At 73.1% G+C, this 115,343-nt stretch carries 91 protein-coding genes (2 of these 91 cut by a window edge); 42 read left to right on the top strand and 49 right to left on the bottom strand.

Annotation, left to right across the window (positions count from 1 at the left end):
- The 4 genes from JOF41_RS13870 to JOF41_RS13855 all read left to right on the top strand — a co-directional run.
- Nucleotides 1–280 carry the 3' portion of a VOC family protein gene (locus JOF41_RS13870; protein ID WP_209619329.1) on the top strand. The gene continues 98 nt to the left of window position 1, outside the view, so the window shows 280 of its 378 coding nt (coding positions 99–378); the start codon falls outside the window, past its left edge; the stop codon is at nucleotides 278–280.
- A 129-nt stretch (nucleotides 281–409) separates the two neighbouring features.
- The gene (locus JOF41_RS13865; protein WP_189223375.1) at nucleotides 410–802 is read left to right on the top strand and encodes a DUF3224 domain-containing protein; all 393 of its coding nucleotides are present in this window, start codon (nucleotides 410–412) and stop codon (nucleotides 800–802) included.
- A 53-nt stretch (nucleotides 803–855) separates the two neighbouring features.
- On the top strand, nucleotides 856–1,989 hold the full coding sequence (locus JOF41_RS13860) for a winged helix DNA-binding domain-containing protein (RefSeq protein WP_209619326.1): 1,134 nt from the start codon (nucleotides 856–858) through the stop codon (nucleotides 1,987–1,989).
- A 66-nt stretch (nucleotides 1,990–2,055) separates the two neighbouring features.
- A complete protein-coding gene (locus JOF41_RS13855; protein ID WP_209619323.1) occupies nucleotides 2,056–3,222 on the top strand; it encodes a DegT/DnrJ/EryC1/StrS family aminotransferase in 1,167 nt (388 codons plus the stop codon).
- Nucleotides 3,223–3,275: 53 nt separating this feature from the next.
- Here the strand turns inward: JOF41_RS13855 and JOF41_RS13850 are convergent, their stop codons facing one another.
- Together JOF41_RS13850 and JOF41_RS13845 are read right to left on the bottom strand one after the other, a co-directional pair.
- Nucleotides 3,276–4,187, bottom strand: a complete 912-nt coding sequence (locus JOF41_RS13850) for an aldo/keto reductase (protein ID WP_189223378.1) — start codon at nucleotides 4,185–4,187, stop codon at nucleotides 3,276–3,278.
- The gene (locus JOF41_RS13845; protein ID WP_209619320.1) at nucleotides 4,184–5,377 is read right to left on the bottom strand and encodes a nucleotide disphospho-sugar-binding domain-containing protein; all 1,194 of its coding nucleotides are present in this window, start codon (nucleotides 5,375–5,377) and stop codon (nucleotides 4,184–4,186) included. Before JOF41_RS13845 ends, JOF41_RS13850 begins: the two co-directional genes overlap by 4 nt.
- Nucleotides 5,378–5,526: 149 nt before the next feature.
- Between JOF41_RS13845 and JOF41_RS13840 the strand changes: the two genes are divergently transcribed.
- The 5 genes from JOF41_RS13840 to JOF41_RS13820 all read left to right on the top strand — a co-directional run bounded on the left by JOF41_RS13840 (nucleotide 5,527) and on the right by JOF41_RS13820 (nucleotide 10,921).
- Nucleotides 5,527–6,732 (top strand): class I SAM-dependent methyltransferase, encoded by a 1,206-nt coding sequence (locus JOF41_RS13840; RefSeq protein WP_229795527.1) that lies wholly within the window; start codon nucleotides 5,527–5,529, stop codon nucleotides 6,730–6,732.
- 98 nt (nucleotides 6,733–6,830) lie between these two features.
- The gene (locus JOF41_RS13835; protein ID WP_209619317.1) at nucleotides 6,831–8,288 is read left to right on the top strand and encodes an MFS transporter; all 1,458 of its coding nucleotides are present in this window, start codon (nucleotides 6,831–6,833) and stop codon (nucleotides 8,286–8,288) included.
- A 64-nt stretch (nucleotides 8,289–8,352) separates the two neighbouring features.
- Nucleotides 8,353–9,123, top strand: a complete 771-nt coding sequence (locus JOF41_RS13830; RefSeq protein WP_189223381.1) for a TylF/MycF family methyltransferase — start codon at nucleotides 8,353–8,355, stop codon at nucleotides 9,121–9,123.
- Between the two features lie 86 nt (nucleotides 9,124–9,209).
- On the top strand, nucleotides 9,210–10,715 hold the full coding sequence (locus JOF41_RS13825; RefSeq protein ID WP_209619314.1) for a class I adenylate-forming enzyme family protein: 1,506 nt from the start codon (nucleotides 9,210–9,212) through the stop codon (nucleotides 10,713–10,715).
- Between the two features lie 11 nt (nucleotides 10,716–10,726).
- A complete protein-coding gene (locus tag JOF41_RS13820; RefSeq protein WP_189223383.1) occupies nucleotides 10,727–10,921 on the top strand; it encodes a ferredoxin in 195 nt (64 codons plus the stop codon).
- 3 nt (nucleotides 10,922–10,924) lie between these two features.
- Here the strand turns inward: JOF41_RS13820 and JOF41_RS13815 are convergent, their stop codons facing one another.
- Nucleotides 10,925–11,668, bottom strand: a complete 744-nt coding sequence (locus JOF41_RS13815) for a class I SAM-dependent methyltransferase (RefSeq protein ID WP_189223384.1) — start codon at nucleotides 11,666–11,668, stop codon at nucleotides 10,925–10,927.
- Nucleotides 11,669–11,783: 115 nt separating this feature from the next.
- Nucleotides 11,784–12,506 (bottom strand): hypothetical protein, encoded by a 723-nt coding sequence (locus JOF41_RS13810; RefSeq protein ID WP_209619309.1) that lies wholly within the window; start codon nucleotides 12,504–12,506, stop codon nucleotides 11,784–11,786.
- Nucleotides 12,507–12,751: 245 nt separating this feature from the next.
- Between JOF41_RS13810 and JOF41_RS13805 the strand changes: the two genes are divergently transcribed.
- From JOF41_RS13805 to JOF41_RS13795, 3 genes are all read left to right on the top strand, one after another.
- A complete protein-coding gene (locus tag JOF41_RS13805; RefSeq protein ID WP_189223872.1) occupies nucleotides 12,752–13,897 on the top strand; it encodes a BMP family lipoprotein in 1,146 nt (381 codons plus the stop codon).
- A gap of 5 nt (nucleotides 13,898–13,902) precedes the next feature.
- Nucleotides 13,903–14,688, top strand: coding sequence for an alpha/beta fold hydrolase (locus JOF41_RS13800; RefSeq protein WP_307867406.1), 786 nt, complete (start codon nucleotides 13,903–13,905; stop codon nucleotides 14,686–14,688).
- A gap of 304 nt (nucleotides 14,689–14,992) precedes the next feature.
- On the top strand, nucleotides 14,993–16,270 hold the full coding sequence (locus JOF41_RS13795) for a putative glycoside hydrolase family 15 protein (protein WP_189223386.1): 1,278 nt from the start codon (nucleotides 14,993–14,995) through the stop codon (nucleotides 16,268–16,270).
- Between the two features lie 66 nt (nucleotides 16,271–16,336).
- Here the strand turns inward: JOF41_RS13795 and JOF41_RS13790 are convergent, their stop codons facing one another.
- The gene (locus tag JOF41_RS13790; protein WP_189223387.1) at nucleotides 16,337–17,116 is read right to left on the bottom strand and encodes an NAD(P)H-dependent oxidoreductase; all 780 of its coding nucleotides are present in this window, start codon (nucleotides 17,114–17,116) and stop codon (nucleotides 16,337–16,339) included.
- Nucleotides 17,117–17,255: 139 nt separating this feature from the next.
- Here JOF41_RS13790 and JOF41_RS13785 point away from each other — a divergent pair, with 139 nt between their 5' ends.
- The 4 genes from JOF41_RS13785 to JOF41_RS13770 all read left to right on the top strand — a co-directional run bounded on the left by JOF41_RS13785 (nucleotide 17,256) and on the right by JOF41_RS13770 (nucleotide 22,447).
- Nucleotides 17,256–18,104, top strand: a complete 849-nt coding sequence (locus tag JOF41_RS13785; protein ID WP_189223388.1) for a helix-turn-helix transcriptional regulator — start codon at nucleotides 17,256–17,258, stop codon at nucleotides 18,102–18,104.
- 73 nt (nucleotides 18,105–18,177) lie between these two features.
- Nucleotides 18,178–19,029 carry a helix-turn-helix domain-containing protein gene (locus JOF41_RS13780; protein WP_244991033.1) on the top strand — a complete coding sequence of 284 codons (852 nt, stop codon included), beginning with the start codon at nucleotides 18,178–18,180 and terminating at the stop codon, nucleotides 19,027–19,029.
- Between the two features lie 76 nt (nucleotides 19,030–19,105).
- Complete coding sequence (locus JOF41_RS13775; RefSeq protein WP_209619304.1) at nucleotides 19,106–21,172, top strand: ATP-binding protein; 2,067 nt, start codon at nucleotides 19,106–19,108, stop codon at nucleotides 21,170–21,172.
- Nucleotides 21,173–21,502: 330 nt separating this feature from the next.
- Entirely contained in the window at nucleotides 21,503–22,447 is a 945-nt protein-coding gene (locus JOF41_RS13770; RefSeq protein ID WP_209619302.1) for an NADP-dependent oxidoreductase, read from the top strand.
- A gap of 115 nt (nucleotides 22,448–22,562) precedes the next feature.
- Here the strand turns inward: JOF41_RS13770 and JOF41_RS13765 are convergent, their stop codons facing one another.
- The 6 genes from JOF41_RS13765 to JOF41_RS13740 form a co-directional block, all read right to left on the bottom strand.
- Nucleotides 22,563–23,012, bottom strand: coding sequence for a DUF6392 family protein (locus tag JOF41_RS13765; RefSeq protein WP_189223390.1), 450 nt, complete (start codon nucleotides 23,010–23,012; stop codon nucleotides 22,563–22,565).
- Entirely contained in the window at nucleotides 23,009–23,527 is a 519-nt protein-coding gene (locus tag JOF41_RS13760) for a hypothetical protein (protein ID WP_189223391.1), read from the bottom strand. Before JOF41_RS13760 ends, JOF41_RS13765 begins: the two co-directional genes overlap by 4 nt.
- Nucleotides 23,520–24,020 (bottom strand): WXG100-like domain-containing protein, encoded by a 501-nt coding sequence (locus JOF41_RS13755; protein WP_189223392.1) that lies wholly within the window; start codon nucleotides 24,018–24,020, stop codon nucleotides 23,520–23,522. The genes JOF41_RS13760 and JOF41_RS13755 overlap by 8 nt, the downstream gene beginning before the upstream one ends.
- A complete protein-coding gene (locus tag JOF41_RS13750; protein WP_189223393.1) occupies nucleotides 24,017–24,343 on the bottom strand; it encodes a WXG100 family type VII secretion target in 327 nt (108 codons plus the stop codon). Before JOF41_RS13750 ends, JOF41_RS13755 begins: the two co-directional genes overlap by 4 nt.
- 11 nt (nucleotides 24,344–24,354) lie before the next feature.
- The gene (locus JOF41_RS13745) at nucleotides 24,355–25,191 is read right to left on the bottom strand and encodes a hypothetical protein (RefSeq protein ID WP_189223394.1); all 837 of its coding nucleotides are present in this window, start codon (nucleotides 25,189–25,191) and stop codon (nucleotides 24,355–24,357) included.
- Between the two features lie 160 nt (nucleotides 25,192–25,351).
- Nucleotides 25,352–26,290 carry an aminoglycoside phosphotransferase family protein gene (locus tag JOF41_RS13740; protein WP_209619299.1) on the bottom strand — a complete coding sequence of 313 codons (939 nt, stop codon included), beginning with the start codon at nucleotides 26,288–26,290 and terminating at the stop codon, nucleotides 25,352–25,354.
- Between the two features lie 146 nt (nucleotides 26,291–26,436).
- Here JOF41_RS13740 and JOF41_RS13735 point away from each other — a divergent pair, with 146 nt between their 5' ends.
- Together JOF41_RS13735 and JOF41_RS13730 are read left to right on the top strand one after the other, a co-directional pair.
- Nucleotides 26,437–28,215 (top strand): pectate lyase, encoded by a 1,779-nt coding sequence (locus tag JOF41_RS13735; RefSeq protein WP_209619296.1) that lies wholly within the window; start codon nucleotides 26,437–26,439, stop codon nucleotides 28,213–28,215.
- A 43-nt stretch (nucleotides 28,216–28,258) separates the two neighbouring features.
- Nucleotides 28,259–29,569, top strand: coding sequence for an alpha-amylase family glycosyl hydrolase (locus JOF41_RS13730; protein WP_209619292.1), 1,311 nt, complete (start codon nucleotides 28,259–28,261; stop codon nucleotides 29,567–29,569).
- A 38-nt stretch (nucleotides 29,570–29,607) separates the two neighbouring features.
- Here the strand turns inward: JOF41_RS13730 and JOF41_RS13725 are convergent, their stop codons facing one another.
- Entirely contained in the window at nucleotides 29,608–30,762 is a 1,155-nt protein-coding gene (locus tag JOF41_RS13725) for a trans-sulfuration enzyme family protein (RefSeq protein WP_209619289.1), read from the bottom strand.
- A gap of 63 nt (nucleotides 30,763–30,825) precedes the next feature.
- Here JOF41_RS13725 and JOF41_RS13720 point away from each other — a divergent pair, with 63 nt between their 5' ends.
- Nucleotides 30,826–32,220: an aminotransferase-like domain-containing protein gene (locus tag JOF41_RS13720; RefSeq protein WP_209619286.1), complete on the top strand. Its 1,395-nt coding sequence runs from the start codon at nucleotides 30,826–30,828 to the stop codon at nucleotides 32,218–32,220.
- A 92-nt stretch (nucleotides 32,221–32,312) separates the two neighbouring features.
- Here JOF41_RS13720 and JOF41_RS13715 read toward each other — a convergent pair whose 3' ends face one another.
- Entirely contained in the window at nucleotides 32,313–32,825 is a 513-nt protein-coding gene (locus tag JOF41_RS13715) for a MarR family winged helix-turn-helix transcriptional regulator (protein WP_209619283.1), read from the bottom strand.
- 3 nt (nucleotides 32,826–32,828) lie between these two features.
- Entirely contained in the window at nucleotides 32,829–33,758 is a 930-nt protein-coding gene (locus JOF41_RS13710; RefSeq protein ID WP_209619280.1) for an NAD(P)H-binding protein, read from the bottom strand.
- A 194-nt stretch (nucleotides 33,759–33,952) separates the two neighbouring features.
- Here JOF41_RS13710 and JOF41_RS13705 point away from each other — a divergent pair, with 194 nt between their 5' ends.
- Nucleotides 33,953–34,645: an RraA family protein gene (locus JOF41_RS13705; protein WP_209619277.1), complete on the top strand. Its 693-nt coding sequence runs from the start codon at nucleotides 33,953–33,955 to the stop codon at nucleotides 34,643–34,645.
- Here the strand turns inward: JOF41_RS13705 and JOF41_RS13700 are convergent.
- Nucleotides 34,623–34,811, bottom strand: a complete 189-nt coding sequence (locus JOF41_RS13700; RefSeq protein WP_189223402.1) for a hypothetical protein — start codon at nucleotides 34,809–34,811, stop codon at nucleotides 34,623–34,625. The two genes, JOF41_RS13705 and JOF41_RS13700, sit on opposite strands and share 23 nt — an antisense overlap.
- 261 nt (nucleotides 34,812–35,072) lie before the next feature.
- Between JOF41_RS13700 and JOF41_RS13695 the strand changes: the two genes are divergently transcribed.
- A complete protein-coding gene (locus tag JOF41_RS13695) occupies nucleotides 35,073–36,692 on the top strand; it encodes a PstS family phosphate ABC transporter substrate-binding protein (RefSeq protein ID WP_244989588.1) in 1,620 nt (539 codons plus the stop codon).
- 30 nt (nucleotides 36,693–36,722) lie between these two features.
- Here the strand turns inward: JOF41_RS13695 and JOF41_RS13690 are convergent, their stop codons facing one another.
- Both JOF41_RS13690 and JOF41_RS13685 read right to left on the bottom strand, forming a co-directional pair.
- Nucleotides 36,723–39,944 (bottom strand): S8 family serine peptidase, encoded by a 3,222-nt coding sequence (locus tag JOF41_RS13690; RefSeq protein WP_209619271.1) that lies wholly within the window; start codon nucleotides 39,942–39,944, stop codon nucleotides 36,723–36,725.
- 159 nt (nucleotides 39,945–40,103) lie between these two features.
- Nucleotides 40,104–41,015: an arginase family protein gene (locus tag JOF41_RS13685; protein WP_189223405.1), complete on the bottom strand. Its 912-nt coding sequence runs from the start codon at nucleotides 41,013–41,015 to the stop codon at nucleotides 40,104–40,106.
- 166 nt (nucleotides 41,016–41,181) lie between these two features.
- Here JOF41_RS13685 and JOF41_RS13680 point away from each other — a divergent pair, with 166 nt between their 5' ends.
- Together JOF41_RS13680 and JOF41_RS13675 are read left to right on the top strand one after the other, a co-directional pair.
- Nucleotides 41,182–41,979, top strand: a complete 798-nt coding sequence (locus JOF41_RS13680) for an endonuclease/exonuclease/phosphatase family protein (protein WP_189223406.1) — start codon at nucleotides 41,182–41,184, stop codon at nucleotides 41,977–41,979.
- 40 nt (nucleotides 41,980–42,019) lie between these two features.
- Nucleotides 42,020–42,601: an HD domain-containing protein gene (locus JOF41_RS13675; RefSeq protein WP_209619269.1), complete on the top strand. Its 582-nt coding sequence runs from the start codon at nucleotides 42,020–42,022 to the stop codon at nucleotides 42,599–42,601.
- An 8-nt stretch (nucleotides 42,602–42,609) separates the two neighbouring features.
- Here JOF41_RS13675 and JOF41_RS13670 read toward each other — a convergent pair whose 3' ends face one another.
- On the bottom strand, nucleotides 42,610–43,623 hold the full coding sequence (locus JOF41_RS13670) for a YbhB/YbcL family Raf kinase inhibitor-like protein (RefSeq protein WP_209619267.1): 1,014 nt from the start codon (nucleotides 43,621–43,623) through the stop codon (nucleotides 42,610–42,612).
- A 97-nt stretch (nucleotides 43,624–43,720) separates the two neighbouring features.
- Here JOF41_RS13670 and JOF41_RS13665 point away from each other — a divergent pair, with 97 nt between their 5' ends.
- The gene (locus tag JOF41_RS13665; protein WP_209624188.1) at nucleotides 43,721–44,353 is read left to right on the top strand and encodes a GntR family transcriptional regulator; all 633 of its coding nucleotides are present in this window, start codon (nucleotides 43,721–43,723) and stop codon (nucleotides 44,351–44,353) included.
- 102 nt (nucleotides 44,354–44,455) lie between these two features.
- Here the strand turns inward: JOF41_RS13665 and JOF41_RS13660 are convergent, their stop codons facing one another.
- On the bottom strand, nucleotides 44,456–44,803 hold the full coding sequence (locus JOF41_RS13660) for a hypothetical protein (RefSeq protein WP_189223409.1): 348 nt from the start codon (nucleotides 44,801–44,803) through the stop codon (nucleotides 44,456–44,458).
- A 325-nt stretch (nucleotides 44,804–45,128) separates the two neighbouring features.
- Here JOF41_RS13660 and JOF41_RS13655 point away from each other — a divergent pair, with 325 nt between their 5' ends.
- From JOF41_RS13655 to JOF41_RS13645, 3 genes are read left to right on the top strand one after another with little or no spacing between them, the layout of a single operon-like run.
- The gene (locus JOF41_RS13655) at nucleotides 45,129–45,710 is read left to right on the top strand and encodes a hypothetical protein (protein WP_209624665.1); all 582 of its coding nucleotides are present in this window, start codon (nucleotides 45,129–45,131) and stop codon (nucleotides 45,708–45,710) included.
- On the top strand, nucleotides 45,701–46,459 hold the full coding sequence (locus JOF41_RS13650; RefSeq protein WP_209619248.1) for a hypothetical protein: 759 nt from the start codon (nucleotides 45,701–45,703) through the stop codon (nucleotides 46,457–46,459). The genes JOF41_RS13655 and JOF41_RS13650 overlap by 10 nt, the downstream gene beginning before the upstream one ends.
- Nucleotides 46,456–47,085 carry a 2'-5' RNA ligase family protein gene (locus JOF41_RS13645; RefSeq protein WP_209619235.1) on the top strand — a complete coding sequence of 210 codons (630 nt, stop codon included), beginning with the start codon at nucleotides 46,456–46,458 and terminating at the stop codon, nucleotides 47,083–47,085. Before JOF41_RS13650 ends, JOF41_RS13645 begins: the two co-directional genes overlap by 4 nt.
- 80 nt (nucleotides 47,086–47,165) lie before the next feature.
- Here JOF41_RS13645 and JOF41_RS13640 read toward each other — a convergent pair whose 3' ends face one another.
- The 6 genes from JOF41_RS13640 to JOF41_RS13615 form a co-directional block, all read right to left on the bottom strand.
- The gene (locus JOF41_RS13640) at nucleotides 47,166–47,726 is read right to left on the bottom strand and encodes a TetR/AcrR family transcriptional regulator (protein WP_209619233.1); all 561 of its coding nucleotides are present in this window, start codon (nucleotides 47,724–47,726) and stop codon (nucleotides 47,166–47,168) included.
- A gap of 77 nt (nucleotides 47,727–47,803) precedes the next feature.
- Nucleotides 47,804–48,277 (bottom strand): nuclear transport factor 2 family protein, encoded by a 474-nt coding sequence (locus JOF41_RS13635; protein WP_209619231.1) that lies wholly within the window; start codon nucleotides 48,275–48,277, stop codon nucleotides 47,804–47,806.
- Between the two features lie 329 nt (nucleotides 48,278–48,606).
- The gene (locus tag JOF41_RS13630) at nucleotides 48,607–49,266 is read right to left on the bottom strand and encodes a response regulator (protein WP_189223413.1); all 660 of its coding nucleotides are present in this window, start codon (nucleotides 49,264–49,266) and stop codon (nucleotides 48,607–48,609) included.
- A complete protein-coding gene (locus tag JOF41_RS13625; RefSeq protein ID WP_209619229.1) occupies nucleotides 49,263–50,417 on the bottom strand; it encodes a sensor histidine kinase in 1,155 nt (384 codons plus the stop codon). The genes JOF41_RS13630 and JOF41_RS13625 overlap by 4 nt, the downstream gene beginning before the upstream one ends.
- Complete coding sequence (locus JOF41_RS13620) at nucleotides 50,414–51,241, bottom strand: CPBP family intramembrane glutamic endopeptidase (RefSeq protein ID WP_209619226.1); 828 nt, start codon at nucleotides 51,239–51,241, stop codon at nucleotides 50,414–50,416. The genes JOF41_RS13625 and JOF41_RS13620 overlap by 4 nt, the downstream gene beginning before the upstream one ends.
- 208 nt (nucleotides 51,242–51,449) lie before the next feature.
- Complete coding sequence (locus JOF41_RS13615; protein ID WP_189223416.1) at nucleotides 51,450–52,814, bottom strand: hypothetical protein; 1,365 nt, start codon at nucleotides 52,812–52,814, stop codon at nucleotides 51,450–51,452.
- A gap of 254 nt (nucleotides 52,815–53,068) precedes the next feature.
- Between JOF41_RS13615 and JOF41_RS13610 the strand changes: the two genes are divergently transcribed.
- Complete coding sequence (locus JOF41_RS13610; RefSeq protein ID WP_209619223.1) at nucleotides 53,069–53,890, top strand: universal stress protein; 822 nt, start codon at nucleotides 53,069–53,071, stop codon at nucleotides 53,888–53,890.
- Between the two features lie 29 nt (nucleotides 53,891–53,919).
- Here JOF41_RS13610 and JOF41_RS13605 read toward each other — a convergent pair whose 3' ends face one another.
- Both JOF41_RS13605 and JOF41_RS13600 read right to left on the bottom strand, forming a co-directional pair.
- Nucleotides 53,920–54,480, bottom strand: a complete 561-nt coding sequence (locus JOF41_RS13605; RefSeq protein WP_209619220.1) for an NADH-quinone oxidoreductase subunit B family protein — start codon at nucleotides 54,478–54,480, stop codon at nucleotides 53,920–53,922.
- 287 nt (nucleotides 54,481–54,767) lie between these two features.
- On the bottom strand, nucleotides 54,768–55,415 hold the full coding sequence (locus JOF41_RS13600) for a TetR family transcriptional regulator (protein WP_189223419.1): 648 nt from the start codon (nucleotides 55,413–55,415) through the stop codon (nucleotides 54,768–54,770).
- Nucleotides 55,416–55,469: 54 nt separating this feature from the next.
- On the opposite strand from JOF41_RS13600, the gene JOF41_RS13595 reads away from it, so the two are divergent.
- Complete coding sequence (locus JOF41_RS13595; protein WP_209619217.1) at nucleotides 55,470–56,183, top strand: hypothetical protein; 714 nt, start codon at nucleotides 55,470–55,472, stop codon at nucleotides 56,181–56,183.
- Here the strand turns inward: JOF41_RS13595 and JOF41_RS13590 are convergent.
- Nucleotides 56,173–56,805: a ScbR family autoregulator-binding transcription factor gene (locus tag JOF41_RS13590; RefSeq protein ID WP_209619214.1), complete on the bottom strand. Its 633-nt coding sequence runs from the start codon at nucleotides 56,803–56,805 to the stop codon at nucleotides 56,173–56,175. The genes JOF41_RS13595 and JOF41_RS13590 overlap by 11 nt on opposite strands.
- Before the next feature lie 116 nt (nucleotides 56,806–56,921).
- Here JOF41_RS13590 and JOF41_RS13585 point away from each other — a divergent pair, with 116 nt between their 5' ends.
- Entirely contained in the window at nucleotides 56,922–57,695 is a 774-nt protein-coding gene (locus JOF41_RS13585; RefSeq protein ID WP_209619212.1) for a GAF domain-containing protein, read from the top strand.
- Nucleotides 57,696–58,377: 682 nt separating this feature from the next.
- Here JOF41_RS13585 and JOF41_RS13575 read toward each other — a convergent pair.
- A complete protein-coding gene (locus JOF41_RS13575) occupies nucleotides 58,378–58,800 on the bottom strand; it encodes a nuclear transport factor 2 family protein (RefSeq protein ID WP_189223423.1) in 423 nt (140 codons plus the stop codon).
- An 874-nt stretch (nucleotides 58,801–59,674) separates the two neighbouring features.
- On the opposite strand from JOF41_RS13575, the gene JOF41_RS13570 reads away from it, so the two are divergent.
- From JOF41_RS13570 to JOF41_RS13560, 3 genes are read left to right on the top strand one after another with little or no spacing between them, the layout of a single operon-like run.
- A complete protein-coding gene (locus tag JOF41_RS13570; RefSeq protein ID WP_244989586.1) occupies nucleotides 59,675–68,986 on the top strand; it encodes a LamG-like jellyroll fold domain-containing protein in 9,312 nt (3,103 codons plus the stop codon).
- 57 nt (nucleotides 68,987–69,043) lie between these two features.
- Nucleotides 69,044–71,275: a DUF8189 domain-containing protein gene (locus JOF41_RS13565; RefSeq protein ID WP_209619206.1), complete on the top strand. Its 2,232-nt coding sequence runs from the start codon at nucleotides 69,044–69,046 to the stop codon at nucleotides 71,273–71,275.
- Nucleotides 71,272–73,014: an AfsR/SARP family transcriptional regulator gene (locus JOF41_RS13560; protein ID WP_189223426.1), complete on the top strand. Its 1,743-nt coding sequence runs from the start codon at nucleotides 71,272–71,274 to the stop codon at nucleotides 73,012–73,014. Before JOF41_RS13565 ends, JOF41_RS13560 begins: the two co-directional genes overlap by 4 nt.
- Nucleotides 73,015–73,074: 60 nt before the next feature.
- Here the strand turns inward: JOF41_RS13560 and JOF41_RS13555 are convergent, their stop codons facing one another.
- Nucleotides 73,075–76,329 (bottom strand): sialidase family protein, encoded by a 3,255-nt coding sequence (locus JOF41_RS13555; protein WP_244991022.1) that lies wholly within the window; start codon nucleotides 76,327–76,329, stop codon nucleotides 73,075–73,077.
- Nucleotides 76,330–76,532: 203 nt separating this feature from the next.
- Here JOF41_RS13555 and JOF41_RS13550 point away from each other — a divergent pair, with 203 nt between their 5' ends.
- The gene (locus JOF41_RS13550; protein ID WP_244989585.1) at nucleotides 76,533–77,789 is read left to right on the top strand and encodes a helix-turn-helix domain-containing protein; all 1,257 of its coding nucleotides are present in this window, start codon (nucleotides 76,533–76,535) and stop codon (nucleotides 77,787–77,789) included.
- Nucleotides 77,790–77,906: 117 nt separating this feature from the next.
- Here the strand turns inward: JOF41_RS13550 and JOF41_RS13545 are convergent, their stop codons facing one another.
- Nucleotides 77,907–79,133 carry a helix-turn-helix domain-containing protein gene (locus JOF41_RS13545; RefSeq protein ID WP_209619195.1) on the bottom strand — a complete coding sequence of 409 codons (1,227 nt, stop codon included), beginning with the start codon at nucleotides 79,131–79,133 and terminating at the stop codon, nucleotides 77,907–77,909.
- 151 nt (nucleotides 79,134–79,284) lie between these two features.
- Between JOF41_RS13545 and JOF41_RS13540 the strand changes: the two genes are divergently transcribed.
- Nucleotides 79,285–79,587 carry a hypothetical protein gene (locus JOF41_RS13540; protein WP_209619192.1) on the top strand — a complete coding sequence of 101 codons (303 nt, stop codon included), beginning with the start codon at nucleotides 79,285–79,287 and terminating at the stop codon, nucleotides 79,585–79,587.
- On the opposite strand, the gene JOF41_RS13535 is transcribed toward JOF41_RS13540, so the two are convergent.
- The gene (locus tag JOF41_RS13535; RefSeq protein WP_209619189.1) at nucleotides 79,588–80,778 is read right to left on the bottom strand and encodes an MFS transporter; all 1,191 of its coding nucleotides are present in this window, start codon (nucleotides 80,776–80,778) and stop codon (nucleotides 79,588–79,590) included.
- Nucleotides 80,779–80,880: 102 nt separating this feature from the next.
- Here JOF41_RS13535 and JOF41_RS13530 point away from each other — a divergent pair, with 102 nt between their 5' ends.
- The 4 genes from JOF41_RS13530 (at nucleotide 80,881) to JOF41_RS13515 (ending at nucleotide 89,244) form a co-directional block, all read left to right on the top strand.
- Complete coding sequence (locus tag JOF41_RS13530; RefSeq protein ID WP_209619173.1) at nucleotides 80,881–81,579, top strand: ArsR/SmtB family transcription factor; 699 nt, start codon at nucleotides 80,881–80,883, stop codon at nucleotides 81,577–81,579.
- A gap of 235 nt (nucleotides 81,580–81,814) precedes the next feature.
- Nucleotides 81,815–82,057, top strand: coding sequence for an acyl carrier protein (locus tag JOF41_RS13525; RefSeq protein WP_189223433.1), 243 nt, complete (start codon nucleotides 81,815–81,817; stop codon nucleotides 82,055–82,057).
- 233 nt (nucleotides 82,058–82,290) lie between these two features.
- A complete protein-coding gene (locus JOF41_RS13520) occupies nucleotides 82,291–86,838 on the top strand; it encodes a hybrid sensor histidine kinase/response regulator (RefSeq protein WP_307867708.1) in 4,548 nt (1,515 codons plus the stop codon).
- Between the two features lie 3 nt (nucleotides 86,839–86,841).
- A complete protein-coding gene (locus JOF41_RS13515; protein WP_209619170.1) occupies nucleotides 86,842–89,244 on the top strand; it encodes a SpoIIE family protein phosphatase in 2,403 nt (800 codons plus the stop codon).
- Nucleotides 89,245–89,374: 130 nt separating this feature from the next.
- On the opposite strand, the gene JOF41_RS13510 is transcribed toward JOF41_RS13515, so the two are convergent.
- The gene (locus tag JOF41_RS13510; protein ID WP_189223436.1) at nucleotides 89,375–89,560 is read right to left on the bottom strand and encodes a hypothetical protein; all 186 of its coding nucleotides are present in this window, start codon (nucleotides 89,558–89,560) and stop codon (nucleotides 89,375–89,377) included.
- Nucleotides 89,561–89,917: 357 nt separating this feature from the next.
- Between JOF41_RS13510 and JOF41_RS13505 the strand changes: the two genes are divergently transcribed.
- Both JOF41_RS13505 and JOF41_RS13500 read left to right on the top strand, forming a co-directional pair.
- Nucleotides 89,918–90,244 carry a hypothetical protein gene (locus JOF41_RS13505; RefSeq protein WP_189223437.1) on the top strand — a complete coding sequence of 109 codons (327 nt, stop codon included), beginning with the start codon at nucleotides 89,918–89,920 and terminating at the stop codon, nucleotides 90,242–90,244.
- 24 nt (nucleotides 90,245–90,268) lie between these two features.
- Nucleotides 90,269–90,421, top strand: coding sequence for a hypothetical protein (locus JOF41_RS13500; protein WP_189223438.1), 153 nt, complete (start codon nucleotides 90,269–90,271; stop codon nucleotides 90,419–90,421).
- Here JOF41_RS13500 and JOF41_RS13495 read toward each other — a convergent pair.
- Both JOF41_RS13495 and JOF41_RS13490 read right to left on the bottom strand, forming a co-directional pair.
- Nucleotides 90,402–91,934 (bottom strand): hypothetical protein, encoded by a 1,533-nt coding sequence (locus tag JOF41_RS13495; protein WP_209619167.1) that lies wholly within the window; start codon nucleotides 91,932–91,934, stop codon nucleotides 90,402–90,404. The genes JOF41_RS13500 and JOF41_RS13495 overlap by 20 nt on opposite strands.
- The gene (locus JOF41_RS13490) at nucleotides 91,934–92,332 is read right to left on the bottom strand and encodes an FAD-dependent monooxygenase (protein WP_209619164.1); all 399 of its coding nucleotides are present in this window, start codon (nucleotides 92,330–92,332) and stop codon (nucleotides 91,934–91,936) included. Before JOF41_RS13490 ends, JOF41_RS13495 begins: the two co-directional genes overlap by 1 nt.
- Before the next feature lie 181 nt (nucleotides 92,333–92,513).
- Between JOF41_RS13490 and JOF41_RS13485 the strand changes: the two genes are divergently transcribed.
- Nucleotides 92,514–93,473 (top strand): ankyrin repeat domain-containing protein, encoded by a 960-nt coding sequence (locus JOF41_RS13485; RefSeq protein WP_189223441.1) that lies wholly within the window; start codon nucleotides 92,514–92,516, stop codon nucleotides 93,471–93,473.
- A 20-nt stretch (nucleotides 93,474–93,493) separates the two neighbouring features.
- On the opposite strand, the gene JOF41_RS13480 is transcribed toward JOF41_RS13485, so the two are convergent.
- The 14 genes in view from JOF41_RS13480 to JOF41_RS13415 are tightly spaced (at most 13 nt apart) and all read right to left on the bottom strand, a layout consistent with a single transcriptional unit that may run on beyond the window.
- A complete protein-coding gene (locus JOF41_RS13480) occupies nucleotides 93,494–94,819 on the bottom strand; it encodes a DUF6519 domain-containing protein (RefSeq protein ID WP_209619161.1) in 1,326 nt (441 codons plus the stop codon).
- Between the two features lie 13 nt (nucleotides 94,820–94,832).
- Nucleotides 94,833–96,944, bottom strand: a complete 2,112-nt coding sequence (locus tag JOF41_RS13475; RefSeq protein WP_209619158.1) for a hypothetical protein — start codon at nucleotides 96,942–96,944, stop codon at nucleotides 94,833–94,835.
- Complete coding sequence (locus JOF41_RS13470; RefSeq protein ID WP_209619155.1) at nucleotides 96,941–100,726, bottom strand: putative baseplate assembly protein; 3,786 nt, start codon at nucleotides 100,724–100,726, stop codon at nucleotides 96,941–96,943. Before JOF41_RS13470 ends, JOF41_RS13475 begins: the two co-directional genes overlap by 4 nt.
- Entirely contained in the window at nucleotides 100,723–103,866 is a 3,144-nt protein-coding gene (locus JOF41_RS13465; RefSeq protein WP_209619153.1) for a putative baseplate assembly protein, read from the bottom strand. The genes JOF41_RS13470 and JOF41_RS13465 overlap by 4 nt, the downstream gene beginning before the upstream one ends.
- On the bottom strand, nucleotides 103,863–104,234 hold the full coding sequence (locus JOF41_RS13460; protein ID WP_189223446.1) for a GPW/gp25 family protein: 372 nt from the start codon (nucleotides 104,232–104,234) through the stop codon (nucleotides 103,863–103,865). The genes JOF41_RS13465 and JOF41_RS13460 overlap by 4 nt, the downstream gene beginning before the upstream one ends.
- Entirely contained in the window at nucleotides 104,231–104,563 is a 333-nt protein-coding gene (locus tag JOF41_RS13455; RefSeq protein ID WP_189223447.1) for a hypothetical protein, read from the bottom strand. The genes JOF41_RS13460 and JOF41_RS13455 overlap by 4 nt, the downstream gene beginning before the upstream one ends.
- Before the next feature lie 9 nt (nucleotides 104,564–104,572).
- Nucleotides 104,573–105,082 (bottom strand): phage baseplate assembly protein V, encoded by a 510-nt coding sequence (locus JOF41_RS13450; RefSeq protein ID WP_189223448.1) that lies wholly within the window; start codon nucleotides 105,080–105,082, stop codon nucleotides 104,573–104,575.
- A gap of 10 nt (nucleotides 105,083–105,092) precedes the next feature.
- Nucleotides 105,093–106,223 carry a hypothetical protein gene (locus tag JOF41_RS13445; RefSeq protein WP_189223449.1) on the bottom strand — a complete coding sequence of 377 codons (1,131 nt, stop codon included), beginning with the start codon at nucleotides 106,221–106,223 and terminating at the stop codon, nucleotides 105,093–105,095.
- Nucleotides 106,216–106,551: a LysM domain-containing protein gene (locus tag JOF41_RS13440; RefSeq protein WP_244989584.1), complete on the bottom strand. Its 336-nt coding sequence runs from the start codon at nucleotides 106,549–106,551 to the stop codon at nucleotides 106,216–106,218. Before JOF41_RS13440 ends, JOF41_RS13445 begins: the two co-directional genes overlap by 8 nt.
- A gap of 11 nt (nucleotides 106,552–106,562) precedes the next feature.
- A complete protein-coding gene (locus JOF41_RS13435) occupies nucleotides 106,563–107,195 on the bottom strand; it encodes a hypothetical protein (RefSeq protein ID WP_189223450.1) in 633 nt (210 codons plus the stop codon).
- A complete protein-coding gene (locus JOF41_RS13430; protein WP_209619150.1) occupies nucleotides 107,192–107,785 on the bottom strand; it encodes a hypothetical protein in 594 nt (197 codons plus the stop codon). The genes JOF41_RS13435 and JOF41_RS13430 overlap by 4 nt, the downstream gene beginning before the upstream one ends.
- A complete protein-coding gene (locus JOF41_RS13425; protein ID WP_209619147.1) occupies nucleotides 107,782–113,787 on the bottom strand; it encodes an eCIS core domain-containing protein in 6,006 nt (2,001 codons plus the stop codon). The genes JOF41_RS13430 and JOF41_RS13425 overlap by 4 nt, the downstream gene beginning before the upstream one ends.
- Nucleotides 113,784–114,026, bottom strand: a complete 243-nt coding sequence (locus tag JOF41_RS13420) for a hypothetical protein (protein ID WP_189223453.1) — start codon at nucleotides 114,024–114,026, stop codon at nucleotides 113,784–113,786. The genes JOF41_RS13425 and JOF41_RS13420 overlap by 4 nt, the downstream gene beginning before the upstream one ends.
- A protein-coding gene (locus JOF41_RS13415; protein ID WP_209619144.1) for an ATP-binding protein crosses the window boundary here: on the bottom strand, nucleotides 114,017–115,343 show its 3' portion. Its footprint extends 518 nt past the window's final position; 1,327 of the gene's 1,845 nt are visible here — the last part of the coding sequence; its start codon lies off the right edge, out of view; it ends in the stop codon at nucleotides 114,017–114,019. The genes JOF41_RS13420 and JOF41_RS13415 overlap by 10 nt, the downstream gene beginning before the upstream one ends.

The raw sequence follows: 115,343 nt of genomic DNA, 5'->3' as shown, positions 1-115,343 counted from the left end.
GCACAACGACGACGACGGGTGTTACCTGTCCGGGCCGGAGGGCGGGGTGGCCATCGCCATCCAGCGGGTGGCCGACTACCGCCCGCCGCAGTGGCCCACCCAGGACGTGCCGCAGCAGATCCACCTCGACATCGACGTCGCCGACCTCGACGAGGCGGAGCGGCAGGTGCTGGAGCTGGGCGGCACCAAGCCGGAGCCCCAGCCGAACGCGGAGCGCTGGCGCGTGATGCTGGACCCGGCCGGGCACCCGTTCTGCCTGGCGCGCTTCGGCGGCAGCTGACCCCGCGCGGCGGGCCGCGCGCTCGTCGTCGCGTGCTCACCGTTGACGTGCTCACTGTTGAGCTGCCCGCCTCCGGCGGTCGCCCTACCTTGCCAGTCGACCGGAACCGCACGAGGTCAGGAGAGACTGGTGGGCACACAGGCGAAGAGCGGGTTCGAGGTGCTGACGTGGGAGCAGAACCCGCTGGACGGCGACGGCGTCATGGTCACCCGCACCACGTCGCGCCACCGGCTGACCGGTGACGTCGACGGCGAGGCCATGGCGGAGTTCCTCATGGCGCACCCGACCGAGTCCGAGGCCGAGATCGTCGGGCTGTTCCGGGTCACCGGGGCCGTCGGCGGCCGGTTCGGCTCGTTCGTGCTGCGGGCCCACCTGACCTTCAGCGGGGGCGCGGTGCAGGGCGAGCTCGCCGTGGTCTCCGGATCGGGCACCAACGAGCTGAGCGGGCTGTCGGGATCGGGCGAGTACCGGTCGGAGGGCACGCGGGTGGGCGCGATCACCCTGGAGTACGACATCGCCTGAGCCGTCCGGCGCGCCACGGCCACGGCCACGTCCAGTCGAGGAGGCCACCCACCGTGAGCGGGAAGCCCATCACCACCCGCGCGCTCAACCGGGCGCTGCTGGCCCGCCAGGGCCTGCTGGAGCCGTTGGCGCTGCCGGTCGTGGCGGCCGTCGAGGCGATCGGCGCCATCCAGGCCCAGTCGTGGGCCGCGCCGCCGGTCGCGCTGTGGTCCCGGCTCGCGGGCTTCCGCGCGGAGGACCTGCACGCCGCCCTCGCCGGGGGCGAGCTGGTCGCGGGCACGCTGCTGCGCGCGACCCTGCACGTGGTCAGCGCCGCCCAGCACGCGGACTACGCCGTGGTGGCCGAGCGGTCCGGTGCGTGCGACTGGCGGCGGGCGAAGGGCGAGCCGCATCCCGACTCGGCGGCCCTGCGCCCGGCGGTGGCGGCCTTCGCCGCCGACGAGCCGCGGTCGGTCGAGGAGATCTCGGCCTTCGCCGAGCAGTGGGCCGCTGCCCGGCCGGGTGTCGTGGGGGCGGAGGAGCTGGCGTTCCAGCGCGAGCACAAGTGGCGACCGCTGCGCACCGGGCCCTTCCTGGTGCGGGTTCCCGGTGACGGCCGGTGGGCCAAGGAGCCCAAGCACTACCGCGCGGCGCCACCGGTCGGGCAGCGCGCCACCGAGGCCGCGCTGGACGCCGTGGTGAGCCACCACCTGCGGGCCTTCGGGCCCGCCACGGTCGAGGACGTCGCGTACTGGACGGGCTGGAGCACACCGGGTGTACGCGAGTCCCTGGAGCGGCTCGGGGACACCCTGGTGCGCTTCACCGACGAGGCGGGCAGGCAGGTGCACGACCTCGTGGACGCGCCGCGCCCCGACGAGGGGGTGCGCGTCGGGCCCCGTTTCCTGGCCGCGTTCGACAGCGCGCTGCTGGCCTACCACGCGCAGCGCCGCGAGCGCGTCCTGCCCGAGGCGCACCGCGACGCGGTCTCGGTGCGGGCCAACCTCCAGATCAAGCCGACGTTCCTGCTGGACGGCGTGGTGGCGGGCCTGTGGTCCTCGACGGCCAAGCGCCGCACGGCGGTGCTGACGCTGACCCCGTTCGCCGCGGTCAAGGCCGCCGACCGCCGGGCGCTGACCGCGCAGGGCGAGCGGCTGCTGGAGTTCCTGCACCCCGGCTGCGCCGAGCGCGAGGTCGTGCTCGCGGGCTGAGCGGCCGCGACCCACCTGATCAGTGTTGAGCAGCACGGGAACCGGCGCGCGAGCAAGCTCGTGGCCATGGCTCAGGAAGACGTTCGACCCGCGATCGAATTCCCGACGTGGCCGCAGATGGGGCCGGAGGAAGCGGAGGCCGCCCGCGAGGCGGTCGCCGCCAACCAGATGTCCCAGCTGGTCGGCCGCAGGCTCGTCGAGGAGTTCGAGGAGAAGCTCGCAGCGCACCACGACGTGCGGCACGCCGTGGCGGTCAACACGGGCACCAGCGCAGTGCACCTGGCCCTGGCATCGCTGGGGGTCGGCGAGGGCGACGAGGTCATCGTGCCCGCGCACACGTTCGTCGCATCGGCCAGCCCGGTGCTCTACCAGGGCGCCACGCCGGTGTTCGCCGACGTCCGGGCCACCGACTACTGCCTGGACCCCGAAGAGGTCGAGCGCCGGGTGACCCCGCGCACCCGCGCCGTGGTGGCGGTGCACCTCAACGGCTGCGCGGCCCCCCTGGCCGAACTGCGCGAGGTCTGCGACCGCCGCGGCGTCGCCCTGGTCGAGGACGCCGCCCAGGCGCACTGCACCCGCTACGACGGCAAGCCGGTCGGTGGCTTCGGCGCGCTGGGGTGCCTCAGCTTCTGGCAGGACAAGATCATCACCACCGCGGGCGAGGGCGGCGCGGTGCTGACCGACGACGACGCGCTGGCCGAGTCGGTGCGGCTGCTGCGCAGCCACGGGGAGGAGCCGGTGGCGGGCCCACGGCGGCTCTACCACCACTCGGTGCTGGGGTACAACTACCGGCTCACCGCGCCGCAGGCCGCGGTGGGCTCGGTCCAGATGGGACGCATCGCCGAGTACGACGAGCGCCGCAGACGCAACAGCGACCTGCTGGCGCGGCTGCTGGCCGACGTGCCGGGCGTGCTGCTGCCGCAGCCGTCCCCGGCCGCGGACCCCTGCTGGTGGAAGTACACGTGCGTGCTCGACCGCCAGCGGACCGGGATGACCGCGGCCGAGTTCACCGGCAGGCTGCTCGCCGAGGGCTACCCGGTGCTGCCGCGCTACCCGATCCCGCTGCACCGGCAGCCGGTGTTCGCCAAGGTGGTGAACACCAGCGACTCCTTCCCGGTGGCGGACATGCTGTCCGAGCAGGCCTTCTCGCTGCCGGTGCACCCCGCCATCACCGACCGGCACGTCGAGGCGATCGTCTCGGCCATCGCGCGGACGATCGCCTCGGGCGCCTGACCGACCGGTTCCCGGTGCCCCACCGCGCGGCGGGGCACCGGGAAGCTCGCGGATCAGGGCGTTCCCGCCCCGCTCTCCAGCCAGCGGCACTCGGCCGCGGTCAACCGCACCTCCACGCCCGCGAGCGCGGTCCGCAGCTCGTCGGTCGAGCGCGGGCCGATGATCGGGTACGCCGGGAACGGCTGCGCGAGCACGTAGGCCAACGCGATGTTGATGACCTCGACCGAGTGGCGCCGGGCCAGGACCGCCGCGCGCTCGCGCCGCTCGCGGTTGGCGGGGGTGTCCCAACACCGCACCATGTTCGGGTCCAGCAGCGCGGGGTCCACGCCGGAGAAGAATCCCCGCGCCTGCGAGGACCACGGGAACAGCGCCGTCCTGGTGGCGGCGAGGTGCTCCCGCCCCGCCCGGTCCACCGCGACGCAGCCGGGGTACAGCGGCTCCACGGGCTCGGCGAGCGAGAAGTGGTTGCTCAGCGCCGTGAAGCCCTGCCCGGACACGCGGGCGGCGTGCTCGTCGGCCGCCCGCACCCGCTCCACGCTCCAGTTCGACCCGCCGTAGCAGCGGATGCGCCCGGCACGCACCTCGGCTTCCAGCGCGTCGACGAACTCGTCCACCGGCACCTCCGGGTCGTCCCGGTGCAGCAGGTAGACGTCCAAGTGGTCGGTGCCCAGGCGGTCCAGGGACTCGGTGAGCTGCGGCCCGATCGCCTCGGGGCGGCAGTCCGGCGGGTGCGCCCCCTTGCCCACGATCACCACCTCCTCGCGCACGCCCCGCTCGGCGAGCCACGCGCCGACCGTCACCTCGGACCGGCCGCCACCGTAGACGTGGGCGCTGTCCAGGCAGTTGCCCCCGGCCTCCAGGTACGCGTCCAGCAGGGCGTACGCGCCGGCGTCGCGGCACCCCGAGGTGCCCAGCACGCAGCGCGACACCTTCAACGGCACGTGCGGCACATCGCCGTGGATCATCGGACCGCCTCCCTCAACGCCTCGACCGCCGCCGCGGGGGACGGCTGGGCCATGACCTCGTCCCGCAGCGCCCGCGCCGCCGCGGGGTACTGCGGCTTGGTGAGCACCTCGTCGACCGCCGCCCGGACCGCGCCCTCGCTGCCCGCCACCGCGGGGACCGGGACGACGGCGCCGGTGCGCGCGAACCGCTCGGCGTTGAACGGCTGGTCCGCGATCGCCGCGGCGACCACCTGCGGGACCCCGTAGTAGGCGGCGGACATCGCGGTGCCCGCGCCGCCCTGGTGCACGATCGCCGAACAGCCGCCCAGCAGCGCGTGCAGCGGCACCAGCTCGGCGAACCGGGCGTTGGCGGGCAGGTCGGTCAGCTCGGCGCGCTGCGCGGGCGTGCCCGCGACGACCACCTCGGCGTCCGCGCCGGACAGCTCGCGCAGCAGCTCGGGCAGCAGGACCGAGTCCTGGTTGCGCAGGTTGCGGGTGAGCAGCCCCATGGTGACGCAGACCCTGGGGCGCCGCGGCGGCTCGACCGTCCACCGGGGAGCCTCGGCCGGTCCGTTGTAGGGGATGTAGCGCATCCGCAGCCCGTCCACGCCGGGCAGCTGCGCGCTCGGCGGGCAGGTGTCCAGCAGCGCCGTCCCGCCCCACTCGGCCCCCGCGCCGCCGGGTTCGGCGCCGAAGCGGCCGTACAGGTCGGACAGCCAGCGGTCGCGCCCGCCGGGGTCGGCCTCCTCGGCGGCGCGCCCCAGCCGGGTCAGCAGGTCCGGGCCGTAGAGGAACCGCGCGCTGGGCACCCCCGTCAGCCGGGCCGCGATCGGGCCCCCGAAGGTCATCCAGTCCCAGACGACCAGGTCCGGTCGCCACGCCCGGCAGAAGTCGGTCAGGTCGGGAGCCATCGCGTCGGCCAGATCGGTGATCCGGGTGGTGGTGTTGCGCCACATCCGCCGGTAGTCCGGCACTGACCCCGGCGGGGGCAGCTGGTCGACCGGCTGCACCCGGTCGCGGGCCCGCGCCGACAGGAAGTCCACGTCCTCGCCGACCGCGACCGCGGTCAGGCCGGTGCTGCGGATGGCCTCGACGAGCGCGGGCTGGCTCGCCACCCGGACCTCGTGGCCCGCCGCGCAGAAGGCCCAGCCCAGCGGCACCATGTGGTACATGTGCGTGGCCCACGCCCAGCTGGTCAGCAGTATTCGCATGACCGCGATGGTCGCCGCGCTCCCGCTCCGGTTCTGCTCAATCGGGCGCAGTGCCGACGCCGCTCAGCTTTGAGCAGTCCGCCCCCCGACCGCTGCCTAACCTGCCGGACGTCGGCTGGTGCGAGCACAGCGGTACGGGGAGGAACGGCGTGACCGATCTGCTGAACACCGAGGAGCTCGAGAGGCTCATCGCCGCCGCGGGCGGACCGGACCGCGCGCTGGACGAGGTGGTGACCGAGCTGGGCGCGGACCGGGTGAACCGGGTGCTGGTCGACGAGATCGCCTTCCGCGCCGACCTGCCGGACGTGGACCGGCTCACCGAGGTGGGCCTGGACGTCGAGCACGGCGGCGCGACGACCTCGTTCACGTTCACGGTGCGGCCGCACGAGCCGGTGCGGGTGTCGGAGGGGGTCGGCGACCGGATCGCCCAGAGCGTCGCGTACTCCTGCGCGGACCTGGTCCGCGAGCTGTTCGGCAGCGCGCGCGAGCACTACGCGAGCAGGCGGGCGCTCAAGTCCCGCTTCGAGGTGGCCAACATCCCCGGCAAGAACCGGCCCTCGCTGGAATCGGTCCTGGCCATGCAGAAGGCCACCGCGGCGGTGCTGAGCGGCATCGACTCCCGCCCACCGGACCTGGGGGCGCTGGCCGCCAGGTACTACTCGGACAAGTGGGGCGGGCTGCACTGGTTCACGCCCCACTACGAACGGCACCTGCGCGGCCTGCGCGACGAGCCGGTGCGGGTGCTGGAGATCGGCATCGGGGGCTTCCAGGGGGCCGAGTCCGGCGGGGGTTCGCTGAACATGTGGCGGCGCTACTTCGCGCGCGGCCTGGTGTTCGGCGTGGACCTGTTCGACAAGTCGCCGTTGGACAGGCCGCGCGTGACGACCCTGCGAGGAGACCAGAACGACCCCGCCACGCTGACGGAGATCGCGCGCCGCCACGGCCCCTTCGACGTGGTCATCGACGACGGGAGCCACGTCAACGAGCACATCCTCACCTCGTTCGCCGCGCTGTTCCCGCACGTGCGCACCGGGGGCCTGTACGTCATCGAGGATCTGTGGACCTCGTACCTGTCGGGCTACGGCGGCGACGACTCCACCACCGCCGGACCGCGAACCGGCCTGGGACTGGTCAAGCGGCTCGTCGACGCGCTGCACCACGAGGAGCACCCGCCCGCCCTGCGCGGCGAGCGGTTCGCCGAGGGGGCGGGCATCGCCGGGCTGCACGTGTACCGCAACATCGCCTTCATCGACAAGGGCGTCAACCTCGACGGCGGAATCCCCTTGTACATCCCGAGAAAGGCCTTCGCGCCGAACGCGGGCGCGGCAGGAGGTCCGACTTCCTCATCCGGGTGACCACCCTGGTATACCATCCGGTGACTCTGAGTGATCATGTGGGGGCCGCCGCGAAGTTCGCACCGCGTGCCCGCGCACCAGTTGAGGAGGCGATGTCGATGGGGCGGACCGGACCGGGCACGACAGCGGAGGGGGTCGGTGGGCCGCTGTCGCCGCGGGTGCGCTCGATGGCCACCGCGGGCGCGCTGATCGCGGTCGTCCTCGCCTCAGTGGACGTCATGATCGTGGCCACCGCCATGCCGGACATCATCGACGAGCTGGGCGGCCTGGAGCTGTACCCGTGGGTCGGGGTGTCCTACGGCGTGGTGGCCGCGGCGTTCATCCCGGTGGCGGGCAAGCTCGGCGACATGTTCGGCCGCAAGCCGTTCATCCTCGCGGGCCTGCTGGCCTTCGTGCTCTCGTCGCTGCTGGCCGCCGTGGCGCGGGACATGGGGGTGCTCGTCGCGGGCCGCACCCTGCAGGGCGTCGGCGCGGCCGTGCTGACCGCGAACGTCTTCGCCCTGCTGGGGGAGATGTACTCGGCCGAGCGGCGGGCGCAGGTGCAGGGCGTGTTCTTCAGCGCCTCGGGGTTCAGCATGGTGATCGGGCCGCCGCTGGGCGGCCTGCTCACCGACGCCCTCGGCTGGCGGTGGATCTTCTACATCAACGCCCCGCTGTGCGCGCTGGCGTTCGTCGCCATGCTCGGGATACCGCTGGCGCGGTCGGCGGCCAGTTGGCGCGACATCGACTTCCTCGGCGTGCTCACGCTGCTGTGCGGCATCGGCCCGCTCCTGGCGGCGGTCTCCCTGGCGGGGGAGGGGCGTTCCTGGGGCGCGCCCGAAGTGCTCGTGCCGCTGGTCGCGGGTGTGCTCGTGCTCGTGCTGTTCTACCTGGTCGAGACCCGCGTGGCCACCCACCCGGTGCTGGACTTCAGCCTGTTCCGGGTCAACCAGGTCGCGGTGCTGTCGGTGGTGGCGTTCTTCTCGTCGTTCGCGATGGCCGCCACCACCTTCTACGTCCCCCTGCTCTACCAGGGCGTGCTCGGGGTCAGCGCCACCGCGTCCGGCGGTCTGCTGATCCCGATCGCGGCCGCGATGATGCTGGTCCCGCCGGTCGTGGGCAAGCTGCTCCCGTCGGTGCCGAGGTACCGCTTCCTGGGCACCGCGGCCTTCGCCGCGATGGTCGGCGGGCTGCTGCTGCTGACCCTGGTGGACCCCGGCAGCGGAGGAGTGCTGCCGGTGGTCGCGATGGTCCTGGTGGGCATCGGCATCGGAGTGTCGTTCCCGCTGGCGACCACGGTGGTGCAGAGCGCCGTCCCCCCGGAGCGGCTCGGCGTCGGCACCAGCCTGGTCCAGTTCTGGCGGACCGTCGCGGCGCCGGTGTCCATCGCCGTGCTCGGCGCCTTCCTGGGCAGCGGTGTCCAGGCCGACGGGACCACCGCCGTGCCACCGGCCGAGCTGGCGGGCGCGATGCACCAGGTGTTCCTGGTCGGGGCCGTGCTGACCGCCATCGGCCTGGTGGCCACCCTGCTGCTCAGCGAGGTGCCGCTCAAGGCGCCGCCCAAACCCGGCAAGTGAGCAAGCCGCCGTCGGCGTGTCGGCCCCGAGCCGCGGTCGGCGCGCCGACGTGGGAAGGAAACCAATGGACAACGGGGTGCAGCTCTACCTGGACCTGCTCAAGAAGACGCTGACCAACGTCATCTACGAGGACCCGTCGAACCCCGCCTACCCCACCGGGCCCGCCGACCCGCGGCCGCACGGGGACTACGACCCGACCCGCCGCGCAGGCGGTGAGGACTGGCCGCTGACCGCGCACACCATGGTGGGGCTGAAGCGGTTGGACAACGTCCAGGAGTGCGTGGAGCGGGTGCTGGCGGACAACGTGCCCGGCGATCTGATCGAAACGGGGGTCTGGCGCGGCGGCGTGTGCATCTTCATGCGCGGGGTCCTCAAGGCGCACGGGGTGCACGACCGGACGGTGTGGGTGGCGGACTCGTTCCAGGGGATGCCGCAGGTCGGCCCCGAGGGCAGGCCGCGCGACCACCGGATGAAGATGCACGAGTTCAACGATGTGCTGGGCATCCCCCTGGAGCAGGTGCGGGAGAACTTCCGGCGCTACGACCTGCTCGACGAGTCGGTGAAGTTCCTGCCGGGCTGGTTCCGCGACACGATGCCCACCGCCCCGGTGGAGCGGCTCGCGGTGCTGCGCTTGGACGGCGACCTCTACGAGTCCACCATGGACGTCCTGGAGAACCTGTACCCCAAGCTGTCCGTCGGCGGTTACGTCATCATCGACGACTACGGCCTGCGCACGTGCGCGGAAGCGGTGCACGACTACCGCGACGCCCACGGCATCACCGAGGAGATCGTCACTGTCGACAAGTTCGGCGTGTACTGGCGCCGCACCTCCTGACCCGCGCGCAATTGTGGGCGGTGGCCCGGCTCCGGTCTCCCTAGCGTCGTTCCCGTCCAGCCAGTCGGACGGGGAGGACAGCGGAGATGACCCACGCCCGGACCACGGCCACCATGTCCCGGCTCGTCCACTCGCTGCTCGCGCGGCAGCCCGACTCGGTCGCGCTGGTCGTCGACGGCGAGCGCGCCCTGACCAGGGGGCAGTGGGCGAGCGGGGCCGCCCGGATCGCGGGCGGACTGGTCGCCAGGGGAGTGCGCCCCGGTGACCGGATCGCCGTGCTGTGCGGGCACGGCGACTGGATCGACCACGTGGTGGCGGTGATGGGCGTGCACCTCGCGGGCGGCGCGGTGGTCACCCTGTCACCCGACCTGCCGGAGGAGGAGCTGGCGCGGCGGCTTGACCGCTGCGGCGTGACCGGTCTGGTCCACACCGCAGCGGTCCAGCCGCCCACCTCCCCCGGTTGGACCGCTCTGACGTCCGAAGTGGACGGTGAGCCGCTCGGCCTGCCGGTCGAGGTGGACCCCCGCGAGATCGCGGAGATCCTGCACACCTCCGGCACGACCGGGCAGGCCAAGGCGGTGGCGGTCAGCCATGCCAACCTGACCCACGGCCGCGGGGCGCGCGGCGCGTTCCTCGGCGACAACCCGCGACTGCTGTGCGCCGTGCCGATCGGGACCAACGCCGGGCACAGCGCCACCATGCTGGCGCTGACCTCCTCCGGCGAGACCCACGTGCTCAGCGATCCAGATCCGGCTTCGGCGGCGCGGGCCATCGCCCGCTCGCGGATCGGCGCCGCCGTCGTGTCGCCGTGGGCGATCCAGCGCTGGCTCGCCGACGACGTGCCGAACCGGTGCGACCTCGGCGCGCTGCGGGTCCTGATGCTCGGCTCGACCGCCGTCCCGATGGCGACGATCAGCGCCCTGTCGCGCGCGCTGCCGGACGTGCGGGTGCTCCTGGGCTACGGGTCGACCGAGGCGGTGCCCGCGTCCGTGCACCACGCGCTGGCCGCCTGGAACGAGCACGCGGACCCGGCCTACCACCGGCTCCCGCGCACCGCGTCCCAGGGCAGGCCCGCGGCGGGCACCGAGGTCTCGGTGGTCGACGAGCGCGGCGAACCGGTGCCGCCGGGCGTCGTCGGCGAGATCCGCCTGCGGACCACCGCACCGCAGCGCTGGTACCTGGGCGACTCCGACCGCAACCGGGAGGTGTTCGCGGACGGGTGGACCAGGATGGGCGACTACGGCTCGCTGGACGAGGACGGCCACCTCCACTTCTTCGACCGGATTCCCGACGCGATCCGCACCGCGGGCGCGCTGGTGTCCTCCGCGCGGGTCGAGAACGCCCTGCTGTGGCACCCGAACGTGGTCGAAGCCGCGGCGTTCGGCATCCCCGACATCGAGGCGGGCCACCTGGTGGCCGCGGCGGTGGTGCTCGACTCCCCGGTGCCGGAGGGGGACCTGCTGGACTTCGCGCGGTCGGAGCTCACGGGCGCCGAGGTGCCCGTGCGCGTCTTCGTCGTCGACTCGCTGCCGCGGGGCGACAACGGCAAGCCGCTCAAGCGCGTGCTGCGCGTGCGGTTCGCGGACGGGTGAGGAGGAACGACATGCGGGTGCGGGTCGACGTGAACAGGTGCGTCGCGTCCGGTCAGTGCGTGGTGGCCGCGGCCGGGGCGTTCACCCAGTCCGAGCAGGAGGGCACCGTGGTGCTCCTCGTCGCGGAACCGCCGCCGGAGCTGCGGGCCGCCGTGCGCGAAGCGGCGTCGCTGTGCCCCTCGGGGGCGATCACCGTCAAGGGCTGACCCTCAGCCCTTGACCAGCACGGTGAGCGGCACGCGCCAGGACTGCTGCCTGGCCCGCTGGGGGTCGGGCAGCGCCCGCAACGCCGCGATGACCGGCTCGACCACCCGGACCCAGGTGGCGTCGTCGACCCGCCACAGGTACGGGTACTGCTTGCCGGTCAACGCTTTCGCGAAGTCCTCGGGGCTGAACGCCGTCTCGTACGGCCCGGCCCACGACTGCGCGACCACCCGCAACCCCGCGGCCGCCGCCGCCGCGGCCACGCCTTCGGGACTGTCCGGACGCGCCCGCAGCGGTTCCAGCGCAGCCATCGCCTCGCTCACCGGGTCGGGGTCGCTGACCGTGTTGCCGTGCAGAGCGACCAACCGACCGCCGGGGCGCAGCACGCGGGCGGCCTCCGAGATCGCCGCACCCATGTCGCTCACCACGTGCAGCACGTGGGCGCACACGACGTTGGGCAGGCAGCCGTCCGCGACCGGGAGCGCCACGGCGTCCGCGCGCGCCACCGCGCCGGGGAACCGGTCGCCCGCTTCGCGCAGCATCTCGGCCGAGATGTCGACGCCGACCACGGGGTGCCCGAACTCCCGCAGCCCCGCCGCGACGGCACCGGTGCCGATGCCGACCTCAAGCACCGCACCGGGCACCAGGTGGCGGGCGATGATGGCCGCGGCGGTCTGGCCGCGCTCCAACCCGCCCCGCGAGTTGTCGTACTGCTTGGCGATCCGATCGAACGACGATGATTGCGCCACAGCGACAGCTTAGTGCGTCCGAGGTGGATGGTCACCGGTTCGACCAGAGGGCAACCGCACTGCTCGAGGCCGTCGCCGATGCGCAGTATCGGCTTGCGGGACAACGAGAAGCCTCTCACCGCCGGGACCCGCCGGGTGGGTCGATGCCCGCGAGCCGGGTCCGCGTCCCGTGGTGCAGGTGGAAGCGCTCGAACGCCAACGGGTCGACCGCGGCCGGATCGTCGAGCAGGGCGATCACCGCCGCGCCGCTGGCCGTGCGGCGGACCGTCGCGTCGATCCCCGGCGGCAACGGCGGCATCCGCCGGTACAGCTCGGCGGTGACGTAGGTCCACCACCCCATCCGCTCGGGCCTGCGGCCGGGTGGTGGGGGAGCGTCGGAGACGGGCTTGGTCAGCGACGGGTACACCTGCTCCAGCGACCACTCGTCCTCGACCCGCCCGAACAGCGCTCCCGTCCGCTCCGCGACGGCCACCCACAACTCGGTCAGGCCGCCGTGCAGCCGCCGGTAGGGCTCCGCCTCGGGAACGGGGGACCGCCAGGTCCAGCAGGAGTCCAGCGACAGGACGACGGCGCTCGTCTCCGGGTCCGTCGCCAGCCAGATGTCCACCCCTTCGGAGTTCCACAGGTTCGTGGCGATCGTCCCCGCCGTCAACCCTGCGACCAGTTCGCGGTGGTCCAGCAGCAGTAGGTCGCCCTCCCGCTGGAAGCCGTTGATCGCCCCGTCCGGCCGGTGCGGTGACAGTCCCGCGTTCCCCGCGAGCGCCAGCACCGTTTCGACCAGGTCGGCGGTCAACGAGCCGGGCGGCAGGGACAACGACCACCACCAGTCAGAACCCACGGCCGGTCATTGTGCCCCAGTAGGCGCTCACCGGTTCATCGCGGAGCCACGGCTCGGGGTGGCGCCCGATCGGCTCCACCGAGCGGTCGGAGCGCGGGCGTTTCCCCCGGTTCCCAGCAGGTGAACGCCGAAACGCAAGATCGCGGCCGGAAGGTACGGTCCGTCGCGCAAGCCCTGATGGGGCTCATCGGGGGAGCTGTCGTCTGCTCGACGAGCAGGGAGGGAGACCAACTGTGCGTCGTCCTGTGTCCGGCACCGCTGTCGCCGCGCTCGCGCTGACCGGCCTCATGGTGCTGAGCGCCTGCGCGAAGGACTCCGGCGGCACCACCGCGGCGACCGGCGTCGTCGGAGCCGGTTGCGAGTTCGCGACCCCGCCCGCCGCGCCAGCCGCCGCGACCACCAGCGCCGCGGGTCGCCGGGAGGCCGAGGGCGAGCAGGTGGACGGGAGCGCGCTGAAGATCGGCTTGGCCTACGACATCGGTGGTCGTGGTGACGCCTCGTTCAACGACCTCGCCGCCGCCGGGTTCGACCGGGCGATTCAGGACATGGGGGTGCGCAAGGAGAACACCCGCGAGGTCTCCGCCGCCCCGGCCGAGGACGAGTCGGTGAAGCAGTCCCGGCTGCGCCAGCTCGCGCGCGAGGGCTTCGACCCGATCGTCGGCGTCGGTTTCGCCTACACCGAGGCGCTGCGGGTCGTCGCGCCGGAGTTCCCCGACGTCCGGTTCGGTCTGGTGGACTCGGCGGTGGAGGGCGCGGCCAACGTCACGCCGCTGGTCTTCGCCGAGCAGGAGGGGGCGTTCCTGGCGGGCGTCGTGGCCGCGTACCAGAGCAAGAAGTGCCACGTCGGTTTCGTCGGCGGCGTCGACATCCCGCTGATCCGGAAGTTCGAGGCCGGTTACACCCAGGGCGCGAGGGCCGCCGCGCCGAAGGTCGTGGTCGACAAGAAGTACATCACGCCCGCCACCGACTTCAGCGGCTTCCAGGACCCGGCGAAGGGCCTGGAGACCGCGAAGGGGCTCATCGCCGAGGGCGCGGACGTCCTCTACCCCGCCGCGGGCGCTTCCGGCATCGGGGTCTTCTCCGCGGTCAAGCAGGCGGGCGTGCTGGCGGTCGGGTGCGACGCCGACCAGTACAACCAGCCGTCGCTGGCGGACAGCAGGGACGTCATCGTCGCGTCCAGCCTCAAGCGCGTCGACGTGGCGGTCTACGACTTCTTCAAGGCCGCCGCGAGGAACGACCTGGCTTCGCTGCCGAAGGTCTTCGACCTCAAGGTCGACGGTGTCGGCTACGCCACCTCCGGTGGCAGGATCGACGCGAAGCTGCAGGGCATCCTCGAAGGGTTCAAGGCCCAGATCATCCAGGGCTCGATCAAGGTCGCGGACAAGCCGTAGCCGCCGTGGACCAGCCGCTCAGCGCCACGCTCGTCGTCGACGACGGCACCGGGATCGCCTACCACCGCTGGGAGCCGGACCCCGGCACCGACCCGGACCCGGTGCCGGTCGTGCTCCAGCACGGCTTCGCCGCCAACACCGCGGTCGAGTGGGCCGACCCCGGCACGGTGGCCGCCTTCACCGCCGCCGGGCGCGGCGTCGTGGGGGTCGACGCCCGCGGCCACGGCCGGTCCGGGAAATCGCCCGATCCGGCCCGTTACGGCGAGCGCCGCATGGCCCGCGACCTGCGCGCGGTCATCGCCGCTCTGGGCGTGCCCGCCGTGGACCTCGTCGGCTACTCGATGGGCGCGATCGTCGCCCTCCTGACCGCCGCCGAGGAACCCGCCGTGCGCAGGCTGGTCATCGGCGGCGTCGGCGCCGGAGTCGTCGAACTCGGCGGCGTCGACACCCGCGTGCTGCCCAACGACGTGCTGTCCCTGGCCCTCCTCACCGACGCCCCCGGCACCCTGCCGCCCGAGGTCGCGGCCATGCGCGCGTTCGCCGAGACGGTGGGGGCCGACCTGCCCTCCCTGGCCGCGCAGGCCCGCTCCGCGCACCGGGGGCGCATCGACCTGGCCGCCATCGCCGCTGCGACCCTCGTCATCGCCGGTGACGTCGATCCGCTGGCGCAACGCCCGCACGTCCTCGCCGACGCCATCCCCGACGCCCGCCTCCGCCTGCTGCCGGGAGACCACGGCGTCGTGGGCAGCCCGGCCTTCCGGGCCGCGGCCGTCGACTTCCTGCGGGGTTGACGCCCGCCCAAGCCCCCGGCGCGACCGGCTCCCACCGGACGGGACGGGCTCGCGCCTGATCGCTCCAGCGGTTGACAAGAATGATTTCGATCAATATGGGAGCGCATTTTCCGCGTGGTGTGGCGCACGTTGCTTGACTTATTTGAAGAGCGCCGGTTTTACTGCCTCCGCACGTTGTCCTACCGGCTGGTAGGTGATCTCCGTGCTAATGGTACGAGGGCAGGCGTGCCCATTCCCCGTTGTGCTCGACATCTTTGTCGCGCGCACCGGTGGGTGCCGCCTGCGGTAAACCGGGGAGTCCGGAATGGCCCTGTTCGACCGCCGCCACCGCGTCCGCCACCGGCTTGCGCGCCGCAGCCGGGGCGGCATACTGCTCAGCGTCGTGGCCGGTGTCGCGGCGGCGCTGCTGGCCGCGCCGTCGGGCGCGACCAGCGCCGTCGAGTCCTCGGCGGGCGGAGGCGGAGCGGTGAAGTCCTTCTGGCTGCACTGGAACGGCACCCCGGTGTCGGACGAGGTGCTGGCCACCGAAGCGCGCAGGCGCGCCTACATCGTGCTCAACGCCTGGGAAGGCGCGCTGGTCCCGAAGCTGAAGGCGGCGAACCCGGAAGTCCAGGTGTTCGTCTACAAGGACCTGTCCTCCACCCGCAGCTACGCCTGTCGCGGCGGCGTGGACGACGCGCAGCTGCCCACCGGCGTCGGGTACTGCCAGGCCGAGCGGGAGCACCCCGAGTGGTTCCTGCTCGACCAGGGCGGTCGCCGGTTCGAGTACAGCGGCTACGCCGGGCACTGGCAGATGGACGTCGGCAACCCCGCCTACCAGGACGCCTGGGCCGCCAACGTGGTCGGCAGCAGCAAGGCCGCCGGGTTCGACGGCGTGCTGATGGACAACGCGCTGTTCCCGTGCGACGCCTACCACGAAGGGGTCTGCCCGGCGAAGTACCCGACCGACGCGGCCTTCCAGGACGCCTACGAGTCGATGCTGGCGGGCACCCGCGACCGGTTCACCGCGGCCGGGTTGAAGACGGTGGCCAACCTGTCCAACGCCCGGCTGCACGCGGGCGCCTGGGACGCCTACACCGAGCACCTCGACGGCGGGTTCGACGAGTGGTGGCTGACCTTCGACGACACCAACCTGCTCTCGGAGTACCCCGAGGGCTGGAGCAGGCAGGTCGACCAGATCGCCGCCAACGAGGCCCGCGGCAAGATCACCTGGGTGCAGCCCCACCACAGCGCGGGCGCGGAGCGGCCCCGCCGGTACGCGCTGGCCAGCTACCTGATGGCCGCCGGTGACCGGACCGCGATCGCCGGCGTGGAGCGGACCGACGGCTACGGCGACCCCTCGCCGTGGCACGCCGAGTACGACTGGGACCTCGGCACGCCGACCGGGCCCTACCGGTCGGTGGCCGCGAACGTCTTCCGCCGCGACTTCTCCTGCGGCACGGTCCTGGTCAACGCCAACCGCACGGACAGCCCGCCGACCACCGTGCGGCTGGAGCAGGGGCAGGTCGACGAGCGCGGCGCGACGGTCTCCTCGGTCTCGCTGGCGGGCACCTCCGGGGCCATCCTCCGCAAGCCCTGCTGACCGGGGTTCCGGCGGCGGGCACCACCCGCCGCCGGGACACCCCGGATCTCCCTGCTGCTCCTGCGGTCAGTCGCGCACGTGCAGCCTGAAACCCGTGCGGCCCGCAGGCTCCAGCCCCTCCTTCAGCTGCAGCGAGGGGATCTCGTAGTCACCGGAGTTCTGCCGCCGGAACGCGATCGGCTCGGTCGACTCCAGGGTGAGCAGGCGCTGCTCCCACGCCTTGGCCGCGTCGGCGTACTCGTCGGCGGTCATCCGGTCCACGGCGTAGAGGACGAACGGCGGCAGCACCTCGATGCCGGGGTGGTAGAGGATGCCGTGCTGGATCGGGAACAGCAGGTCGTCGATGGGGCCGTTGATCCCGCGAGGGGCGTAGTGCGCCTCCGGGCCGCCGGTGGTCACCACCAGCATGCCCCGCCGACCCGCCAGGGTGCCTTCGCCGAAGCGCTCGCCGTACCGGGTGTCGCTGTGCTCGCCGACGCCGTAGGCGAAGTGGCAGGTGAACACCCGGTCCACCCAGCCCTTGAGGATCGCGGGCATCGTGTACCACCACAGCGGGAACTGGAGGATGATCGTGTCGGCCCACAGCAGCTTCTCCTGCTCGGCGAGCACGTCCGGGGTGAGTGCCCCGGCGTCGAAGGCCCGGCCCGAGTCGCTGTTGATCTTCAACGGGCTCGAAGCGTAGGGACCGTAGTCCGCGGCGTCCACGACCGCCTTCCAGTTCATCGCGTACAGATCGCTCACCCGCACCTCGTGCCCGGCGGATTCCAGTGTGGACACCGCGAGGTCCTTCAACGAGCCGTTGAGCGACTTCGGCTCGGGGTGGGCGTAGACGATCAGCACCTTCATGGGAACTCCTCAAGATCGGGTGCTCCCGATCCTGGGCGTCGCGGCACCCGGTGTTCAGGGACGCTTCCACCGTCGGACGGGACTTCCTGGTAATGGCAGGACCACCTTCGCCCGCGCCACCGGGGCCATACTGGTGGGCATGGACGATCTCGCGGGCTTCCTGCGGACCAGGCGTTCACGGGTCGACCCGGCGACGGTCGGCATCCCCACCGACCGGCGTCGCCGGGTCGCGGGGCTGCGCCGCGAGGAGGTCGCGCACCTGTCCGGTGTCAGCGTCGACTACTACGTGCGCTTGGAGCAGGGCCGCGCGACCCAGCCCTCCGAGCAGGTCCTCGACGCGCTGGCAGGCGTTCTCGGTCTCGACGAGACCGAACGCGAGCACCTGCACCGGCTCTCCCGGCAGCGCCACCGCCGCGCAAAGGTGCCGAGCGGACGAGTCAGGCCGGAGCTGCTGCGCGTGCTCGACCTGGTCGCGGGCGCACCCGCGATGATCATGGACTACCGCTTGCAGGTGCTCGCGGGCAACCACATGGCCCGCCTGCTGTTCGGCAAGCCGATACCGGGCCTGAACATCGCCCGGCACGTCTTCCTCGAAGAGGGCCCGCACGGCCTCTACGCGGACTGGGAGCACTGCACCCTCGACGCGGTCGGGCACCTGCGCCTGGCCGCGGGCAAGTACCCCGAGGACCCCCGGCTCACCTCGCTCGTCGGCGAGCTGGCCATGGGCAGCGAGCGCTTCCGCCGCCTCTGGGCGCGCGCGGACGTCCGCGCTCGCACGCACGGCCGCAAGCGCTACCGGCACCCGTTGGTCGGGCGGCTGGAACTGCACCAGGAGAACTTCGCGCTGCCGGATGAATCGGGCGTGGAACTGGTCGTGCTGTCCGCGCCTCCCGGCAGCCCCGCCGAGGACGGGCTGCGTCTGCTCGCGAGCCTGGGGGCGGACAGCGGTGACGTGCAGCAGGCGGTGAACGCCCAGGTCCGCGAGTAGTCCCGGCGACATCCAGCGCCCGCGAATCGACACGCGAAAGCGGATGTTCCACGTCGGGCACACTTGCGCCGTGATGTTGCACGATCTTGGGGCGGCGGTGCGCAGGTTGCGCGAGAACGCGGAGCCCAGCGCGATCGGACTACCGGGCGGTGGACGGCGGGTCCGCGGGTTGCGGCGGGAGGAGCTCGCCGAGCTGGCCGGGGTGTCGGCGGACTACGTGCGGCGGTTGGAGCAGGGGCGCAGGCACCCGTCCGCCGGCGTGGTGAACGCCATCGCCCGCGCGCTGCGGTTGGAGCGGGCGGAGTACGAGCGGCTGTGCGCCCTGGCCGGGTACGCCGCGGCCGATGGACAGGTGCCGAGCGAGGCCGGGGTGGCCGCGCTGCGGCTGCTGGAGCGGTTCGCGGACACCCCCGCGTTCCTGGTCGACGCGGCGTGGAACGCGGTCGCGGTCAACGCCACGTGGGCAGCGCTGGGCTGCGGAGCGCCGACCGGGCACGCCCTGGACTGGAACATCGCGTGGCGCACGTTCCGCAACCCGCTCGGCGGGATCAGCCGGACCGAGGAGCACGCGGTGGGTTTCCAGGCGATGCTCGCCGCCCGGCTGCGCGACACGTCCTTGCGCTATCCCGCTGACCAGCGACTCGCCGAACTTGTTGACGAGCTGCGGAGCGAGAGCAGGCCGTTCGACGCCCTGTGGCGCGCCTCCAGACCGGTCGCGGGCTACGACAACCGTGCCGTGTTCCGCCATCCGGACGGCGAAGCCATCACGCTGGACGGCAACCTGCTCGAAGTGCCGGAGGACGACCTGATGCTGGTGGTCCTCACCGCGGCACCGGGCTCGACCGACGCGGCGCGGCTGGGCGAGGTCGTCAGCGCCTCCGACGAGCAGCCCGTCATCAGGGTGGGCCAAGCCGGCCCAGGCTGACTGAGCCGGTGGGAGCAATCCTCTGAGCACCCGTCGGATCATCGGCGGCGAGCCGAGCGGGCAGGAGGAGTGCGCATTGGGCAGGACCGGGCTGGCGGACCGGTTGGCGGCGGCGCGAGCCGTCGCGCTGGTGGGCAGGGGGCCGGAGCGGGCGGTGCTCGACCGGATGGTGTCGGGAGCGGCGGACGCCCCGGTGGTGGCCTACCTGCACGGCCCCGGCGGCATCGGCAAGTCCTCGCTGGTGCGCTACGCCGCGCGGCAGGCGGAACTCGCGGGCCGCAGCGTGGTGCACGTCGACGCTCGCTTCCTCGACGGGAACCCGCGGCATCTGGAGGAAGCCGCCGCCCTGGCCTGCGTCGAGCCCGGCACGGCTCTGCTCGTGGACTCCTTCGAGCAGGGCGGGCGACTCGAGCCGTGGCTGCGCGACACCTTCCTGCTCCGGCTCGCCGAGGGCGCGCTGGTCGTGCTCGCGGGGCGGGGCGCCCCCGACGCCGACTGGTCGCTGGACCCCGGCTGGGCGCGGCTGTTCGCCGACCTGGCACTGCGCCCCCTCGACCCCGCCGAGGCCGACGCCCTGCTCGCCGCCCGCGGTGTCGCCGCCGAGCAGCGGGCCGCCTTCGTGGCCTTCGCCGGGGGCAGCCCGCTCGCGCTCTCCCTCGCCGCGTCCGCGCCCCCGGCGACACCGGGCGCGCCGTGGGGGCCCACCGGGGACGCGCTGACGACCCTGGTGCAGCGGTTGGTGGGGGACCTGCCGAGCGCCGCGCACCGGCGCGCCCTGGAGGTCGTCGCCCAGTCCTACGTCACGCGCGAACCACTGCTGCGCGCGGTGCTGGGCGATGAGGACAGCGCGGCGGTGTTCCCCTGGCTGCGCCGGCTGCCCTACATCGAGGCCACCCCTGAAGGGCTGCAGCCGCACGACGCGGTGCGGGCGACCCTGGAGGCCGACCTGCGCTGGCGCGACCCCGAGCGCTACGACGACGTGCGCGTGCGCGTCTCGGTCGCGTGCTTGCAGGCGGTGCGCCGCGCCTCCGAGGAGGATGCGCTGCCGCGTGTCGCGGAGTGGATGTTCCTCTTCCGCGACCGCGACGGCCCGGACGCCCTGTACGACTGGCGGGCGCATCCCCACGTCGAGGACACCCCGCTGCGACCCGGCGACGTGCCCGACGTCCTGCGCATGGCCGAGGAGGCGGAGGGGCCGACGTCGGCGGTCGCGGTCGCGCACTGGGCGCGCCGCCAGCCGGGGGCCTTCCGCGTCTACCGCTACGCGGGTTCGTCCGCGCCGGTGGCGTTCATGGCGATGCTGCGGCTGGAGGCGCCGCTGCCCGAGGACCGGGCCGCGGACCCGGTGATCGCGCGGCTGTGGGAGCACGTGGGGGCGAGCGGCGCGCTGAGGCAGGGCGAACACCTGGGCATCCGCCGCTTCGCGGTGCAACCGGGTTGGCACCAGCGTCCCTCACCCCTGATGGACCTCATCAGCAGGCGCACCATCGCGGAGGAGATGAGGACCCGCGGGCGCGCGCTGACCTTCACCGTGTTCCAGGACGCCGAGCGGTGGCGCCGCTACCTCGCCGACGCCGGGCTGCACGAGATCGTCGCGGTGCATCTCGACGGGCGCGAGCAGCACGTCTTCGGTCGGGACTGGCGGCGGCAGACGGTGGAGCAGTGGGTGGAGCACCGGGCCCGCGCCGCGACCGCGCCCGTGGTCGCGTGGTCCGCGTCCGCCGCCCCCGGTGACGAGCTGCCGCGTTCGGCGTTCGAGGCGGGCGTGGTCGAGGCGCTGCGCACGTGGCGCGCTCCCCGCGAGTTCGCGACCAGCGTCCTGCTGCGCTCGCGCCTGGTGCCGCGGGGTTCGGCCGACCCGGTCGCGGACCTGCGCGGCGCCATCACGACCGCCCTCGACGCCCTGCGGGTCGATCCCGCGGGCGTCAAGGCCTACGAAGCGCTCACCACCACCTACATCTCGGCGTCCCGCACCCAAAAGGCAGCCGCCCGACGGCTCGGGGTGCCCTACGGCACCTACCGGCGCCACCTGGCGCTGGCCAGGCAACGGCTCGTCGAGCAGTTGCTGCGGCGGCAGGTCGAGGCGCCCGCGCCTTCTCCGCCGACCTCGTCGAAGACACCCGAGGACGCACCGGAGATGTAGACCTTCGCAGGAGGGCGAGGTCTCTGGTTCCGGAGAGCACGGGCAGCGGCAGTGCCCACCTGTGCCCGCGAGCGCCCGCCCCGGCCCAGCCGGGCGCGCTCGGCGCGGGCGTTCACGGACCGGGCGGTGGCGCGCGGTGCGGGCAGTGTTGAGCGCGGGTGAGCACCACAGGGCGCGGGGATCGAGCAGTGGTGTGGCGCAGGGTCGTCGGTGCTGGTCGCGCGCGGAGGTGACCGGCATCACTTGCTTCAAATTCGAAGCAAGATTACAGTAGTCCCAGTTGCTTCAAACTCGAAGCAACTTCCCCCGAGAACGAGAGCGAGCCCCGAGATGAAGGCAGTGCGCTTCCACGAGTACGGCGAGCCCGAGGTCCTGCGCTTCGAGGACGCCGAGCAGCCCGCCCCCGGTGCCGGGCAGGTCCGCATCCGCGTGGCCGCGACGTCGTTCAACCCCATCGACGCCGGTGTTCGCGCGGGCAGCAGGCGCGACGTCATGCCGGTGGCCCTGCCGCACACCCCCGGTCGCGACGTGGCGGGCGCGGTCGACGCGCTGGGCGAGGGCGTGCACGGCCTGGAAGTGGGTGACCAGGTCGTCGGCTTCCTGCCGATGATGGAGGACGGCGCTGCCGCGGAGCACATCGTGATGTCGGCCGAACTCCTGACGCCTGCGCCGAAGCGCGTCCCGCTGGCCGACGCCGCCGCGCTGCCGTTGGTGGGGCTGACCGCGTGGCAGGCGCTGTTCGACCACGGCGGGCTGGCGGCCGGGCAGCGCGTGCTGATCAACGGCGCGGGCGGCGCGGTCGGCGGCTACGCGGTGCAGCTGGCCAAGTGGGCCGGTGCGCACGTGATCGCCACGGCCAGTCCGCGCAGCGGCAAGAGCGTCCGGGACTGGGGGGCCGACGAGGTCGTCGACCACACCGCCACCGAGGTGGTCGAGGCGGTGGACGAGCCGGTCGACCTCGTGCTCAACCTCGCGCCGATCACCCCGGAGCGGCTGGCCGCGCTGGTCACCCTGATCCGTCCCGGCGGCACCCTGGTCAACACCACGGTGTGGATGCCCGCGCCGTCCGACGAGGACCGCGGCGTGCGCGGCGTCGACGTGTTCGTCCGCAGCGACGCCGAACAGCTGGCGCAGCTGGTGGAGCTGGTCGACCGCCACGAACTGCACATCGACATCGCCCGGCGGGTGCCGCTGGCGGAGTTGGCGTCGGTCCACGCCGACGCCGCCGCGGGCACGCTGCCCGGCAAGGTCGTCGTCCTGGTGCCCAGCGCCTGACGTTCACCACCCCGCCGTCCCCAGCCGCACACCCCGGTGCCGGGCCGACCGCACCCGACGGCTGGGGGCCGCGAGCCCGCCGCGCCCGCTCGAGCGGGGACGGCTTCCGGTTCGGCTAGACCGGTTCGAGCAGCGCGGAGAGCTTGGTGATCCGGTCGTGCGGGTCGAACTCGAAGTGCAGGTAGCGGTTGTTGACCCGGTACCGGTCGAAACTCGGCCCGGTCTGCTCGGGGGTGCCCAGCAGCGCGGTGACCTCGGCGCGGGTGGCGGTGGGGGACAGCCCGTCCACCAGCGCCGCCGGGCGCGGGTACCGGCCGTAGGTCTCGTCCTGCTCGTCCGGCTGGGTGCGCACCATGACCGACACCAGCACGTCGTCCTCGAACAGCAGGTCCGTGCCCGCCTGCTTGAAGGTGAAGTAGGTCGACTTCTCGCCGTCGAAGTCGAACTCCTCGACTTCCATGTCCGGGCCCACCAGGGCGATCGCGTCGAGGATGCGGCTGTCGCCCTGGCGGTGTCCCAGCACGCCCAGCAGCACGGCCATCTCACCGGTGATCGTCGCCGTCACGTTATCCCCCTCTGGCGGTTCAGGGCGCGCATCTTGTCGAGGGCGGCGTCGACGTCCTTGGCCGAGTAGCCCGCGTTGATGAGGTTCTGGCGGGTCGTAGCGTAGTCCCTCTTGGCCGCGGCGCTGAGGTCCGCCGCGTCGGCGTCGATCTGCGCCTGCGTGTTCCTGCCCCGGAAGGTGTCGCTCTTGGCGTGGACGTCCTTGGGCACCTCGATCGCGGCGCCCTGCTGGTGGATGTCCCGCGCTTCCTTCGGGGTCAGCTTGCGGCCGAGCTGCTTCTCCATGGCCTTCTTCAGCGCGGCCGAGGACGGGATGTGGTCGTGCTCCAGCTTGTCGCCGACCTTCTCGCGCTTCTTGAGGTCGTCGTAGGTCCCCACGTCGAGCGGCTTGACGTTGCCGCCGGACCCGGCGGGGCGCTTGCCGGTGCGCAGGTTCTTGACGACGGGGGTGAAGATGCCCGCGCTGGCGTTGGCGGTGCTGACCCCGCCCTTCTTCGGCTTCTTCGTCTTAGGCATTGAGCACCTGGCTGATGGCCAAGTCGACGGCCTGGTCGAGCAGCAGCGAGGTGATCTCCTTGAAGATCGGGATCTCCAGCAGCGACGCGCCGAACGTGGGCACCGCGGTGGCGATGGCCTGGGCGATCTGGACGGCGAGCATGCCCAGCTGCACGACGAAGGCGATCTTGAGCGCGACGACGACACCCGCGCACACGTAGAGGCCGGTGCCGACGAGCGAGGAGGCGGTGGCGCCGTCGTCGAGGTTCTGCTTGGGCGCCTCGCCGTCGGTCCAGAACGCCTTGAACCCCTCCACGGCCGCGCCGCTGTTGGTGCTGAGCACCTGCTGAGCCCGGCCGTCGGCTTCGGCGGCGGCGGGGGCGAGGCGGTCGGCGAAGCCGGACCACAGGCCGCCGAGGTCGAACAGCTTGCCCTCGTCGCTCTCGGGCCAGTTGAAGCCGAGGGTGTTGAGCAGACCGGACAGCTCGGGCGGCAGCATCATGCCGGAGGTCATCCCAGGCCTCCCATCAGTTGCCGGAACGAGTCGCTGTTGGCGGTTTCCGCGGTTGAGTAGTCGTCGGCCATGGCCTGGAGGGTGCGGCCGACCTCGCTCAGGCCCTCGGCGTTGTCGGTGAAGGACTCGAACGCGGCCTCGGAGACGACCTGGTAGATCGTGGCCAGCGCCGAGCCGAGGTCGTCGCCGCCGAAGGCGTCGGCGAGCGCGTCGACCTGGCCGCGGAACGCGGCGACCTCGCCTGCCAGCGCGTCGCCGGTGCTCAGGATCTGCTGGGCGGATTCGCCGATCGCCGCGGCGTTGACGTTCATCTGCTTGAACATCGCGCTGCCCTTCAGTCGATGTCGCGCATGATCGCGGTCAGGTTGGAGGTGTACGCGCGCAGGTGCTGCATGCTCTGCTCGCGGACCTGCTCGGCCCGCTCGCCGATCCTGCGCAGCGCCTCGACGTCCAGCGCCGCGCGCCCGGCGGTGGCGGCTCGCCGCTCCCAGTCGTCGAGCGCGGCGTTGACCGCTTGCAGCACCGCCCGCCCCAACTCGGCGGGGGAGAGCCGCACGGCGACGGTGGTCAGGTCGAGCGCGATGACCTCGCCGTTGGTGACGGCGGCGGAGACCTCGTTGGCTTCGTCCTGGCCCTCACCGGTGGCCGCGGGCGCCGGGTCCGCGGCCAGCGCGGCCCGCGTGGAGCCGACCACGTCGAGCGCGTCCTGGAACAGGAAGTCGACGTACTGGGGCGAGGTGTCGCCGCGGATGCCGGTCTTGTCGGCCAGCTTCGCCATCGACGCGTCCAGCGCGTCCTGGATGCGGCGCAGGGCCTGGCCGCCCTGGCGGGTGAACTCCGCCAGCTGCTCACCCAGCGCCCCGAGGTCCGGGCCGGGGTCCCCGGCGGCGGGAGTGTCGATCAGCGACTGCGCCAGCGCGGGGTTGACGGCCTCCCGCAGCAGAGCCGACACCGCGCTGGGAGGTTGTCCGAGCACGCTGGGCTTGATCTCCACCGAGAGGATCCGGCGGTCGCGCACCACGACGCGCACCGCGCCCGCACCGGCCGTGCCGACCGAGTCCTCCATCTCGGGGTCCGCCGCGGGCGGCGGCGCCACGCCACCCGCTCGGAGCTGGGCTAATCGCCTGCGCTGCTCGGTGAGTCGGGCCTCGTAGTCCCTGTCCTGCTCCACCGTGCCCCCTACGTCGAGCGCCGACTGCTCAAAGCGCAACCCTAGTGATCCTGGCCGCCGATGCCTACCGCACGAATACGGCCGCGCTCCACCCAGCGCGGCTCGACGGCCCGTCCACGTCGGCTACCGGGGAGCACGGGCCGTCATCAGCCTGCCCACCTCACGCCGAGGGGGCTTTCCGGTCCTGCCAGGGCTCGGTCGCCCGCCAGGCTTCCAGCGACGGGGACAGGCCGTCGGCCAGCAGCGCCAGCTGCGGGACCAGCGCCAGGCAGGCGACCACCTGCAGGTCGCGCAGGCGCTCCATGGCGCGCAGCACACCGGTGTCGACCGCGCGCAGGCCCAGGTCGGCCGCGGCGGCGTCGTAGGCGGAGATCGCTTCCTCGCCGGTGTGCGCGAGGTCCCACTCGACCGGGGCGACACCGACGTGCTCGTAGTCGGAGTACAGCACCGAGTCGGCGGTCTCGATCAGGTTGTAGTACGGGGCGTCGCCGTGGACCACTTGAACGGGAACACCGGGGAACATCCGCGCGAAAGCGGAGGGCGACGCGATGGCGGGTGAGAGGGCGGCCCACTCGGCGCGGGCGCGGACCAGATCGGCGGCGGGCAGCAGGTCTTCACGGCCTTCGAGGTCGTCGAAGGCGAGGTCGACGTAGCCCTGCATGCCGGGGAAGAAGCCGGTCCGGCCGGGGTAGTCGGCCAGGATCGAGTGCAGGCGGGCGACGGCGGGCATCCGCTTGACCGCGTCGTAGTCGTTGGGGAGCACGCCCTCGACCTTCTCCCAGAAGGTCATCGTGAACCCGTCGCGCTCGACGGGCTCCGCCGGGACGAGCCCGCTGGGCACCACGGTCGGCGCGCCGCGCGAGGCCATCCACCTCGACACGTCCAACTCCGTGCGCTGGAAACCCGCCGAAGTGGTGCCGCGCGGGACCACCACCGGTATGCGCGCGACGACCGGCGACGGCGCGAGGTCCACCACCACCGAGAAGACGTCGTACAGGACCGTCGCCTCGGAGGCGTCCAGCCCCAGCGCTGTCGCGGCGGCGACGGCGGCGTCGCGGGCGCGTTGCGAGCGGGCGGTGCGTTCTTCCTCGGTGATCACGCCCGCCACCCTAGGACCTCGCCCGATGCGGCAGATCGTTGACTGCGCGCTGCCGCATTGGCAGCATGCGATTCCGCGCCGCCCGACGAAATTCATGAATGTGAAATTTCATGAATGTGAATCAGCCGGAAAGGTGTCTGTCGACGATGACGCTCACCCGCCGCCAGTTCGGCCGTCTCGCCGTCGTGCCCGCGGTCGCCACCGCCGCGGCCACGACGACCGCCACGACCGCCATGGCCGCCACCGCACCGACCCGCGCCGAAGTGCTCGCTGCGATGCGCAGGGCCGCGGCCTTCCTCGACGAGCACGTCTCCTACCGCGGCGCCTACGTCTGGAACTACCTGCCCGACCTGTCCCGCTCCTGGGGCGAGATGGAGGCCAACCGCACGATGTGCTGGGTCCAGCCGCCCGGCACGCCCTCGGTCGGGCACGCCATGCTCGACGCCTACCACGCCACCGGGGACGAGGTGTTCCTGCGCGCGGCCGAGCGGACCGGCCTGGCGCTGGTCGCCGCGCAGCTGCCGGTGGGCGGGTGGAACTACGTCCACGACTTCGCGGGCACCGCGTCGCTGCGCCGCTGGTACCGGACCGTCGGGGCCAACGGCTGGCGGCTGGAGGAGTTCCAGCACCACTACGGCAACGCCACGTTCGACGACGCGGGCACCGCCTCGGCCGCGCAGCTGGTCCTGCGGCTGTACCTGGAGCGCCGCGATCCCCGGTTCCGGGCGTCACTGGAGCGCGCGATCCGGTTCGTGCTCAAGGCGCAGTTCCGCGGCGGCGTGGCCGACGGCGGCTGGCCGCAGCGGTTCCCCCGGTTCAGCGGCTCGGTGGCGCAGACGCCGTGGCCCGACCAGCGCCCGTCATGGCTGCCCGACGACGTGGCGCACGGCATGGAGGACGGCGAGTACACCCAGCACGTCACCTTCAACGACGACGTGCTGGGCGAGAACGTCAAATTCCTGCTGATGTGCATGTCCACCCTGGACCGCGACGAGCTGGCCGGGCCGGTGCGGCGCGCGATGAGCTGCCTGCGACGGCTCCAGCAGCCCGCGCCGCAGGCGGGCTGGGGCCTGCAGCACCTGTCCGCCGCGGCGGGCGGCCGACCGGCGGGCGCACCCGCGGGAGCCCGCTCCTACGAGCCGAGGGCGTTGGCCACGCACACCACGCAGACCAACGTCCGCCAGCTGTTCCACTACTTCCGGCTCACCGGCGACCGCGCGTTCCTGACCCGCGTGCCAGAAGCGATCGCCTGGCTGGACAGCTGCCCGCTCACCGACCAGCAGGTCGCCGAGAACCCCCTGCTGGCCGGGCGGACGCACCCCACGTTCGTCGAGCTGGGGACCAACCGCGCGAGGTTCGTGCACCGGTTCGGCTCCAACGTGCGCAACGGCGCCTACTACTTCGACCACGACCACCGCCGGACGCTGAGCCACTACTCGGCGGGCCGTGCCGTGGACACCGCGTCGCTGCGCGCCACCTATGACGAGCTGATGTCGTTGAGCGACGAGCAGGTCGCCGACCTGCGCGCCCGCTCACCGCTCAGCGGCGGGGCGATCCCGCTGCCGAGGTTCTTCTCGCTGCGCGACCTGGAGCTGACCGACCTGTTCCGCGACGCGCCACTGCCGCTGCCCGCCGTGACCGACGCCGAAGCCGGGGGACTGGTGGCCGACCTGGGGGACAAGGACCACTGGCTCACCCCGGTCGACGCGGTGACCAACCCGTACCGGGGAGCGCCCCCGGCCACCCCGTACGACGGGCAGGCGTACATGAGCAAGCACGTGGGCGACCTGCACGACACCTCGCCCTACGACCCGCGCACGCCCCCGGAGGAGCCGCCGTACCAGCCGCAGGAGCGGCCGCTGGTCATCAGCACCAGCGCGTTCGTGGCGAACATGAGCAAGCTCGTGGCGTGGACCGCGCGGTGATCGTCACCCGGCGGGGCTGAGCCGGTCTCAGTACAGTGCGGCCATGGCGCAGTGGACGCGGCACGCGGTGTGGTGGCAGGTCTACCCGCTCGGGTTCGTCGGCGCGCCCGCCGAGGGCGATCCGCTGTCCACAGTGGTCGAGCACCGCCTGCGCCGCATCGAGCGCTGGCTGGACTACGCGGTCGAGCTGGGCGCCTCGGGGCTGGCGCTGGGGCCGGTCTTCGCCTCGCACACCCACGGCTACGACACGGTCGACCACTTCCGGATCGACCCGAGGCTGGGCGACGACGACGATTTCGACGCGCTGGTCGACGCCGCCCGCCGCCGCGGCCTGCGGGTGCTGCTGGACGGGGTGTTCAACCACGTCGGGCGCGGTTTCCCCGCGTTCGCCGAAGTGCTGGCCAAGGGGCGGGCCGCGTCAACGGCGTCGTGGTTCCACCTGTCCTGGGGCGACGGGCCCGAACCCGACTACGCCACCTTCGAGGGCCACCGCGGGCTGGTGGCGCTCAACCACGACGAGCCCGCGGTCGCCGACCACGTCGCCGCGGTCATGGCGCACTGGTTGGACCGCGGGGCCGACGGGTGGCGGCTGGACGCCGCCTACGCGGTGCCGCCGCGGTTCTGGGCGCGCGTGCTGCCGCGGGTGCGGTCCGCGCACCCGGACGCCTACGTCGTGGGCGAGGTCATCCACGGCGACTACACCGCGATCGTCGCCGAGTCCGGGATGGACTCGGTCACCCAGTACGAGTTGTGGAAGGCGATCTGGAGCTCGCTCAACGACGTCAACCTCCACGAGTTGGCGTGGGCGCTGGAGCGGCACAACGGCTTCCTGGACTCGTTCGCCCCGCTGACCTTCGTCGGCAACCACGACGTGACCCGCCTGGCCAGCAGGCTGCACGACGTGCGGCACCTGCCGCACGCCCTGGCCGTGCTGATGACCGTCGGCGGCACGCCGTCGGTCTACGCGGGTGACGAGCAGGCCTTTCGCGGGGTGAAGGAGGACCGCGTCGGCGGCGACGACGCGGTCCGCCCGCCGTTCCCGGACGACCCCGGTGGCCTCGCCCCGCACGGGTGGGACACCTACCGGCTGCACCAGCGGCTGATCGGGCTGCGCAGGCGGCACCCCTGGCTGCACCGGGCGCGCACCGGGGTGCTGCACCTGACCAACGCGCACCTGGCCTTCGAGGCCGCAGGCGAAGGGCGGCTGGTCGTGGCGCTCAACCTCGACGACCAGCCCGCCACCCTGCCCGTCGCAGGCGTGACCACCTTGGAAGCGGGCGCTCCCGAAGTGGGCACCGCCGACCTCCGGCGCGGCGTCCACCTGCCCCCGCACGGCTGGGCCGTGCTGTCCTGACCCGCGAGTCGAACGCACGGCACCTTCGAGTTCGACGCTCAGGCGTCCAACGCGCGCGCCAGGTCCTCCCACAGGTCCTCGACGTCCTCGATGCCCACCGACAGCCGGATCGTGCCGCCGGTGATGCCCGCGGCGTTCAGCTCCGCCTCGTCCAACTGCCGGTGCGACGTGCTGGCCGGGTGGAGCACCAGCGTCTCCGGCCCGCCCAACGAGGGCGCCAGCACCACCAGGCCCAACCCCGCCACGAACTTCCGCCCCGCCTCGGCGTCCGCCAGGTCGAAGGAGAACGCGCTGCCGTACCCGTCGAGCACGCGCGAGGCCACCGCGTGGCTGGGGTGGGTGGCCAGGCCCGGCCAGTGCACCGCCCGCACCGCCGGGTGCTCGGCCAACCGGCGGGCCAGGACCGCGGCGTTCTCCTCGTGCCTGCGCACCCGCAGCGCCAACGTGCGCATACCCCGGATGGTCAGCCACGCGGCGAACGGGTCCGGCGTGACGCCCAGCTCCACGGAGTGGCCCCACGTCGAGCGGTGGAGGCGCTCGTCGGCGAAGACCGCCACACCGCCGGTGACGTCGCTGTGCCCGCCCAGGTACTTCGTGGCGGAGTGGACCACCACGTCCGCGCCGTGCTCGATCGGACGGCACAGCAGCGGTGTGGCGAAGGTGTTGTCCACGACCACGAGCACGTCCCCGACCGCCTCGGCCAGCGCGGGCAGGTCGCTCACGTGCCCGCTCGGGTTGGCGATGCTCTCCAGGTAGAGCACCCTGGTCTCCGGCCGCGCCGCCGCGCGCACCTCGTCCGGGTCGTGGCCGCCGACCCAGCTCACCGCGATGCCCCACCGCGCCAGGCCGCGCAGCAGGGCGTGCGTGCCGCCGTAGAGCGAGCGCTGGGCGATCACGTGGTCGCCCGCGCTGAGGTTGGCCAGCAGCACGGCGTTGATCGCGCCCATCCCGGACGAGGTGGCCAGCGCCGCCGCACCGCCCTCCAGCGCCGCGACGGCGTCCTCCAGCACCCGGACCGTCGGGTTGCCGAACCGGGTGTAGACGAACGCCCCGTCCGGCCGGGTCATGCCGTCGGCCAGCACGTCGAGGTCGTCGAAGGCGAAGTTGGAGGTCTGGTAGAGCGGCACGGCGAGTGGCCTGCTGCCGGTCTGCGCGGGGATCTCGGTGCGCACAACGCGGGTGTCGGGTCGCATGGGCCGATCATCGGCGCGGCGGCGCTGTGCCGGCAGTGCCAATGCGGCTAAATTGGTCTGCCCATGAGGCCAATCGGCGTGGACGACCTGGCGGGGCGGCTCGGGCGGTGGTCGGCGGGCCGGGGCTCGCTGTACCTGCTGCTGGCCGCGCGCCTGCGCGAGCTGGTCGACGAGGGGCTGCTGCCCGCCGGGACGCTGCTGCCGCCGGACCGGGCGCTGGCCGCCGCTCTCGCGGTCGGCCGGACCACCGTGGTCGCTGCCTACGACGTGCTGCGGCAGGAGGGGCGGCTGACCCGGCGGCGGGGCAGCGGGACGTGGGTCTCGGCGGGCGGCGCGGCGGCGGCGCGGGCCGAGACCGCCAACCCGATGTTCGTCAACCTCCTGGAACCGGAGGACGGCGTGCTCCAGTTCGCCTGCGCCGGACCGGCGTCGCCGCCGCCGCGACTGGTCGCGGCCTACCAGCGGGCGATGGCCCGGCTGCCTGCCGACGACCTGGGCTACCACCCGCTGGGCCACCCGCGACTGCGGGCCGCGCTGGCCGCCCGGTACCGCGCGCTGGGCGTGCCCACCACCCCGGACCAGGTCCTGGTGACCACGGGCGGGCAGCAGGCGCTGGCGCTGGTGGTCCGCGCGCTGCTGCGACCCGGCGACGAGGTGCTGGTGGAGGCACCCACCTACCCCGGCGTGCTGGACCTGTTGCGGGAGGCCGCCGCGGTGGTCAGGGCCGAGCGGGACCTGACGGCGGCGCCTGTCGGGCGACCGGCGCTGGTGTACGCCATGCCGTCGTTCCGCAACCCCACCGGCACCTCGATGAGCGCGCTGGAGCGGCAGCGCCTGGTGCGGGTGGCGGGCGGGGTGCCGCTGCTGTTCGACGAGGTGCTGTCCGACCTGGACTTCGACGCCGGGCCGCCGCGCCCGCCGGAGGCGGCGGCCATCACCGTGGCGTCGCTGAGCAAGGTGGTGTGGGGCGGCCTGCGGGTGGGCTGGGTCCGCGCCGACGCCGCGCTGATCGCGCGCCTGGCCCGGTTCAAGGCCGTGCACGACCTGGGCGGGGCGGTGCTGGACCAGCTCGCCGCCGCGGAGCTGGTGGCCGATTACGCCGACGTGCGCGCGGAGCGCGTGGCGGCGTTGCGCGCGCAGCACGACCACCTGTGCGCCCGACTGCGGCGCGACCTGCCCGAGTGGGAGTTCGCGCCCGCGGCGGGCGGCCAGACCCTGTGGGTGCGGTTGCCCGGCGTGGACGCGGCTTCCTACGCGCAGGTGGCGTTGCGGCACGGGGTGGCCGTGCTGCCCGGCGGCTCGCTCGACCCCACTGGCGGCAGCGGTGATCGGCTGCGGCTGCCCTTCAGCGCGGCGGTCGAGGTCGTCGACGCCGCGGTGGACCGGATGGTGGCGGCTTGGCGGCGGTTCTCGGCGGGCACCACCGCCTCGCCGGTGGTGCCGTCGCTGGTGGTCTGAGGGCGTTCCCGCCGTCGCCGACCGGCGGCGTCCGGTCGGCGCTTGGGCTCAGGTTCCCTGATGCCGCGCGTTCCCGTGGTGGGGCGGGTGGTTCAGTCCCGTCCTCCCACCGCGATCCGCCGGGTCACCGCGATCGCGGCGAGCGAGGAGATCCCGTGCTGCAGCACGCCGCGGAACTCCGCCTGCCGCTGCGGGCTCAACCCGATCAGCATCCGGTTCTCCAGTTCCCGCACCGCGGGCACGCACTCGGTCATCAGCGCGTGCCCGGTCTCGGTGAGGCTGGCCAGCAGGATGCGCCGGTTGCCCGGCGCGGGCGTGCGCGTGATCAGGCCGCGCTTCTCCAGCGTCAGGACCATCTCGTGCATGGTCTGCGGGCGCAGGAAGGAGCGCCGCGCGAGCTGGGCGGAGGACAGCGCGCCCCGGCTGCGCAGGACGCTGAGGGCGGTGTACTGCAGGGTGGTCAGCCCCAGCGGTCGCAGGGCGTCGTCCAACAGCGCCCGGATGACCATCTCCAGCCGCTTGACCAGGTACAGCGTCAGCGGCGCGCCAGGGTACCCCGGATCGGCCCGTGGCGGCTCTGCCTCGGTGCTCACGCTGGCCATCATCACTCAGCGGAGCGGAACTCGGAAGGTCTCCGCGATCGCGGCATCCACCGAACGAGACGCCGAACCGGACGCGGACGGCTCGACGAACAGCTCCCGCAGCAGGAGCCGGGACAGGTGCGCGGGGTCCACGCCGGACTGCCTGCCGGTCAGCGCCTGCGCCAGACCGGTCAGCCGCAGCCCGGCGCGCACCACCGCGGCGGGCAGCGCGCGGACCGGGCGGCGGTTGCCGGTCGCGGCGGCCACGCGGTCGAGCAGCTCGCGCCAGGTGAGGTTCTCGTCGCAAACCGGGATGTCCTCCCCGGACGCCTCCTCCAGGGCCCGCACCGCCACCTCGGCGACGCTGCGCGCGGTGGTGGCGGCGCTGCCGCCCTCGGGCGCGAGCAGCGGCGAGCGCGAGCGCGCCCAGCGGTCCAGCGGGGCGGCCCAGTTCGGTAGCCGGTCGCCCGCGCGGCCGAACACGAACGGCAGCTCCAGCACCGCGACCGGCAGCCTGGGCCCGGCCGCCTCCCGGCCCGCGCGGGCCTGCTCGACGCGGCTGCGGATGTAGGGGTGCAGGTCGGCCAGCCGCCACTCGGGGTGCTCGCGGTGGAAGTGCGTGTAGTACGACCCCAGCACCACCGCGCGGGTCAGCCCCTCCTCGCGGGCCGCGGTCAGCAGCCGCGCCACCGGTGCCACGTTGCCCCGGTGGAACACCGGGTAGCACGGCTTGCGCGGCACCTCCCGGTCGTCAACGCCCGCCGCGAACACGACGCCGTCGTGGCCCTCCAGCAGCGCGCGCAGCCCGGTCACCGAGGCGGTGGTGGCGTCGAGGGCGTGGTCCACGCCCTCGCGGGCGGTGCGCGCCACCGCCGTCACGTCGTGCTCGCGCTGTCGCAGCCGCTCGACCACGTGCTGCCCGACCAACCCGCTCGCGCCGATCACCAGAACCCTCATGCCGTGATCATCCCGCCCCGCCCCACCCCACCGGCAAGTACTACCCGCCCCACCCACGCGGGCCGGTAGCTACTACCCGGCTCCGGGCCGGGTAGTGGTTACGCGCGCTGTGGGACGACACGGGTAGTACTTGCAGGCGTAGGATCGCGGTCCCGCGCCGCTGGGGGTGGCGGTGCCGAGCCAGGGGGAGCGCCGTGCTCGACGCCTTCGCCGACCTGTCCACGCCGCTGGTGGCCGACGCGTGCCTGCGCCGCGGGATCGCTCCGCGCCTCGCGCCCGCCGGGGTGACCGCGCTGGTCCCCGGCCAGCGGCTGGCGGGCCGTGTGCTCCCGGCCCGCCACCACGGCAGCGTGGACGTGTTCCTGGCGGCCATCGGCTCGGGCGCGCCCGGCGACGTCCTGGTGGTGGACAACGGGGGCCGCACCGACGAGGCCTGCGTCGGCGACCTGGTGGTGCTGGAGGCCGCCGGGGTGGGCCTGGCCGGTCTGCTGGTCTGGGGGCTGCACCGCGACACCCCGGAGCTGGTCGGCATCGGCCTGCCGGTGTTCAGCTACGGCCGCTACCCCTGCGGCCCGGTGCGCGAGCCCCGCTGGGAACCCGACGCCCTGGCCGACGCCCGCGTCGGATCGCACGTGGTGAACTCCGAGGACGTGGTCTTCGCCGATGACGACGGCGCGCTGTTCGTCGCGGGCGAGCACGTCGAGGCGGTGCTGGCCACGGCGGGGGAGATCCACCGCGTCGAGCGCGACCAGGCCGACCGGATTCGCGCGGGTGAGGCGCTGCGCGCGCAGACCGCTTTCGACGACTACCTGGCACGCCGCGCCGCTGACCCGTCCTACTCCTTCCGCGCGCACCTGCGGCGGATCAGCGGTGCGGTCGAGGAGTAGCGATCGCGGAGGTCGGGCGGAGGTCGCGGACGGCTCTGCGCCCGCGGCGCACGCGCGAGGACTTGTGCGAGCAGAACGCGATCAGCAGGCCCGCGAGCACCGGCAGGATCCAGGCGCCGCCGACCACCGACACGCACAGCAGCGTGATCCACAGCAGCAGTCTCATGGGATGAGAATAGGGAGACGTCGGTCACATCGCCGCTGATTTAAGCAAGGCTTGACATCCGGGGCCACTCTCGAAAAAACATTCGCTTCCGCCTTCGCCTGCCCGATCGTGGATCTCGCCCCCATTGGGGTGAGCCGCACGTGAAGCCTTGGTGAACGCATCGCGATCACGGGTCCGGCGAGCGGACGGACCGATCGACAATCGGCCGTGCGATTCCTCCGATCGGCGTTGGAATTCCTCGGTGGACCCGGTCCGGTCGCTTTGGCGATCGCCCTGCTGTTCGCCGCCCCGGTCATCGACCGGCTGTTCGTGCGGCGCAAGCGCATCAGCTACCGCGTGCTCTACAACTCCAAGATCGGTCTGGGCCCCGAGCAGCTGCACGACGGCGCGGACGGGGCCCCGACCGACGCGCCCCGGCTGCGCGAGCTGGTCGACCTGCTGGACCGGATGAGCATCGTGGTCCTGCGCGTGCGCAACAGCGGCAACTACGACATCGAGCCCGACGACTTCGAGAAGCCGCTGTCGGTGACCTTCGGCGAACGGGTGGTGTGGAACGCCAGGGTCTCCGAAGCCGCCTCCGACGAGCTGCGCGGACAGGTCCGGCGCAACCTGCGCTTCCTGCGCTCCGAGGCGGCTCCCGCCGATCGGGACACGCTGCGGACCGTGCGCGAGCGGCTGGGGCAGCGGCTGGTCAGGTGGTGGTACCCGGCCGCGGACACCGCCGCGGCGGACACCGCCGAGCCGCTGTGGCACGGCGTGCGGCTGGAGCCGTTCACCCTGCCCCGCAAGCAGAAGTTCAAGCTCGTGGTCGTGCTGCGCCAGCCCGGTGACGGCGGCGAGATCGACAAGGAGGTCAAGATCAGCGGACGGCTGGGCGGCGCGGGCGTGCTGCACGACGAGAAGCGGCAGCGCACCTTCACCCTGCGCAGGCTCACCGGTGGCCTGGGCGTGGTGCTGGCCGCCGTGCTGCTGGTCACGCTGTGGTTCGCGCCGCCCGCCGCCGACCCGTCGGTGGCCTGCGCGGGCGGCGCGCTGCGGGTCGAGGGGTCGAGCGTGTTCATGCCCGCGCTGAAGTCCGTGGCCGACGAGTACACCAGGATCTGCCCCGGCGCGACCATCACCACCCAACCGACCGGCAGCATCGAGGGCGCACGCGCGGTCGCCGCCGTGGACCCCGCCAAGGACCCCGCCGGGGCGGGCGGGCTGATGGCGCTGTCCGACGGCAAGCAGGACGGGGTGGACCTGCCCGCGCAGCAGGTCGCCGTGGTCGTCTACCACGTGGTGGTGCACAGCTCGGTCGGGCTGGACACGCTGACCACCGCCCAGTTGCGCGACATCTACGCGGGCGTCTACACGGACTGGAGCCAGCTGCGCGGCGGGGCCGCGCTGCCCATCCGGATCGTCGGCCGGGGCGGCGAGTCCGGGACCAGGGAGCTGTTCGAGCGCAGGGTGCTGCTGGCGGGGGAGAGCGGGCTGTCCTCCGACGACTGCCGCACCAAGGACCGCGACCCGGCCGCCCCGGTGATCCGCTGCGAGCGCTCCCGCAACGCCGACGTGGTGCGGGAGATCGCCTCGGTCGAGGGCGCCATCGGCTACGCCGACGCCGCGTCGGTGGCCGAGACCCGCAAGACCGGCGCGCTGAGCGCGATCAGCCTGGACGGCCGGGTGTTCGACGCGGCGGCGGGTGTAGAGGCGGGCTATCCCTTCTGGACGGTCGAGTACCTCTACACCCGCACCGAGCCGAAGCCCGGATCGCTGCAGGAGGCCTTCCTGCGCTACTTGCGCACGCACGACACCGCGCGGGTGCGGGTCAAGGACGCCGGGTACCTGCCGTGCGCCACGGCCGAGGGGACGCCGCTGGAGTTGTGCAACCTGCGGTGAGCGGGGGCCGCGCCCGGACGATCCCCATCGTCAGCCGAGCCGGTAGGCGCGGAGCACGCTCTGCCGGAACGCGTTGCCGCGCGTGTCGGAGCCCTCGACCCGCAGCGAGGCGAACGTCCCCGGCGCGTCGGGGTTGCGCACCAGCGCCGCGTTGCCCAGCACCCGGACGCGGCTCCAGGTCCCGCCGTCGTCGAAGGACACCTCCACCCGCAAGTCGCGCACGGGCGTCCGCACCTGCTGCCCCACGACCAGCGGCACGGGCAGCAGCCCGCCCGCGGGCGCGGAGCCGGTGGCGTCCAAGCGGGGGGCGAAGCGGACGGTGGTCAGCGGGAGCGCGCGATCACCGCCCTCGGAGCGGAACGTCCAGCTCCCGCTCACCTCGGTGCTGAACGCCGACACGCCCGTCGCGCGCACCGCGCGGGTCTCCAACCGGAAGTCGCCCCCGCCCGCGGGCACGTCGAAGTCGCCCCGCCCCGCGGTGGCGGTCTCGCCGACCAGCTCACCCCCGCGGAACAGGGCCGTGCGCGCCGACGCGGTGAGCGAGGTGCCGGTGTGGCCCGCACCGTCACCGAACAGGGGCAGGTCGAAGGTGATCCGGTCGCCCGCGCGGTGCAGGTGCCGCGAACCCCGCTCAGGCGGGACCGGGCCGAACACCGGCCGGTTGAAGCCCTCCTCGTACCTCCGCCCAGGGCGGTAGGTGCGTGCCGGACTGGTGAACTGCGCCTCGGTGGTCGACGGCGGCGACCACTGCGAGGCGTACCAGGTCCACCGGACGTCCTCGGTCGTGACGTAGTCGACCGACTCGCCCGTGGGGCCTGCGCCCTGCGACCACACCAGCCCCCGGATGCCCGCCACGTCGGACTCGGCGCCGTGCGATGCCCCCCGACCCTGCGGCAACAGGCCGGACGTCGTGCGGACCTCGGCCAGTTCGGACTTGGCGGGCGCGCGGTCCAGCCCGGTGAACGCCTTGCCGCGCGAACCCCAGGCGAACCGGTAGCGGACCCTCGGGTCGGTCGTCGGTTCGGTGGCGAACTCCGCGGTCACCTTGGTGGCGAACCGGTCCGGGGCCACTTCCGGGCCGAGGTGGCCGACTGCCATCGGGACGTCGTCGAAGCCGCCGAACATCACCACGAGACTCCAGCCGGAGGTGATCCCCTCGTGGACCCGCCGCCCCGCGACGCCCGCGAGCATGGCCTGCGCGGTCGGGTCGGGGGCGGTGACCCGGACCGGCTTGGCCGCCCTGGCGTCCATGGTGACCGCCGCGTCGCCGCCGACCCGGAAGTCCGGTTGGAAGAGCAGGGCGACGGTCCTGCCGGTGGAGATGCTCGCGGTCGCGAGGTAGTCGCCCGCGGGCAGCCGGTTGACGCCGGACCCGACGGTCAGCATCTTGCCGGTGGTGACGTCGAACAGGCGGGTGCCGTACTGGGCGGGCTGCCCGTTCGCGTCCAGGTGCTGGAAGGTGAGGTCGTAGCTCTCGACCTCGCGGACGACGGCCATCGGGGTGCGCAGCACCGCCGTCCCGCCGGAGGCGGTCACCAATCCCGCGTAGCCGCCGTCGGGGCCGTCCACGCGGGTGTCGGCGGTAACGGTCACCGTCGCCTGGCCGCCCGCGGGCACGGTGACCTCGGCGGGGGAGGCGGTGACCAGGCCCGCCGGGGCGGGTTCGCCGTCCGGGCCGGTCATCTCCGCGGTGACGCTCAGCGCCACCGGCTCGGTGCCGGTGTTGCGGTAGACCAGTTCGCGGGTGACCGGGGCGTCGTCGTGGTGCGGCCACCGCTGGTTGCCGAAGGACAGGCTCGCGGGCTCGGCGGTGAGGGCCTGCGTGAGGGCGGCGGCCACGTCGATCCGGCCCGTGCCCTGGTCGTACGGGGTCGATGCCGGGTTGGGCCGGGCGGAGGAGGTGAGCGCGGTCTTGATCCGGGAGCCGGACCAGTCCGGGTGCCGCTGGGCGAGCAGCGCGGCGGCACCCGCGACGTGCGGGGTGGCCATGGAAGTGCCGGACAGGGCGACGTGGTGCTCGTCGACGGGGGTGCCCGCGCCGCCCTTCGCGGCCTTGGCGGCCACGATGTCCACTCCGGGAGCGGTGACGTCGGGCTTGATCCCGCCGTCACCGACGCGCGGGCCGCGGCTGGAGAAGTGGGCGACGGCGTCCCGGCGGTCCACCGCGCCGACGGTCAGCGCGGCGTCGGCGCTGCCGGGGGAGTCGATCGTGCCGGGCCTGCCGGAGTTGCCCGCGGCGATGACGAACAGCGCGCCGCTGCGCTCGGACAGCCGGTCGACGGCCTCCTCCAAGGGGTCGACCGCCGGGGTGTCCACGCCGCCCAGGCTGAGGTTGACGATGTCGGCGCCCTGGTCGACGGCCCACTGCATGCCCGCCAGGATCGCCGACTCGGAGCAGCTGCTCGTCTCGCACACCTTGCCGTCCAGCAGTCGCGCGCCGGGGGCGACGCCCCGGTACTTCGCGCTCGTGCTCGCGATGGTCGAGGCGACGTGGGTGCCGTGGCCGACGGTGTCGGTGTTGTCGGGCGCGGCGCTGAAGTTGGCCTCGGCCAGCTCCCGCCCCACCAGGTCGGGGTGCTCGCCGTCGACGCCGGTGTCCAGCACGGCGACCACGACGCCCTCGCCGGTCAGCCCCGCCTCCCAGGCTGAGGGTGCCCCGATCTGCGCGGTGCTGCGGTCCAGGGCCAGTTGCCGCACTCCGTCCAGCAGGATCTCGTCCACGCCGGGGTCGGCCATCAGCGCGCGGAAGGCGGTGGCGGCGTCGGTCTTGGCCACCTGCCCGGCGACGGCGTCCACCGCGGTCAGGCTCCTGGTGCCCCGCAAGTGGGTGGCCCCACCGCCGGTGACCAGCAGCGGCACGGTGTCGCGGTGCGCGTCGTCATAGCCTGCCTCGACCAACCCGGTGATGTCGAACAGGCGTCGGTCCAGCTTCCCGGTGTCCATCGCGGGCAGGGCGTCGGAGGGCACGACGTGCTCGCGCCCCGCGTCCTGGAAGTGGTGGAAGAACACGCCTTCGCGGCCGGGGCCGGGGGTGATCGACAGGACGCGCTCCCCCTTGAGCACCACCCGGTCGCCGGTGATCAGGGTGACCGGGACCGGTTCGGCGGCCCGCTCGGCGGCGACCGGCCATGCGGCGGGGTCGTGCGCGGGGTCATGCGCGGTGGCCGCCGACGCCGGTGGCGTCCCGCTCGCGGCCAGCAGTGCCACCGCCGCCGCGATCCCCCAGCGGTGTAAGGAATCCTCGCTCGACACAGGTACCTCCCGGTTCGGTTGCGCGGAAGGCGCCACGCGCGCCGCGGCGGCGTGCAGGACGTGCCGGGAGCCTCCATTCCCTGCGACGCTAGTGATCCCCGGAGTGGCGGGTAAGGGTGCCGGTGGACGATCGGCCGCGCGGACGGAGCAACCCGCCGGTCACGCCCGGACGAGGTGACCGTCCCGCTCGGCGAACGCCGCGACCAGGGCCTCGGTCAGCAGGCGACCACCGCGCAGGCCGGGGTCGAGGTCCGGGTCGTAGATGGCCACGTCCAGCCCCACCGCGCCCGGCGAGGCGAGCAGCCGGCCCAGCACCGCCGCGAGGTCGTCGAAGGTCAGGCCGTCGGGTTCGGGGCTGTCCACGGCGGGCAGCAGCGCGCCGTCCACGACATCGGCGTCGACGTGGACCCAGAAGCCGTCCAGGTCGGCGCGCTCCAGCACCTCCAGCGCCCGGTCGGCGGCCGCGGCCGGGTCGGCGCGCACGGTCGGGGCGTCGACCAGGCGCAGGCCGTGCGCCGCGGCCTCGGCCGCGTACTCGTCGCCCGGTCGCAGGCCGAGCACCGCGGTGTCCCCTGGACGCACGCAGGGACGGGTGCCGCCCAGCTCCGCCAGCGGCCCGCCCAGGCCGGTGACCATCGCCAGGCACTCGCCCGCCGCCGCCCCCACGTCCTCGGTGTCGTGCCGGTAGTCCAGGCCGTCGAGGTAGGCCAGCCCGAAGCGGCCGCGCCGGTGCAGCGCCAGGGACGTGCCCAGCACGATGCTGCAGTCGCCACCCAGCACGACCGGGAAGTGCTCCCGGTCCAGCAGGGCGGCGACCCGGTCGGCGAGCAGGCGGGAGTAGCGGGCGATGGCCTCCTCGTTGCGCACCGACCCCGGCGTCCAGTCGGGCCGGTAGCGCGGCGGGGTCACCACCCCCGCGTCCACCGCGCCCAGCCTGGTCAGCAGGCCGTGGTCGCGGTAGACGCCGGGGGCCTTGTAGCAGCCGGGGACCAGTCCGGGGGCGGGCGGGCGCAGACCCAGGTTCGAGGGCGCGTCCAGCAGTGCGGGACGCCGGTGCGCGGCGGACTCCATCACCCATCTCCCGGTCGTGGGACACCCGATCCGGCGCAGCGGCCGACCCGAGACCACGATAGCGCCGCGCGAGGACGGGGCCACCTGTGGTTCGCCTGGGCGTCGAGGCGGTGAACTCTTGTCGAGCGCTCTCCGGTTTCCCCAGGCGGGCAAGCACAATCGCGTCGTGATCCGACCTCTCCCCACCCGTCCGCGCGCCGTGCTGCTGGGCTGCCTGCTGGTCGCCGGACTGCTGGTCCCCGGTGTCGCCGCGTCCGCCGCGCAGGCCCAGCCGCGCGAGGGCCGACCGCCCTACTCGCTGCTGCACATGAACGTCTGCTCCAGCGGGTACGCGGGCTGCTACCCGCGCACCGAGTACCCCGCGATCGTCGACGAGGTGGTGGAGCGCATCCGGGCCAACGACGTCAACGCGGTCACCCTCAACGAGGCGTGCAGCGGTGACGTGGCCGCTGTCGCGGCGCGCACCGGCTACCACTTCCGCTTCGCCACCGTTGTCTACCGAGGCGCTCCGCTGGCCTGCAAGTCGCCGGAGGGGCGAGGGGTCTTCGGCAACGCCGTGCTGGTCAAGGAGGCGATCCGGGCCTCGGAGGACGCGCCGTTCTCCGTGTTCAACGGCGTGGAACAACGGCGCTGGCTGTGCGTGACGACCGCGCGCGGCGTGGACGTGTGCACCACGCACCTGTCCACCGGCGGCGAGGCCCCCGGCAGCGCCAACTCCGTCCAGTGCGCCGAGCTGACCGCGCTGCTGGCCTCCCGAGTCAGGCCGACCGTCTTCGCCGGTGACGTCAACCGGCGCACCTCGTGCGCTCCACCCGACCACTGGACGCTGACCGACGCCGAAGCCACCCAGGCCCCCGGAATCCAGCACGCCTACGGCGACCTCGCGGCGCCGCGGCTGGAGATCGAGCCGACCACCCACACCGACCACGACGCCCTCGTGGTGCGCGCGGGACTGCGGCGTTGACCCGGCGAGGGGTTCCGCGCGGCCTGCCCTCGCCCGCGTCGTGCGTCCGCCGATGATCGGCGGCCACGGCACCGCCGACCCGTTCGGCGTCGCCCACGCGCGTGCCCTGACCGAGGAGCTGCTGGCCGGGTTGCCCGACCGGGCGCGCCACTGCGCCGGGGTGGCCGCCCGCGCCGCGGAACTGGCCCCGGCGGTGCCGCGGCGGGATCGGGAGCTGCTGATCGCCGCGGCTTGGCTGCACGACATCGGTTACGCGGAAGCGGTGGTGGACACCGGGTTCCACCCCCTCGACGGCGCGCGGTACCTGCGGCGGCACGGGTGGCCGCCCCGGTTGTGCGCGCTGGTGGCCAACCACTCCGGCGCGCGGCTGGTGGCGCGGGTCGTGGGCGTGGCCGACGGGTTGGCGGAGTTCCCGCAGGAGGTGTCCCCGGTGGCCGACGCGCTGACCTACGCCGACCAGACCGTGGACAGCCGGGGGCGGCGCGTGGCGATCGGCGAGCGGCTGGCGGACATGCTGCGGCGGCACGGTCCCGACTCACCCAACGCGCGGGTCCACGACCGGCGCGAACCGCTGCTGCTGGCCGCCGCCGACCGGGTGGAGCGCCTGCTGCCGGGGGCTTGAGCGCCCGGTCAGGCGGCGGTCCTGCGGCGGACGGTGCGCGCGAGGACCCCGAGGGTGGCCTTGAGCGCGGACTCGGGGACCACCGGGAAGCTCAGGCGCCGCCTCCACTCCGGACCGACCTGCGACCAGTCGTAGTAGGACGTGACGAGGGTGCCGCCCTCGGCGGGCTCCAGCCGGTAGCCGTAGACGTGGCGGGCGTGGGACCGCGCCGGGCCCTCGACGGTCCAGGCGATCTCCCGGTTCGGGATCAGCTCGGTGATGACGACCTCGACCTGGTACCTGCCCAGCGGGACGTCGCCGAGGGCTGCCCGGTCCATGTGGACCAGGAACCGGTCGCCGGGCCGCTGGACCGGCTGTCCTTCGGCGTCCATGAGCGTGCCCGAAGCGTCGATCTCCACGTGGCCCTTCGGGTCGGTCAGCACCGCGAAGACGGCGTCGGCGGGGGCGGGGACGACGCGGGAGACCTCGATGCGCTCGGCGTCCCCGCTCGCGGGCGGTGTCCGCGCGGTGGCGATCAGGACCGCGCGACCGAGGGTGTGCGGGACCATGGTGAGGCCGAGGAGGGCGGGCGTGGCGTCGGCAGGCACGCCGATGGCCTCGACGTCGAGCGCGTGCACCACGACGAAGTAGCGGTGCGGGCCGTGCCCGGCGGGCGGCGCGGCGCCGGTGAAGCGGGCCGCGCGGGTGTCGTTGGGCAGCTGGAAGGCACCCTCGGGCAGTCCCGAGCCGGTGTCGTCGCCCGCGCCCTCGGGCAGTTCGGTGACGGTGGCGGGGATGTCGGCGACCGCCCAGTGCCAGAAGCCCGATCCCGTGGGGGCGTCGGGGTCGTGGACGGTGACGGCGTAGCTCCTGGTGCCCTCCGGAGCGCCGCTCCAGGACAGGTGCGGGGAGATGTCCTTCCCGCCGCAGAGGTGGGAGAACTGCTCGCGCGGCAGGGCGGAACCGTCGGTGATCGTGGTGCTGACCACGGTGAAGGCAGTCGCCTCGGGCAGGCGGGCGAGGGGATCGGTGCTGGAAACCATAGATCGACTATAGCGTAGATAATCGATTATCTGCGTGATCGTCTAAGCTGGTGGCATGGCCAGGACGTCCCGCCCCGCGACCTCGTCGGGCAAGCAGATGCTCTCCGAGCAGGTCTACGCGCACCTGCGGGGAGCCATCATGCGCGGCGACTACACCCCCGGTGACGCCCTCAAACCGCAGGAGATCGCCAAGGAGCAGGGCGTGAGCCTGGCCGTCGTGCGCGAGGCGCTCGTGCGGGTCGTCGGGGACGGCCTCGCCGACCGGTTGCCCAACCGCGGCTTCGCCGTGCCCGCCTTCACCGACCGCCGCTGGCAGGAGATCGCGGAGGCCAGGCGGACCGTCGAACCGCTCGTGCTGCGCCTGTCCGTCGAGCGCGGCGACCTCGACTGGGAAGCCCGCGTGCGCGCCGCCCACCACCGCCTGGCCCGCACCCCCGCCTTCGCGCCGGGGCAGGGCGAGCACTACAGCGACGAGTGGGCCGAAGCCCACCGGGTCTTCCACCGCACCCTCCTGGAGGGGTGCGGCAACCCGGTGCTGCTGGAGACCTTCGACCGGCTGTGGTCGGCGAGCGAGCTGGCCCGCCGCTGGTCGGCCCGCCGCAACCCCGGCCGGGACCACGTCGGCGAGCACCGCAGACTGGAGGAGGCGGCGCTGGCCCGCGACGCCGACACCGCGGCGCAGGTGCTGGTCGAGCACCTCACCGCGACCGCGGCCGGGCTGACCGGGTGACCACCGGCCTCGCGGCTGGGACTTCGGCTGGGCGTGCCATGCGCGACAGGCAGGCCCGGACCGGGCAGAGCACCAGGTGGCAGAGTCTGTCGACGCCTCCGGTCACCGCAGCTCCGGTCCCCGCCCCTTGGCCAGGCGTGGCGCGAGTCGTGAGCGGGGGTGGGGCAGCGCCAGAAGCTCCTGCACCACGTCGGCGAGTGCCCCGGTGTGCTCCCAGGTGATCGCGGTGTCGCGGTCCAGGCGCAGTCCGAGTGCGTCGTCGGCGTCGCGGAACCGGATCGCGTCGCGCCACCCGTCCGGCCACACGCGCACGCCGTCGATCTGGTCGCGGCCGGGCTGGAGCGGCAGGAATCGCCACGCGGCATCGCGCAGGTACAGCAGGTGCCGCAGCGGCGGGTACGCGCGGACGATCTCCGCCTCCGCCCGGCCGGGCACGATCAAGCCACTCACCGCGCCCGCCCCGCCTCGCCGCTGGGACCGACCCTGGCGCGCGGCACGTCGGGCAACCGCCGCACGCGCCCAGGACGGAGTCGGGGATGACAGGGCGGTCCGGACGTGCGGTGGCGCAGCGCTTCCCGACGGACGTGGTGCCAGAGCCAGGCGACCAGACCGACGGCTACGAGAGCCAGTAGGGCGAGGACGACGGATGCTCCCGACATGCTCCGACCATCCGGTACTCGGGTACGGGGAGGGAGGCCGGATCGCGGGGTGGCACGGGGCGGATCGGGGCACGCGGAGCACTCGCGCGTTGCGTTGACACGGTTAGGCTCGCGTGGTGCCCGAGCCCAACCGCCTGCTTCGCGCGGTGCGCGAAGCCACCGCGTCCCGACAGGTCGCGGGCGCGCACATGTCCCGCCGGGAACTGGCCGACGCCGCTGTCGCGTGGCTGCACGAGACCACCGGGAGAACGGCGGCGCTGGACGCCCACTACATCGCCAAACTGGAGCGTGGCGTGGTGAGGCGTCCCTCCCAGCACTACCGCGCCGCCCTGCGTGCCGTGTTGGGCGTGGCAGCCGACGTCGACCTCGGCTTCTCCGCGCACCGGCCCCCGGCCCTCGTCGCGACCCCGCCCGTCGGCGCGGTGGCGACGCCGAACACCGTGGAGGAGCTGCTGATGAGCGCGGCCGAAGAATCTTCCGGTTTCCTAGCGTGGGCGGAGACCACCAACGTCGGCGAGTTGACCGTCGACCAGATGCACGCTGAGGTGCGGCGCATCGCGCACAGCTACCTCAAAGCGCCGACCCTGCCGCTGTTCGCGCGCACCAAGGCGCTGCGGGACCGGGCGTTCACCCTGCTGGCCGGGCACCAGGACCCGCGCCGCACCCGTGAGCTGTACGCCGCCGCCGGGTGTCACTGACCGTGCTGTCGTGGATCTCGGTGGACCTAGGGCGGCCTGACGCCGCCGAGGACCACGCGCGCGCCGCGTGGATGTGCGCCGAGCGGGCCGATCACAACGCGCTGCGCGCCTGGGTGCGCGCCACCCAGCACACCGCCGCGTTCTGGCAGGCCGACTACACCGCGGCCGCCCAGTACGCCGCGGACGGCCTGAGCTACGGCGGCACCGGCACGGCGCGGTTGTTCCTGTCCAGTGCGCTCGCGGTGGACCTGGCCCACGCTGGGCAGGTCGAGGCCGCCGAGCGGGCGCTGCTGCGCGCACAGCACGTCGCCGAAACCGCCGCGCCCGCCGAGGACGAGCTGGCCGGACCGCTGACGTGCTCGACCGACCGCGCCGGGTCGCTGTGGTCGGACGCCGAGCTGGCGCTGGGTCGCGCCGACGCCGCCCTGTCGTTCGCGGACCGGGCAGTGGCGGCGTTCGAGGCCACTGCCGAGCAGCGCCGCAACCGGGGAAGCGAGCGGATGGCCCGGCTCCAGCAGGTCAAGGCCCACATGGCGCTGGGCGACCTGCGATCGGCGGAGGACGCGCTGCGGCCCGTGCTCGACACGCCTGCCGCCCAGCGGGTCCGCCCCCTGGTGCACCGAGTCACCGAAGTGGGTGTGCTCGCGGCACAGGCGGGCGGGACCGGCGGCGCGGCGGCGAGGCGAATCCGCGGGGCCGTCGCGGACTTCCGCGGCAACACCGTGGCGACGAGGGAGCTGGGCCCGTGAGCGGACTTGAGCCGATGCGGGACCACTGGTGGTGGCGGCCGGGCTGGCAGGTCGGCAGGTCGTTCTACACCTGGCACGTCACCCTCGCCGACCAGCCCGGCGCGCGGCGACTCGTCTCCGACTACGCGCCGGTGCTCGCGCGGCTGCCCCAGCTCGACCCCGTCCCGGCGCGGTGGCTGCACCTGACGCTGCAGGGCATCGGCTTCACCGACGAGGTGGACCGGGCCGACGTGGAACGGATCGCGCGAGCCGCCCGCAAGCGCTGCGCCGAGCTGGAGCCGTTCACCGTCAGCATCGGCCCGGCCCACGTCGACCCGGAGACCATCCAGATGCCCGCTCGGCCGCTGGAGCCGCTGGCACGGCTGCGACTGGCCATCCGCGCCGCCATCGGCGAGGTGTGGGGACCGGACGACGTACCCGAGCCCGAAGCCGGATTCCGGGCACACGTCAGCCTGGGCTACTGCAACACCGCGGGTCCCGCCGAACCCGTCGCCGCGGCGCTGGACGCTCATGACAGGCGCACGGCCGAGGTCACCGTGTCCTCGGTGACGCTGATCGACCTCAACCGCGACCACAAGGCGTACGAGTGGACCGATGTGGCGACCGTGCGCCTGGGAATGCCCTGAGCGGCAACCTGCCTCCGCTCCGGGTGATCCGTCCGATTGGGTACGTCCATCCGGTCGTGGACCCTGACGTGGAGCGCGGTTCACGCATTGCCCGGCCGGGCGCGCAGCGCGCGCGCCCACGGGGCGTCGATGGCGGCGGCGTCGATCGCCACCACGACGTTGCTGAGCAGGGTGTCGGCGAAGTAGCGGCGGATCTGCTCGTCCGAGGCGCCGGAGACGGAGCGGATGTACTCCACCTGCCGGGCGTAGCACCTGCGCACCGCCTCGCCGATGACCGGCTCGCCGACGCTGCACTGGGCGTGCATGAGGATCATCAGCACGTCCCGGTCGGCGATGACCTCGTCGTACGAGGCGGTCATCGCCCGCAGGACCGACTCGGGATCGGTGCCGCGCACCGAGGCCGCTGCGGTGGCCACCGACTCCCGCAGGCGGTCCGAGCAGTAGTCGACCAGGGCCGCGAACAGCGTTTCCTTGTCCTTGAACAGCCGGTACAGGTAGCCCTGCGAGATGCCCGCGCCCTTGGCCACGTCCATCGTCGAGGTGCCGTAGTACCCGCGCTCGGCGAAGGTCTTGATCGCCGTGCGCATGACCGTGGCCCGACGCTGCTCGGCGGTGGAACGCTGTCGCGTCCTGGTCTCCATGCGAGTAATCAACCAACCCCGTGCCGGGCCGTCAAACCGCCCGGCCGTCAAACCGCCCGGCCGCGGCGTCGGTGCGCTCAGTCGTCGCTGAACGCCGAGACCATGTCGTCGGCCTCTCCGCCGAGGGCGTCGATGGCCGCCAGCGGGTTCCAGTAGTCGACGTAGTGGCTGATCTTGCCGTCGCTGGTCTCGACCACGGAGATGTAGCTCTGGTCGTAGCTCCGGTTGGTCTTCAGGGCCAGGCCCTCGCCCTTGAGTTCGGCGATGACCAGCGAGGGGTCGACGGTCTCGTGGAAGCGCAGGTCGGTGAACCGCACGCGGAACTGCTCGGCGAAGTTCGCCATGTGCGCGAGCAGTTCCCGCCTGCCCGTGAGCCGGGTCGGGTAGCCCTTCGGGGCGTAGGGGAACTCCAGCACGCCGTCCTCGGTGAACAGGTCCGCCCACTCGGCGACCCGGCCCGCGGCCAGGTGGTCCAAGTGGTTCCGGAACGCCTGCTGCGCGGCGGCGCGGACCTGGTCGGCGTGCTGCTGGGTAGGGGCGGTGTCGTTCATGCCTGAACCTTCACTTCGTCGGGTGGACTTCAGAAAGTTAGCGGTTAACCGCTCACTCTACAGGGCGTCTAGAGCCGCATGTATGACTGGCTTGACGGAACAGATCCGTGTTCGTTCAGGACATCTCTCAGACCGTGCGGACGTAAGTAATCAACCACTTCCATAATCCGCTGTCAAGCGCCCCGTCGCGGGTCGAACCTCCAAGACCCCTGAGTTCAACGCTCAAGTCGTGCCCGAGGTCGTCGGAGCGCGCGGGACGGGCCTGCCACGAGGGTGTGGGAGCGTGCTCGGGCGCTGCTCCCGCAGGTGGTCCGGTGGGGGAGCCGGGCTCAGGTCACCAGGCCGCGGCGGTAGGCGTAGACCACGGCCTGCACGCGGTCGCGCAGGTCGAGCTTGGTGAGGATGCGCGAGACGTACGTCTTGACGGTCTCCTGGCTGATCACCATTGCCGTGGCGATCTCGCTGTTGGACAGGCCCTCCGCGATCAGGCGCAGCACCTCCAGCTCGCGGGGGGTCAGCGGCACGTCGTCCGTCCCGCCCCCGGCGGGGCGGATGCGCGCGGCGTACCGGCCCACGAGCGCGCGGGTCACCTCGGGGGCCAGCAGCGCCGCGCCGGAGGCGACGGTCCGGATGCCGTGCAGCAGCTGCGCGGGCGGCGCGTCCTTGAGCAGGAACCCGCTGGCGCCCGCGCGCAGCGCCTCGTACACGTACTCGTCCAGGTTGAACGTGGTCACCACGAGCACCTTGACGGGATGGGCCACCGCGGCGCCCGCCAGCAGGCGGGTCGCCTCGATGCCGTCGAGCACCGGCATCCGGACGTCCATCACCACCACGTCCGGGCGAAGCCGGTTGGCGAGGTCGACCGAGGCCTTGCCGTCCCCGCACTCGCCCACCACCTCCAGGTCGGGCTGCGCGTCGATGATCGTCGCGAAACCGGTGCGGATCAGCGCCTGGTCGTCGCAGACCAGGACGCGCACCGGCGCGGTCACGACGAGCTCCCCGCGGGGATGCGGGCCCGCACGACGAAACCGCCCCCGTTCCGCCTGCCCGCGCTGAACTCGCCGCCGAGCAGGCCGACCCGCTCGCGCAGCCCGACCAGGCCGCGCCCGCTGCCCCCTGGGGAGGCGGTGTGCGCCCCTGAGCCGTCGGTGCCCACTTCCACCGTGATCTCCCGTTCGCCGTGGTGCACGTGAACCGTGGTGCGGCTGCCGTGGGCGTGCTTGAGGGCGTTGGTCAGCGCCTCCTGCACGACCCGGTAGGCCGCCACCTGCGCGCTGCCGATCATCTCCGGCGGGCCGCCCTCCTCGGTGAACTCCACCGGCTGTCCGGCCAGCCTGGTCTGCTCCACCAGTGCGCGCAGCTCACCGACGGAGGGCGTGCGCGGCTCGGCGCTGTGGTCGGGGTTGAGCAGGTCGAGCAGGTGTCGCAGGTCCGTGATGGATCGCCTGCCGGTGTCGGTGATCGCGGTCAGGGTCTGCTCGAGGCGTTCGGGGGAAGCGGTCAGATAGCGCGCCGCCTCGGCCTGCACCACCATCGCGGTCACGTGGTGGGTCACGATGTCGTGCAGTTCGCGGGCGACGCGGGTGCGCTCCGCGGCACGGGTGGCCTCGGCGACGTGGTGGCGCAGCTCCGCCTCGGCGGCCCTGGAGCGCCGCAGCCACACCCCGGAGCCCCACACGATGGCCAGTCCCAGGTAGAACGTCGTGAACCCGGCCGCGCCCTCGGGTGAACCGATCCGGTCGAGGGACACGGCCAGCGGCACGTACGCGGCCGAGGCCAGGACCACCGTGGTGCGCCGGTGGTGCTCGAGGTGCAGCGCCGTGCTCAGCAGCGCGATGAGCAGCGCGGTGCCCGCGACCGTGTGGTAGCCGCGGAGCTGGTCGGCGGCGAAGCCGATGGACACCAGCACGAGGCAGGTCAGCGGCCACCGCCTGCGCACGACCAGCGGGAGGCACTCCAGGGCGACCACGGCGACGGCCGCGGCGTCCATGGGACGGGTGGGCAGGTCGCCGAGCTGCGTGCCGTGGCTGTTGACCGCGGGCACCAGCGAGGTGAGTGCCAGCAGCAGCGCGAGCGGGAGGTCCCGGACCGTGACGTCGAATCCCCGCCACAGGTCCGGGACTCGCCGGAGGTCGATCACGGCACGAGGGTAGCCGCCGGGGCCGTGCGTCGGCGGAGGGGGACGATGTGCCCGCGCCGCCGGGCCAGCCACATGAACGCGGCGGTCACCACCACGCCCGCCAGCACCGAGTACACGCTCGCCTCCGGCCCGAACTCACCGCCGGTGAACACGGCCGGACCCGAGGTCGCGCTCTCCAGCAACCCCTTCGGGCTGTCCATGCCGGAGACGTTGCTGCTGAAGATGCCGCCCTGGGCGAAGTTCCAGCCGAAGTGCACGCCGATCGGCACCCACAGGTTGCGGGTCGCCGCGTAGGCGGCGGCGAGCATGCCGCCCGCCTCGATCGCGATGGCGAGCGAAGTCCACAGGGTGGCGTTCGGGTTGAACATGTGCGACGCGCCGAACAGCAGCGCGGTCAGCGCCAGCGCCGCCCACGTGCCGATGCGCCCCTCGACGATCCGGAACAGCACGCCGCGGAAGAGCACCTCCTCGGTCACCGCGGCGGCGGCCGTGAAGCCGAAGAACGCCACCGCGCCCGCCGCCGAACCCCAGCCGATCACCTCGTAGCCGCCGAGGAAGGCGATGTTGGCGATGACAGCGGCGAACATCCCGGCGCCGATCAGGAGCCCCCGGCTCAGCGCGCCGACCGCTCCCCGCGTGGCGACTTCCACGGGGTCGCGGTGCTCGCTCCGCCGCACTACCCACGCGTACCCCAGCAGCGACAGCACCGCCGTCGCGACGCCGATCGCCAGGGTGAGGGGCGGGTTCCACTGCACGGCGCCGACGCCCGCGCTGCCGACGAACGCGATGGCCACGACCACCACCAGCTGCTTCAACAATCGCACGATCGATCCTTAGTCAGACGTCCGCGACGGGTGCGCCGCGGTTGCCAGGAAAACTAGGGATTCGGCCGGACGAAATCGTCACCGCGCTGTGGACACTCGCGTGTAGCTCGCACGGGGGACAGGCATGGTCACTTCGGACTACCGCCGCCGCGATCCGGGCGTGGGCGAGGTGTTGCCGCCGGTGCCACCGGCGGCAACACCTCGTGCATCAGCTCGCGTAGAGCGCCGCGACGGCCGCGTGCACCGAGGACGAGTACACCGGGTCGGAAATGTGGATGCCGCCGTTGACCGGGCCGTTGCCCCTGGTGAACGTCCAACCGCCGGTGGTCTCGAAGTCGGCGTTCGCGATGTGGCAACCGGTCAGCAGCACGTCGTCGAACCGCGCGACCACCCGGTAGTTGCCGACCCCCTTCGCCTCGTAGAGGCGCAGCGTCAGCGTGGCCGAGCCACCCGTCAGGTACGGCGTCAGGTCCTTCGGAGCGGAGGTGTACCAGTCGGTCCCCTCGCTGGCGACATCGCGCTGCCACACCCGCGTGCCCGCCACGAGCGCCTGCTTCATGTGGTAGCCCGCGGTGGCGGGCTCCCAGTCATCGCTGTGCCACAGCACCATGGAGCACGACGTGGAGCCCTCGTCGAGGCGGATCGTGGTGCTGGCCGCGGCGAAGTCGCCCGCCTGGGTGGTGGTGTTGCCGTGCACCGTGAACACCAGGCCGCCGCGTCCGGTGTGCGCGAACGAGACGTCCTTGTTCTGCGGGACGTCCGGGGTGAGCGGCAGGGCGTACTGGATGACACCCGCGATCCTGCCCGCCTTGGTGTACTCCACGCCGACCGCGGTGACCGCGCGCACGTAGCCGACGTCCGGCGTGACCGTCGTGTTGGACAGCGTCGACGCGTAGACCATCAGGATCAGCTTGCGGTTCTTCTCCGCCAGCAGGGCGATGGCCCTGTCCAGCTGGCCGCGCAGTGAACCGGTCCAGAGGGTGTTGCGGTTCGGGGCGTCGTTGAACGGCAGGATCAGGCTGTCCATGGTGCTGCCGTAGCGGGTGACGAAGTCCGCGGTGAGCTGGTTGCCGTAAACCACCGGGTAGAAGTCGATCCCGGCGGCGGCGCGCACCTGCGCGGTGTAGGCCGGTGTGAAGAAGGACCTGTTGTAGTAGAAGTCGTCCATCGCCAGCGCCCGCAGCACGGGGTACTTCTTGGCCAGCGCGCCGACGGCCTGCGCCCACGCGACGTAGTTCTTCTTGTGCGGCAGGTACTGCGCGCAGGTGTCCTCGCCGCCGGGGCACTCGGACGGAGGGACCAGGTAGGCCCACACCGTCAGGTCGGCGGCCTGGGCCTCGCGCAGGAACGGCTCGAAGTCGTTCCAGTCGTTCTCGTTGTGCACCAGGAACGCGTAGGTGTTCGCGTTCAGCGCCCGCAGCCGCGCGACGGTGGCCGCGGCGTCGACGCGACCACCGGAGCGGACCGGGTTGGCGTAGCTGGCGCGCACCCCTGGCGCGGGTGCCGCGTCCGCGATCGCGGGCAGCACCGCCGCGCCCACGGCCGCGATCAGCGCGGTGGCGAGTAACGCCATCCTTCTGCTCTTCAAGGAAATCCCCCATCTGTGAACCGGTCCGGTCGGCGACCGACCGGACTCGCGAACCCGCGGAGTATTCCAGCCGGTCCGTCATCGGTGGCCCGGATTCGGTGCGAGTGCGCCGATCGGGCCAACCGGCGCGGGCCAAAAGGCGGTCCAGGCACGAAGTCCCGCGCCGCGGGGGACCAAGGACCCCTGTCCCGTCCCCTCCGCGCGCCTAACGTCGAGGTGGGACCGGAGAGGAGCGGCCGATGACCGGACCGATCGTGGTGGGCGTGGACGGCTCGCACGCGGCGCTGGCCGCGGTGCGGTGGGCGGCGGTGGAGGCCGCGCGGCACGGCGTGCCGCTGCGCCTCGTGCACGCCTACGACCCGCCCACCCGCAGCTACCCGCAGATCGTCCTGGTCGCGCAGGACCTGAGGCGGACGGCGGAGCAGCGGGGCGGGAGCCTGCTGGCCGAGTCCCAGCGGGCTGCGCACGCCGCCGCTGCGGACGTGCCGCTGACCACCGAGCTGGTGCCCGCCGGGCCGGTGGAGGCGTTGGTCCGCCAGTCCCGCAGGGGGCGGCTGGTGGTCCTCGGCTCCACCGGCCCGCGTGCCGGGGCCTCGGCGGTCGCGGTGACCGAGCACGCCGCGTGCCCCGTCGTCGTGGTCCGGGGGCTGGGGACCGAGGACGGTCCGGTGGTCGTCGGCGTGGACGGGTCTCCCGCCAGCGAGCGCGCGGTCGAGTTCGCCTTCGAGGAGGCATCGCTGCACGGGGTGCCGCTCACCGCCGTGATCGCCCGGACCGGTGAGGCGGAGCCCGCCTCGCGGGCGGAGGAGCGCAGGCTGCTCGCCGAACGCCTCGCGGGCTGGCCGGAGAAGTACCCCGACGTCCGGGTCGAGCGGCTGGTGCTGCGCGACCCGCCGGTGCGCGCGCTGCTGGGCGTGGCGCGCGGGGCGCGGTTGCTGGTGGTGGGCAGCCGAGGGCTCGGTGAGGCCGTCGGCGCACCGCTCGGCTCCACCAGCCGGGCTCTGGTCCACCACGCGCCGTGCCCGCTGGCCGTGGTGCGCCCGAGCCAGGAGGCGCGGTGAAGGCGCGGGACGATGGCGGCTGACCGGTGTCAGGACCGCTCGGGCAGCGGGATCAGCGCGGGCGGCGACAGCGGGTCCGAGCAGCCGCAGCGCCGGGTCGGGCACAGCGCCCCGCAGCCCACGTGCGTCACCGGCCCCAGGCACGGCACGCCGTCGGTGGCCGCGGTGCAGGTCAGACCCCGCAGCTTGCAGTCCACGCACACCCTCTCGTCGAGCGGGTCCGGCTCGTGTCCGGCCAGCAGCGCCGAGAGCACGCTCCGCAGCCGCTCCCGGTCCACCGGGCAGCCGCGCAGCTCCAGGTCCACCCGCACGTGCTCGGACACCGACGTCGCCGTGTCCAACGAGCGGATCAACCCCGGTGAGGCGTAGACGATCGACTCGAACCCGTCCACCCCGTCGACGCCGCGCAAGGCGCGGATGCCGTCCGCGGTCGCGCACGCGCCGACCACCACCAGCACCTCCGAGCGCGCCCTGATCCGGGTGAGCCGCTCGACGTCGTGCGCGGTGGTCACCGAGCCCACGACCACCGACACGCGGTGGGGACCGGGCCCCGGCCGCGCCCGCGCCTCCGGGAAGCAGTCCAACAACACCCGCTGACACCCGTCGCACGAGGTCAACCGCCACATCGCGATCCCAGGGCGCCCCGTCACGGTGCTCTCACCGGCTCCACGGCGCCCTCCCCTCGACGGCTCGGCGACCGGTGTCACGTCCGGAGTGCCATGTCCAGGGTGCCACGTCCGGCGTCCGCGCCGCAGCGCGCAGGAGGGCGGTGGGCGAAGCGGCCCAGAGGGAAGGGCTGCGGGAAGGAGCGATCAAGGACAGCGCGATCCTAAGAGGACGGTCGGGTCGACGTGGTGCATCCGTCCTCTGTGGGCAGTCAGGTGCTCGGGCCCACGCCGGTGAGGGCCGGAGCGCCGGGAGGGTGCGCACGCACCCTCCCGCGCGCCTCGGCGGTCGTCAGGCGGGGCAGCATGTTCTGCCACAACGGGGTCAGCCGGTCCACCTCCCCGCTGGTGATCGCGCCCAGCGCCTGCGCGCCGACCACCACGGCGGTGATCTGCTCGGCTTCCGCCCGCACGTCGGCCTCCGGGCGCAGCTCGCCACCGGCCAGAGCGCGGTCGAGCAGGTCGCGCACCATCACCGCCAGGCAGACGAAGTGGGTGCCCGCCAGCAGCTCGAACAGGTCGCTGGTGAACAGCAGTCGCGCGCCCACCCGCACCGACGGGTCGACGAGGGTGCGCGCGCTCATCCGGTGCGTCACGTCCACCAGCGTCTGCAGCGGGCCGACGCCCGCGCGCTCCAAGTCGTCGCGCACGTCGTGCCAGGTGCGGAACAGCTCCTCCACCACAGCGGTGGCCAGGGCCTGCTTGGACGGGAAATGGCGGTAGAGCGCGCCTTTGGTGACCGATACCCTGCGGCAGACGGCGTTGAGCGAGGTGCGCTCGTAGCCGTCGCGGTCGAACAGCTCGATGGCCGCGGCGACCAGGCAGGCCCTGGTGCGGGCTCCTCGGGCAACGTCGTTCACACGGCCCCACTTCCTCACGTGCTGCATTGCCCCAGACACCCACCGTAAGGGGGCGTGCGGCGCAAGGTCAACGCGGGAGCGCTGGTGTCCCAGGACCGGCTCGACATCGAGGTGACCGGCCGGGGTGGCGCCCTGGTGCTGCGCCCCCGCGGGTTGCTGTGCTCCGCGACCTACTCGCGGATGCTCGACGTGCTGTTCCGCAGTGTGCTGGCCGAACCGGTCGCCGTCGTGGTGGACCTGTCCGCGTTGCGCACCGACGAGCGGGCCGAAGGGGTGTTCCTCGCGGTCCGCGCGCAGATCGTGGACTGGCCGGGCGTGCCGCTGCTGCTGGCCGCGGGTCCGCCCGAACCGTGGAACCGACCCGGTCACCCCAGCGTGGCCGCGGCGCTGGCGTCGGTCGGCGAGCAGCGCGCCCGCCGCACGCCGAGGCTGCCGCTGCCGGTGGGTTCCAGCGCGGCGGTCATCGCCCGGCTTCTGGCCGAGGAGACCTGCCTGCAGTGGGGCCTGGACGCGGCGGTGGACGCGGTGGCCGAGGTGTCGGGCGCGATGTGCGAGCTGGTGCGCTGGGTGCCGGAGGCGCGCGTGTCGATCGGCTTCACCCTGCGCGGGACGCGGCTCACCGTCGCGCTCAGCGCCGACGTGGAGATCCCGTGCGACCACCGGGACGTGCGCCGGGCGCTGGCGGGCGCGCGGGCGCTGCTGCCGCGCGGGGGCTGGTCGACGACGTGGTCGGGCGGCTCGGTGCTCTGGGTGGTGCTCACCACCTGACCTCGGGGGGCTCCAGCCGCAGCGCCGCGCACGCGCCGGGTGTGGCCACGGCGGGGAGCCAGGTCCGCCACAGCTGGGCCACCCGCCGCGACACGTCCTGGAAGTCGTCCATCGCCATCGAGGCGATGTGCACCCCCACCAGCGAGGTCACCATCCCCTCGGCGCAGCGCCGCTGGTCCACCCCGTCGCGCAGCTCCCGCCGCGCCGCGGCGGCCCGCAGCAGGCCGTGCACCGCACCGGTCCACCGCTCGACCTCGCGCTCGGCCAGCTCGTCGCACATCGGGTACTGGAACAGCATCCGGTGCGCGCTGGAGGCCGGGTGCGCGCCGTCGGGCTCGCGCCGCACCGAATACCCGAGGTCGACCAGCACCTGCAACGGGCTCGCGTGCACCCGCAGCAGGTGGTCGCGCCTGCGCCGCCACACCGTCGCCTGCCGGTCGAGCACCGCCGTGGCCAGCGCGTGCTTGGAGTCGAAGTGGCCGTAGAGCGCGCCCTTGGTGACACCCGCCCGGCGGCACACGTCCTCGACGGTGGCGCGGACGTACCCGTCGCGGGCGAACACCGCCGCAGCGGCGGTCAGCAGGACCTCCCTGGTCCCGCGCGCCTGGTCGCCTGGTGACATCGAGCCCCGATTCTGATTCCGCGACGGTGGGCCCACCACCGCGACGCGGCCCGTTCGGGTGCGTCCGTTCCGGGGTGACGCGCTTCGGACCACCTTCCATGCGGTAGTCCGGTGCCATGGGCTTCGCGGCCGGGAACAGGGATGATCAGTGGCACGCCGACGAAGAGCGCAACGTGCTGGTGTGGCGGCGCATCGAGCGGCGCGCGGCGCTGGAGGGGACCGCCGTCATGCCCCGGCACGTGTGCGGCGCGGCGGGAGAGGCGCTCAACGGCACCGGTGTCCTGCTCTACCAGGGCTGGGGCGAGGCGGGCGTGCGCCCGGTGGCGCTGTCGGGGCCGCCCGCGGAGGAGTTGGGGGAAGCGCAGGTGACCTTGGGGGAGGGGCCCGCTCTCAGCGCGCTGCGGCACCGCTGCCCGGTCCCGGCGGCGGACCTGATGGCTCCCACCGGGGCGGCCCGGTGGCCGGTGTTCGCCTCCTGGGCCGTCTCCCGCGACGTGGCGGCGGTGTTCGCCTTCCCCGTGATGATGGGCGCGGTCGCGGTGGGCTGCCTGGAGGTCCACCGCGCCGCCGCGGGCCCGCTGACCCCGCAGGAGTGGGCCGACGGGCTGCTGCTGGCCGATTCCGCCATGCTGGTGCTGCTGCGCGGCGGTCCGGCGGGCGCCGCGCGCGATCCGCACACCGACGCGGTCGAGGCCCGCTGGGTCCGCGTGCAGCAGGCGATCGGGGTGCTGTCGGTGCAGCTGGACAGCGACCTGGCCACGGCGTCCGCGCGGCTGCGCGCGCACGCCTACTGCACCGAACGCAGGCTCACCGCCGTGGCCGACGACGTGGTGGCACACCGGTTGCGGTTGGAGTCGGACGCCGGTGGTGACGACTTCCCCTGGTGGTGATGCGGGTCGGAGGACAGTCACCTGCGCGCCCGGCCGTGACGCGGTTTCCGCTGGCCGTTGTCGGCAGTCCGCCAAAAGCACTGGTGCCGCTCAGCGGAATTTTCCGAATGTTTTCGGGAGTCGTCGGGATGGCGGGCCCGACGCGGTCGGGTGCGCCCGCGGCCCCCTCCGCAGGGCCGCCCGCCGGGGCACCCGACCGCGGGAGCGGCGCCTGCCCGCCGCTCCGGAGCCGGGCTCAGCGCCGCGCGGTCGGTGACGGACCGTCGCGGTGGAGCCGGCGGGATCTGCGTGCGGCGGTGGCGGCCCGCTCGAGTTCCGCGCGGGGGACTTCCAGCACGTCGCTGAGCCAGTGCCGCCAGTACGGGCCCGGAATGCGCTTACCACGTTCCCAGCGCGAGACATCCTCGCGGGTGACGCCCCGGTTGCCGGAGACGGCGTGCAGTCTCTCGGTCAGGCCGCGCTGGGTGAGGCCGTGCCTCCGGCGCACCAGGGGCAGGAGTGCGGAGGTCGTCAGGGGTCGCTCGTCCTGGTCGTCTCGGGTGGCTGGCCGCGGCACAGCTGATTCCCCTTCCTCGACGGGCTGGTGCGCACGCCCAGTCTGGCACCGACAGCCCGCCCACCACCGAATGCATACCGGTGATACCCGCAGAACATGACGGCGGCCGGACGAATTCCGGGAAAGTCACGGCAGCCTCGATTGCGGGTCCAGTGCCCTGGCGATGGCCAGTGTGTCGTGGAAGAAGCGGAATTCGCAGATGAGCCCGTCCCGCACGCCGATCCACAGCGCGAAGTCGTAGACCAGTTCGCCGCCGGTGCGCGGCACCCGCGCGTGCACCCGGCCGAGCAGCACGCCGCTCGCGTGCTCCACGACCAGTCCGCGGGTGGTGATCCGGGTCAGGTCGAACGCCGAGAGGTAGCCCAGGAAGAACGATTCCAGCTCGCGGTGGTTGCGGACCTGCGCGGGCCACGGCGCCCCCGGCACTCGCGCCGCCCACCAGCGGAACCCCCGGCAGAACAGCCTGGCCACGCCGGAGGCGTCGCCCGCGGCCCAGCGCGCGACGAGCTTCTCCACCACCGCGGCGACGTCGTCGCGCCCGCGGGTCATCCGCGGACCTCGTCGGAGCGGGGCGGTGGCGGCGGCACACCGGTCCTGCGGAGTGCGGGGGTGGTCGTCATCGGTGCTCCCGTCGTCGCGATCACCGCGGGCCGCCCCTCGCGGGCGGCCGGGCCGCGGCCGTCCCGTCCACCCTGGCCCCGGAGCCGTCGAGCACCAAGCGCTCCCCGCCGCCTACCGGTCACCACCGAGGCGGATCACCGCGGCACACGCGTCCGGGGGAGTGGTACCGGCAGTCGAGGGCGGGCCGCGCGTTCCTCGTTCGACGCGGGCAGCGGGGAAGCGGGTGGTGGCGATGCCGGAGGCCGGCGCGGATGGCGGGCGCGGCAGGCCATCGCGCTGCTGCGGGCCGCTCAGGCATCGGCGCCTGCCACAGTCGGACACCGCGCCCACGTGTGTGCGGCTCTCCGACGAGTGGACCTGGTGACGATGCTCGGCGTCATGCGCACCGAGCAGGCGCTGCCCACCGGGTCGGCGAGCACCTCGCCGCCCACCTCGGTGTCGACCTGCGCCACCGGGTCCTGCGGGGCCGGGCACGACCCGCCGCGCCGACCACCGCGGCGCCGTGGACGTCTCCGCCGTGGCGGACGGCGACCCGCCGCTCACGTCGACCGGCGTCATCCCGGCTGCCGCGAGGTGCTCGGCCGCAGGTGGCGAAGTGAGGCCCTGGGTTCTCCTCGGCTTCTCCCTGTGGACAACTGCTGTTAACCTTCGTGCGCACACCGCTCCGGTCCTGTGTGGACACGATCGGACTGCAAGGATTCTGCAAGCGGCACCACCGATAGTTCGCGCGGCGCAACAAGTCGCCGTCTTTCGGCTGGGGGTGTTCGTGCGCGGTCGTCGGTCTCGTCCCGGACTGGCCGGGTTGTTGTTCCTGCCTGCGGGCGGGGTGAAGTTCCTCGCCATCGGGCTCACCGTCGCGGTGCTCGCCGGGGGAACGGCCGGTGACGCCGTCCTCGGCGGCGCCGGTCCGGTCGACGGCTCGGTGCTGTCCGCGCTGCGCGGGCCCGACCAGTTGTGGGGCTCCGCGGCCGCGGCGGCGGCCGCGGGGCACGTCGAGGGCAAGCCGGACAACCGGACGTTGCCCGAGTCGATCCGCGGCCGCTACCCCAAGCAGGTGTGGGACCAGAAGGTCGACAACACCGTCGAGGAGGTCGAGGCGCCGGTCGCCCGGACGACCGGGTACGACGCCGCCACGAGCAAGGAGATCCCGGAGGCGCGCACCGCCCACGAGCGCGTCTACACCAACGCCGACGGCACCCAGACCACGGAGTTCTCCACCGCCAAGGTGAACTACCGCGCCGCCGACGGCTCCTGGAAGCCGGTCGACCCCTCGCTGGTGGCGGACCCCGGCAAGGGCTGGCGCAACGCAGCGGACGAAGTGGACGTGCGCCTGGCGGGCCAGTCCGGCGGTGACCTGGTCACCCTGACCGTGGACCAGGACCACTCGGTGTCCTACTCGCTGGCTGGCGCGAACCGGGCGACCGCCACGGCCGACGGCACCACCGTCACCTACCCCGGTGTCCTGCCCGGCGTGGACCTCAGGGTGGAGTCGGTGCCCAGCGGTGCCAAGGAGACCCTCGTCCTGGCCGGGCCCGACGCGCCGACCGAGTACCTGTTCCCCTTGACGCTCAAGGGTTTGACGCCCAGCGTCGTGGACGGCGAGGTCGTGTTCGCCGACGCCTCCGGCGCCCGGCGGGCGGTCATCCCGCCGGGCGACATGGTGGACGCCAAGTCCGCGCGCTCCACCGGCGTCTCCTACCGCCTGGTCACCTCCGGCGGCGCGCCCGCGCTCCAGGTGAGCGTCGACGGCGGCTGGCTGCGCGAGCCCGGCCGGGCGTTCCCCGTCTCGGTGGACCCGACGGTGAAGCTGCCGGTCGCGGGCGACGCCGCGGACAGCAGCATGTACGTCTCGGGTGGTGCTTCCTCTCCCGGTGGCAACGACTTCTCCATCGGCCCCAACGCCGCCGCGTACCTGAGGTTCGGCGGCCTGGTGAGCAGGCTCCAGCACCACACCATCTTCGGCGCGCAGCTGTGGGCGGTGAACTACGAGGCCGAGTCGTGCAACCCGCGGCAGGTCACCGTGCACCCGGTCACCAGCTCCTGGGTCTCCGACGGCGACTACTCCTACCCCGGCCCGTCCGTGGGCGGGGCGCTGGCGAGCAAGTCCTTCGCACACGGCTACATCGCGTTCGGCCAGTCCTCCTCGGCGTGCCCGCGCGCGGGCGAGCTGTTCAACCTCGGCTCCGGGGGCCGCGACCTGGTGCAGCGCTGGGTCGACGGCGAGCAGGCGAACCACGGCCTGTCCCTGCGCGGCACGGGGGCCAAGAAGTTCACCGGCCCCGGCACCGCCAACCCGCCCAAGCTGTTCGTCACGCACAGCCCGTACAACGCGACCTACAAGCTGGCCGACCCGGTGCCCAAGCCGCCGGTGCTGCAGAACCAGGACGGCAAGGTCAAGATCACCGTCACCAACCGCAGCGCCGCCGCCTGGGCGCCCGGCGACTACTACCTGGCCTATCGCGCCTACAAGGCCGACACCGGCGCTTCGGTGGTCCAGCAGCGCGCGGCCAACCTCACCTCGACGGTGGCGCGCGGCGGCAAGGTCACCCTGGAAGCGACCATCAAGGCGCTGCCGCCGGGCAAGTACTTCCTCGACTTCACCATGGTCCGCTCCGGCGGGCCGGTCTTCACCGACCACCAGGTCCCGCCGGGGCGGATCGTGCTCCAGGTCTTCGACATCCCACCGGTGGTGCAGGAGCTGTTCCCGCCCAACGGGTTCCGCGCGCCGACGCTGACCCCGCAGCTGTGGGCGCGGGCGCTGGACATCGACGCCCCGCCGTCCTCGTCGCTGCAGTTCAAGTTCGAGGTCTGCGAGAGCGACGCGGCGGGCAAACCGGTCAACTGCGTCAACTCCGGCTACCAGGCCAAGACCGCGTGGACCGTGCCCGCGGGCACCCTGCGGTGGAGCAGGACCTACCAGTGGCGCGCTTTCGTCAAGGACGCCACCACAGAGGTGCCCTCGCCGTACTCGGTGCTGCTGGCCCAGGTGCCGCAGCCGGAGATCACCTCCCGCATCGCGGGCGCGCCCTACTCCGACCAGAACCAGGACTTCGACCCGCGGAGCGGCAACCACACCACCTCCGCTGTCGACGCGACGGCGGCCACGGTGGGTCCGCAGCTGACCCTGACCCGCACCTACAACAGCCTCGACCCGCGCCGCGACGGTCTGTTCGGCGCGGGCTGGAGCACCAGCTACGACATGAAGGTGGTGCCCGACGACGACGGCTCGGGCAACGTCGTGGTGACCTACCCCGACGGCCAGGCCGTCCGGTTCGGCCGCAACGCCGACGGCACCTACGCGGCCCCACCGGGCCGCACCGCGTCGCTGACCTCCGACAGCACCTCGTGGAAGCTGCTGGACAAGTCCGGCACCACCTACCAGTTCGCGACGACCGGCAAGCTCAACAGGATCACCGACGTGGCCAACCGCTCGTTGGTGCTGACCTACGCCGAGGGCAAGCTCAGCAAGGTCCAGGCGTCGGTGAGCCAGACCAGCACCGCGGGTCGCGCGCTGCTGTTCACCTGGACCGGCAACCACGTCACCAGCGTGCGCACCGACCCGGTCGACGGCACCGCGCTGACGTGGAACTACACCTACGACGGCGACGTGCTCAAGAAGGTGTGCGCGCCCGGTTCGGCGTGCACCGGCTACGACTACAGCGCGGGCTCGCACTACCGCAGCGCCGTGCTCGACGCGCGGCCCGAGTCGTACTGGCGGCTGGGCGACACCGAGGGCACCGCGGCCTCCAGCGAGGTCGCCGTCAACCTCGGCAAGGACGTCGGCACCTACAAGAGCACCACCCCGAGCACCGAGACCCCGTTGGCGGGCACCACCGACCAGTCCACGGCGTTCAACGGCTCCACCTCCGCAGTGGAGCTGCCCAAGGGCACGCTGAAGAAGAGCCGCGACGCGGCGGTCGAGCTGTGGTTCAAGAACAACCCCAGCGGCTCCGGCGGTCCGCTGCTGGGCTACCAGGACAAGGCGCTGGGCAGCGCGTCCACCACCGGCGTGCCCGTGCTGTACGTCGGCACGGACGGCAAGCTGCGCGGCCAGTTCGCCACCGGCTCGATCTCCCCGATCACCTCGGCCGCGACGGTCAACGACGGGCGCTGGCACCACGTGGTGCTGTCCTCGATGGGCAGCACGCAGACGCTGTACCTGGACGGCGCGAAGGTCGGTGAGCTGACCGGCAAGACCGTCGACCACGCCCTGCTGACGTTCAACCAGATCGGCGCGGCCTACGCGGGCACGCCCGCGTCCTGGCCCGCCTGGGGCGCCACCGCCCAGCGGTCCTACAACGGCACCATCGACGAGGTCTCGCTCTACGCGGGCCCACTGGGCGCGGCCTCGGTCGCGGCGCACTACAAGGCGGCCACCGCCAAGGCCGACCAGCTGGCCAAGGTGACCCTGCCCAGCGGCCGGGTCGCCGCCACCGCCACCTACGACGTCAGCCGCGACCGGCTCAAGGAGTACACCGACGCCGACGGCGGCACGTGGCGGATCGGCGCGCCCGCCGTCTACGGCGGTGACACCGACCTGCGCCGCAGCGTCGAGGTGCTCGACCCGGCGGGCAGGCCCAGCCTGTACGAGTACGACGCGATCGGCGGCTGGCTGCTGCGCTACGGCCTGCCGCTGGGCGTGGAGGCCCGTTCCGAGGACGAGCCCGGCGAGCCTGCCCCGAGCGAGCCGGAGCCGGTGGAGACCTGCACCCAGCCCGACCCCAACGACCCCGCGTTCTGCACCACGATCCCGGACGACTCCGGCGGCCCGGTGTTCGTGCGCTACGGCACCGAGGGCACCAGCATCCGGGCGTTCTCCTACGACGACAACGGCAACCTCACCACGGTCACCGACGAGAACGGCGACTCCACCTGGTTGACCTACGACGCCCGCGGCAACGTCACCTCCACCAAGACCTGCCGCACGGCGACGGTGTGCCACACCTCGTACAAGACCTACCCGGCCACCATCACCAACCAGTACGACCCGCGCAACGACCTGCCCGTCGAATCCCGCGACGGCCGGTCGGCAGGCCCGACCGACAACACCTACCGGACGAGCTACAGCTACCACTTCACCGGCCAGCTGGCCTCGCAGACCAACCCGGACAACAGCACGACCTCGAACACCTACACCAACGGCTCCGAGGTGGCGGTCGGCGGCGGCAGCGTGCCCGCCGGCCTGCTGGCGGGCTCCACCAACGGCCGCGGCAAGGTGACCCGCTTCGCCTACTACGCCAACGGCGACCTGGCCCGGATCACCCACCCCAACGGCCTGGTGCGCGAGTACACCTACGACGCCCTGGGCCGCCGCACCACCGAGAAGGAGATCTCCGACTCCTTCCCGTCCGGAGTGGTCACCACGTTCACCTACGACGGCATGTCCCGCCCGCGCACCACCACCGGGCCGGTGACCACCAACCCGATCAGCGGCGTCAAGCACCAGTTGCGCACCACCACCGACTACGACGCCGACGGCAACCCCACCCGCGTGGAGCGGGCCGACCTGCTCGGCGGGGACCAACCGCGGGTGACCACGACCGACTACGACGAGCACGGCCGCCCGCTCACGGTGACCGACGCCGAGGGCGGCGAGACCGGCTACGACCACGACGCCTTCGGCAACGTCACCTCCGTCACCGACCCCAACGGCAACCGCTTCGACATGGCCTACACCGCCCGCAACGCGCTGGCGGAGGTCCGGCTGCGGGACTGGCGCAGCGACCCGCCGGGCGCGCCTGCCCCCGGCACCGGCGACTACCTGGTGCTGAACTCCTACGCGTACGACTTCGCGGGCAGGCTGGCCAGCACCACCGACGCGATGGGCCGCCGGGTCGAGCACGAGCACTACGACGACGGCCTGCTCAAGCGGTCGGTGCTGAAGAACTTCCGCAACCCCGACGGCAGCACGCGCGACTACGTGCTGGAGGACAACACCTACGACGGCGCGGGCCACCTCGTCCAGGAGGTGGTCGACAACGGCAAGACGGTGGCGCGGAACACCGTCGACAAGCTGGGCCGGGTGCTGACCGCGGTGCTGGACCCGAACGGCCTCAACCGCGCCAACGCCTTCACCTACGACGGCAACGGCAACGTCACCTCGGTGACGTCGACGGGCAAGTGGTCCAACGTCTCCGGTGTCGTGCCCGTCAACGAGCAGAAGGTCACCTACGTCTACGACGACGCGGACAACCTCGTCGAGGAGCGCGTCAGCGACGGCACCACCACCCGCGTCACCAAGACCGGCTACGACCAGCGCGGCCTGGCCACCTCCGCCACCGACGCCCGCGGCACCGCCGCCGGCGCGGACCCGGCGGCGTTCACCACCCGCGTCTCCCACGACGAGCTGGGCCGCCCGGTCACCACGACCGGCGCGCCGGTGCTCGCCGAGACCGGCGGGCAGCCCGCGACGACGGTCACCCCGACCGTGGTCACCGGCTACAACACCTTCGGCGAGCCGACCGAGGGCAAGGACGAGCTGGGCAACGTCTCCCGCGCCGCCTACGACCGGCTCGGCAGGCCGGTGAGCAAGTCGTCCCCCGCCTACCAGGCGCCGGGCGCGAGCAAGCCGATCACGCCGACCACCACCACGAAGTACGACGGCAACGGCAACGCCGTGGAGGTCACCGACGCCCGCGGCAACACCACCCGCAGCGCCTACGACCAGCTCGACCGGCTGACCAAGTTGGACCAGCCCGCCTCCACCGACGACGAGCGCGCCACCACCTGGTTCACCTACACCCGATCCGGCCAACTGCTGTCCACAGTGGACCCCACTGGCGCGCGGACCGAGGCGACCTACGACGACCTCGACCGCCAGGTGACCGCCACGGCCGTGGAGCGCCGCCCCGTCCCCGGCGCGTTCACCACCAGGGTCGGCTACGACGACGCGGGCAACGTGCTCACCTCCGCCCTGCCCAGCGGGGCCACGACCACCAACACCTTCGACACGCTCGGCCAGCTCATCAAGTCCGCCGACCCGAACGACGTGCGGGTCGAGCACGGCTACGACTTCATGGGCAGGCGGGTGCGGACCACCGACGGCTTCGGCCGCACCGCGCAGAGCACCTACGACCTGTTCGGGCGCAAGGTCGCCGAGGCGACCCTGAAGGCCGACGGGACCGTGCTGCGCAGCTCCGGCTACGGCTACGACCCGGTCGGCAACCTGACCACCGCCACCGACCCGCTCAAGCAGACCAGCACCTACACCTACGACGCGGCCAACCGGCTGGTCAAGCAGGTCGAGCCGGTCGCGGACGGCAAGTCGATCACCACCACCTCCGGCTACGACGCGGCGGGCCACCGCACCCGCTACACCGACGGCCGCGGCAACGCCACCATCACCACCTACAACAACCTCGGCCTGGCCGAGTCCACCACCGAGCCCGCGACCGCCGCGCACCCGAACACCGCCGACCGGACCTGGACGGTGGGCTACGACGGCAACGCCAACCCGGTCTCGCTGACCGCCCCCGGCGGCGTGACCCGGCAACGGATCTACGACGCGGCGAACCGGCCCACCGACGAGACCGGTGCGGGCGCGGAAGCCGAGACCGCCGCCCGCGAGATCGGCTACGACCTGGCGGGCAGGCTCACCTCGGCAGGCGCGGTGGGCGGCACCAACACCTACGCCTACGACGACCGGGGCAACCTGCTGAGCACCACCGGCCCCGGCGGTGTCGCGGAGTTCACCTACGACCCCGACGGCAACACCGCCACCCGCGAGGACGCCGCGGGCACCGCGAGCTACGGCTACACCAGGAGCAGGCTCAGCAGCATCACCGACGGCCTCACCGGCACCGCGCAGAAGTTCACCTACGACCAGGCGGGCGCGGTCAAGGCGATCGACTACGGCGCGGGCCGGGTGCGCTCGCTGGGCTACGACGACGTCGGCAGGCTGGCCTCGGACACCCTGACCAACGCGGGCAAGCGGACCGTGGCCTCGATCGGCTACGGCTACAACCCCGACGACACGGTCGCCAGCGAGACCACGGCGGGCCTGGCGGGCGCGGGCACCACGACCTACACCTACGACCACGCCGCCAGGCTGACCGGCGTCACCGCGGGCGGCGCCACCACCACCTACGAGTGGGACGACGCGGGCAACCGCGCCAAGGCCGCGGGCAGGACCGCGACCTACGACGAGCGCAACCGGCTGCTGTCCGACGGCACCAGCACCTACGCCTACTCGGCCAGGGGCGGCCTGCGGTCGAAGACGACCGCGGAGCAGACCGAGCAGTACTCCTTCGACGCGTTCGAGCGGATGGTGTCCGCCAACGGCCAGACCTACGGCTACGACGACCTGGACCGCGTCGCCACCAGGGGCGCCACCCGGTTCACCTACGCGGGCCTGGCCGACGAGGTCGTCTCCGACGGCGTGCAGAGCTTCGCCAGGGGACCGGGCGACGAGCTGGTGGCCACCGCGCGCGGCACCACCGAGCGGCTGACGCTGTCCGACGCCCACGGCGACGTGGTGGCGGGCTTCGACCCGGTCGACAGCGCGCTGACCGCGCTGCCCGACTCCACCGGCTACGACCCGTTCGGCAAGGTGACCGCCAGGAACGGCGACACCGGCGCGCTGGGCTTCCAGGGCGACTGGACCGACCCGGCCACCGGGCGGGTGGACGCGGGCGTGCGCTGGTACGACCCGAGCACCGGCGGGTTCTCCTCCCGCGACACGCTGGACACCTCCGGCGGCTCGGCCTCCTACGCCAACCGCTACGCCTACGGCGCCGGTGACCCCGTGGGCTACAACGACCCCACCGGCCACTTCCAGGGCCCGCGCCCCTACCCGGCCAGCCCGTACACCCCCACCAAGCCGAAGGCGCCCAGCGGACCCAAGGGCGGCAAGTTCGGCTGGGTCGGCATCGGCCTGGGGATGATCTGGAACGTCATCAAGCCGACCCCGCTCGGTGACTCCTCCTGCACCGGCCGGTACGGCGTGACCTGCGACGTGTACTACAGCGCCGGCTGGCAGCACCAACCGTCGGTGCTGGAGCGGTTCTGCGACACCCACCCGTGGACCAACCAGTGCGGCGGCAGCGGCACCAGGTTCTACCCGCCCGTCGGCGACCCCGGCACCGACGCCTCCCCCGGAACCGGCGCGGGTCCGGGCGGCGGTGGCGGTGGCGGGCCGACCGCGGAGGAGATCGCGGCGGCGGCCCGGCTGGCGGCCTACCTGCGCGCCAAGCGGATCTCCGACCAGGCGCGGGCGGAGAACGAGCACGCGGCCAAGAACACGCCGATCGCGCTGCCCGCCGGGGCGACCGCGCCGGTGGTCACGCTGCCCAAGCTGGTGTCGTCCTCGCCGTCCAAGCCCGCCGCGAAGCTGGGCACCAGCCGCGACGTGGTCAAGGACGCCAAGGCCGCGACCGACGACATCTACCAGAACGCCGTGCGGCGGGTCGGCAGGCTCGTGCACGACGTGTCCAGCGCGGCCCGCGTCGTGGTGGCCACGGTCAGCTCGCTCGGCGACCCGTACTCGATGCGGGTGACCAACGCGCGCGGCGGCGACTGCCGCGAGCAGCTGCCCGAGCCGAACTACAAGCCGGTGGACACGGCCAGGGGCGGCCGGGCGACCGGCGTGGAGGCGTGCCTGACCATCGATGACCTCGACAACGGCAAGGGCACCCCGGCCTCGGTCAACCCGCCCGGCATGGGGTGGGCCTTCGGGTACGCCCGGAGCCTGGGCGTCGAGCGCGAGGAGCTGACGCGCTGGATCAACCGGTGCCACCTGCTGGGCAAGCAGTTCGGCGGCAGCGGCAGCGACCTGCGCAACCTGTCCACGTGCGGCCGGACCGCCAACGCCACCAAGGTCGCCACCAGGGACCAGCCCATCAACCACCACATGTACAACTTCGAGAAGAAGGTCGAGGCGGCCTTGAGGAGCAAGCAGATCGTCCGCTACGAGGTCACCCCGATCTACAAGGGGCGGCGCACGGTGCCGGTGTCCTACGAGATGACCGCCGAGGGCATGTACGAGGGCGGCGCACCGGGGATCAACATGCACGCCGTGGTGCCCAACACGATCTACAGCCCCAAGACCGGCGGCAGGCACAACCTCGGCCTGATCGAGGACGGCGGCGCGCCCGTCCCCGTCGGGGCCACACCGTGACCGCCGCCCGTCCCCTGAACGCGAGCTGCGCGAGCCAGCTCGGTCGAGGAGAGTGAAGTGTTCAGAAGAACAACGATGGCGCTGGCGGCCCTGCTGCTGGTGACCACCCTGCCGCAGGCGCCCGCCGCGCTGGCGGACGCCGCGGGCGGCGGCGGCGACTACGTGCCGCTGCCCGCGGCCCCGGCTGTGCTGGACACCCGGTCCGGCGTGGGCGGGGTGACCGGGGAGCGGGGCGCGGCCAGCACGACCGCGTTCCCGGTGCTGGGCGTGGGCGGGGTGCCCACCTCCGGTGTGGGGTCGGTGGTGGTGCGGATCACGCTGATGAACCCCACCGAGTCGACCTTCGCCGAGCTGTGGCCCGACGGCGCGACCCGGCCGACGCTGACCCACATCTCGGCGGTCAAGGGCGAGACCATCTCCAACTTCGCCGTGGTGCAGGTCGGCGCCAACGGCAAGCTGGCCGTCTACAACGCCTCCGGCAAGGTGGACATCGGCGTCGAGGCGCACGGCTACTTCAAGAGCAGCCAGGGCACCACCGGCGGCGGGTTCGTCCCGGTGGCGCACACCAGGGTCGTCGACACCCGTGAAGGTCTGGGCACCACGACCGGCACGATCGCCTCGGACGCGAACCGGACCGTGACGCTGGCGGGCGGCCTGGTCCCGGTCGGCGCCGCGGCGGTCGTGGTCAACCTGCTGGTGCCGGGCGCGAGCGCGGGGGGCTGGCTGAACGCGGGCGCGTCCAGCACCCGGCCGGTGTTCAACTACGCGGCCGGGTCCACCCAGTCGCAGGCGATCATCCCGCTGTCCGCCGACGGCAAGGTGGTCTTCCGCAACAACGGCTCCGCCGCGGTCAACCTCAGCGTCACCGTGCAGGGCTACTTCACCGCCAACGCCAGCCAGGGCGCGGGCTACCGACCGGTGGCCAAGCGGCTGCTCAACACCCGCACGGCGGGCGCGGGCCTGCCGGTGGCCGCCAACGGCACGATCGACGTCCAGGTGGGCGGCACCAACGGCCTGCCGACCCGCGGCATCGCGGGCGCGGCGGTGAACGTGGTCGTCACGCCCGCGGAGGCGGGCTACCTCAAGGCGTGGCCGGTCGGCCAGGCCGAGCCGTCGGTCAGCGTGATGGACTTCAAGGCGGACTCCTGGCGCGACAACATGATCGTGCTCAAGCCCGGCACCGACGGCAAGATCCGCCTCCGCAACGGCAGTTCCGGCACCGCGCACGTGGTCGTGGACCTGCTGGGCTGGTTCGCCGACCCGCTGCCGACGCTGGAGATCGCGAAGAACACCCGGATGGCGGCGTTGCAGCTGCCGCCCGTCGAGGGGGCGTTGACGGGCAAGATCTGGCACGCCTACGTGGACAACTCGGGTCGCGTGGTGGCGGGCCTGCAGGAGAACCCCGACGTCGTGGGCGCCGTGCGGTGGCAGGTGCTCTCGGGCAACGAGGCGTTCACCGGTCAGCCCACCCTGGTGCGGCTGTCCGACGGCCGCGTGCGGATCACCGCGCAGCACACCGACGGCGACCTGCGGTCGATCACCCAGACCGCGCTGGACGCGGTGAGCTGGGGCGCGTGGGCGGACCTGGGCGGCTCGATGGCGTCGCCGCCGAAGACCGCGCTGGTCGCCGGGACCGCGGTGCACTTCGCGGTGGACGCCGACGGCAAGCTGTGGGCCCACGCGCAGACCGGTTCGGTGCCGTACTGGCGCAACCTGGGCGACCAGGACCTCACCGGCTCGCTGGAGGTGGTCGCGGTGCGCAGCGGCGTGCAGGTGTTCGGCCTGACCACCGCGGGGTCGATCAAGGTGATCCAGTACTACGACGACGGTTCCGTCTCGGCGTGGGCCGACCTGGGCGGCGTCGGCCTCAACAGCGCTCCGTCCGTCGTGGTGCGCCCCGGCTACTCGGCGCAGGTGTTCGTCCGCGACGCGGGCGGCGCGATCGTGAGCAAGCTCCAGGACGGCAGCGGCGCGTGGCCCGCGGACTGGACGTCGGTCGGTGCGCTGACCTCCGCGGGTGCGCCCGCCGCGATCCTGGACCCGGCGCTCGGCCGCGTCGCGGTCGTGGTGCGCGGAACCGACGGGGAGGCGCACGGCGTCTGGGAGACGGCCACGGCCAGCAACGAGTGGGGTTCGGTGTACGACATGTCCGGCCCGAACCCGGACCCGGTGGCGACCGACCCGTTCGCCTTGGCGTACCGCAACTCCAACACCTCGGAGCTGCTGTTCTCCTACCTCAACGCCAACGGCGCGATGAGGTTCTACGGGCGGGAGATCCCGACGTCGTGACCGAACCGGAACGGCCGGGGGCCGCGCGGTCCCCGGTCCGCTTCCGCGTGCTGGGCCCGGTCGCCGCGGACGGCGCGACCGGGCCCCTGCGCGTGGGCGGACCGAAGCGCCGGGGCCTGCTGGCGGTGTTGTTGCTGCACGCCAACCGGGAGGTCGCCGACGAGCGGCTGTGCGCGCTGCTGTGGGGCGACCACCCGCCCGCCAACGCGCGCGGCCAGCTCCAGGTCTACGTGTCGGGTCTGCGCGGACTGCTGGGCAAGGCGGCCGTGGTCCGCGAGTCGCGCGGCTACCGGCTGGTGGTGGCACCCGGCGAGCTGGACCTGGAGGTGTTCACCGGGCTGGTCGGGCGCGGTGTCGAGGAGTTGGCGCGCGGTCGGGCCGCTGCGGCGTCGGAGGCGTTGCGCGAGGCGCTGGCGCTGTGGCGCGGCCCCGCGCTGGGCGGTGTGCCGGAGTCGCTGGTGGCGCGCGAGGGACCGGCGCTGCAGGAGCGGCGGGTCGTCGCGTTCGAGCACTTCGCCGAGGCGCAGTTGGCGTTGGGCGGGCACGCCGGGGTGATCGGCGAGCTGACCGCGCTGGTGCGCGAGCACCCGCTGCGGGAGCGGCTGACGTGGCAGCTGATGGTGGCGCTGTCCCGTGCGGGCCGCGTGCCCGAGGCGTTGGCGGCTTATGACGCGTTCCGCCGCGGGTTGGCCGTCGAGCAGGGGTTGGACCCCGGTGACGCCCTGGTCGGGCTGCACCGGAGCATCCTCCAGGGGCGGGAGGCGGGGCCGCGACCCGCTGAGCTGCCGCACGACGTGCCCGGTTTCGCGGGGCGGGAGCGGGAGCTGGCCGAGCTGACCGGCTGGTTGGAGGAGTGGGAGCGCGCGGGCGGGGTGCGGGTGTGCGTGGTCAGCGGGATGCCCGGTGTGGGCAAGTCGGCGCTGGCGGTGCACTGGGCGCATCGGGTGCGCGACCGCTTTCCCGACGGTCAGCTGTATCTGGACCTGCGCGATCCCGGTGACCCGGTGGCGCGGCTGCTGCGCACCGTGGAGCCGCACGGGCGGGGAACGGGGGAGCCGGACCGGCGCTACCGGACGGCGGTGGCGGATCGGCGGTTCCTGCTGCTGCTCGACCACGCCGAGGACGCCGCGCAGGTGCGGCGGTTGTTGCCGGGTGGGTCGGCGGTGGTCGTGGTGACCAGCAGGAACCGGCTCGGCGACCTGGTGGTCCGCGATGGTGCTCGGGCGTTGCCGCTGGACGTGCTGGCGGTCGGGGATTCGCTGGAGGTGTTGGGGGAGCGGGGGGCGGCGGCGGAGGAGTTGGCGGAGTTGTGCGGCCACCTGCCGCTGGCGCTGCGGATCGCCGCCGCCGACCCCGGTGGTGCCGCCCGGTGGTTGGCCGAGACTCCCCCGGATCGGGTGCTGGACCGGTTGGTCGTGGGCGGGGAGTCGGTGGCAGGGGCGTTCGCCGGGTGGTTCGCCGCGTTGCCCGCCGAGTTGCGCGACGTGGCGTTGCGGTGGGCTCCGCTGCCGGTGTCGGAGTTCAGCGCGCGCACCGCCGCGGCGGTGGCCGGGTGCCCGGTGTTCGACGCCGGGACCGCCCTGCGGGCGTTGGCCGGGGCCTGCCTGCTGGCGCAGCCCCGGCCCGGCCGGTACCGCTGGCACCCGCTGGTCCGCCGCTTCCTCGCCCGGACCCGCGAGTCGAACGCCGGGGTGGCGCGAGTCGAACGCCGGGGTGGCGCGAGTTCCGCGTTCGGGTAGGGCTCGGGTTGCCCAGGCGTTGAACTCGGGCAACCCGAGCGTTCGACTCGCGAGGACGTGTCAGCCCGCGTTGTCCAGCGGCAGTCGGACCGCGGTGACGGGACCGAAGTCGGTTCCCCGGCGCAGCGCGGTCAGCTCGACGTCGGTCAGGGCCCTGCGGTGGATCGTGAAGTCGTCGAGCAGGCCCTTGAACCGGTTGGTGCCGTCGGGTTTCGCGCCGAGCCGGAAGCCGTCCACCGCGAAGGTGTCGCCGTAGGTCAGCGAGCCCGACACGGCCGCGCTGCCCAACTGGGCGCCGTCCACCAGCAGCGCCACCGAGTCGCCGGAGCGGCGCAGGGTCACGTGGTGCCAGGTCCCGTCACCGAACGCGACCGCCGTCGACTGGTCCGGTGCGGACACCTCGGCGACACCCGCGTCGGTCTGCACGTAGGCGTGCAGCCGGTCCCTGCCCGGCTGGGCGCGCAGCCAGAGGTTGCGCTCGGTGGACCCGGAGCCGTAGGCCCAGAACAGCACCTGGTCGGCGGTCGTGCTCGTGGCGCGGTACTGCACCCACGCGGACGTGGTGAAGTCGCCGGACCCCAGCGCGGTGCTCGGCGCGTACGGCAGCCGCACGGCGTCGTCCACGCCGTCGAACGACAGCGCGCCGCCCACCTTCCCGGTGACCACGGCCGGGTCGCCCAGCGCCGCCGCGCGCACGCAGTGCGCCGAGGCGTCCGGGGTGCTGGGCCCGGTGACCGGGTCCACCATGTCGTGCGACTGGGTCCGCTGGCCGTCGAACGTCCACCACACCGCGGGCAGGTCGCCGGGGAACCGGCCCGCCGCGGCCTGCGCCAGCTCGGTGGCGGTCAACGCGCGGTGGTAGAGCCGGAAGTCGTCCAACGCCCCCTGCAGCACGTCGGTGCCGCCCATCTTGGACCCCGCGCGCAACCCGCTGATGGTGTCCTGCTCCGCGGTCACCGAACCGGTCAGGCCGGTGACCGAGGCGGGCGTGCCGCCGTCGACGCTGAGCCGCACGGTGCCGCCCTCGCGGGACAGCGCCATCAGGTGCCACCCGCCGTCGCCGAACGCGGTGCGCGACGCCGAGGTGTCCGGCAGGGCGACGGAGACCTGGGCGGTGTCGGTCTGCACCCACGCGTAGAGGCGGTCCTGCCCCGGCTGGGCCCGCACCCACAGCGACCGCTTGCCCGAGGTCGTCCCGTAGGCCCACACCAGCGCCTGGTTCGGGCTGCTCGCCGTGGCGCTGTAGCGGAACCAGGTGGCGAAGGTGAAGTCCCCCGAGCCGAGGTCGAGCGCGGGGGAGAAGGGCGTCTCCACACCGGGGTGCGCCGCGTTCACCTGGATCGCGGACGAGGACTTGCCCTCCACCGGCGACTGGAGCCCGCCCAGCAGGGTCGCCGTGGCGCAGTGGCCGGACACGTCGTCGGTGATCGGCGTGGCCGTCCGGCTCGGCACGGTCGCCGTGTCGACCGACTGGAACGCCAGCCGCAGCACGCCCGTCGGCCCGTAGCCGCCGCGCACCGAGGTCAGCTCCTCGACGCTCAGCGCCCTGCGGAACAGCCGGAAGTCCTTGAGCCTGCCCGCGAAGCTGTCGCTGGCGCCCGCGTCCTGCTTGGCGCCGAGGCGGATGCCGCCGACGCCGCTGTTCACCGGGCCCACCACGCCGGTGGCACTCGCGGTCACGCCGTCCACGGTCAGCTCGACCCTGCTCCCGGCGCGCGTCAAGGACAGGTGGTGCCAGGCCCCGTCGCCGAACGCGACCCGCGCCGCGGTGTCCGGGAGCGAGACCGACGCGCCGCCACCGCTGCCCTGCACCCACGCGGTCAGCTGGTCGTTCGCGGGCTGCGCGCGCAGCCACACCTGCGGCTGACCGGAACCGACGCCGTAGGCCCACAGCAGCGCCTGGTTGGGGCTGCTCGCCGTGGCGCTGTAGCGGAACCGGGTGGTGAAGGTGAAGTCGTCCGCGCCGGGGTCCAGGGTGTGCGAGTGCGGGATGTCTGCGTGATCGCCCGCGCCGTCGAGCAGCAGTCCGTCGTCCAGCGCCGCGTTCCCGACCAGGTAGGCGTCGTTGGCCTCGGGCGAGCTGTCCGGCGTGGTCGGGCCCGCCGGGGTGGACGGCTGCGCCGACGGCGTGCCGCGGGTGGTCCCCGGCAGACCCAGCTGGCCCGGCGTGAAGCGGGTGAAGCGGATCTCGTCGGCGGAGAACGCCACGCCGCCCTCGTAGAGCACCCCGATCTCGCCGCCCGCCAGCTCCGCCAGGTCGGAGTAGCCCGAGCGGTCGTTGGTGACCAGACCGCTCGCCGGGCTGAGCCAGGTGTTGCCGCGGTCGGTGGAGTAGCGGATCTTGAGGTGCTCGCGGTCGTTCGGGTCGGAGGGGCCGGAGAACACCAGCACGTCGCCGGGGGTGGACCGGTAGGTCCGCTGGAGCGCCAGAACCGAGCCCTGCACGGTCGGCGTCACCAGCGAGGGCACGGTGGTGAAGGAGGGCATCGTGGTGCCGCCGTCGAGGCTGACCGCCTTGGCCCGGTGGTTGCCGTCGGTGACCTCGTTGCGCGCGAGGGCGTAGACCGCGCCGTCGGGCAGCTCCGCCACGGCGATCTCACCGGGGCTGAGCTGGCCCTCCACGTAGGAGTTGGGCACCGTGCTGGCACGCCAGGTGTCGCCACCGTCGTCGCTGTAGAGCACGCCCGCCAGCACGGTGCCGTTCCTGGGCTTCTGGTGCGCCCCGACGACCAGCCGCCCGGCGTGCTCGCCGTGCTGGAGCTGGATGCCGTGCGCGGGCCCGGTGGCGAACCAGCCGTCGTTGGTCCCGTCGAAGCTCGCGCCCAGCGGACGGGCAGTGCTCCAGGTCAGGCCGTCGTCGTCGCTGTGCTGCACCCACGGCAGCCGCTGTCCGCCGGGCACGGCCTCGTTGGAGGTGGTCACCAGCACGACCCGGCCGGTGCGCCGGTCCACCACGGGCACGGCGTTGCCCCTGGTGAACGGCGCGTTCGGGTCGTCGGGGGTGCCGGAGAGGACCACCCGGATGGGCCCCCACGTGCGGCCGTCGTTGGTGGACCGCCGCACCACCAGGTCGATGTCGCCGCGGTCGGCGCAGGACGGCGACTTGCGCGCTTCCGAGAACGCCAGCAGGCTGCCCGCGGCGGTGCGCACCAGCACGGGGATGCGGAAGCACCCGTAGCCGTTGGTGCCCGTGCGGAACAGCACCTGCTGGGTGCCGACCAGCGAGGTGGACGGTGAGACACCGCTGGCCGCGGCGACCGGTGGCGGTAGCAGGCCCACGACCAGGGCCAGCAGGACGAGGTGGGCGAATCGCATCACGGCGCCAACGTAGGGAGCCGCGCTTTACCGCCGCTGAACTTCCGCTTCCACCGCCCCTCAACGTCTGCAAGTACTACCCGACGTGCTCCTCGGGGCCGGTAACCACTACCCGACCACTCGAACGCGCGGCTTGCGGCGTGGACGGACTCGATCGTGTTCGGGCCGGGCCGGCTACCCTCGGCAGCAGCCGGGAGGTGCCGATGAACGTCGCAGAAGGCTCACGATCCGAGCCGACCCCGCCCGAGATCGGTGAACGCGTGCGGACCATCCGGAGGCGCCGCGGCCTCGGGCTCGACACCGCCGCCGGGCTGGCCGGGATCACGAAGTCGTACCTGTCCATGCTCGAACGCGGTCAGCGCCGGTTCGAGCGGCGGGGTCTGCTGGAGGACATCGCCCGCGCGCTGGGCTGCTCCGTCGCAGACCTGACCGGCCAGCCGTACTTGCCCGGTGACCGCGTGGCCGCTGAGGCGCTGACCGCGCTGCCGGAAATCTCCGTAGCCCTGTACGACGCCACTTTGGACGATGTTCCGGACTTGCCCGCCCGGCCGCTGCACGAGTTGGCGGGGCTGGCGGCTCAGGCGAACGAGCACACCGCGCACAGCCGCTACGCGGCAGCCGGACGAGGCTTGGGTTCACTGCTGACCGACCTGCACGTCCACGTCGTGACCGGCGAGGACCGCCGAGCCGCGCTCATCGCCCTGGTGGAGACCTGCCTAGTGGCCTGTGGTGCCGCCCGCAGCCTCGGCAACGCGGACCTGGCGGTCACCGCCGCCGCCCGTGCGCAGGAGGCTGCCCGCAGGGTGGAGTCCCCGGCACTGCAGGGGTTCACAGCCATGGCGGCTACCGGGGTGTTGAGCAGGCTGGGCGCTCGGCACCGGGCCGAGCGGATCGCCCGCACCGCCCTGGAGCACCTCGTGGACGTGGCCGACCCGACCGCGTCGGACACCGCGGCGGCGGAAGCGGCCGGCATGTTGCACCTGTCGTCGGCGCAGCTGGCCGCCAAGTCCGGACGCGCGGCGGACGCGGTGGCGCACCTCGCGGAGGCGGTCGAACTGGCGCGACGGACGGGGGAGCGGAACGCGCTGTGGTTCAGCTTCGGCCCGGCGAACGTGCGGGCGTGGGCGCTGTCCGTGGCCGTGGAATCCGGACGCGGTCCGGTCGAGGCCGAGCGGGTCGAGGCCACCCCCGGTTACGCCGATGCCCTCACCGCCGCCGACCGGCGTGCCGCGCTGCACTTCGACCTCGCCCGAGCCCACTGCCAGGCGGGCGGCTCGCGGGACGCGGCGGCGCTGCGGCACCTGGACACCGCCGACCGGATCGCGCCGCAACGCATCCGACACAACCCGGTGGCCCGCGAACTGCTGATCGAGCTCGATCAGCGCGCCCGCGTGCGCACGTGGGAGCTGAAGTCGCTGAAGAGTCGGCTCGGTGTGGGTTCACACTCTGTGAACAGTTGATCGTCAAAGCCGACCGCTGAGTCGACGCCGACACCGCACAGACGATCAGGAAGCGCGAACGCTCGGCTCGCAGTGCGCGAACGCTCGGTTCGCGGTGTCCGAACGCGCGACTCGCGCTCAGCGGGCGTGGTGGATCTCGCGCAGTTGGGCCAGGTATGCCTCGGCCTCGGTCTCGCCGGAGAACCGGCTGCTCAGGACAGCGGCTAGGTCCTGGGAAACCATCGCCAACGATGGCAACGACTTCCGCTGCCCGGTGAGCGCCTGCCGCCCGAAGGCCACGGCGCCCTCCAGGTCGCCTTCGCGTGCCGCGGCGACACCGAGAGTGATCCGGGCTTCCGCGATCCGCATGGGCGAGCGTTCGAAGCCGTTGAAGTCGGTGCCCCCTCGGATCACCTCGTTCGCCAGCGCACTGGCCAGCCGGTCGTCCCCGACGTGGCGGTAGCAGTCCATCGCGTAGAAGTCGAACTTCGACGGGTCGACCACGAAGTGGTTGTCGACGTTGTCCGGGTAGGGCAGCGAGTCCAGCAGCACTCTGCCACGCTCCAAGGCGTCCTCCATCTCGGCCGGACGGCCCATGCGCGCCCACGCCTTGGCCTCCTGCGCCAGCAGTTGGACGCCGACCGAGTGCCCGCCCGACACGGCTCGCCCCGCTCGCGCCGCCGCGACGGCTCCCCGGTGATCGCCGGAGGTGAGGGCGAACCACGCCCTCATCTCGTGCGCCCACCCGAGCACGCCTGCGCTGCCGACCTCCTGCCCGAGGGAGAGGGCTGCCTGCCGGGTCGCTTCGGCGGACCGGCGGTCGCCCGTGTCGTACTCCAGGCAGCCGACCAGCAGCGCCAGCCACCCGGCCAGCTCCAGCGTGTCCCGCCGCTGCCGGAAGCCGAGGCGCTGTTCCTGCAGGTCGACGATGCGTCGCAGCCACTCGCGCCCTTCGACGAGCAGCTCGTCCGGATGGCGGTGCGCGTACTCGGAGCAGAGCCGGTCGACCGTGATCCGCAGTGCCTGCACCGTAGCCTCGTCCACCGACGAGGCCCGCAACCGCGACACGATCTCCATCGTGTCCGTGCCGGTCACGCCGAGGATTTCCGCTCGCGCGCGGTGTTCGGGCGGGAACAGGGCGGTCGTGACGGTGTGCAGCGCGGCGGCGATGAGCGGTGCGTAGTGGGGGCTCGGCTTGTTCTCGCCGCGTTCCCACGCCTTCCACCGCCGCAGCAGGTGATCGGGGTCGGGGAGCGCGGCGCGGCTGTGCTCGCGCATCCGCTCGGCGGCTTCTGCCTGCGACCACCCCCTGGCTTCGCGGAGCGCTCGGATGCGCCGGGCCCAGCTCGGAATCCCGTCGCCCATCGGTCCACCTCCTGGTGTCGAACCGCCCTTCGCCGAGTGTGGCAGCAGGCCGGGGTGCTGCGGGGGTGACACGGCCGCGTCACCACTTTCGACACCCGCGGCAGCACTGCGGTCGCGAGCCGGGTGCGCCGAAACCCGGAGCATGGACATGATGACCGCGCAGGCCGAGCAGGAGCAGTTGTGGGACGGGGCCGGTTTCGCCGGGTTCCTGAAGGGCTTGGCCGCCGATGACGCGCCCAGGTTGTTCGCCATCGCCCACGAGTACGGCGAGCGCCGTGACGGTTGGATCGCCGCTTACGGCATGGCGTTCTACGACCGGGCCGAGGTCTTCTCCGTCGAAGGCGGCTTCCACACCCGCGCCGCGAGCCCGGAGAGCGCGCTGACCACCTTCGCTCGGGCGGCGGACGGGGATGTGGAGCTCCACCTGATCTGGCTCGACGGGCCGGAGTCCTGATCAGCGGGTGCGCACCGCCCACCGGGTCAACGCGGGCACCGCCGCGCCTGCGGCCAGGAACACGGCCGCGGCCAGCACCCACCCGCCCGCGCCGAAGCCGGCCAGCCCCATCGTGAAGAAGCTCGGCGCGAGCATCTGCGCGGTGGCCGTGGCCGCCTCGGTCGCACCCTGGTAGGCGCCGTGGGCGTGCGGTCGCATGAGGGAGATCGACAGCCGCCACCCGGCGGCGACGTAGCCCAGTTCGCCCGCCAGGTGCAGCAGGGCCGCGATCAGGACGATCCCCACGCCGACACCCGCGCCGGTGGAACCGGTCACCGCCAGCAGCAGGCAGCTCGCCGCCAGAGCAACCCCCGCGCCGACGGCCGTGCGCGCGGCGCGGGTGGTCGAGGTGGCGAGCCGGGTGGCCGCGACCTGGAGCGCCGCGATGCCGACCGAGCTGAGCACCACCACGGCTCCGCTGAGCGACAGCGGCAGCCCGGTCGCGGCGATCCACAGCGGCAGTCCGGTCGACAGCATCGCCCAGCACAGCGACAGCACCGCGGTCACGGCGGTGACCGCCAGGTAGGGCAGGTCGCGCAGGGCCGTCCGCGCGCTGGGGCGGCGGACTGCGACACCGGGTGACGGCAGGCTGACCGTCACCGCGGCCAGCACCAGGAAGCTGACCGCGTTGCCCGCGATGGACAGGTGGTAGACACCGGGCTGGTCGACGGAGAGCACCAGCGCGCCCAGCCCGGCGCCCGCGGCGTAGCCGACGTGCTGGGCGACCCGCTGCCGGGCCAGCACGGCGACCCGTTCGTCGTCATCGGACACCAGAGCTGACACCAGGGCGGTGCGGGCGGCGTTGCCGCCGTTGGCCAGCGCCACGAACGCCACCGTGACGACCAGGAAGGCCCAAGTGCTGTCCACCAGCAGGTAGCAGGCCATCGCGACCGCGCGCACGCCGGTGATCGCCACCAGGACGCGGCGCGGGTCCAGGCGGTCGGCCAGCGCGCCCAGCGGGACGGCCGCCAGCAGCCCGCAGGCGCCCGCCACCGTCATCCCCACGCCCACCACGACCGGCGGGAACCCGGCCACACGGGTGAAGTACAGCGCCCAGGTGGTGAACCACAGGCCGTCGCCCAGCGCGGACACCCCGCGTCCCCACATGAGGCGGCGCTGCCACCCCGCCGCCCGTTCCAGCACGACGACCATCGGAAACCACCCTTCAGGAGGAGGTGAATGGTCACTGTAGGGGCGCACGGGATCTGCCGCAATAACAGTTCAGGCAGGCTTGAAAGGTGCTAGCCTGACGACGTGGCGGGATGGATCGACCCGGAGAACCGGGTGCTCGCGAAGGCCACCGCGCTGGCGGGCGAGCTGGCCGACCCGGTGCGGCTGACCGCCTTGCAGCTGCTGGCCGCGGAGGGGCCGCACACGCTCACCCAGCTGGCCGACGCGATCGGGGTGTCCGCCTCCCGGCTGGGCAACCACCTGGGGCGGCTGCGCGCGAGCGGCCTGGTCGCCGTCGAGCGCTCCGGCAGGCACGCGCTGTACCGGGTGGCCGACGCGGGCCTGTCGGGCGTGCTGGCGGCGCTGTCCCGCTACGCCGGTGCCGACGCGGCCGTCAACCGCGAGCCCTCGCCCGCCGACATCGCCCACACCTGCTACGACCACGCCGCGGGCAGGTTGGGCGTCGTCGTGTTCAGCACCCTGGTCGAGCGCGGCGCGCTCCGGCCGCCCGACGGCCGTGGTGACGAGGTGGCGCTGGGGCCGGACCCGACGGCGTTCGCGGAGCTGGGCGTCGACCCGGACGCGGTGGCGGCGGGCAGGCGCAAGCGGGCCACGGCGTGCCTGGACCGCACGCACCGCCTGCCGCACTTGGGCGGGGCGCTGGGCAGCGCGGTGCTGGACGCCCTGCTGGAGCGCGGCCTGGTGCGCAGGCGACCGGAGGGCCGCGTGCTGGACGTGCTCGACGCGGGCGAGCTGACCCGCCTGCTGCCCGCCTTCGGCTGACCCGCTCCGCGTCGGCAAGTACTACCCGACCCCTGGGAGGGGGCAGATAACTACTACCCGCCCCGGACGTTCATGAGACGGGTAGTAGTTACGCGCTCGACGAAGCGGCACGGGTAGTACTTGCTGACGCGGGTGGGGTGTTCACCGGAAGTGGGCGGGGTCAGTGCGCTTGAGACGGAAATCCGCGGGTACTACGCACGGTGACCGATGACCTCATCGACGACGAGGAGGAGACATGGCCACCGGTGAGACCGGCTTCGACGACGTCAGCTTCGACCTGATCTCGGTGCAGTACCACTCGCTCAAGGCCGGGCACGACTACGGCCAGTACGTGCGTGACGCCGAGAACGCGGGCAGGCAGGACATCGCCGACTTCTTCCGCCGCGTCATGGAGGAGGACTCCGCGCGGGCGAAGCAGTGCCACGAGTTCCTCCGCGAGCTGTCCGGGAGCGAGGAGTCCGGCCCCGCCCTCACCTGACGGCGACCTCGACGGCAGCCCGGCACCGGCCCCGGTGCCGGGCTGCCGTCGTGCCCGCACACCCCCGTTCGGGCCCCTCGCTCCTGTACCTGCGGTCTCCGCTGTCCCTCGGACGACTGACATGTGTGTAATTTGGTCGCGGTGCACCGCCGCCTGAAGAAGCCGGGCGCGGTGGTGGTGTCGGCTTTCACGCGCGATCGCGCGACAAGCGGAACGAGGGTGACGTGGGCGACGTGACGGTGGAAGCCGATCGTCGGGTGGGACGGGGCAGAGCGGCGGCGGTGGACCAGCCGGAGCTGAGGCAGCTGCTGGCCGGGCTGACCGCGGTGCGCGACGGCGACTTCGGCACCCGGCTGCCCGATGACGCCGATGGCCTGCTCGGCGAGATCGCGACCGTGTTCAACGGCATGGTGGACCAGCTGTCGCTGTTCACCTCCGAGGTCACCCGCGTGGCGCGCGAGGTGGGCACCGAGGGGCGGCTGGGCGGCCAGGCCGAGGTGCCCGGCGTGTCCGGCACCTGGGCCGACCTGACCGACTCGGTCAACGCCATGGCGGGCAACCTGACCAGCCAGGTGCGCGACATCGCCCAGGTGGCCACGGCGGTGGCCCGCGGCGACCTGTCGCAGAAGATCGACGTGGACGCGCGCGGCGAGATCCTGGAGCTGAAGGAGACCGTCAACACGATGGTCGACCAGCTGTCCTCCTTCGCCGACGAGGTGACGCGCGTGGCGCGCGAGGTGGGCAGCGAGGGGCGGCTGGGTGGCCAGGCGCAGGTGCCCGGCGTTGGCGGCGTCTGGCGCGACCTGACCGACTCGGTGAACTTCATGGCGGGCAACCTCACCGACCAGGTGCGCAACATCGCCCAGGTGACCACCGCCGTGGCGCGGGGTGATCTGAGTCAGAAGATCACGGTCACCGCTCGTGGTGAGATCTTGGAGTTGAAGAACACCATCAACACGATGGTGGATCAGCTGTCGTCGTTCGCCGACGAGGTGACCCGTGTCTCGCGCGAGGTGGGCACGGAAGGCGCGCTGGGTGGTCAGGCGGACGTCAAGGGCGTCTCCGGCATGTGGCGCGACCTGACCGACTCGGTGAACTTCATGGCGGGCAACCTGACCGCGCAGGTGCGCTCCATCGCCCAGGTGGCCACCGCGGTGGCGCGGGGTGATCTGAGTCAGAAGATCACGGTCACCGCTCGTGGTGAGATCTTGGAGTTGAAGAACACCATCAACACGATGGTGGATCAGCTGTCGTCGTTCGCCGACGAGGTCACGCGCGTGTCCCGCGAGGTGGGCACGGAGGGCAGGCTGGGTGGTCAGGCGGACGTCAAGGGCGTCTCCGGCACCTGGAAGGACCTCACCGAGTCGGTCAACGTCATGGCCGACAACCTCACCGCGCAGGTGCGCTCCATCGCCCAGGTGACCACCGCCGTGGCGCGGGGCGATTTGAGCCAGAAGATCCGGGTCGACGCGCGCGGTGAGATCCTGGAGCTGAAGGAGACCATCAACACGATGGTCGACCAGCTCTCCGCCTTCGCCGACGAGGTCACCCGCGTGTCCCGCGAGGTGGGCACCGAGGGCAACCTGGGCGGCCAGGCCACCGTGCGCGGCGTGTCGGGCACGTGGAAGGACCTGACCGACAACGTCAACGTCATGGCGTCCAACCTGACCAGCCAGGTGCGCTCCATCGCGCAGGTGGCGACGGCGGTGGCGCGCGGCGACCTGTCGCAGAAGATCACCGTCGAGGCCAAGGGCGAGGTCGCCGCGCTCGCGGGTGTGATCAACACCATGGTGGACACCCTGTCGGCGTTCGCCGACGAGGTCACCCGCGTGGCCCGCGAGGTGGGCACCGAGGGCATCCTGGGCGGCCAGGCGCGCGTGCCGAACGTGGCGGGCACGTGGAAGGACCTGACCGACAACGTCAACTCGATGGCGAACAACCTGACCAACCAGGTGCGCAACATCGCCCAGGTCACCACCGCCGTGGCGCAGGGCGACCTGACCCGCAAGATCGACGTGGACGCGCGCGGCGAGATCCTGGAGCTCAAGACCACCATCAACACCATGGTCGACCAGCTCTCGGCGTTCGCCGCGGAGGTCACCCGCGTGGCGCGCGAGGTGGGCAGCGAGGGGCGGCTGGGCGGCCAGGCCGAGGTCGAGGGCGTGTCGGGCACCTGGAAGCGGCTGACCGAGAACGTCAACGAGCTGGCGGGCAACCTGACCCGCCAGGTGCGCGCCATCGCCGAGGTCACCAGCGCGGTCGCCGAGGGCGACCTGACCCGCTCCATCACCGTGGAGGCCTCCGGCGAGGTCGCCGAGCTCAAGGACAACATCAACTCGATGGTGGAATCGCTGCGCGAGACCACCAAGGCCAACCAGGACCAGGACTGGCTCAAGTCCAACCTGGCCCGCATCTCCGGCCTGATGCAGGGCCGCCGCGACCTGTCCGTGGTCGCCGAGCTGATCATGGACGAGCTGACCCCGCTGGTCTCCGCCCAGTACGGCGCGTTCTACCTGGCCGACGACACCGCGCAGACCCCCGAGCTGCGGCTGATCGGCTCCTACGGCAGCCCCCAGGACGCCGACCGGCCCGAGCGCTTCGGGTTCGGCCGCTCGCTGGTCGGCCAGGCCGCCCGCAGCCGCCGCACCATCGCCGTGGACGACGTGCCCGCCGACTACGTCACCATCACCTCCGGCCTCGGCCGCACCGCGCCGGTCAACCTGGTGGTGCTGCCGATCGTGGTCGAGGAGCAGGTGCTCGGCGTGATCGAGCTGGCCTCGGTGCACCGGTTCACCCCGATCCACCGCGACTTCCTCGAACAGCTGATGGAGACCATCGGCGTCAACGTCAACACCATCGTCGCCAACGCCCGCACCGACGAGCTGCTGGTGGAGTCCCAGCGGCTGGCCACCGAGCTGCAGGCGCGCTCGGGCGAGCTGCAGGTGCGGCAGGAGGAGCTGCAGCGCTCCAACGCCGAGCTCGAGGAGAAGGCGGCGCTGCTGGCCAGCCAGAACCGCGACATCGAGGCCAAGAACCTGGAGATCGAGCAGGCCCGCCAGGAGCTGGAGACCCGCGCCCAGCAGCTGGCGCTGGCCTCGAAGTACAAGTCGGAGTTCCTGGCCAACATGAGCCACGAGCTGCGCACCCCGCTCAACAGCCTGCTCATCCTGGCCCAGCTGCTGGCGCAGAACCCGACCCGCAACCTGACCCCCAAGCAGGTGGAGTACGCGGGCATCATCCACTCGGCGGGCTCGGACCTGCTGCAGCTGATCAACGACATCCTCGACCTGTCCAAGGTCGAGGCGGGCAAGATGGACATCACCCCGGAGCGGGTGCCGCTGCGCCAGCTGCTGGACTACGTCGAGGCCACCTTCCGGCCGATGACCACCCAGAAGAGCCTGGGCTTCCGGGTCACCACCGCTCCCGGTGTGCCGGTGGACCTGCTCACCGACGACTCGCGGCTGCGCCAGGTGCTGCGCAACCTGCTGTCCAACGCGGTGAAGTTCACCGAGGCGGGCAGCGTCGAGCTGCGCATCGAGCCCGCCGACGCGGCCGAGCTGCCCTCCTCGGTGCGCCACCACGGCGCGGCCATCGCCTTCCGGGTGACCGACACCGGCATCGGCATCGCCGAGCACCAGCTGGAGTCGATCTTCGGCGCCTTCCAGCAGGCCGACGGCACCACCAGCCGCAAGTACGGCGGCACCGGCCTCGGCCTGTCGATCAGCCGGGAGATCGCCTACCTGCTGGGCGGCGCGATCACCGCGGAGAGCACGCTGGGCCAGGGCAGCACCTTCACGCTGTACCTGCCGGTGGCCCGCCCGGACTTCCAGGAGTCGCCCGCGGTGGCAGGCCCGGCCGCGGCCACGACCGACCCGGCGCGGGGGACGCAGCGGCAGGAGGACGCGCCGCAGTCCGCGCACACGCCGCCCCAGCAGCGGCGGCTGCTGGTGGTGGAGGAGCGACCGCAGGGCCTGCTGTCGCTGGTGGCGCAGAGCGCGGTGGCGGACCTGTCCGACGCCCACGACCCGCGCGGCCCGGTGCAGGTGATCACCGCCATCGGCGCGCAGGAGGCGGCCGCGGCGCTGGCCGCCGAAGCCTGCCACTGCGTGGTGCTGGAGCTGGACATGCCCGACGGCGCCGCCCTGCGGTTCCTGGAGGCGATGGACGGCGACTCGGCGCTGCGCGGGGTGCCCGTGCTGGCGCACAGCAACCGGCGGCTGGACGTGGAGCAGGAGCGGCGGCTGCAGTCGCGCACCGAGTCCCAGCCGCTGGAGCTGCTGTCCAGCCTGGACGAGCTGCGCGAGCGCATCGCGCTGCACCTGACCGCGGAGGTGCCCGGTGACGTGCTGCCGCTGGTGCGGCACGAGGAGGCGGTCCAGCCCGCGCCGCAGCACGTGGACCGCACCCTGGCGGGCCGCACCGTGCTGATCGCCGACGACGACGCGCGCAACCTGTTCGCGCTGAGCAGCATCCTGGAGTTGCACGGCGTGAACGTGCTGCACGCCGAGAACGGCAGGGAGGGCATCGAAACCCTCACCGCGCACCCGGAGATCGACCTGGTGCTGATGGACGTGATGATGCCGGAGATGGACGGCTACGCGGCCACCGCGGCGATCCGCGCGATGCCGGAGTACGCGCGGCTGCCGATCATCGCGGTCACGGCCAAGGCGATGCCGGGCGACCGGGACAAGAGCCTGGCCTCGGGAGCCAACGACTACGTGATCAAGCCGGTGGACGCCGACGACCTCCTGGCGTGCATGCGCCGGTGGTTGGACGCGTAGCCGATGTCGTCACCGAACCCGCCGGGAACAGGCCCGGCCACGGAGAACACGGCGGACCGCGCGGGCGAGGGCGGCCTGGGCAGGTTGGCCGCCACCGTCGAGCGGCTGCGCAAGCAGGTGCGGGAGGCCAACGCCGCGGCCGACGGCCGGGCGTTGGTCGAGCTGGCCAAGGGCGTGCTGGTGGAGCGGCTGCGCTGCGGGCCCGCGCAAGCCGCCCGCCAGCTCTCCGAGCTGGCCGAGCAGGCGGGTCTGACCGTGCTGGAGCTGGCCGCCGACCTGGTCAACCAGGCAGCCCAGGACCGGTTCACCGAGGTGGTGGACCAGTTCCTGGCGCACGCCGTCGGCGAGGGCGAGGACCGTCCCGCCGAAGCCGGGGACGGGACGTCGGCCGCGGTGCGGCTGCGCACCGCGGAGAGCGGCGCGCTGGCCGCGGGCGACACCCAGACCGTCGCGGAGTCGCTGCTGGAGCACGCGCTGACCCCGCTGGGCGCCACCGCGGTGGCGATCTGGTCGGCGGGCAACGACTCGTCGCTGACCCTGGCCGGGTTCGCGGGCATCACGCCGGAGGAGGCGGCCCGGTGGCGGTACGTGCCGCCCGGTGTCGTCACGCCCGCCCGGCGGGCGCTGGTGGAGCGCGGCGCGGTGTGGGTGGAGGACCTGGCCCGCTCCGGGCTGCCCTCGGTGGCCCACCGCGACCTGGCGGGCGGCGGCCGGGTGGCGGTGCCCGCGGGCGCGGGCGGTCGGGTGCTGGGCGTGCTGGAGATCTGCTGGCCGCAGCCGCTGGAGCCGCAGCCGCAGCCGGTCCGCCGCCAGGTCGAGGCGCTGGCCGAGCTGTGCGCGCACACGCTGGAGACCTTCGACCCGCACGGCGGGGAGGACGACCCGGCGGGCCGGGCGCTGGCCGAGCTGGTGGACCTGGCCGACGGGCTGCTGGACTCGGCCCTGGTGCTGCGCCCCCACCTGGACGCCAACGGGGAGCTGAGCGACTTCCGCATCCACCACGTCAACCGCCGGTTCGTGGACCTGGCGGGCAGGCCGCGCGGCGCGATCGTCGGCGCGCTGGTGCTGGAGGTCTACCCGATGGCCGCCGACGACGGCAGCCTGTTCGACAAGGTCGAGCACGTGCACGCCACCGGCGAGCCGTTCCGCGCCGAGCGGATGACGCTGACCGAGCTGGTCGACCAGGTGCCGCTGACCGTGGTGGCGGCGGTGAGCATCAGCCGCCACGGCGACAACGTGCTGGTGGTGTGGCGGGTCCAGGACGAGACCGCCCGGCTGGCCAACCTGCTGCAGCACGCGCAGCGGCTGGGCCGCATCGGCGGGTTCGAGGAGAGCACCGCCACCGGCGAGATCACCTGGAACAGCCAGCTGTTCGCGCTCTACGGGTTGCCCGCGAGCGCGGACCCGCTGCCGCTGGCGCAGCTGCCCCTGCACGCCCACCCCGACGACGCCGTCGCCATCAACCGGTTCCTGCGCGCGGTGCTGCACCACCGCCGGGCGGACTCCGCGGCTTTCCGGCTCCAGCGGCCCGACGGCGTCACCCGGCACGTGCGGGTGATCGCCGAGCCGGTGCTCGACGCCGCAGGCAGGCTGCTCGCGGTGCGCGGCGCCTACCAGGACGTCTCGGCCCAGCACTGGACGGAGGTGGCGCTGTCGGCCACCCGCGACCAGCTGGCGCACACCGAGCAGCAGGCCGCCGAGCACAACCGGCTGGCGCTGCAGCTCCAGCAGGCGATCATGCCGCCCGCGCAGCCCTCCATCGACGCCTTCGGGCTGCGCATCGCGGTGCGCTACCGCCCGGCCGAGCAGGAGCACCTGGTCGGCGGCGACTGGTACGACGCGGTGGTGCTGCCCTCCAAGCAGATCCTGGTCTCCGTCGGCGACATCACCGGGCACGGCATCAAGGGCGCGACCGGCATGGTGGTGCTGCGCAACGCCCTGCGCGGCCTGGCCGCCACCGGTGCCGGTCCCGCGCAGCTGCTGACGTGGCTCAACGTGGTGGCCCACCACCTCAGCGACAACATCCTGGCCACCGCCATCTGCGGTCTGTACGACCCGCAGACCCGCGTCCTGCGGTGGGCCCGCGCGGGCCACCTGCCGCCGGTGCTGGTGCGCGGGCAGCACGCCACCGTGCTGCCGATGCTCGACGGGGTGCTGCTGGGCGCGCTGGCGGAGGTCGACTACGAGGAGGGGCAGGTGCAGTTGGAGCAGGACGACGTCCTGCTGCTCTACACCGACGGCCTGGTCGAGCGTCGCGACACCCCGCTGGACGACTGCATCGAGGCGTTGTCGAGCGCGGCGGCCGGGGCGTGGGGACCGCTGGAGGAGCGGCTGGACCACCTGCTGACCCACAGCGACGCCGACACCGACGACGACACCTGCCTGCTGGGCATCCAGATGTTGTGAGGCCAGCCCCGACCGCCGCCCGCAGGACGTCACCCCTCCAGAGCGCCTGCAAGTACTACCGGGTCGCTCCGGGAGGGCAGGTAACTACTACCCGGCATCGCGAACGCCCGGTTCGCGTCACAGCTAGCCGTCACAGCGAGCCCCAGTCGCGGGCGCGGTCGAGCAAGTGGCGGTGGGCCAGTGCCACCTGCGGGGTGGCCAGCCCACTTAAGCGAGTCGCCAGGAACAGCATGGCCAACGGGGGCACGCTCGCCTGCTGCACCAGCTCCACCGACCCGGCCGCCAGCGCCGGGTCGGCCAGGTAGCGGGGCAGCACCGATGCCCGGCGGCCACGGTCCGATGGCGGACCTGGCCTTCGACGCCGACCTTGGCGGGCTGCTGGTGGAGTTCGACGTCGGCCGCGCCACCGCCGACGAGGTCGGCGAGGTCGGCGAGGTCGGCGAGGTCGGCGAGAAGGTCAAGCAGTTCGCGGGTGAGGCGCGGAAGGCGTTGCAGGGCGAGGCTTCGCAGAGCGCCTTCGAGACCGCGGACAAGGTGCACAAGCAGGTCGAGGACCTCGAGGGCGGCGTCGAGGCGATGGGGCGCGTCGTCGCCGAGTCGGCCGAGCAGGTCGGCGGCAAGGCGGCATCGAGACCGCCGGAGGCATCCTGCGCAACGGAAGGGAGTCCGCGACGTGAAGAAGTTCCTCGCCGTGCTCGCCGGGTTCGCCGTGGCGGTCGTCATCGCCTACGCCAAGGGCGCGGACCTGACCTCCGCGCTGGTGGTCGGCCTGTTCTACACCGTGCCCATCCTGTTCGCCCTGGTGCTGCCGCCGTGGGGGCCCGGCGCGATAGCGGTGGTCGTGGTGGTGGCGATGCTGCTCGCGGGCCCCCCGGTGCCGCGCGACCAGCAGGACCGGGTCATCGGCTCGTGGGCGTTCCTGTGGGTGTGGGTCGCCATCGGCGTGGCGATCACCGTCGTGTGGGCCTGGTTCGAGCAACGCCGCAAAGCCAGTTCGTAGCACTCCGAGTGAGGGGGAACGGGCATGACGGTTTCACTGCGAAGAGCCGCCGGGAGCGCGGTCGCGCTGGTGCTCGCGGCAGGGGAGGCGGCCGACCGGCGCAGGCTGTTCGCGGTGACCCACGTCGAGCCGGACAGCAGCCCGACCCTGCGGGTGGTCAGCGATCCGTTGCTGTGACCCGGTGGGCGGCGCCGCGCGGCGAGCACCGCGCGGCGCCGCCGCACAGGTACGAGCGGGACAGCGCCAGGCCGGTCACGGTCAGACCGAGTCCGAGGACGACGGGCGCCAGGTGGAAGAAGTCGACGTAACCGATGACGCCGTGCACCAGCAGGGCGGGCAGGAACCCCGCGGCGGCGGCCACCGCCAGCGACCACCAGACCCACGACTCGCCGCGCCGCCAACCCCACGCGCTCAACAGCGTGATCGCCGCCGCGGCGGCCATCAGCGCCCCGCCGAAGCCCGCCCGGTCGTGGGCGATGAACGACAGCAGTCGCTGGTCGAAAGCGTCCGCGCCGACGCGCAGGAAGTCCAGGTCGCTGTCCACGAAAACCCCGGTCAGTCCCACGAACGACACCACAGCGCCACCGATGAACAGGCTGATCCCGGTGCACACCAGCAGGAGCTGGCCGACCAGCGCCCGGTGCCGGAGGTGCTCGGGCCCGTCCTCGCGCACCGTCCACCGGGGCCCGGTGCGGCGGCGGGTGGCGAGCAGGAACATCGGGAACAGCACGACGACGACCGCGGTGTGCAGCGGCTCGACGAACCCGAAACCCAGGAAGTACAGCAGCGTCGGGAACGCGATCCACCCGCTGACGAGGTAGGCGTCCCGCGCCCACGCCATCCCCTGGCGCAGCCCGCCCGCCGCCAGCCCGGTGTAAACCGCGCCGATCGCCACCATGGTGCCCGCCATGGTGATCCGGTCGTGCTGCAAGAAGTGCACCAAGTGGTGGTTGACCGCGTGCAACCGCGCGACGTCCATGCCGAGGAAAGCGCGGTCGTACCAGAGCAGCACCGGCCCGAGCGTGATGGCGGCGGCGCCCAGCCCTGCGCCGATCATGCCCAGTCCGACCAGCAGACCCCACCACCACGCGGGCCAACCGCGTTGACGACCCGGTCCGGGGTCGGTGGGCGTGGCCGCGTCGATCACCCGGCCGAACCAGCCGGGGCCAGCGCGCACCAGCACCGGGGGCGTCACCAGCACGGACTTCCCCGGATCGGCCAACACCTCGGCGGCGTGCGCCACCGAACCCGTGCTGGTGTGCTCCAAGCCCTCGGTGACGGCGGCATCGACATGAGGCACCACGGCATCCCGCGCTTGCGCGCTCACGGCGTGCGCGATCACCGGAACCCGCCTGCCCGCGGCGGCCTCGCGCACCAACGGCACGTCGTCGACCGCGACCGGCGCTACGACGACCACACCGGCGCCGATCAACGGCAGCGCCCGCACGGCGTCCCGCGCCACGCCCGGCGGGACGACCGCCCCGAGCCGACTGCGCACCGGCACACCCGCCACCGCTCCGGCCAGGTGCGGCGGTAGATGGCGATGCCCCAGCGCGTGGGCCACCAGCCACCCGCCACCGGGCAGCGACCCGACGCGGGCCAGCGTCCGCAGCGCCAGCCGTTGGGAGCGCCGCACACCCAGCGACCGGGCGGCGATACCGCGCAGCGGGTGGTAGGTCCAGTCGGGCATCAGGGCGTCCAACCCAGGACCGGGTCCATCGACCGCGACGCCAGCGCCGAAGGTGTCAACCGGACGACCGAATCCCGCAGCACCACCGCGGGCGGCCAGGCCCACCGCGCCACTGCCTCCACTCGCGCCGACCGGCGCACGACCTGCCGCGTCCTGGGCCTGCGCAGCCGGTCGTACCGGCGCAACGCCTCGTCGACCGGGCCGCCGTCGAGACGGTCCGCCAGGGTGACCGCGTCCTCCAGCGCCCGGCACGCGCCCTGCCCCAACGCCGGGCTCATCGCGCGCGCCGCGTCGCCCAGCAGCGCCGCCCGACCACGCGCGCACGACGGCAGCGTGGGCAGGTCGCACAGCTCGTGCCGCAGCACCCCGCCGACCACCACCGCGGTCCGCTCGTCCATCATCCCCCTGAATTCCGCGCCGCTGCGCGAAGTTCAGGGTAGGCCCTCGCGAACGCGAGCCGAACCCCGGACTTGGCAGCCCGCACGCTGAACCGCGTCACCGCGACCCGCCGCGCTCGGTGACCTGCCGCGTGTCGAGTGCGCGCTACGCTGCCCGGCAAGCCGATCCGGGGGGAGAACCATGGCTGCCGCATGGCCGTCGCCGATGTCCAAGAGCTGGTCCGAAGCCGCGGACATCCGCGCGGTGCTGGACTCGGGAGCGGACCCGAACGCCCCGATGTGGGGCGACTACGGCAGACCGCTGCACATCGCCGCCGAGCACGGCTCTCCGGAAGTGGCCGCGCTGCTGGCGAGCCGGGTGACCGACGTGGACGCGGAGGAGGAAGGCCGCACCGCCCTGTGGCGGGCGGTCCACAGCCACCGACCGGACAACGCCCGCGTCCTGGCCGAGGCGGGCGCGGACCCGTGGCGGCCGATGATGGCGGGCTGGTCGCCGGGCCGGTTGGCACTGGCGGGCCCCGAGCCCGACCTGTTCGGCGCCCCGCCGGAAGGGGTGGCTCTGTCCGAGCGGGAGGTGGCCGCCGCGGCGGAAGCCCCCCGGCTCATCGCGGCCCTGGGGGACTTCTACCTCGACGGCATGAGCCTGGCCTGCGTGGCGGGCATCGACGCGGCCGAGGCGGCGCGGCGGCTGGGGGCCGTGCCGGTCGCGGACGGCGATGCCGAGGACGACCTGGCGGTGGTGGGCGCCACCGACGTGCCCGGTGGCTGCGTCGTCCTGCAGCCGAGGGGCTTCGCGGCGCAGATGTCCGCTGTGCTGACCGCGTTGTCCGAGGGCACCGCCTGCTACGGGTTCTACGCCAACCCCAAGAGCGGCGACCAGGGCTCGGTCGCCCGCGACGGCGTCCTGGTGGACTGGGACCTGGACCCCGGCGGCGGCGTCAGCGAGCACGACCCGTCCGAGTACGTGCTCGCCTCCTACCTCTACCAGGACCGGCCGGTGGCCCACTCGTGCGCCTACGCCGGTCTGCGCCTCACCGGCACCAGGGCGGTCGCGGGACCACCGGACGTCTGGCTGCGCCTCCCCGAGGACCTGTACGGACCGGGGGAGGCGGCCAAGCGCTCGTTGCGGGGTGGCTGGTAGCGCTCGCGGGCGAGTCCGGGTCAGGCGGGCGGGGCCGCCAGCGGTCCGAACGCGCGCCGCAGGTCCTGCGCCCGGCCGCGGTTGACCGCGGCGAGCGGCGCGTAGTGGTGCAGCTCGCCGTCCGGGACGCGCAGCAGCGGCCTGCCGCGCTCGTCGCGCGGCCACTCCACGTCGCCGGTGACCGTGCGCGCCGGGATCAGCCAGTAGTCGCCGGGCCGCGGCGTGCCGCCCTTCTCGAACCACACCTGCACGCCGTCCTCCAGGTCCAGCCACTGCTCCTCGACCAGTTCGACCCCGCCGCCGACCGGCTTGGCGGGCCGCTGGTCCCAGCGGCGCAGCAGCGGGTGCCTGCCCGGCACCTCGCCCACCCCGCGCGGGCGCTCGCCCGCCAGCTCCACCCGCAGCCGCTCGGTGTCCACGTCCACCACCCGCAGCAGGTCCGAGGTCTCCCCGCGAGCCGTGGTGGCGTCGTCGAGCAGCTCCACCCAGTCGCCGACGTCGAGGTCCAGCTTGCCGTCGCGGCCCGCGTCGGACAGCGTCACGAAGTCGCCGTCCACCGAGGCGACGCCGAACACCACCGAGCCGTTCTCCCGCGACCACTTGAACGTCCGCTTCGGCGCCACGCTGTGGATCTCCAGCCGGTACAGCTGGTTCTCCTCGCCCCGGTACCGGGCGTCCGGCGCGGCCAGGCACGGGTTGTCGTCGGCTTTGGCGGGCCGCTCGGTGCGCGCCGCCAGCCGTGCCGTGGAGGCCTGCCCGCCCACCCACTCGGCGAACTGCTCGGGGTTGCCCCGGAACGCCAGCACCTGCCAGCTCACCTTCAGCCGCGCGGCGGTGTCCGGCAGCGACGGTCCCAGCGCCGTCTCCCGGATCGCCGGGTCCTGCACGTGGGTGACCAGCCGCTCGGTCACCTTCAGGTAAGCCACGAACGGCTGCTCCGGCAGGTTGTCGGTCTCCGGGCGCTCCTTGTCGCGGTAGGCGTCCGGCTGGTCCCAGTAGGTCCAGTTGTCCGGCGTCGGCACCGCCCGCTCGTCGTCGTCCGCCGGGACGCCCGAGGCGGGCCGGGTGGCGTCGACCAGGATGCCGTCGACGTAGTAGCGGCCCGCCGAGATGGACAGGTCGGCCGGTTCGCCGTCCTTGGCCAGGTACTCGACGCCGAACCCGAGCGCGTCGACCGGACCGCCGTGCGGGCCGATCAGGTCGGCCGCCAGGGTGCGCGCCCGGTGCAGGTCGAGCAGCACCTGCTCGTTGGCGTCGGAGTCGAGTTGGACCCGGCCCTGCTGCGCCAGCACCGCGGAGTAGCGCCGGTCGGGCCGGAAGCCCAGCTTGGAGAAGTCGCCGTGCATGGGGCCTTTCCCTTCAGGAGACGAAGACGACGCCGGCGGCCGTGCCGGCGGGGAGGAACTCCTCCAGTCGGGCCCGGAGGTTGTCCTCCCGCTGCGGCTGGAACAGGTCGTGGAAGGCGCCCAGCTCGGCACCGTCCTCGGCGCCGCGGGCGATCTCGGGCGGGCAGCCGGGGGCGAGCTGGGCGTAGCCGGGCGTGCCGTACCGGGTGCTGGTGAAGCGCGGCCGGTGCGCCGATTCGCAGCGGTATCGCCGCGGCGTGCGCGATCCCGCCGTCACGTAGCAGAAGCGCAGGCACCCGATGCCGCGCCTGGCCACGTGCACGAAGCCGTCGAGGATGCTGTTCTCGGCGATCCGGATGGCGTGCGCGTAGACCTCGCCGATGACCGTGGTGCGGTGCAAGGAGAGCACGGCGTGCGCGTGCGAGCAGTCCGGGCCGGACAGGGCCTCGCGGTCGCGACCGGTGGCGTCCAGGACGCTGTCGGCGACGTGGATCTCCAGCGGTTCGGTGCGCACCTCGTTGCCCTGCACCAGGATCGTGCCCATGATGCTGCGCTCCACCTGCACGCACGCGGTGGTGTCCTCCAGCACCAGGCTGGGTTCCTCGGGCTGCACCGGGTGGCACTCCGGCTCCAGCGTCCAGCCGGGGACCAGCGTGCTGTGCCGGATGACGACCTGCCCCACCGGTCCGCTGACGTGCACCCCACGGCCGGTCACCAGCAGGCCGTCCAGCACCACGCGCGGCGGTCCCGGCCTGCCGCAGTCGTCGCAGTCGCCGTCTTCGCGGCCCCTGGCCCGGATGATCAGCGCGTCCGGCCGGTTGCTGTACCAGTCCAGCAGCCGGATCACCGGCCGCGCGCCTTCGGCCGCGCGGACCTCCAGCCGGTCGCCGCGGTCGAGCGCGAACTCGATCTGCTCCTGGTAGGCCAGGCTCCGGGTGATCTCGATGACCGCGTCCGCGGGCGCGTCGCCGGAGGCCTTCTCCCGCCGCCAGCGGCGGTAGGCGTCCATGATCTCCGAGTCGTCCTCGTCGGGCCCGACCCGGTAGAGCTTCGCGCCGGGGCGCACGGGCCGTTCGCGCGGGTACTCGCCGCCGCCGGTGTCGTCGCTGAAACCGTGGTGGTAGCTCACCCACACGCCGCGCTTGGGCGCGGTCCGCGTGCCGAACGCGATCCGCCCCAGCACCGGGTCCACCACGACCTGCCCGCGCTGCGCCCGGTACCGCCAGCGGGACAGGTCGGCCACCACGATGTCGCCCGGCGGCACCGGCCGGTTCTCGCCGTCGCGCCAGATCTGGAAGCTCTTGCCCGGCCCGTAGTGGTCGGCGAGCCGGTCGCGCAGCGCCCGGCGGCGGATGAAGCCGGGCACGTTGGCGGGTGTGGCGATGTGGTCGGCCGAGGGCTCGGGGACCGGTTTGGTCATCAGCGGGGTGTCGTTGCCCAGGATGGAGAAGGTGTAGAGGCTGCGCGCCCGGTCGACGCAGTACGCGGGCGCCTTGGTGATCGAGTGCGGCTTGAGCCGCCACACGAACAGCCCCGCGCTCGCGGGCGTGCGGGTCCGGCTCGCCGTGTGGGCGAACTCGTCGAACGCCGAGTCGACCAGGTCCAGCTCCGCGCCGCGGCGCAGGTCGACCGTGCGGGCCGGGGCGGCCAGGTGCCGCGCGGTGGCGCGCTCCGGCCTGCCGGGGTAGAGCCGCACCGGCTGCGACCCCGACAGCAGCGGCCCGAACTCCACCGCCCGCGCGGGCCACTCGGCCACGGTCCGCGCGGTGGCCTCCAGCAGCGGCAGCGTTCCCTTGCGCCGCCGGTTGGCCACCGTCGCGGCCACGTCCGCGCGCGGCGCCAAGCGGGCCGACAGCAGCCGGGCCGCCGCCCCGCGCCCGGACACCGCCTCCTCGTAGCCGCGCAGCGCCCGATACCCCACGAGGTCGCCGATGTAGGGCACCGCCCAGTCCGCGCACGTCTCGATGAACCAGTTGTCGTACAACTGCTCCAGGTCGCTCTCGACCAGGTCGAGCTGTTCGGCGACCACTGCCAGCAGCGCGCGCAGCGCTCCGCCGCTCTCGGCGTCGCGCCTGCGGTGGAACTGGGGCAGCAGGTCGAACAGGCGGTCTGGCTGGCGGCTCATGACCGGACCTCCTTGAGGATCAGCGTGTCGGGCACGGTCGGGGACAGCACCGCCAGCTGCGCGGGCCGAACCCCGCGGAAGACGACCACGGAGCGGTTCTCCAGCAGGTCGCCGGTGGTGATGTCCGGGTTGAGCCGAACCAGTTCCGCGACCGTGATGCCGTGCTTGGCCGCGACCGCGGTCAGCGTCTCGCCGCCCGCCGCGACCCGGTAGCGGGTCTCCTCGAACACCGCCTCGCGCGCGGGCACCACGGTCCGCGGCCTGCCCAGCGACCCGGCCAGCGCGTCCAGCTCCACCGGCGTGACGCTGCCGGGAATCCCGGCGAACACGTCCACGTCCACGTGGTCCACACCGGGCACCGCCTGCGCGGCGGCCAGCACCTCCGACAGGTATGCGGGCTGGCCCAGCTCGCGGTTGCGGAAGCCGAGGCGCTCCAGCAGCGCCGCGCGCACCGCGGGTTCCACCACCTCCCAGTAGTGGTCCGGGCGCACCCCGATGTTGGCCGAGACCACCAGCAGCACCGGCTCCCGCACGGCGACCTCCACGGGCAGGCCGGTGTCGCCGTGGGCGGCCAGCGCGGCGCGCAGCGTGGTCACGATGTCGGAGTCGTCGTGCAGCGCGATGTCGTCCACCCCGGCCACGGTCAGGTGCACCACCTGCCGCACGCCGTTGAACAGCCGCCGCGCCGACGCCCGGCCGATGCCCGCCCGCGCCCGCGCGAAGTCCTCGTGGTCGGGCACCGACACCAGCCGGTCGAACGCGGTGACGCCGAGCGGGATGTTGCGGCGCAGCAGGTTCGCGTCGTCGCGGTCCGCGCCGCCGTGCGCGGGCAGCGGGTTGGTCACCGCCGACACGCCCAGCGGCCGGGTGGTCAGCTGGGTGATCCGGCCCGCGCCGACGTTGCCCGCCTCGCCCAGGCCCACGCGGTAGCGGGCGCGGACGTTCTCCACTCCGGTGGGCAGCCGCGCGCCGCGCACCCCGTCGCCGAAGGCCACCACGAGCGAGCCCTGCTCGCCGGGCCGGGTCACGTAGACCCGCTCGGTCGGCCCGCGCCCGGCGAAGCTGTCCACCTCGCGCCAGCGCACCCCGTCGACCCGCACCTCCAGCGTGCTCTCCGCGCCGCGCGGGTTGTCCGCGGCCAGCCAGGTCAGCGGGCCCTGGCGGAGCAGGAACTCCTGGTTGGCCTGGCCCTCGTCGCCGCTGCCGATGGGCTCGTCGCGCCCGGCGCCGTGGGTGGCCCGCACGACGTTGGCCAGCAGGCGCACGGTCTCCCGCCGGTAGGTGTAGGCCAGTGGCGCGGCCAGGGTGAGCGTGGTGCGCACCTTGTCTCCCGGCCGCTCCCGGTCGTGCCCCTGCCGCACCGAGGCGATCATGGCCAGCTCGGTGCCGAGCACGCCGGGGGTCCCGCCGGGCAGGTCGGTGCGCTCGCCGGTGACCACCAGCCAGCGGCCCGGCGTCAACCCGTCGTGCAGCTCGGCCAGCTCGACCTCGCTGCCCGCCACGTCGTCGGTGATCGGCTCCTCGGCCAGCGACAGCCGCTCGCCGCGCAGGTAGATCGTCGTGTCGCGGATGTCGGACAGCCGGGTGTCGAGCGCGTCCAGCCACGGCCGGTCCAGCACCAGCTCGGTGACCTTGCCGCTGATCCCGAAGCCCTGCTTGGCGATCGTGCGCACCCCGGCGACCCTCGCGGTGACCAGGCCGAGCCCCTGGACGCCGGGCGTGCTCGACCGCTTGCGCGGCCGTTCCACCACCACCCAGCTGCCGATGCCCACCCCCTCGTACACCGCGTCCAGCGCCAGCACGGTGGAGGGCAGGCGGGCCTGGGTGAAGGCGGTGACCGAGACCGACGGCCGCGCGCCCGCCTCCGCCGGGGTGATGCGGGTGAAGTCGATGCGGACCTGCCGCTCGGTCGTCGGGTCCCACTTCCACCGGGTCTGCCGGTCGTTGGCGGCCAGCACCACCGCGTCCGGCAGGTCGTCCGGGAGGGTGACGGTGACCCGGTCGTCCGCGCTCGCCCTGGACAGCACGATCCGGTGCTCGGGCAGCTGCGGCTCGGTCTGCAGGGTCACCGCCCCGTCCTCGTCGACGCTGTGCCTGACCCGCCCCGGACCGAAGTCCAGCTCCCCCTCCACCGACAGGTCGTCGATGCCGTCGCGCCACGCGTTGGCGTCCAGCTGGAAGACCAGCTCGGCCGAGGACGGGGTGTCCTTGGGCTTGGGCTCCTCGGCCTCCGGTTCCTCTTCCCCCGGTGCCTCGTCGTAGAAGACGGTGGCGGTGAAGGTCTGCGGGACGTCGAGGTTCCACTCCACCTGCCGGGTGGTGGGTTGGCCGCTCTGCGGGTTCTCCACGGGCTCGGTCCTCAGCGGCGCGGTGGCGGCGAAGGGCGTGGCCACCTGCCGCATCGCCAACAGCTCTTGCAACGCCAGCGGCGCGGCCAGGTCCACCCGCCGCCAGGCGGTGTAGAGGTCGTCCGCGAGCCTCGGGTCCAGCGCGGAGAGCAGCTGCGCGGCCAGGTCGGAGCCGGACCCGTACAGCTGGCCGACGTCCCGGCGCAGCTTGCGGGAGCTGCCGGGGGAGCGGCTGGGCGGGGTGCGCAGCGCGCCCAGCAGCGCCCCGAGCCCCAGCAGCGCGGCACTGCCCGACGGGGGCGTCGTGCCCAGCGACAGCGCCCGGTAGAGGCTGGTCTCCTCCTTCTCCGGCTGCGGCGGTTCCAGCATGCGGGCCTTGTCGTGCTGGTCGACGACCTTCGCCCGCACGTCCTCCAGCCACTTGCGCACGTGCGCGTAGTGCTCGGCCACGGCCAGCGCCTCGGCCAACCGCTCCAGCACCTCGGCCAACCTGGCGGCGTAGCGGGTGGGGGTGGGCAGCGCGCCGGGGTCCTCCGGGGTGGCGCCGAGGTCCGCGCGCAGGGGTTGCAGCACGCCGTCCACGAAACGCCGCAGGATCACGCTGCGCCGCACCACGTCGCCGGGGTTGGCCAGCAGCTCGTCCAGCCACTTCCGCAGGTCGGCGCGCAGCTCGGCGAGGTTGGTCAGCGCGGGCGCGGGTTTGCCGACCGTGGTGGTGTCGCTCTCCCGGTCGACCGCCACCTCGGCCACGTCCTCCAGCACCTGGCTGCCCGCCTCGCTGCCGAAGACGAACAGCAGGCGGTCACCGGGCCGCAGGTTGGTGGTCACGCCCTTGAGCTGGACCGCCCGCCGGTCCGCCAGGTCGTCCTTGGTCAGCTGGTAGGGCCTGCGGGTGCGCACTCGCAGCTCGTTCCAGGAGTGCCGGGCGAGGAGGTCCTCGACGCTCTCGAACGCCTGCGGCTCCTCGCCGGGGCCGGGCACGCTCTGGGCGCGGGCCCCGCGCGGGATGCGGGCCTCCAGGTCGCGGCCGGGAGTCGGATCGGCGTCGACGGTGTAGGCCAGGTAGGTGCCCGCCGCCACGCCGGGGCGCGGCAGGTGACCGACCAGCCTGCCCAGCAGCTCCAGCGACCGCTGCTCGGTCGCGGTGCGCAGGTAGCCCTCGTCGGCGATCCGCTCGGTGTAGAAGGTGAGCAGGTCGGCCAGCACCGCCGAGGCGTCCAGCAGTCCGATCGCCGGGTCGTCGAGCGCGCGCGTGGTCAGCGCGTTCAGCGGCCGGTAGCCGGGGCTGGACAGCCGGGCCAGCATGGTGGCCATGAACTCCGCGTGCGTGCCCACCCGGTGCGCCAGCGCGGCCTGCGCGGGCGGGGTGAACACCTCCACCGGGGTCCGCGCCGACGCCGCCGCGCGGCAGTCCTGGCATCCGCAGCCGCTCATCGCCCACCTCCCAGCACGATGTCCAACCGGCCGTTCTCCGGGTGGTCGGGGTCGTTGTCCAGCTGGGCGACCTCCAGCGGGCCCAGGCGCAGCAGCCCGGCCTCCAGCGCGCCCTCGTCCTGGCCGAACTGCCTGCGCAGCACCGTCACGCGGGCGGTGACCACACCGGGCACCGCGGCCGCGGCGGCGACCAGCGCGCTCACCCGCACCGGCTCGCCGAAGGTCAGCGCGTCGGGGCGGAAGAAACCACGCCCGCCCAGCGCGGCCCGCAGCGCCGCCAGCACGTGACCGCGCTGGTAGCCCTCGGCCACGCACACCGCGACGCCGACCTCCAGCGGCACCAGCACCGCGGGGCCGACGCTGACCTGGTGGCCGATCCGCCGCACCCGCGCCAGCGCCCGCGCCACGGTGTCCAGCAGCGCGGCGTCCGGCTCGGCGCGGCCCACGGGGTCGACGGCGACCTGGACCTCCCGCCCGGCACCGGTCCACCGCAGCCGCGCGGCGGCCCGCTGCACGCCGGGCACCCGCGCCGCCAGCGCCGCGTAGTCCTCGGCGGTGACCGCGCGCAGCAGCTCCCGGCGCAGCGCCAGCGGCGCGAGCTGGCGCACCTGGTCCAGCGTCTCCGGCTCCACCCCGCCGACCGCCGCGAGCGGGTTGCGCACCCGCTCCACCGCGTTGTGCTGGTCACCGCGGCACAGCACCAGGTGGTTGACCGCCTCGGCGCCGACGTTGCCCGCGAGGCCGTTGCCGACCCGGTAGCGGACCTCCAGCCGCCCGCCCGGCGGGGGAGCGGCGCCGTGCCCGCCGTCGCCGAAGCGCAGCGCCAGCCGCCCGGACTCCTCGACCTCGCCGACGAAGTGCCGGTCGCGCGGCCCGCTGTCGAGCAGGTCGCGCCGGGGGGTCCACTCGGCGTCACCGCGGAGGACCACCGACGGCAGGGCCGTGCGCGGGTCGGTGACCAGCGCCGCCCTCGCCGGACCGCGCAGCGCCGCGCTGCCCGGCGACAGCCCCGCCGCGTAGTCCTCGCCCCAGGTGTGCTCCAGCTCCCAGGCGATCCCGTCGTCGAGCACACCGCCCGCCAGCGCGCGGGTGCGCAGCACCTCCAGCCGCCGCGTCTTGGCGGCCAGCAGCTCGGCGCGCCGGGCCAGCAGCTCGCGCAGCGCCCGCTCGGGCCGCTCGCCCAGCCGCAGCTCGGTCAGCACCCGCTGGCCGAACAGCACCGTCAGCGCGGCGACCTGCTCCCGGCTCGGCCGCCTGCCGCCGCGCGCCTGCCGCCACAGCTCCTCCAGCCAGGCCCGCACCCGCCCCGGGATGGTCGCCAGCAGCCGCGCCTGCGCCGCGGCGACGTGCGCGGGCAGCGGGAAGGGCGCCCGCTGCGTCACCGGTGCCCGCTCCAGCACCGGCCGGAAGCGCGGGCGCACGGCGGGGTAGGTGATCTGCGCCAGCAGGGCCCGCAGCGCGGCGTGCTGCTCCTCGGCGGTGTCCGGCACCACCACCTCCCGCTCGCCGTCCAGGTCCAGCACCAGCCCCGCGCGGTCGGTGGTGCTCTCGCCCAGCAGCCGCACCAGGTCGTGCACGTGCTCGGGGGTCAGCGGCTGCCGGTCGCCGGTGCGGCCGACCAGGTCCTGGACGAACGCGACGATCGGGTCCACCGCGTCGTCGCCGCCGCAACCGAACTCCGGCGGGTCGCAGGTCGGCGGCACGACCGGCGCGGGCGGCACGGTGATCACCTCCACCGGCCCGCCGCACGCGTCGAGGCTGCGCCCGTGGTCGACCAGCACCACGTTGCCGCGCGCCACGCTCACGTCCGGGATGGGGCAGCAGTCCTGCCCGCCGCGCGAGGACAGGCAGGCGCTGAAGGCCAGCGCGTCCTCGACGTCCCAGGTGACCTCGACGACCGGCTGGTCGTAGAGGTCGTCGACCCCAGGGGTCACGCTGACCAGCCGCACCGCCTGCCGGTGCGCGGGATCGGCGTCGGCGGGCGCGCCGCTGTCCGGGCCGACCCGCTCCTCGATGATCAGCACGTCGCCCGGTCGCAAGCGCAACGCGCGCCGCCCTGGGTGGTGGCCACCGCTTCGCGCCTCGCTGTCGCTGTCGCTGTCGGCGTCGCTGTCGTGGTGCAGCCACTCGTCGCGCAGGGTCGCGGCCGTGGCGCCCTTGGGCAGGCGGCACTCCTCGTCGCCCCACGTCCAGAACCGGATCTCGTTGTGGGCGGGCAGGACCGACAGGTCACCGGGGTCGACCGGTTCGAAGAACTCCCACGTCGCCGAGGTCGGCAGTTCGGCCACCACGTCCTCGGACACCACCGGCCCCAGCTCGGGGCGGCGCAACGGGTCCACGTGGCTGAGGTCCACCGCGAGGAAGCGGAAGTCGCCCGCCCGCAACGTCGCCTCGCGACACACCTCCAGCGCCACGAACGTTCGGGCGTTGCAGCCGTCGTGCATCGCGTAGTCGACCAGCCGCGCGTGGCGGCGCACCGAGACGCGCCTGCGCGCGGTGTCCAGGTACGCCTCGGTGGCGATGGCGTCCTGCTGGTAGCTGAGCCGGTCGCCCACGTAGGCCAGCAGTTCGACCACGGTGACGCCCAGGTCCGGGGCGTGCCGCTCGACCCAGCGCGGCGCGGTCAGCGTCAGCCGGTCCAGCAGGAGCCCGCGCAGCGAGGCGTAGTCGCGCGCGGTGTAGTTGACCACCTGCTGCGGCCCCGGCGCCGGTGGCGGCGGTTCGTCGGGCACGCAGTCCAGCTCCGTCGGGCACATGCGGCGGAAGTCGAAGTCCGCGCCCGCGTAGCGCGGGTCGAAACCGGGGTAGGGCTCGGTGCCGGGGAAGCCGTGCCCGTCGGAGCGGACGACGGACAGCCGGTAGGTCGAGCTGTCGCCGGGCCGGTCGACCTCCACGCGCACGCGGTCGTCCAACTCCGGGTCTTCCTCGTCCTCCAGCCGGACCGAGACCGCCACGATGCCCCGGACGCGGCGGCCACCGTCGATGCGGATGTTCTCCGGGCCGAGGTCGCGCGGCGCGCGGCCCAGGAACGTGACGGTGAGGGTGCGCCCGTCGTCGGAGACCTCCACCCCGTCGACGCCGTTGCGGTGCTTGGCGCGCACCCGCGCCCGCCTGCGGTCGGTGCGGCAGTCCTGCGTCATCGGTCGCCGCTCCTCTCGAACGTGTCGGTGCGCCGCGTTCCGGTGGGCCGCACGACGTAGACCAGGTGCACGCGCAGCGTGCTGTCCTCGCTGGTGACCTCCAGCGCCTCCACGTCGATCACGTCACCCAGCCAGCGCTGCAAGCCTGCCTGGATGGACAGCCGCAGCGCGGAGGCGAACTCCGGGCTGTTGGGCGCGAAGACCAGGTCGAGCAGGCCGCAGCCGAAGTCCGGCCGCATCACCCGCTCACCGGGGCTGGTGAACAGCAACTGCTCCACCATGTCGCGGACGTGGTCGTCGTAGCCGCGGTCGGCGGTGCGCCCGCGGCCGTCGACCCGGAAGGGGAAGGCTATGTCGGTGCGGGTCATCGTCCCACCGCTCTCTGTTGCACCACGACGACGTTCGGCGGCCCCTGCGGGACCTGTTCAGCGCTCTGGCACAGGCCGACCGACCCCTGCAGCAGGGCAGGCTGGCCGTCCAGGGTGATCCGGGAGGACGGGGTGACCCACTTGATCGTCACGCACGGCTGGGGTTTGCCGCTGACGGTGAAGGAGCAGCCCGCGATCGTGTAGGTGTCGGCCAGCGTGGCCACCGGCTGGCCGCTGACCCGCACCCGCGTCCGCGCGGGCAGCAGCGTGGCCTGCCCGCCGTGCGGGCACACCACCGTCGCGTTGACGTGCAACAAGTTTCCCGACATCGTTCCCCCTCAGGTGACGGCGAGCGCGCCCTGGTTGATCGAGACCGTCGGCCCCACCAGCGAGATGGAGGCGCCCTGGCCGTTGCTGATGACGATCCCGCTGTCGTTGACCGTGATCATCGCGCCGCCCGCCGTCTTGAGCGTGATGCCGACCCCCGGCACGTCCGACAGCACGATCGAGTGCTGCCCCAGCGTCTGCAGCACCATGTTCGGCGAGGCGGGCAACCCCGCGTTGGCAGGTGCGGGCAGCTCCGCCTGCCCGCCGTACCAGCAGCCGGTCCAGATCGGGAAGTCCTTGTTGCCCTGCTCGAACTCGATCCAGACGCCCGCTCCGACCGGCGGCACGACGTAGTGGCCCATCTGCGGCCCGGCCACCGGCAGGCACGGCAGCGCGAACGTGGACGGCGTCGTGCCGTACACGTCCGACACCAGCGCCTGGATGCGCCCGCGGCGCTCCGGGTCGACGTTGTTGAACACGGTGCCGCGGTACTTGCCGAGGTACCTGGTCGGTTCGGTCATCTGGCTCCCCTCACGGCCGGACCACTGGAGCCAGGGAGATCAACCCTTCCCTGGCGAGGGTGAAGTTCTGGGTGTAGCTGCCGCGCTGGAGGTTGTGCGTGACGCTCTTGACGTAGTACAGGCCGTCGTAGGTGATGCCCGCCCCGCGCACGCCGACCAGTTCGCGCGCCCGCAGCACGTGCCCGTAGCGCACCACGTCCAGCTGCCCGGACCCGGACACCGCGTCGGCGGACTCGGCGGCCTTGGCCAGCGTCTCGGCCAGCGCCTGCGGCGCGTCCTTCTTCGCGGTGTCCTTGATGACGGTCTTCTTCAACGCCGGCGCGGGTTTCAGCGCCATCGGCGGACGCAGCACGCTCACCTCCGGGACTGGCAGCGGCAGGGAGATCTTCGTGGCCGGGATCTGCACCATGGCCGTGGGCTGCTCCCGAGCGGTGCCGTCGAAGCTGAACGTCATCTGGTCCACGTTGGACGAAGCGTCGGAGTTCACCGTCAGCGCGGGCTGCGGCGCGCCCAGCCGCACCTCCGGCCCCCAGTAGGCGCGGCTGACCCCCGGCGCCGGACCGGGATCGAGGTAGAACACGTACCCGTTGGCCTTGGCGATCTCGTTGAGGTAGGCCAAATCTGTGCCCTTCTGCGAGGGCACTTGCTCGGTCGGCATCTTCACCTGGGGGAAGATCTCCGGCACCACCACCGGCACGATGCCGTAGGTGGCGTACTCCGCGATCACCACCGCCGCGCGGGCCGCCGGGGAGGTCGCCGGGAACTGCCGGTTCTCCTTCTCCTCCAAGTCCATCAGCACCGTCAGGTCCTCGCCGGTGACCGTCAGCGTGGACTGGCCCGGCTCGTTGCTGATGCCGACCTCCTGGCGGATGCAGATCCCGTCCATGATCACGTTCGGCACGCCGCGCACGGTGACCACGAGCACCACCCGCGTCTCCGGGTCGAAGAACCCGGCGGGCAGCAGCGCGTTGCGCAGCACGCCCATCTTCGACAGGTCGAACGCCAGCTGGAACCCGCTGCGCTGACCCGCCGAAACGGTCACCTGCGCCGACAGCAGCGCGTCGGTAACCTCCTGCGGCACGGGCACCGGGATGCGGCGGCCCATGAGCAGGGTGAGGTGGACGGGAGCCAGGTCAGCCATTCGGCATCGCGATCCTGAGCAGGCGGCCCGGCGTGCCCGTCAGCTCGTCCGGGCTCAGCACCGGGTTCGCGTCGGCGATCCGCCACCACGCCTCGGCGTCCCCGAAGTACCGGTGCGCCAGCAGGTCCGGCCGATCGCCCTCGCTCACCTCGTGCTCGGCGATGGCGGCCGACGGGGGCGGCGGCAGTAGCCTGCGGGCGAGGTGGGGGACCTGCCTGCCGTCCGCGGTCACGTGCACCGCCGTGGGCACGCCGTAGTAGCGGCTGCCGCGCGGGTACGGCGTGGGTTGCGGCACGGCGGCGGCCATCGCGTCCGCGGGGTTGGTCATGACGTGCTCCTTCAGATGTTCCGCAGCCCGAGCGCTTCCAGCCGCCCCGGCGCGGCCGAACCGGCGAACCGCTCCTTCTGCGACAGGTAGGCCATGTAGAGGTCGGCCCCGCGGTGGCCCGCGGGCAGGTCGTTGACCGAGAGGACGCGCAGCCCGATGCTGACCGTGGCCCGGTACGGGTTCAGGTCGGCGTCGAAGGCTTCCTCGGTGATGGCCAGCTCGGTCAGGCGCACCGGCATGACCCGCTTGGCACCCCAGACGAACAGCGTCAGCGGGGTCTCGACGGGAGTGATCTCCAGCGTGCCCAGGCTCGCCAGGCGCAGGTTGGTGTTGATCTGGGTCGTGGTGGGGTGGACCAGCATCTCCAGCGTCGCCAGCTGCGGGTGGATGCCGAACTCGCTGGGCACCTCCGGCTGGTCGGTGGCGTCGATCTCGGCGGTGAACCGCCAGGTCTCGATGGCCGGGCCCTTGAGGCGCAGGGCTTCGGTGCGGTCGCCCTGCTCCGCCCCGGAGGCTTGGGGGGCGAGGCTGCGTTCGAGGGTGTCGGGGTTGAACTGCATGACGATGACCCGGCGCGTGCCCTGGTCCGGGTCGACCACGATCCCGGCGCGAACCGGCTTGGGTATGTCCAGGTATCGGGTCATGCCTGCTCCACCCCAGCTGAATCGTAGGAAGCGAGCATCCGCTGTGCTTTGTCCCTGAGGGACGGACTTGGATCTTCTTCGGCGGCTGACCGCAACAGCGGCCGGAATTCAGCTCTGGGATTGAGGGACATGCTCCACACGACTAGTTCGCGCAACTTCTCGGAGGGGTGCGAGAAGCCTCGCTTCAAGCGTTGGAGGACACGTTGGTCCACTGCGGGGGCGCCCATGGCCAGGAGCGTCAGGGTGGCACCGAGCATGGACTCGTTATGGGCGTCGTCCACTGCTTGGAGCAGCTCCTCGAAGGTGTAGACATCCAGGTCCTGCAGAAGACGTCCGGACAGTGATTGCACCTGACCCGGCTGCTCTCCGGAGACTTGTACGTAGCAGTACCCGGTGAAGTGGTTCTCGCCGTAATGCACACGCAACGCGGAGTCCGCGGACCACACCACCTCGGCGGGCTCGAATGTGTGAGGATTGCCGGCCGACCGGGCTGCGTACTGCCAACCACGCTCACGTGCGTACTCCGACACCGACTCTTCGGCCGGACAGTTCTTGAGCATCAGCAGGGGGGAGAAGTAGGTGTCGTTCACTCGGTCAACCCTCGGTTCTGGAAGAAGGAAATCTCTGCGGATGATAGTCCGTACGTCCGCAGCATCCGCTCGCGGATCTGTCGGTAGAGCTCTCTGACCTTGTCCTCTTCTGAACCTTCTTCGATAATTAATTCATTTTTTAAGCTGTGGACCCACGTTCTTATGGTCTCGAATTCGGCTTCCCGTAGGCGAGGGGCTTGTTCCTTTCCCTTGCTGAAGCGGGACGATGACATGCCGGAATCCTTCGCGGTCACGTTCGGATCTTTGAGCTGCAACTGCAGGACGTCCGCCGCGGCCTGTGAGCCCACCGGGGCCATCGGGTGGCTCCTGATCGCATTGGCCACGGTCTGCTCGCCGCGTGCGGCGAGATCCAGTTCCATGACCGAGGTCAGATAAGCCGCCGGATTTCGATGGCCCTCGCGGTGCACCATCAAGTCTGTCATCTCCCGCACGAAATCGGCATACGGACCACTCGGTGGCATGCCCTTGAGCGAGTCCAGTGCCATGCGCGCGATCGGTCCGCTCTGTCCGGTGAGCGATGCGAAGTAGCTAAGTTCTTCGTATTTGGGTTCGATTAGCTTCAACGGCTGCGCGCTCGATCCGGAGGGTTGTGGGAGGCCGCGCTTCTTTGACCGCTTGCCCTTGGCGAAGTCGACAACGCGGTTGAGCAGATTGCGGGGGTTGAAGCCGGTGCCCATCTTATGTCGGACTTGTGCTTCCGGTCGACCGGGCCCTTGGCCGTAGAGAGTCGCCCGCAGCGTGCCTGCGGGGAGGTCTGGTAGTTCCTGGTAATGTCTTGCCACCGTCGCGCCGCGCGCGGTTCCGCTGAACCGCAGCACCGGCATCAGTTGCTGGACGGGTTGGCCGCCCTTGTACACCTCGACGAAGTCGTGGCCCCCCGAGACGTCTTTGTTCTGGGGATTGCGCCGTTCCGCTTCGATTATCTCCTCACCAACCCGTCGGGCGAAGCGCAACATGGCATCCACGTCGACATCGACCCTCACCCCGTTCGCGACTTCGAGTTCGGGGTTCAAACGCGCCCGGATGTCCACCTTCTGGCTGGCGGTGAGGTCGAGGCGGGTGAGTCGGTACCACAAACGCATCGCGTTTAGAGCCGTGCGCGCCACCTTGATTCGTACACCGCGATCGAGCATCCGTTGAACCCGTGGTCTTATACGAGCGACGATCAGCTCCAAGCGACGCTGCTTGGCTTGTGGAGAGTTCTGGTCCTGTTCCTGCTTCTTCTTCCGCTGTTCCTGCCGTTGCTTGACCTTGGCTTTCATGCGGTCGCGGAAGTTCTGGTACTTGTCCCGCAGCTTCTTCGCGGTGTTGCGCAGCGACTTGCCGATCTTGCTGTTCGCTACCTTCCTTCCGACCTTCTTCAGGGTGGTCGCGACTCGCTTGACCCCGTTCGCCACGGCGTTCTTCGCCTGGTTCAGGCGTCCCCGAGGCGATCCCGCTGCGGGACGGCCGGGGCGAGCCGGGCGAGTGGGGCGGCCGGGACGTCCGGGGCGACCGGGTCGTTCCGCGCGGCCGGGACGTCCCGGACGGCCCGATGGACGTCCAGGGCGGGCGGAGGGACGGCGGAGCGCAGCACCCGCGCGCTGAGCTCCGCGACGGGCCGCGTTGACGGCGCGACCGGCGGCCTTGCGCGTGCCCCTCCCGGCCCGCTTCAGGCCGTTCATGATCTTCTTGGCCATTCCCTTGAGCGCGTTGCCCACGCCCTTGGCCGCCCCGGCCAGCTTGGCCATCAGGAAGTTGGTGATGAACTCCAGCAGCGCCACCACACCAGCGGCGACAGCGGCGGCGAACAGGCAGGCGGCGGGTCCGGCCTTGACCGCCTTCACGAAGGCCACGAAAGCCCCGACCGCCGCGATGATCTTGCTGATCGTGCCCCACGCCGCCATCAACCCCTGCACCACGGCCAGCACGGCACCGGCGGCGGGGACGATCAACGACACCAGTCGTTCGATGACGACGGCCACGATCATCATGGGCAGCGCCGCGATGATCGCGTCCCAGACCATCTTGCCGATCTTGGCCATGCTGATGCAGCCCTTGATCAGCACGTCGATGACGGACTTGCCCAGCCCGACGATGGCTTGGACCTTCTCGTTGAACCACTGCCGCACGGCCGACTTGATGGCGTCCCACAGGTGGTTGCGGATGCCCTCGACCGCCGCCGCGCCGAGCTTGCCCAGCCACGCCCCGACGCCCATGGACGCGATGTCGGCGATGATCGCGGCGAACTCGCCGAGCATCTGGATGGCGGCCTTGGCGAACTCGATCGCGGCGTTCACGGCACTGCGCACCAGCTCGACCGCTGCCTTGAGGCCCTTCTCCAGCAGGCGCAGCAGGCCGGTCAGCGCCTCGGCGAGCTTGTTGAGCAGGAACTCGACTCCCGCCTTCAGCGCGTCGGCGAGCTTGTTCACGGCGGCTATGGCCGCGTCGCGGGCGGCCTCGATGCCCTTGCGTATTCGGGCGGCCAGTTCGGGGAAGAACAGCGCCAGGACGTCGCAGAGCTTGAGCAGGACGGTGGCCAGCGCGTTGATCAGGCCGATGATCGCGTTGCGCGCCAGGTCGATCAAGCCGGTGACCACCGAGGCGAAGGTCTTGATAATGCCGTTGACCACCGCGACGGCCGCGTTGAAGATCGCGGTGATCGCGTTCAGCAGGCCCTCGAAGAAGGCTTTGACCTTGGACGCGATCCAGCTGAAGAAGCCGCCACCTTCGGACTCGCGCTGCTTGGCCTCCTTCTCCTTGCGCGCTTTCTCCTCAGCCTGCTCGCGCTCGTGCTCGATCTTGTCGTTGTCGTCCTGCTGGCGCTGCTCGGTCTCCTTGTCGGTGTCCTCCTTCTCCTTGTGGATGCCGGTCCGCGACGCCTCGTGCTCCTTGGTGGCCTCGCCGTTGCTCTCCTCGATCTTGGCGTCCTGCTCGGCCCGCCACTGCTCGCGCTGCGCCTGCACGTCCGCGGCGACCTTGCCGCGCTCGTCGGCCTGGGCGGCGCTGTTCTCCTGGACCTGCTGCGCCACCTGGGCCTCGTGGTCGGCCTTCGCCTGGGCCTCGCCCTGCTGCTTGGCCTGCCGCTCGGTGCCCATCTGGGCTTGGCCCTGCGCCACGCCCGCCTGGATCTCGGCGCCGCGCTCCTGCTGCGCGACGACGGCGACACCCTGATCGGCGTCGCCCGCCTGGGCCGGGCCGCCGCCTCCGCCGCCCTCCGCCGAGGGCACCTGGGCGGTCAGCGTCTCCGGCGGCGCGTTGGGGAAGATCTGGTCCTCGCCCATCGGCTTGGCCGACTCCTCGCGGCCCGCCGTGTGCAGGGTGGTGGAGGCGTCCCGCAACTCGTTCGTCTGCTCGTCGGTGCGCGCCGGGTCGTGCTCACCGGTCAGCTCGACCTTCGGGGCAGGGCCCACGGTGGTGTTCAGCGCCGGGTCGGTGGTCGGGACGTTGTCCACCGCGTCCTGGACGTCGCGGACCTCCTGCTCGGACATCTGGCCTTCGGCGTTGCCCGCGACGTGCGGGCGGCGGGCCTGCTGGGCCTGGTTCTCGCCCTCGACGCGCTTGGCCTCGGCCTGGCGCTGCTCCTCGGCGGCCTGCGTCTCCTTGGCCTTGGTCAGCTCGACCTGGACCGGCTCGCCGGGCGGCGCGGCTTCGGGCGGGCCGGTCAGGATCTGCGGCGCGCCGGACGGGCGGGTGGTCGTCGGGGGAGCGGCCTGCAACGCCTGCTGCTCCTTCGCGACGTCGTTCGTCGCCGCCGCGTCCACTTGGGACAGCGAGGTCTGCATCTTGTCCGGCGGCAGGGTGGCCACCATGGCCAGCGCCCCCTCCGGCGGCTGGTTCGACACGTCCGGTGGGGCCAGCTGCTGTTGTTCGGCAGGCGCGGGGGCCGCCGCGCCTGCACCGCCACCACCGCAGCCCGCGCCACCACCGACGGCCTCGGGCTCGGCCGGGGCCGGACCACCGTCACAGCCGCCGCCGCCCGGCTCCAGCGATGCCTCGGGAGCCGGCCCCGGTGCGCCGCCGCCGTCCGGCTCGGGCCCCGCGGCCCCTGGTGCCGCTTCACCGCCAGGACCCGCGCCTCCCGCCAAGTCCGGGCCCGCGTCCGGACCGGCCGGGCCAGCGAGATCGGGGCCGGCGGGACCGGGGCCGCCTGCGAACGCGGCGGAATCGGGGGCCGTGGACGGCGCGGGTTCGGCCAGGGCCGCCGCGCCGGCGGGTTCGGTGGACTCGGCGCGGCCGTCGTCCGCGCCGACCGGGCCGGGAGACACCGGTGCGGCGGGTGGTTCGGCGGTCGGCTCCGGACCGACTTCGGCGTCCAGCGGCTGTTCGGCCGGTGGCTCGTCCTCCTCGCGCTCGGTGGCGAGCGGCGGTTCCGGTGCGGGTTCGGGGGCGGGTTCGGGTGCGGACGCCTCGGTGCGCTCCGGCGGTTCCTGCTCCTCGGCCTGCTCGGCCTTGGTCGGCGGCGGGCTGGGGAAGCTGGGGGCGTCCTGCTGGGGCGGTGGCGACCCGCTGGCGGGCAGCGTGATCCGGTCGGCGGTCGGGACGTTGGAGACGTCCAGATCGGTGGCCGGCAGGTGGTCCTCGGGCTTGAGCTCCGGCGGCTCGGGCCGCTCCTGCTCCGCCCTGGGCTCCTCGGGCTCGGGAACCGGCACCTCGCTGTCCGCCGCCGCCTCCAGGCCAATCGGCTTCTCCTGCTCTTCGAGGCGTTCGTCGGTTTCCGGGCGGTCCAGCAGGCCGTGCTGCACCAGCGGGCTGTCCGGCGCCTGCGCGGCGGCCTCCACCCGCTCCGGGGCCACCTGGCCCTCCTGCTGCGCCATCGGGGCGACCTCGGGCGCGGGCGTGGCGCCGGCCGGAGGTCCCTGACCCGGCGGTGGCTGCGCGCCCGGCGCGCCGGGCTGCTGCGCGGCGGGGATCTCCTCGGCGGGCGTGCCCTCCGCCGGGGCCTCGTCATCGGCGGGCTTCTCCTCGCCTTCCTCCTTCTCCCGCTCCTCCTCCTCCTTCTCCTTCTCTTCCTCGGACTTCTCCTCTTCCTCCTCCGGAGCGGGTTCTTCGGTAGAGGGCTCCTCGGGCGCGGGTTCTTCGGTGGAAGGCTCCTCCGGCTGCGGTTCCTCGGTGGAGGGCTCCTCGGTCGACGGGTCTTCGGGCTGAGGCTCCTCGGGCTGCGGTTCTTCCGGTTGAGGTTCCTCGGGCTGGGGCTCTTCGGTGCTGGGCTCCTCGGGCACCGGTTCCGGCACGCTCGGCGTCTCCACCGGGCCGGGCGTGCTCTCCGCCTCCCGCACGTACTCCAGCACCCGCGCGTACTCCGCCGAGGACAGCCGCCGCTCCAGCCGGATCAGCACGTCCTCGCGCAGCTCCGGGGTGAACCGGGCCAGCTGGGCCCGCACCCGCCGCGACGAGTCGGTGGGGTCGCCGCGCAGGCTGCGCAGCACGCCCGCGACCAGCCGGTCCACCAGCGTCGCCGGGTCCAGCCGCTCGGTGCGCAGCCGGTCGGCGTTGACGGTGGCGTAGCGCAGCCACGCCGCTCCCTGCGCCACGCGCGGGACCGGCTCCTCGGCCTGGTCGGACCGCGCGACGCGCTCGGCCTCCTGCTCCACCGGCTCGCCCGGCAACGACACCGAGCCGGTGTCGCGGCCCTGCACCAGCGCGCCCAGCGGGTGCGGGACTTGCGCGGTGTGCAGCAGCTCGTGCACCAGCAGCCGCTCGCCGTCCGGGGTCTCGGGGCGGAACATGCCGTGCCCGAAGAAGATGTCCTGCCCGACGGTCACCGCGTCCGCGCCCAGCAGTTCGGTCAGCTCGGCCGCCTCGCGGTCGTGGTGCACGCGCACCGCGGCGAAGTCGTGGCCCAGCCGCGACTCCAGCTCCCGGCGCAGCCCGAGGTCGATCGGGTGCCCCGGCGAGGCCAGCACCTCCCGCAGCTCGCGCGGCTTGCGCGCGAACACCGACGGGCTGTCCTGCTTGGGCTTGCCCGGCTCGCCCGCCGTGCGGGCCGCCGCGCGCGTCACGGCGCACCCCCGCGCAGTCCGGTGTGGACGGACCTGGCCAGCGCCACGCCCAGCGCCCGCGCCGACGAGGTCCGGGGCAGCGCGGGCAGCCCGGCCACGACCTCCCGGTCCACCAGCGCCACCGGGGCGTCGCGCAGCAGCCGGGTCAGCTCCCGCCGGAACGACTCCACCAGCAGGTCCGCGTCCAGCCCGCCGAATCCGGTGAGCACCAGCTCGTCGATCCGCACCCTCACACCCACCCGGCCACCTCCGAGGAGGTCAGCGAGCGGTCCAGCTTGAGGTACTCGGTGCGGGCCGCCGCCAGCACGTGCCGCATCCCCAGCGGCGCGGCCTCCTCGGCGGCCAGGAACGCCGCCGAGAGCGCGATGTTGCGGATGCTGCCGCCCGCCACGGTCAGCTGCGCGAGCTTGCCCGCGTCGACGCCCTCGGTGGGGGTGTCGGCGGGGATCACCCGGCGCCAGATCTCCGCGCGCTCGACCGGGCCGGGGAAGGGGAAGTCCACCACGAACCGGATGCGCCGCAGGAAGGCGGTGTCCAGCGCCTTCTTCATGTTGGTGGTCAGTATCGCCAGGCCCCGGTAGGACTCCATGCGCATCAGCAGGTAGCTGACCTCGATGTTGGCGTAGCGGTCGTGGCTGTCCTTGATCTCGCTGCGCTTGCCGAACAGCGCGTCGGCCTCGTCGAACAGCAGCAGCGCGCCGCCGCCCTCGGCCGCGTCGAACACCCGGCGCAGGTTCTTCTCGGTCTCCCCGATGTACTTGCTGATCACCTGGGACAGGTCGATGACGAACAGGTCCAGGCCCAGCTCGCCCGCCAGCACCTCGGCGGCCAGCGTCTTGCCGGTGCCGCTGCCGCCCGCGAACAGGGCGGTGACGCCCAGCCCGCGCCGCAGCACGTTCTCGAAGCCCCACTCCTGGTAGACCCTGGAGCGCTGGCGGACGTGCGCGATGATCTCGCGCAGCACCAGGCGCTGCGCGTCGGGCAGCACCAGGTCCGCGGCGACCGCGCGCGGCTCGACCCGCTGGCCCAGCTCGTCCAGCGCCATCCTGGCCTGCTCCAGCCCGGCCCGCCACGCCCGATCCGCCGGATCGCCCCGCTCGTCCGAAGCCCGGCCCACCGCCGCGCCTGCCGCCCGGATCACGTGCGAGGGCAGGGAGAACTGCGCCACCAGGTCGCGCAGCCGCTGCTCGGGCACCGCCGACCCGCTGCCGTTGAGCGCGGAGCGCCACAGCGCGCGCTGCTCGTCCTGGGTGGGGCGGGTCACCGCCACCCGAGGCCAGGTCCGCTGCCCGGAGGGCACCGGGTCGAGCGCGGAGACGACCACCGGCACCGCCAGGCCCTCGACGAACGACCGCACCGCGGCCTGCTGCGGCCCGCTGACCTCGACCAGCAGCGCGGACGGCAGCAGCAGGGCCTCGCGCTCCCACAGCCGGGACAGCGCCTCCCGCTCGGTGGCGGAGGTGGGCACGTCGTCGGAGAACATCGCGTGCAGCGCCACGCCCGCGTGCCGGGCGGCGAAGGCGGCGACCTCCCAGCGGGTCTGCTGGTCCGCGCCC

Origin of the sequence: Saccharothrix coeruleofusca, assembly GCF_017876325.1 — a bacterium.
In the GTDB taxonomy this organism is placed as follows: domain Bacteria; phylum Actinomycetota; class Actinomycetes; order Mycobacteriales; family Pseudonocardiaceae; genus Actinosynnema; species Actinosynnema coeruleofuscum.
This window is presented reverse-complemented; position numbering and strand designations above follow the sequence as displayed.

What these genes read in the sequence shown, in the direction of transcription:
- JOF41_RS13855 (WP_209619323.1), top strand. Translation starts at nt 2,056, where the DNA reads ATGGCTCAGGAAGACGTTCGACCCGCGATCGAATTCCCGACGTGGCCG.
- JOF41_RS13850 (WP_189223378.1), bottom strand. Translation starts at nt 4,187, where the DNA reads ATGATCCACGGCGATGTGCCGCACGTGCCGTTGAAGGTGTCGCGCTGC.
- JOF41_RS13845 (WP_209619320.1), bottom strand. Translation starts at nt 5,377, where the DNA reads ATGCGAATACTGCTGACCAGCTGGGCGTGGGCCACGCACATGTACCAC.
- JOF41_RS13835 (WP_209619317.1), top strand. Translation starts at nt 6,831, where the DNA reads ATGGGGCGGACCGGACCGGGCACGACAGCGGAGGGGGTCGGTGGGCCG.
- JOF41_RS13830 (WP_189223381.1), top strand. Translation starts at nt 8,353, where the DNA reads ATGGACAACGGGGTGCAGCTCTACCTGGACCTGCTCAAGAAGACGCTG.
- JOF41_RS13825 (WP_209619314.1), top strand. Translation starts at nt 9,210, where the DNA reads ATGACCCACGCCCGGACCACGGCCACCATGTCCCGGCTCGTCCACTCG.
- JOF41_RS13820 (WP_189223383.1), top strand. Translation starts at nt 10,727, where the DNA reads ATGCGGGTGCGGGTCGACGTGAACAGGTGCGTCGCGTCCGGTCAGTGC.
- JOF41_RS13795 (WP_189223386.1), top strand. Translation starts at nt 14,993, where the DNA reads ATGGCCCTGTTCGACCGCCGCCACCGCGTCCGCCACCGGCTTGCGCGC.
- JOF41_RS13790 (WP_189223387.1), bottom strand. Translation starts at nt 17,116, where the DNA reads ATGAAGGTGCTGATCGTCTACGCCCACCCCGAGCCGAAGTCGCTCAAC.
- JOF41_RS13785 (WP_189223388.1), top strand. Translation starts at nt 17,256, where the DNA reads ATGGACGATCTCGCGGGCTTCCTGCGGACCAGGCGTTCACGGGTCGAC.
- JOF41_RS13780 (WP_244991033.1), top strand. Translation starts at nt 18,178, where the DNA reads ATGTTGCACGATCTTGGGGCGGCGGTGCGCAGGTTGCGCGAGAACGCG.
- JOF41_RS13770 (WP_209619302.1), top strand. Translation starts at nt 21,503, where the DNA reads ATGAAGGCAGTGCGCTTCCACGAGTACGGCGAGCCCGAGGTCCTGCGC.
- JOF41_RS13760 (WP_189223391.1), bottom strand. Translation starts at nt 23,527, where the DNA reads ATGCCTAAGACGAAGAAGCCGAAGAAGGGCGGGGTCAGCACCGCCAAC.
- JOF41_RS13755 (WP_189223392.1), bottom strand. Translation starts at nt 24,020, where the DNA reads ATGACCTCCGGCATGATGCTGCCGCCCGAGCTGTCCGGTCTGCTCAAC.
- JOF41_RS13750 (WP_189223393.1), bottom strand. Translation starts at nt 24,343, where the DNA reads ATGTTCAAGCAGATGAACGTCAACGCCGCGGCGATCGGCGAATCCGCC.
- JOF41_RS13735 (WP_209619296.1), top strand. Translation starts at nt 26,437, where the DNA reads ATGACGCTCACCCGCCGCCAGTTCGGCCGTCTCGCCGTCGTGCCCGCG.
- JOF41_RS13730 (WP_209619292.1), top strand. Translation starts at nt 28,259, where the DNA reads ATGGCGCAGTGGACGCGGCACGCGGTGTGGTGGCAGGTCTACCCGCTC.
- JOF41_RS13725 (WP_209619289.1), bottom strand. Translation starts at nt 30,762, where the DNA reads ATGCGACCCGACACCCGCGTTGTGCGCACCGAGATCCCCGCGCAGACC.
- JOF41_RS13720 (WP_209619286.1), top strand. Translation starts at nt 30,826, where the DNA reads ATGAGGCCAATCGGCGTGGACGACCTGGCGGGGCGGCTCGGGCGGTGG.
- JOF41_RS13715 (WP_209619283.1), bottom strand. Translation starts at nt 32,825, where the DNA reads ATGATGGCCAGCGTGAGCACCGAGGCAGAGCCGCCACGGGCCGATCCG.
- JOF41_RS13710 (WP_209619280.1), bottom strand. Translation starts at nt 33,758, where the DNA reads ATGAGGGTTCTGGTGATCGGCGCGAGCGGGTTGGTCGGGCAGCACGTG.
- JOF41_RS13700 (WP_189223402.1), bottom strand. Translation starts at nt 34,811, where the DNA reads ATGAGACTGCTGCTGTGGATCACGCTGCTGTGCGTGTCGGTGGTCGGC.
- JOF41_RS13685 (WP_189223405.1), bottom strand. Translation starts at nt 41,015, where the DNA reads ATGGAGTCCGCCGCGCACCGGCGTCCCGCACTGCTGGACGCGCCCTCG.
- JOF41_RS13670 (WP_209619267.1), bottom strand. Translation starts at nt 43,623, where the DNA reads ATGGTTTCCAGCACCGATCCCCTCGCCCGCCTGCCCGAGGCGACTGCC.
- JOF41_RS13665 (WP_209624188.1), top strand. Translation starts at nt 43,721, where the DNA reads ATGCTCTCCGAGCAGGTCTACGCGCACCTGCGGGGAGCCATCATGCGC.
- JOF41_RS13640 (WP_209619233.1), bottom strand. Translation starts at nt 47,726, where the DNA reads ATGGAGACCAGGACGCGACAGCGTTCCACCGCCGAGCAGCGTCGGGCC.
- JOF41_RS13635 (WP_209619231.1), bottom strand. Translation starts at nt 48,277, where the DNA reads ATGAACGACACCGCCCCTACCCAGCAGCACGCCGACCAGGTCCGCGCC.
- JOF41_RS13615 (WP_189223416.1), bottom strand. Translation starts at nt 52,814, where the DNA reads ATGGCGTTACTCGCCACCGCGCTGATCGCGGCCGTGGGCGCGGCGGTG.
- JOF41_RS13610 (WP_209619223.1), top strand. Translation starts at nt 53,069, where the DNA reads ATGACCGGACCGATCGTGGTGGGCGTGGACGGCTCGCACGCGGCGCTG.
- JOF41_RS13590 (WP_209619214.1), bottom strand. Translation starts at nt 56,805, where the DNA reads ATGTCACCAGGCGACCAGGCGCGCGGGACCAGGGAGGTCCTGCTGACC.
- JOF41_RS13585 (WP_209619212.1), top strand. Translation starts at nt 56,922, where the DNA reads ATGGGCTTCGCGGCCGGGAACAGGGATGATCAGTGGCACGCCGACGAA.
- JOF41_RS13575 (WP_189223423.1), bottom strand. Translation starts at nt 58,800, where the DNA reads ATGACCCGCGGGCGCGACGACGTCGCCGCGGTGGTGGAGAAGCTCGTC.
- JOF41_RS13555 (WP_244991022.1), bottom strand. Translation starts at nt 76,329, where the DNA reads ATGCGATTCGCCCACCTCGTCCTGCTGGCCCTGGTCGTGGGCCTGCTA.
- JOF41_RS13550 (WP_244989585.1), top strand. Translation starts at nt 76,533, where the DNA reads ATGAACGTCGCAGAAGGCTCACGATCCGAGCCGACCCCGCCCGAGATC.
- JOF41_RS13545 (WP_209619195.1), bottom strand. Translation starts at nt 79,133, where the DNA reads ATGGGCGACGGGATTCCGAGCTGGGCCCGGCGCATCCGAGCGCTCCGC.
- JOF41_RS13540 (WP_209619192.1), top strand. Translation starts at nt 79,285, where the DNA reads ATGACCGCGCAGGCCGAGCAGGAGCAGTTGTGGGACGGGGCCGGTTTC.
- JOF41_RS13535 (WP_209619189.1), bottom strand. Translation starts at nt 80,778, where the DNA reads ATGGTCGTCGTGCTGGAACGGGCGGCGGGGTGGCAGCGCCGCCTCATG.
- JOF41_RS13525 (WP_189223433.1), top strand. Translation starts at nt 81,815, where the DNA reads ATGGCCACCGGTGAGACCGGCTTCGACGACGTCAGCTTCGACCTGATC.
- JOF41_RS13515 (WP_209619170.1), top strand. Translation starts at nt 86,842, where the DNA reads ATGTCGTCACCGAACCCGCCGGGAACAGGCCCGGCCACGGAGAACACG.
- JOF41_RS13500 (WP_189223438.1), top strand. Translation starts at nt 90,269, where the DNA reads ATGACGGTTTCACTGCGAAGAGCCGCCGGGAGCGCGGTCGCGCTGGTG.
- JOF41_RS13495 (WP_209619167.1), bottom strand. Translation starts at nt 91,934, where the DNA reads ATGCCCGACTGGACCTACCACCCGCTGCGCGGTATCGCCGCCCGGTCG.
- JOF41_RS13490 (WP_209619164.1), bottom strand. Translation starts at nt 92,332, where the DNA reads ATGGACGAGCGGACCGCGGTGGTGGTCGGCGGGGTGCTGCGGCACGAG.
- JOF41_RS13485 (WP_189223441.1), top strand. Translation starts at nt 92,514, where the DNA reads ATGGCTGCCGCATGGCCGTCGCCGATGTCCAAGAGCTGGTCCGAAGCC.
- JOF41_RS13480 (WP_209619161.1), bottom strand. Translation starts at nt 94,819, where the DNA reads ATGCACGGCGACTTCTCCAAGCTGGGCTTCCGGCCCGACCGGCGCTAC.
- JOF41_RS13475 (WP_209619158.1), bottom strand. Translation starts at nt 96,944, where the DNA reads ATGAGCCGCCAGCCAGACCGCCTGTTCGACCTGCTGCCCCAGTTCCAC.
- JOF41_RS13470 (WP_209619155.1), bottom strand. Translation starts at nt 100,726, where the DNA reads ATGAGCGGCTGCGGATGCCAGGACTGCCGCGCGGCGGCGTCGGCGCGG.
- JOF41_RS13465 (WP_209619153.1), bottom strand. Translation starts at nt 103,866, where the DNA reads ATGACGCAGGACTGCCGCACCGACCGCAGGCGGGCGCGGGTGCGCGCC.
- JOF41_RS13460 (WP_189223446.1), bottom strand. Translation starts at nt 104,234, where the DNA reads ATGACCCGCACCGACATAGCCTTCCCCTTCCGGGTCGACGGCCGCGGG.
- JOF41_RS13455 (WP_189223447.1), bottom strand. Translation starts at nt 104,563, where the DNA reads ATGTCGGGAAACTTGTTGCACGTCAACGCGACGGTGGTGTGCCCGCAC.
- JOF41_RS13450 (WP_189223448.1), bottom strand. Translation starts at nt 105,082, where the DNA reads ATGACCGAACCGACCAGGTACCTCGGCAAGTACCGCGGCACCGTGTTC.
- JOF41_RS13445 (WP_189223449.1), bottom strand. Translation starts at nt 106,223, where the DNA reads ATGGCTGACCTGGCTCCCGTCCACCTCACCCTGCTCATGGGCCGCCGC.
- JOF41_RS13440 (WP_244989584.1), bottom strand. Translation starts at nt 106,551, where the DNA reads ATGACCAACCCCGCGGACGCGATGGCCGCCGCCGTGCCGCAACCCACG.
- JOF41_RS13435 (WP_189223450.1), bottom strand. Translation starts at nt 107,195, where the DNA reads ATGACCCGATACCTGGACATACCCAAGCCGGTTCGCGCCGGGATCGTG.